The organism is Luteibacter flocculans, assembly GCF_023612255.1.
Classification (GTDB): Bacteria; Pseudomonadota; Gammaproteobacteria; order Xanthomonadales; family Rhodanobacteraceae; genus Luteibacter; species Luteibacter flocculans.
On sequence record NZ_CP063231.1, the window covers coordinates 1 to 115,343 of the forward strand.

Here is a 115,343-nt window from a genome sequence, read left to right on the forward strand (position 1 = left end):
TGGGTGCCTTGTGGATAACTTCAGGCGTCGAAACCGTCCTCCATCCATCCACCTATTATCCACAGGTTCTCAGCCCGTCAATATGCGGATGAGCTGCTCCCAGTCCTGGCGCATGCGTACGTCTTTCTCGCAGAAACCGCGGATGGTGCGGCAGGCATGGAGCACCGTCGTGTGGTCACGGCCGCCGAACGCCTCACCGATCTCAGGAAGGCTGTGCTCGGTCAGCTCCTTGGACAGGGCCATGGCGACCTGCCGGGGGCGCGCCAGCGAGCGTACGCGGCGCTTGGAGAGCAGGTCGGACAGGCGCACCTGGTAGTAGTCGGCCACGGTCTTCTGGATGTTCGGCACAGTCACGGCCTGCGCATGCGTGTTCAGCAGGTCGCGCAGCGTTTCCTCGGCGAAGTCCGTCGTGATCGGCTTGCGGTAGAAATTGGCGCGCGCTGCGAGCGTATTGAGCGCTCCTTCGAGATCGCGCACGTTCGAGCGGATGCGCTTGGCAAGCAACATCGCCACATCCTCCGACACCTCCATGTCCTTCTCGGCCGCCTTGGACAGCAGGATCGCCGCGCGCGTCTCGAAGTCCGGCGGCTCGATGGCCACGGAGAGGCCCCAGCCCAGGCGCGACTTCAGCCGCGGCTCGAGCTTGTCCAGTTCCTTCGGATAGCGGTCGCAGGTCAGGATGATCTGCTGCTTCGCCTCGAACAGCGCATTGAACGTGTGGAAGAACTCTTCCTGGGTCGTGTCCTTACCGGCGAAGAACTGGATGTCGTCGATCAGCAGTGCATCCACCGAGCGGAAGCGTCGCTTGAAGTCGTCCATATTCTTCTGCTGCAGGGCTTTCACCATGCCGCTGACGAACTGCTCCGAGCGCAGGTAGAGCACCTTCGCGCCGGGGTTGTTCTGCATCAGAAGGTTGCCGGCCGCATGCATCAAGTGGGTCTTGCCCAGGCCGGTGCCGCCGTACAGCAGCAGCGGGTTGTAGGCCCGACCGGGATTCATGGCGACCTGCATGGCCGCCGCCTTGCCCAGCTGGTTCGACTTGCCTTCCACGAAGGTCTCGAACGTGTAGTGCGGATCGAGGTTGTGCACGTGCGGCGGCTCGTGCGCAGGCTCCGGTGCGCGCGGCGCCGCATGGGCTGGCGCGCTGGACGGCGCCGACGCAGGCCGGCCCGGCGCCGGACGGCCGCCGGAGGAACCGACTTCCAGCCGCACGGGCATGGCCCGACCGCTGATGTGCTCGACGATCGTGCGGATCTTGTCCAGGTACTGCTCGCGTACCGTATCCAGCGAATACGGGTTCGGCGCGTAGAGGAACAGGCCGTGGCCGTCCTCCCTGGCCTGCAACGGCATAAGCCAGGTATGGACGTCCTCTGACGTCAATTCGCCTTCAAGACGCTCGAGGCAGCGTCTCCACAGTTCACTCATCGGGTATTCTTGCCACAGAAGGGGCGCATGCGCGCGGGGTGGACGTCGAAGTCTAACAGCGTTCCGCCTGCTCCTCGGCCTGTGCGTCACCGGGCCACCGCCGTCGCCCTGCATCCAAGCGGTTGACAGTCTTACGGAATGTCCCGCATACTTTCAGGCCTTTTTCCATCTTCACCCGGATGTAAGCGCCATGAAGCGTACTTACCAGCCCAGCAAGCTCAAGCGTGCCCGCACGCACGGCTTCCGTGCCCGCATGGCCACGGCCGACGGCCGCAAGATCATCAACGCCCGTCGCGCCAAGGGTCGTAAGCGCCTGATCCCGTAAGCGGTTCGCCTGTCGTGCGTGCCGCCGCTCTGCCGCGCGATGCGCGGCTACGCAGCGCCGCCGACTTCGCAGCGTTGCGAACTGTCAGCGGTCGCCTCGGCGGCCGCTGTTTTCTTTTGCGCTTCGGAAACAACACCGCTGGTACGGCGCGCCTTGGGCTCGCCATTTCGAAGCGTTGTTCGAAACGCGCCGTCGATCGCAACCGCATCAAGCGCCTCGCTCGCGAGGCGTTTCGTCGCGCGCGTCCGGATCTCCCACAGGTCGACATCCTGGTCATGGCGCGTGATACCGCCCTTAAAGAGACCGGCGCCACCCTCCTGGCGGAACTCGACGGGCTCTTCCGCCGTATCCGGCCGTTGAAGCCTGAGGGTGCCGACGGCACAATCGCGCGTTGACCTCACGTCCACCCCGCCCCTTCCGGCCAGTCGGCCGTGGCGCCATTCGGATCTGGCCTAAGCAATGAATCAAACGCGCACGCTTCTCTTCTTCGCGCTCATGTTCGTGGCGTACCTGCTGTGGACGGAATGGGAAAAGGACTATGGTCCTCACCCGGTCGCTCCCACGCCTGCGGCTCAGACCGACAGCGGCAAGCCGGCCGCCGATGGCAGCATTCCTGGCGCAGCTGCGCCGGCCAATGTGCCAAACGAGGCCGCGGCGGCCGCCGATGGCAAGGGCCAGCTCATTACGCTGTCGAACGACGTGCTGCGTCTTACCATCGACACGCGTGGCGGCAGCATCGTCCGTTCGGAGCTGCTTGCATATCCGGACGAGCCGGTCACCAAGAAGAACCCGACTCCGCCGCCGGCACGTCTGCTCGACGATCAGCCGGAGCACTTCTTCGCCGCGCAGGATGGCCTGGTCAGCAACAACGGCCCGGCGCCCGACCACCGCGCGCTGTTCCACAGCGAGACCTCGGAAGCCAAGCTCGCCGATGGCCAGAAGACCGTCAGCGTCGATCTCACCTGGACCGACCCTTCGGGCCTCAAGGTCGTCAAGCGCTATACGTTGAAGCGCACCGACTATGTCGTCGAGCTCGATCAGCGCGTGGAGAACGGCACGGGCACCCCGTGGACGGGTAACGCGTACCAGCAGTTGCAGCGCGTGCCCGCCGCCAAGGTGAACTGGTTCAAGGCCTACACGGACCCCGCGCAGCACAGCTTCTTCGGCGCCGCGTGGTACAGCCCGGAAAACAAGTTCGAATCGCTGCCCTTCCTCGACTTTGCGAAGAAGCCGCTGAACCGCCAGATCACCGGCGGCTGGATCAGCATGCTGCAGCATTACTTCTTTGTGGCCTGGATTCCGCCGGCCGACCAGAGCGTGACCTACAGCAGCACCATCGTCGATCCGAGCTCCGCGACGCCGCGCTATCTCGTGCGCGCGTTCGGTCCCGCGATCCAGGTAGCGCCGGGTCAGGCCGCTGACAGCGTTGCTCGGCTCTACGTCGGTCCGAAGCTGCAGGGCACGCTGGACGTCATCGCGCCTGGCCTCGAACTCACCAGCAACTACGGCTGGCTGACGATCATCGCCCAGCCGCTGCACTGGCTGCTGTCGCAGTTGCACGCGATCAGCGGTAACTGGGGCGTGGCGATCATCCTGCTCGTGCTGCTCATCAAGGCCGCGCTGTTCAAGCTCACCGATGCGCAGTTCCGCTCGGGTGCGCGCATGCGCAAGCTGCAGCCGCGGGTCGCTGCGCTCAAGGAGCGTTACGGCGACGACCGCATGAAGATGCAGCAGGCGATGATGGAGCTGTACAAGAAGGAGAAGGTGAATCCGATGGCGGGCTGCCTGCCCATCCTCATCACCTTCCCCATCTTCATCGGCCTGCTTCGCGTGCTCTCCGAATCGATCGAACTGCGCCATGCGCCGTTCTTCGGTTGGATCCACGATCTGTCGGCGCCCGATCCGTTCTACGTGCTGCCGGTGCTCTACTTCCTCGTGACGCTGCTCACGCAGCGCATGATGCCCACGGCCGGTATGGATCCGACCCAGGCCAAGATGATGAAGGTGATGCCGCTGATCTTCGGTGTCTTCTTCGCCTTCTTCCCGTCGGGCCTCGTGCTCTACTGGACGGTGAACGGTGCGACCAGCCTGCTGCAGCAGTGGTGGATCAACCGCAGCGTCGATCGCGCCGACATCAAGGCCAAGACGGCTTAAACCCCAAGCGGCGCGTCGAACGACGCGCCGCTTCGCCATAGCAGGTTCACCATGACCCACGGCGACGACACCATCGCGGCCATCGCCACCGGCGCCGGCGCAGCTGGCGTCGGCGCCGTTCGCGTCTCCGGGTCACTGGCGCCACAGATAGCGCGTGCGTTTCTTGGGCGAGAACCGATGCCGCGGCATGCGCACTTCACGGCATTCCGCGACGCGCAAGGTGATCTGATCGATCGCGGCATCCTGCTCTACTTTCCTGGGCCTGCGTCGTACACCGGCGAACATGTGCTGGAGCTGCAAGGCCACGGCAGTCCGGTATTGCTCGATGCCTTGCTTCGTCGCTGTATCGCACTCGGTGCGCGGCTCGCACGGCCAGGCGAATTCACCGAGCGCGCCTTCCTCAACAGCAAACTCGATCTCGCGCAGGCCGAAGCGGTCGCCGATGTCGTGGCCGCCACGTCGGAAGCCGGTGCGCGAGCCGCGTTGCGTTCGATGGAAGGTGTGTTCTCCGCGCGTGTCGACGATCTGCTCGCTGAACTGATTGCGCTGCGCGTGCACATCGAAGCCGCGATCGATTTTCCGGAAGAAGAAATAGACTTCCTCGCCGATCCGGTCATCGGTGAACAGCTCACGGCGTTGCGCGCGCATCTCGATGCATTGCTCGTCGAAACACGGCGCGGCGTTCGCCTCAACGATGGCATTTCCGTTGCCATCGTCGGCCGTCCAAACGCCGGCAAGTCGAGCCTGTTGAACGCGCTCGCCGGTCAGGAGCGCGCCATCGTCACGGATATTCCGGGCACCACACGCGATGTGCTGCGCGAGTCCGTCCTCATCGACGGCGCCACCCTGGAATTGGCCGACACCGCAGGATTGCGCGATAGCGACGACGTGGTCGAACGCGAAGGCATCCGGCGTGCGCGCGCGCAGCTCGAACGCTGCGACGTCGCCCTCTTGGTCACCGATGAAACCCACGCCGACGCAGATCTCGCCTTCTTCGAAGGCGCGCCAATGCATGCCACGCGACTCGTCGTCATCAACAAGATCGACCTGTCGCACGCCGACGCCCGCAGCGAACGGCGCGACGGCCACGACACGCTATGGCTCTCGGCAAAAACGGGTGAGGGACTGAATACGCTGCGCGACATGCTGCGCCAGCTTGCGACAGCCGGCGCTGGCGACGGTGCGTTCAGCGCGCGTCGTCGACACGTCATCGCGCTGGAAGCCGTGCGCGATCACCTGACCCGCACAGACGCCGCATTACGCGACAGCCGAGCCGGCGAACTCGCCGCGGAAGAACTGCGTCACGCGCAGCACGCCCTCGGCGAAATCACGGGAGCCTATTCCTCCGACGATCTGCTCGGCGCGATCTTCGGGTCGTTTTGCATTGGTAAATGACCGCTCAACACGCCTCGGCAAGCGCGCCCTCGCTACGCCGCTCGGCGGCGACAGAGACCGTCCAGATCGCCAGACCCATCACGGCTAATGCGCTGCCGACCCAACCCGGCGACGTCCAGCCGTAGCCATGTGCTATCGCCAGGCCGCCAAGGAACGGGCCGAGCGCGTTAGCCGTGTTGAAGGCGGAGTGATTGAGAGCAGCGGCGAGACCTTGCGCGTCGCCGGCCACATCCATCAGGCGTGTCTGCAGAATCGTGCCCAACGCACCGCCGATGCCGATGAAGAACACATCGATACTGAGCGTCCATACGTTGCCCGCAGCGAACGGGAAGAGCGCGAGCATGACGATGCTCCACACCAGCAACCCGCCAGCCGTGCGCATCAGTGCGCGATCGGCAAATGCGGGCACGATCATGTTGCCGGCGGTGAGCCCGATGCCGAAGACGCCGATGATCCAAGGCACCGTGTGCAGCGGCATCTGCGTCACCTGGACGAGAATGTGCGCGAGATAGGTATAGACGGCAAACAGACCGCCAAAGCCGATAGCGCCGATGGCGAGCGTGAGCCATACCTGCGGGCGCTTCAGTGCACCCAGTTCGCGAAGCGGGCTCGCGTCGCGATCGGGCGGCACTTCAGGCGCGAATACGGCGATGGCCGAGATCGTCGCGATCCCGAGCATCGCGACGAGTGCGAAGGCCCAGCGCCAACCCACCGCCTGGCCAAGCCAGCTCGCCAACGGCACGCCCACCACAGTCGCAACGGTCAGGCCGAGAAACATCTGGCCGACCGCGCGCGTGCGGCGATCCGCTGGTACGAGCGACGAGGCGACCAATGCAGCGACGCCGAAGTACGCCCCATGCGGCAGCCCGGCGAGGAACCGGAACACAAGCATCCAGTGATAGTTCGGCGACAAGCCGGTCAATCCGTTGAACAGCGTGAACATCGCCATGAGGATGAGCAGCAGGCGACGACGAGGCACGCGCGCACCCAGCACCGTCATGATCGGCGCACCGACCACCACGCCCAGCGCATAGGCGCTGATGACGTGCCCGGCCGTCGGCGCGTCGATGCCCAGCCCCTGCGCGAACAGAGGCAGCATGCTCATCGAGGCGAACTCGGTGGTGCCGATGGCAAAGCCGCCCACGGCGAGGGCGAGGATTACCAGACCGACGTGGCGAGAACGAGTGGGCGGCGCGCCCGTAGTGGCCGCGGGGGAAGAGACGTTCATTGAGGATCCCAGGGTTGATGGGAGTGCGGGACGGTGGTGCGCCGCAGCATTGCTCTAGAATACGCCCGACCCTTGTTCCTAGCCACAGTCACCGCAGCAAGCGCCGGAGAGCCCGCACACATGCACGGTGCAGCCGGGCGTACCGGCCGTCACCTTAAAGCGAGTACCTGATACCCATCAGGCCGGTCGAGACTCGCATCGCGGCGTGTTTCACGCGCCAAGGGTCAGTAGGAGCATGTCCCGTGTAACGCGTCGCGCCGAAGGTGAAGTTGGTCGCCGCTACGCGGATCAGCCGGTACTCGACGAAGGCGGAAACGCGTTCGGTCAGCATCGCGCGGAGTCCGCCCTTCACCTGCCATGCCACGGCGACGTCGTTCGCGCGGTCTCGCGAGTTGAAATGGTTCACCCGTTCGTGGGTATCCGGGGTCATCTCGATGGGGCCCGACGGGTTCGTTTGGTAGGCAACCGCTCGGCGCGCTTCCACCCGCGCGACGCCAAAGCCTACGCCCGCGTAGGGCTCGAACCGTCCCCCGCTGCGATAAGCGAAGACAGCGTTGAACATCACCATCCCGACATCTGTGCGCATGCGGGTGGAAAATCGGTGCAGCCCCGCGCCGTATTTCTTTGTGACGACCGAGGTCGGGTCATCCAGCAAGGCCTGGTACGGGGAACTCCCGACGTGCGCCACTCCTGACGCCTCGGGATTGAACAGGTTTGCATCATGGCGAGGCGCCAGACGCATCCCTTCCACTTCGACTGCAGGTGCCAGACGAAACGTGGGAAGGTCGAACCGATAACCCACATGGGCGCCGAACAATGCGCTGCGCCTCTGCTTGGCGCGGCCCTGCGTGTTCACCACCAGGTCGAAGTCCTTCATGCCGGGAAGAGCGTACTGGCCGCGCATGTGAGACGTTCCGTGCTGCGAGATGTCATGCGTGGCGCCCCATGCGACGCCGCCAAATAGCGCTCCGTAGAAGCCGCCGCCCGATCGCACTTCGGCTGTCGTCGGCGTCGAAGTAGCTGCTAGCGATATCGCAAGAGCAGGGGTCCAACGAAGCTTGCGCCGATGAGTCGGATAGTCCACAAACGAGGTCATTTTCAAATCCATATGAGTAGTGCACCCCTATGCGCACCGCGTGCGAACGGCGCACGAGTGCATCGATCGCCATCGATGACGATTCGCAGGGGTTTGATGGGGATGGGGAGGGGGAAGCTGTCGGCGGAGGCCTCTACCGACAGCAAAGAAAGTGTGGCACACGACACACTTTCTTTGCATACCGAATTATCTCAATCCGGCTCGCGGATGGTTTCGTCGGCAGACCAAGCGATCAGACAGCGCGTTCGTCGCGCACGAATTCGACAAACGCCCGCAACGCCGAGGTCACCCGTCGTTGCCGCGGGTAATACAGCATGAAGCCCGGATACGGCGGACACCAGTCTTCAAGCACTTTCACCAATCGTCCTTCCGCAACGAGCGAGCGCACCTGGTCATCCAGCACCAGCGTGAAGCCCATGCCGGCGAGCGACGCATCGAGCGCCAGGCGAAGATCGCCCAGGGTAAGCCGGCCGCGCACATCGAGTTCGAGTTTCTTGGCGCCTTGCTCGAACTCCCACTTGTAAAGCCGGCCGCTGGGAAAACGAAAGCGGATGCAGTCGTGCTGGAAGAGATCGTTCGGATGCAGTGGTACGCCGTGTCTTGCCACGTACTCGGGTGACGCGACGCAGGCACCGCGTTGTTGTCCGCTGATCGGCACCGCGATCATGTCCTCGGGTACCTGCTCCAGGAAGCGGATACCCGCGTCGAAGCCCGAGGCGACGATGTCGATGAGACCATCGTTGTCTACCGCCTCGAACTGGATGTCGGGATAGCGTTCGAGGAACTGGGGCAGCAAAGCCGGCAGCAGCAACTGCGCGGTGACGCGTGGCATGTTGATGCGTAACGTACCCGCGGGCGTCGCGCGGAAGTTGTTCATTTCCTCCAGCGCTTCACTGACGTCGAACAACGCCGGTTCCAGTCGCTCCAGCAGTCGCTGCCCCGCTTCGGTGAGCGACACGCTACGTGTCGTTCGGTGGAACAGCATCACGCCGAGGCGTTCTTCCAGGTTGCGGATGGCGTAGCTGATGGCCGAGGTCGTCAGGGTCAGCTCCGCCCCCGCCTTGCGGAAGCTGGCGTGCCGTGCGACCGCGGCGAAGGCGGCGAGATGGGAGAGGTTGTCGGGGCGCATGATTATCAAGAATAACTCAACGATTCATCAGATAATCCGCGCTGGCGCGTCGAATTGTTGAGCACTTATCGTTACCGGCCAACGAATGCCCCCCATGAAGAGGATGCTCCCATGTTCGAAGTCCGCGGATTCGCCGCCCATGACGCCACGACGCCCCTCGTCCCCTTCACCGTGCCCCGCCGCGATGTTGGCGCGCACGATATCCATATCGAGATCCTGTACAGCGGCGTCTGCCATTCCGACCTGCACCAGGCCCAGAACGACTGGGGCAACGCCATCTACCCGATGGTCCCCGGCCATGAAATCGTCGGGCGCGTGAAGGCCGTCGGTTCGGCCGTGAAGAAGTTCAAGGTCGGCGATTATGCCGGCGTCGGCTGCATGGTGGATTCCTGCCGCGAATGCGAATCCTGCAAGCGCGATCTGGAACAGTACTGCCTGAACCACACCAGCTTTACCTACAACGGTACCGAGCAGGACCGGACGACGCCGACCTATGGCGGCTACTCGACCGACATCGTGGTGCAGGAGCGCTTCGCGGTGAAGATTTCCGACAAGCTCGACCTCAAGGCCACCGCGCCGCTGCTGTGCGCCGGCATCACCACCTACTCGCCGCTGCGTCACTGGAACGTGGGACCGGGTCAGAAGGTTGGCGTGATCGGCCTCGGCGGCCTCGGCCATATGGGCGTGAAGTTCGCCAAGGCGATGGGCGCGCACGTCACCATGATCACCACCTCCGCCTCGAAGGGCGAAGACGCCAAGCGTCTCGGTGCCGACGCTGTGCTGCTCTCCACCGACGCGGAAGCGATGAAGGCGCAGGCGGCCAGCTTCGACTTCCTGCTCAACACGGTGCCGGTGTCCCATGACCTGAACCCGTACATCAATCTGCTGAAGCTCGACGGCACGATGGTGCTGGTGGGTGTGCTCACGCCGATCGACGGCATGATCGGTGGTGCGCTGATGCTTCCCCGCCGCACGATCGCCGGTTCCGCCATCGGCGGCATGGCCGAGACGCAGGAGATGATGGATTTCTGCGCCGAGCATGGCATCGTGTCCGACATCGAGCTGGTCGACATGGCTTCGATCAACGAGACGTACAAGCGTCTGGTGAAGAACGACGTGCGCTACCGCTTCGTCATCGATATGGCGACGATGCCCGCGGCTTAAACGCTCCGCGAGGCCTTTCCCGTATCGAACGGGAAGGGCCATCGGCGAAAACGAAACGGGCGCTCCCAAAGGAGCGCCCGTTTGCGTTACGGCTCGTGTAACGCCGGAACCGTATTAGCCTGGTGCGGCCTCGGGCATGACCAGCTGTAGCGCCACTTCATGCAAGGGCCGCCCGCTGTTCTCGTCCACGACGAGTGCTCGCACGGGTTTCCCGGTTTCGCGATCGACGAGTTCCGACAGCGGCGAGCCCCCACCGTTGTAACGACGCCCCCATTCCGCCATGGCGGCAAGAATCGGCACGAAATCGCGTCCTGCCTGGGTCAGCATGTACTCGTCTCGCGGCGGGCGCTCGCTGTAGCGCCGCTTCTCCAGCACGCCGGCTTCCGTCAACGCCTTCAGTCGGCGCGACAGGATGTTCGGCGCAATGCCGAGACTGGTGCGGAACTGATCGAACTGGGTCATACCCCGGCTGGCGTCGCGCAGGATCAAGGCACTCCACGCGTCCCCGACGAAAGCGAGACTCCGCGAGATCGCGCAGGTGCCGGAAGAAAGTTTGTCGATGTCCATTGCATTATGATAGCAACGTCACTATCGTATGACAACGCACTAGCTATCACTTTGCAACTAACCCATACGGAGCAACGACATGAGCACTGATTTCAAAGGCACGGCCCTGGTCACGGGCGCTTCCTCGGGCATTGGCGAGGTCTACGCCGAGCGCCTGGCCGACCGCGGCTACGACCTGATCCTGGCCGCCCGCCGCGTGGATCGCCTGGAGGCGCTTGCCCAGAAGATCACGGCACGTACCGGCCGCAAGGTCGAAGTGCTGCGTGCCGACCTCAGCGATCGCAAGGACATTGCTGCCGTCGAACGCCGTTTGGCGGACGACGCCACCATCACCCTGCTCGTAAACAACGCCGGCATCTCGCTCGAAGGCAGCATCCTGGAAAACGGCAGCGAGAACATCGAGCGGATCGTCACCGTGAACGTGCTGGCCCCGACGCTGCTGGCGGCTGCCGCGGCGCAGGCATTCGTTGCCCGCGACAAGGGCGGCATCATCAACATTGCCTCCGTGCTGGCATTTGTGCCGGAAATGATGGACGGCATCTACAGCGGCACGAAGGCGCACCTGGTCGGCATTACCCAGGGACTGGCCGCCAAGCTCCAAGGCACCCAGGTACGCGTGCAGGCCGTGCTGCCAGGCGCCACCCGTTCCGAGATCTGGGAGAAGTCGGGCAAGGACGTGGACGCCATGATGCCCGGCATGGTGATGGATACCGCAGACCTCGTGGACGCCGCGCTGGTCGGCTTCGACCGTGGTGAAGTGATCACCATCCCGCCGCTGCAGGACGAGGCGCAGTACAAGGCGTTCGAAGCCGCTCGCATGGCCATGGCGCCGAACCTGTCGCGCAAAGAGGTCGCACCGCGCTACCGCCAGCACGCCTAACCCTCACTTCCAGCGAGAACAGGGCTTTATCGCCCATTCCCGTATAGCGCCGCACGAAGGCGCGCTAAACTATCGAACTGGCTAGGTTCTCGCGGTTCGGCATGCTCTCCTTCGTGTTCGGCGCCTTCGGGCTGTCCACCCTCTGGTTGCTTCCCCTGATCTGGCGATTCGTCGCCGCGATGGTGCGCCGTCGTCGCCCACCGACGACGGGTCCTGGCGCGATACGTTTTTGGACCGGCCTCGTCCTGGTGTTGCTCGCCAGCGCCACACTCGAAGGCCTGGTGGTGGCGCATTACACCGACGATCCCAGCGCCGGTGGCGTGGTTTGCCGCTGGCTCGCATCGGGCGCCACCGGCGTGCCGGGCGCGTTCCCCAGTGTTGTTCTCTGCCTCGTCGCGCTGGTCATCGCACTGCCGTGGTACCTCGGCGTGCCGTGGTCGGCGTTTCTTGCGCGCACTACCACCTTGTTGGAGCCGATGGGCGCAGGCGCGATTGCCGCGGCACGGCGCCTCATGTCGCGCGGCGCCTCGCGTCGTAGCGAGCGCCGCAGCGCGGGCGCCACACGCCGCCCCGGTCGAGCGCCCGCGCGCCGGACGCCGCGACCGGAGCCAATCCGTCAACGTCCCACGGCACCCGCACGTGCGACGACGGCAGCGCCTTCCGTTGCTCCCGTATCGGTTCGCCCCTCGGTCACCACACCCGTGCCGCCGCGACGCCATGCACGTGCTGAAACCGTGATCCGGGAACCCTGGCTGGCGCCGAAGACCCTGGCCGCCGAGAGCGAGACGACCGCCCCGCTGCTGTCACGCCCCGTACCGCCTGTACCGCCCGAGCCGCTTCTCCTCGTCGAACCGGAGCCCGTCGTCGACGCAGCGCCGAGCGCGATCGTCGACGCGATTCCCGTCCCGCCGCCGGTCAAGCCGGTGTCGCGTTTCGCCATTGCCGCGAACGACGAGTTGCCCGAGGCGTCGCCGCGCGCCGTCACGCTCACACCGACCCGTCCATTGCGCGCAGCCACGTCGTCGAGCGTTTCTCTTCCGCCGCTGACGTTGCTTGCTGCCCCGCGCCACGATGCATGGGCCGTCTCGGACGCAGAACTCGCCGAAACCGGCGAACTGATTGAACAGCGCCTGCGCGAGTTCAAGGTACCTGTGCAAGTCGTCGGCGCCTCGGCCGGGCCGGTCATCACGCGCTATGAAGTCGAGCCCGCCGTCGGCGTGCGCGGCAACCAGATCGTCGCGCTGATGAAGGATCTGGCACGTGGTCTCGGTCGCACATCGATCCGCGTGGTCGAAACCATTCCGGGCAAGACCTGCATGGGCCTCGAACTGCCGAACGAGCAGCGACAGATGATCGCGCTCTCGGAAATCCTCGATTCCGCCGAATACAGAGACTCCGATTCGCTGCTCACGCTCGCGATGGGCAAGGGCATTACCGGCGAGCCGGTGGTGGCCGACCTCGCCAAGGCGCCGCACATGCTCGTCGCCGGCACGACGGGCTCGGGCAAGTCGGTGGCGGTCAACGCGATGATCCTGTCGATGCTCTACAAGGCCACGCCTGAAGACGTCCGCATGATCATGATCGACCCGAAGATGTTGGAACTCTCGGTCTACGAGGGCATCCCGCACCTGCTGGCGCCCGTGGTCACCGACATGAAGCTCGCCGCGAACGCGCTGAACTGGTGCGTGGCGGAAATGGAAAACCGCTACAAGGTGATGTCGGATCTGCGCGTGCGCAATCTCGCGGGCTACAACCAGAAGGTGCGCGAGGCGCGCGCCGCCGGCAAGCCCTTGTTCAATCCGTTCCCCGCGCATCCCGAAGTACCGGAGCATCTCGACACGCTACCGATGATCGTCGTCGTGATCGACGAGCTGGCCGACTTGATGATGGTCGCTGGCAAGAAGATCGAGGAACTGATCGCGCGGCTGGCACAGAAGGCACGCGCCGCAGGTATCCACTTGATCCTCGCGACGCAACGTCCCTCGGTCGATGTCATCACCGGCCTCATCAAGGCAAACATCCCCACGCGCGTCGCGTTCCAGGTCTCGTCGAAGATCGACTCGCGCACCATCCTCGATCAGATGGGTGCCGAAAGCCTGCTGGGCCAAGGCGACATGTTGTTTCTTCCTCCGGGTACGGGCTATCCGCAGCGCATCCATGGCGCGTTCGTCGCTGACGAGGAAGTGCATCGCATCGTGGCGTGGCTCAAACAGTTCGGCGAGCCCGACTACAAGGAAGAAATCCTCGCCGGCCCCGCCAGCGAAGCAACGGAAGGCGAAGTGGGCGACGACGGGATGGACGCCGAGCTCGACCCGCTCTACGACGAAGCAGCAGCGTTCGTGCTGCGCTCGCGCCGCGCATCGATCTCGTTCGTGCAGCGCCAATTCCGCATCGGCTACAACCGCGCAGCCCGCCTCGTCGAAGCCATGGAAGCCGCCGGCCTCGTCTCGTCGATGGGCATCAACGGCCAGCGCGAAGTGATTGCGCCTGGGCCGCAGGACTAGCTTATAGGCGGCTGACCGGTGCGAAAACGAATGAGGCCGGGCCACCGCAGGGTGACCCGGCCTCATGTTTATCGAAGTACTTATTCCTTGGTCAGCAGCTTCAACGGCACCGCGATCGACTTCTCGACCGGCTGCTTGTCGATGAGCTTCTTCGCCGTTTCGACGCCGAGCTTGCCGATCTCTTCCGGCTGCTGTGCGACGGTGGCGGCCATGGCGCCGCTCTGCACGGCGCTCTTGCCGTCCGGCGTGCCGTCGAAGCCGACGACGAGCACGTTCTTGTTCTTGCCTGCCAGCGCCTGTACGGCACCGAGGGCCATTTCGTCGTTCTGCGCGAAGATTGCCTGCACGTCCGGATTGCCCTGCAGCAGGTTCTCGCTCACCGAGAGGCCTTGCGCGCGATCGAAGTTCGCAGGCTGGCTGGCGACGATCTTCATGCCGGTGGTGGCGACTTCGTCGTCGAAGCCCTTGCCGCGCTCGCGAGCGGCCGAGGTGCCGGCCACGCCCTGCAGTTCGATGATGTTGCCCTTGCCGCCCAGCGCCTTGGCCAGATAGTCGGCAGCCATCTTGCCGCCCGCCACGTTGTCGGAAGCGATGTGCGAAGCGACCTCGGCACCGTCGACGCCGCGGTCGAGCGTGACGACGGGAATGTTCGCGCGCTGCGCGGACTGCACGGCGCCAGCGAGCGCAGAGGAATCGGTCGGGTTGAGCAGGATCACCGAGACGTGCTTCTGGATCAGATCCTCCACGCTGGAGATCTGCCGCGCCGGGTCGTCCTGCGCATCGACGACGACGAGCTGCACGCCCGCCTCTTTCGCGGCCTTCTGCGCGCCGTCCTTCAGCTCGACGAAGAACGGATTGTTCTGCGTGGAAAGAGCAAGGCCAACGACCGGCGTGCCCGAGGCAGCGCTACCGCCCGCCGTGCCGGCGGTGGCAGGAGCGGATTCGCCCGGACCCTGTTGCGAACAAGCCGAGAGAAGCGTCGCCGCGGCCGCGGCAAGGAAAGTGAGTTTGCGCATGGTGTGTTCCTCGTTGGTATTACTGCCGCCTGTCGAGCAGGACGGCGATCAGGATGACGATGCCCTTCACCACCTGCTGGTAGAACGAGCTTACGCTGAGCAGGTTGAGACCGTTGTTCAGAAAACCGATGAGCAGCGCACCGACAAGCGTGCCGAACAGCCAACCGCGGCCGCCCGACAGGCTGGTGCCACCGAGCACCACCGCGGCGATGGCGTCGAGTTCGTAGCCGGCGCCGGCGGTCGCCTGCGCCGAATAAAGACGCGACGTGAGCACGATGCCCGCGAACGCCGAGAGCAGACCCGACAAGCCGTAGATCGCCAGCTTCATCGGCGACAGGCGCACGCCGGAGAGTCGCGCCGCTTCCTCATTGCCGCCGATCGCCACGACGTGACGACCGAAGACGGTACCGCGCAACAGGAAGGCGCAAAGCGCGAAGGCGACGAACATCCAGATCACCGGCAGCGGGATCAGGTTGGCGACATAGCCACCGCCGAGCAGGGCGAAGCTCGGATTGGTCACGGGAATGGGGCTGCCCTGCGTGTACGACAGCGTGACGCCGCGCAGCAGCGTCATCGTGCCGAGGGTAGCGATGAACGGCGCCACCTTGCCCCACGACACCAGCGCGCCGTTGATCATGCCGAGCACGAGACCCAGCAGCAGACCGGCACCCGCGGAAAGCACCATCCCATGACCCGCCGCCATCAGTCCGGCAGTCACGGCACCCGTGAGCGCGAGAATCGCGCCGACCGAAAGATCGATACCGCCCGCCAGGATCACGAAGGTCATGCCGAACGCGATCAGTGCGTTGATCGACACCTGGCGAAGCACCGTGAGCAGATTCCCTGTGGTGAGGAAGTCCGGGCTCATGATCGAGAGCACGATGAAGAGAAGCACCAGGCCGATCACCGAGCCGAGGCGCTGGAGGAGCGGCGCCATGCGGCTCCAGGTCATTTGCAGCGTCATGTCACTTGCCTCCGGTCGCGGCGGTCATCACGGCTTCCTGCGTGGCACCGTGGCCGTCCAGCAGGGCAGTTGCACGACCCTCGTGCATGACGAGGATGCGGTCGCTCATCGCGAGCACCTCCGGCAGTTCCGAGGAAATCATGAGGATGGCCACGCCCTGCTCCGCGAGTTGGTTGATGATGTGGTAGATCTCGGCCTTGCCGCCGACGTCGACGCCGCGTGTAGGCTCGTCGAGAATGAGTACGCGCGGCTTCAAGGCCAGCCATTTCGCCAGCACGACCTTCTGCTGGTTGCCGCCGGATAGCGCACGTACGTTGAGTTCCATGTCGCGCGCGCGGATCTTCAACGCCTCGATGAGGCCGCGCGTCTGTTTCTTTTCGCTGGCGCGATCGACGAGGCCTGCATGCGCGGGCACGCGCGGCAGGCTCACGTTTTCGCGCAGACTCAGGTCGAGCACGAGTCCCTGCGCCTTGCGGTCCTCCGTGACGAAGCCGAAACCGGACTGGATCGCATCATTCGGCGACGTGGGCGTCACGACCTTGCCGTCGAGGGTGATCGTGCCTTCACTGGGCTTGTCGAGGCCGAACAACAGGCGCGCCAGCTCGGTACGGCCCGCGCCAAGCAGCCCGGCCACACCGAGCACTTCGCCCGCATGCAGGTCGAAGCTCACGTCGCGCACCATGCCGCCGCTGATGTGTTCCACCTTGAGGCGCACGTCGCCGATGTTCGGCGTGCGTGTGGGGAAGCGTGCATCGAGCGTGCGGCCCACCATCATCTTCACGACTTCGTCGAAAGCGAGACCCGGCACCGGGCGGGTGCCGACGAAATGACCGTCGCGCAGCACCGAGATGCGATCGCACAGCGCGAAGATTTCTTCCATGCGGTGGGACACGTAGACGATGCCGGTGCCCTGCGCGCGCAGGTCGCGGATGAGCTTGAACAGCGTGTTGGTCTCGTGCTCGGTCAAAGCCGCCGTGGGCTCGTCCATGATGAGCACGCGCGCGTTCTGGCCGAGCGCGCGTGCGATCTCCACCATCTGCTGCTGACCCACGGAGAGGCGTTCGACGAGTGTGGCGGGATCGAGGCGCTCCATGCCCACGCGAGCAAGCCATTCCATCGCGCGCCGGGTCATGGCGCGATGATCGAGCAGGCCGAAGCGCTGGATCTCGCGGCCGAGGAAGAGATTGTCCGCCACGCTGAGCGCGGGAATGAGGTTCAGTTCCTGATGGATGATGGCGATGCCGTGCTTCTCGGCATCGGCCGGCGTGGCGATCGACGCCGGCTGACCATCGACTTCGAGCGTGCCGGCATCGGGCGCGTAGATCCCAGTGAGGATCTTCATCAGCGTGGACTTGCCGGCGCCGTTCTCGCCCATCAGCGCGTGCACTTCGCCAGGAAGCAGTTCGAAGTCCACGCCTTCCAGCACTTTCACGGGGCCGAACGACTTATGGATGCCTCGCATCCGGATGAGCGGTGCGGCACTCATCAGAAGGTCACGCCAGCGTGCAGGATCACGTTCGCATAGGCCGACGTCTCGCCCGTGCGTACGACGGCAACGGCGCGCGCGGTCGCGCGTTTGAAGTCCTCATGCGCGACGTCATCGACCGCCACGCCCTCTTTCGTCAGCCGTGCGGCCAGCGCCACCAGGGCGCTGTTGCGTTCGTGGATCTCACTGGCGAAGGTCGCGCGCTCGACTGCCAGTTCCGCGAAGATGGCCTCGAACACGACGGAGAATGACGGCGTGCCGGGAAGCACGGCGAGATCGATGCAGGGCACGCCAGGGGGCACCGGCAGGCCCACGTCGGCGATCACCAGCGTATCGGTGTGCCCCATGGCGGCGATCACACGATTCAGCTCGGCATGCAGCAGGCCGCCGCGCCTCACGAGTGAGCCTCCAGAAAGGCGTTCAGCTCGTCGACCCGAGGCATGCCGTCCTGCGCACCCAGCCGGGAAACGGCGATCGCTGCGGCGGCACAGGCCTTACGCACCGCAACGTCCAGTCCTTCTTGGAGATACATCGCCAGCGCCGCGTTGAAGGTGTCGCCAGCGCCCGTGCTGTCCACGGCCTCGACCTTGAAGCCGCTCTGATGGCGAGGCTCGTCGTCGCCGTCGCGGAACCACGCGCCGTCTTCGCCGCGCGTCAGCACCACCGGACACGGGGCGCGCCGCATCAGCTCGCGGAAATCGGAAGTGGATTCCGCACCGAGCACCGTCGTAAGTTCGTGTTGGTTCGGCGTAAGGAAGCGCACGTGCGCGAGCCACTCCACGGGGAGGCGTTGCGCGGGCGCCGGATTGAGAATGACCGGAACGCCCTCTTCCCGCGCCACACGCAGCGTGGCTTCCACGGCATCGAGTGGGATTTCCAACTGGACGAGCAGCGCATCGGCGCCGCGAACGACGACGCGAGCCGCCTCGACCTGAGCGGGCGTGACGCGACCATTGGCAGCGGGCACCACCACGATGTTGTTCTCGCCACCCGCCACGGTGATGGACGCGGTACCGCTGCCGATGCCTTCGAGGCGTGCCACGTGAGTGACGTCGACGCCCTCTGCCACAAGGCCGTCGTAGAGCTGCTGGCCGAACGCGTCGTCACCGACGGCGCCGACCATGCTGACGCGGGCACCGAGGCGCGCGGCAGCGACGGCCTGGTTGGCGCCCTTGCCGCCCGGCACGGTGAGAAAGCGATCTCCCGTCAGCGTTTCGCCCGGCTCGGGGAAGCGCGGTGCGAGAGTGACCAGGTCCATATTGATGCTGCCGACGACGACGATTCGCGTCATGCCGAGTGCTCCGGGGACAGTGCGCGGAACATCCGATGTTCACGGGTAGGGTTCAAGCTAGCGGCGCAATATACGCCTTTGCATGCGCAAGTTGCTTTCACACGCATGCTTTCGACTAGCGAGACAGTCCGCGGGACTCGAGTTGCGCAAGATAGGCGGGCCACGCGGTGTCGTAGGCGCGGCCGAGATCGTAGAGCGTGTCCCAACCGAAGATGCCGCTTGCGTGGCCATCGTCGAAGCGGATCAGCACGCCGTAGTGGCCGGTCGGTTCGAGTGCCACGATGCCGACGTCGCGCTTGCCATGCACGAGCACCTTCTGGCCCGGGCCGTGGCCTTGCACCTCGGCGCTGGGCGAGTTCACTCGCAGGTATTCGTAGGGAAGGCGGAACCGCTCGTCGTTGTCGAACGCCACCTCGAGAAGGTGGGAGGCCTGATGCAGGGTAATTTCGACGGGACGGGGATGCGACATGGCAGGTCTTTCTGTGGGAGTCGCTTTCTAACTCTGTAGGAACCGCTACGGTGCCTATCTGGTGGGAGCCAGCCTGCTGGCGATGGGAGTTTGCCTCACCGCTTCATCGCTTCGTTGGCTTATCGCCACCAGGGTGGCTCCTACCTTCGCTTCGTGGGCTTCTCGCCGCCATGGCGGCTCCCACAACACACCACATCACACCAATGGGTCGTCAGTTGGCCCGACCGAAGCCGTCGCCGGTGCCTTGTTCGAGCGGTGGCGGATCGCCCGCCACGGCCAGCAGGGCGGTGGCGTAGGCGTCTTCCATGCTCACGGTCGAGACTTCGTCCCAGGCGAAGAACGACGGCTCGCGCAGCCATTCCGCATCGGGCGTGATCTCCTGCATGTTGAAGCCGTCTTCTTCCACGCTGACGACGCGGCCGATGTAGCAGACCTCGGACTCGTCTTCGCTGTCCACGTGCACACCGATGACCGGCGCATGCAGCGCGGCGGCCTGGACGACCTGAGTGATGTCGTCCAGCGGGAAGTCCGCGGGCGGTGTCGGGCGGATGCCCTTCAGCGCGAGTGCCTTCTCCAGGAAGCCAGCGTGCTTGTCGGGCGCTTCGAATTCCGAGATGTCGCGATGCCGCATGATGTACATGCCGTCATAGCTGACACCGTCGCCGATGACCCACAGCAGGAAGAACTCGCGGCCGACGCCGCCCACGTAGCCGCAGAAGCTGCCGTGCTCGAGTTCATCGCGCCACAGACGTACCAGTTGGCCACTGTCCTGCGCTTCGCGCAGCGTGGCCCGCTGACCGTTGGTTTTGAGTTGAATTACCTTGCCCATATACGTCAATAGTTTAGCAGAGGGGGTGGCCCTCGGTGTTCAGAGGATGTAACGGCTCAAATCCTCGTCCTTGACGAGCGAAGCAAGGTTTTTATCGACATATTCGGCGTCGATCTCATATTTTTCGCCGGACTTGTCAGCGGCTTCGAAGGAGATGCGCTCCAGAAGCCGTTCCATCACCGTATGCAGGCGCCGGGCCCCGATGTTTTCGGTGCGCTCGTTGACCTGGAAGGCCACGTCGGCAAGCCGGTCGATGCCCGACTCGGTGAAGTCCAGCGTCACGCCTTCCGTATTGAGCAGCGCAACATATTGCTTCGTGAGCGCGTTGTTCGGCTCCCGCAGGATGCGTTTGAAGTCGTCCACCGACAGGGCGCTCAGCTCGACGCGAATCGGCAGTCGACCCTGCAGTTCGGGAATCAGGTCTGAAGGCTTGGCGAGGGAGAACGCGCCCGAGGCGATGAACAGGACGTGGTCCGTCTTGATCGAGCCGTACTTGGTGGAGACGGTGGAGCCCTCGACCAGCGGCAGCAGGTCGCGCTGTACGCCTTCACGGCTCACGCCCGCACCGCCCCACTCGGAACGCTGAGCGACCTTGTCGATCTCGTCGATGAAGACGATGCCGTTCTGCTCGGCGATATCCACCGCACGGCTGCGCAGTTCCTCGTCGTTGAGCAGCTTACCGGCCTCTTCTTCCACAAGGAGTGGGCGGGCCTGGCGGATGGTCATCTTGCGCTTCTGCGACTTCTGGCCGCCGAGGTTCTGGAACATCTTGCCCAGCTGCTGGCTCATTTCCTCCATGCCCGGCGGGGTCATGATTTCCACGCCGACGTTCATGGCGATATCGAGCTCGATCTCACGGTCGTCCAGGGCACCCTCGCGGAGCTGCTTGCGCAGCTTCTGCCGGGTGTCGCTGTCGATGGCGGGCGCGGCGCTCCCGGTATCGTCCCAGCCGCTGGGCTGGCGCCGGGGCAGCAAGGCGTCAAGCAGGCGATCCTCGGCGGCATCTTCGGCCTGGCTGCGCACGCGGCCCTTCGCCTGGTCGCGCACCAGCTTGTAGGACACGTCGGCAAGATCGCGGATGATCGATTCCACGTCCTTGCCCACGTAGCCGACCTCGGTGAACTTGGTGGCCTCCACCTTCACGAACGGCGCGTTGGCCAGCGTCGCCAGGCGGCGGGCGATCTCTGTCTTGCCGACACCGGTCGGGCCGATCATCAGAATGTTCTTTGGCGTGACCTCGTCGCGCATGCTCGGGTCCAACTGCATGCGGCGCCAGCGATTACGCAGCGCGATGGCGACGGCGCGCTTGGCGTCGTGCTGGCCGATGATGTAGCGGTCGAGTTCGTTGACGATCTCGCGGGGAGTCAGTTCGGACATCGGCTCAGAGCTCTTCGATCGAATAGTTGTGATTGGTGTAGATGCAGATATCGCCGGCGATCTTGAGCGCTTTTTCGACGATCGTGCGTGCATCCAACTCGGTGTTTTCCATCAGCGCCAAGGCCGCGGACTGCGCGTACGGGCCACCCGAGCCGATGGCGATGAGCCCATGCTCCGGTTCGAGCACGTCGCCGTTACCCGAAATCAGCAGAGACGCCTCCTTGTCGGCCACGGCCAGCATGGCTTCGAGGCGGCCCAGGCGGCGGTCGGTACGCCATTCCTTGGCCATTTCCACGGCGGAGCGGGTGAGGTTGCCGCCGTGCTTCACCAGCTTTTCCTCGAACAGCTCGAAAAGGGTGAAGGCATCGGCCGTGGCGCCCGCGAAGCCGGCGAGCACGTCGCCCTTGCCCAACCGGCGCACCTTGCGCGCGTTGGCCTTCATCACGGTATTGCCGAGGGTGACCTGTCCGTCACTGCCGATGACGACCTTGCCGTCGCGGCGGACGCAGACGATGGTCGTGGCATGCATCGGTTCCATAGTGCGTTCCTTGGGGGAGACCGGAGAGGTGGGGGCCCCCAGGGGAGGTCGCAAGCCTCGGGGCGTGCCGCACCGACGTTCGCCCGCATGGCGACGGTTCCCGGGGGCTCAGCTCTTCCGTTTCGCCCGCGGATGCGCCGCGTCGTACACCTTGGCGAGGTGCTGGAAATCCAGATGCGTATAGATCTGGGTGGTGGCGATGTCCGCGTGGCCCAGCAGCTCCTGCACGGAGCGTAGGTCGCCGGAGGATTCGAGCATGTGGCTGGCGAAGGTGTGCCGAAGCATGTGCGGGTGCACGCGCTTGGACTGGCCGCTGGATAGCTTCGCGAGGCGTTGCTGCACCGCTCTTTGGCCGAGCGGCGCTCCCCCGCGGCCCTTGAACACCGGCTTTTCGGGTGTGGCGCCGCCGAGGGCCGCCAGCGCGCGCAAGGCCGCGATGGCATGGCGCCCCACAGGCAGGATGCGCGTCTTGTTGCCCTTGCCGAGCACGCGCACCTGACCGTCGTCGAGATCGAGGTCGCCCCAGTGCAGCCCGCATAGCTCCGACAGGCGCAGGCCGCTGGAATAGAACAGTTCCATCATGGCCGTGTCGCGCGGCGCGAGCGTGCCGCCCAGGTTGGTCTCGACCAGCGCCTTGGCCTCATCGACGTCCAGCACCTGGGGCAGTTTGCGCCGTACCTTGGGGCCGCGTACGCCAGCGACCGGGTCGTGGGCGAGACGCCCTTCGCGGCTGAGGTAGCGGAACAACGTACGGCAGGCGGAGAGCAAACGCTGAATGCTGTTGGGCTCCAGGCCGGGCGTGCCCTTACCGGGCCCGAACGGTGGCGGCCGGTGCAGGCGGGCGATCATCGTGCGCATGCGCTCGGGGGTCAGCCGGTCGAAGCTGTCGAGGCCTTCCGCCTCCATGAACGCCAGCAGCTTGTCCAGGTCGCGCCGGTACGCCGCCAGGGTGTGCGCTGACGGCGCCCGCTCGGCGGCAAAGTGGCCGAGAAAGGCGTCGACGGCCTGCGCCGGAGTCACGCCACCTTCCGAGCTCGTTCGATGGCGGAGCCGACGGTCGTCGAGATCATGTCCAGGAACAGCGTGCCCATGCCGGGATGGAAACGGTCGGGGTCGGCACTGCCGATGGCGAGCAGCGCGTCGTTGCCGATGCGCATCAAGGCGGCGGAGCGGACCTCGGGGGCTTCCGAACCGAACAGGCGGTGAAGCTTGTCTGCCGCCAATCGTCCCGCCACAGGGTCGCCATGCGCCAGGAACGACGAGAACTCCGGCAGCCCGGACGTGCCTTGCGGCTCGCGCAGCAGCCACGGCTCGTCGGGAAGCCCGGAGAGATCCCCGAAGAAGACCAGGCGCACGCGTTCGGACTGGAAGTCGTCGGTGAGGCGGCGTACCACCTGGCGCACCGTGTCTTCGATGCCGCCCGCGCCGAGCAGCGCCAGCATGAGGCCATGCACGCGCCGCATCAGCTTCTCATTGTCGGCCGCGACGGTGGTCAGCTCCTTGAGCCGGCCTTCCAGTTCCGCGTTCTTCTCGCGCAGGCCACGAAGCTGATGCACGGCGAGCGACGCGGCCGGGCCGTTGGCGCTCGGCAGCACGAGTTCGTTCGCCAGATCGGGGTACGCGGTGAGGAAGTCCGGGTGCCGGCGCAGGTAGGACGCCACCGTGGCTGGCTTGATATCGCCGTCGATCGCGGTGTCGGTCATGCGTACGTCCTCGGGGATGGTGCGTGTGCGGTGTGTGCGCAGTGTGCCGGGTTCGCGGCCTTACGTCACACCTCGCCTTCGAAGACGAAGGCGGCGGGGCCGATCATCCACAGCGTGTGCCCCGGGCCCTGCCATTCAATCGTAAGGGTGCCGCCGGGCAGTTCGACGTCCACGATGGAAGCGGCAAGTCCGAGCGCGTGGGCCACCGCGGCGGCGGCGCATGCGCCTGTACCGCAGGCGCGCGTCCACCCGCTGCCACGTTCGTGAACACGCAGACGGATGTGATTAGGGCCGAGGCGCTGGGCGAAGCCCACGTTGACGCCTTCGGGGAAGACGGGGTGGACCGTGAGCAGCGGTCCGAGCCGATCGACGCGCGGATCGGCAAGATCGTCGACGAAGACGACCGCATGCGGATTCCCCATGGAAACGGCGCCGAAACTCACGTCTTCGCCTCCCACCGGCGCGGTGTAGATCGCGTGCAGCGGACGGTCCAGCGGAATGGCGGCGGGCGTGAAGTCCGGTTCGCCCATGTCGACGACCACCCTACCCTCGCCGAGTACGCGCACGGTAACGGGGCCCGAGGGGCTTTCGAGGCGAACGTCCGTATCCCGTTCGATCGCGCCGTCCCGATACAGCCATGCCGCCACGCAGCGCACGCCGTTGCCGCACTGACCCGACGGCGAGCCGTCGGCATTCCAGATGCCGTAGTAGAAGGCGCAGGACGGATCGCGCGGCGGCTCGATGCTGATGAGCTGGTCGAAACCGATGCCGGTGTGGCGATCGGCCAGGGCTGCGACGCGTTCGGCGTTCGGCACGCGCGGTGCGTCCTCGCGCCAGTCCACGATCACGAAATCGTTGCCGATCCCATGCATCTTGGTGAAACGCGAAGGCATGGCCGCTTACTGGTGGATCAGTGGATTGAACGGCGAACGCGACGTGCTGGCCGACGCAGGCGCCACCGAATGGGTACTGGCGGCTGTGGCTGGGTGCGCGCCAGCCTGCGGCGTAGCGGTGGCCGTCGCGGCGGGCGGCGGCGGCATGAACAGCGGGCCCTTGTTACCGCAACCGGATAGCGTGGCGACGGCGGTGGCAAGGACGATCGGCAGGATGAGTCGGCGCATGGGCTTCTTCCCGGAAACGAAGCTCAGTATAGCCTCGTCGTCAGAGCCGTTTCTCGAACCGGAACGCGTCCGAGCCGTCGGCATAGTACTTGGCGTATTCGCCGATCCGTTCATAGCCGAGCCGCTCGTAGAGCCGGATGGCAACGGCATTGTCCTTGCGCACTTCGAGCCGCAGCGAGTGGCATCCGCGCGCACGCGCGGCTTCCTCGGAGGCTTCGATCAGCGCGGAGCCCACGCCCTTTCCCTGTGCCTGCGGTTTCGTCGCGAGCGAATACAACCGCGCGACGGTCGTGCCCTTGCGGAAGAACACCACCGCGGTGCCGAGAAACCGCCGATGGTTGGCGCTGGCGACGAGCACCAGCGCGCTCTCGCTGTCCAGATGCTTGCGGTACTGGGCGCGGCTCAGTCGATCCTGGGCGAAGCTCGATTCCTCGAGCGCGACGAGATCGTCGAGATCGCTCACTTCGGCGCGACGAACGCGCACCGCAGCGGTAACCGGGGGTGGACGCATGCGCTTTGGGAACTCCGGCGCGGGGGAAGGAAAGGAAGCCGAGCGGGCTTGGGCAAGCGCGGCACTGTAGACCTCGCGCCGGCCCGGATCAATGACTTTTTCATGAACCCGGCGGGCACTTCGGCGACACCGTGGCTTGTGCGTCGCGCCATCGGAAGCACACACTTCGGCCTTGGCGAAACCAACGACCCCGGGCGGGGTCGACTGCGTGCCTTTCGCCGTCTGTCGAGGTCACATGAGCCGGCTCGTCATCGTCGTGGAGAAAGCCTCGGACTGGGGCTCGTATTACCCGTCCGCCGATGTCGTCACCGCCATGGATTACCTCCGTCAGCCGGTGGGCGGCGACGACGAACGCACGCACGTCATCAATCTCTGCCGCAGCTACAAATACCTCGGCACGGGCTACTACGTCTCGTTGCTGGCCGAGGCGCGCGGACACAAGGTCATCCCTTCCGTGCGCACGGTGAACGACCTGCGCCGTCGTTCCCTCTACGGTCTGGATGTCGACGACCTCAACCAGAAGCTCGCCAACTTCCTGCCGGCCGGTGGCCGCGATACCACCGATTTCGGCGTGCTGGTGTATTTCGGTGAGACCGCCTATCCGGATCTGCAGGATCTTGCGAGGCAGTTGTTCGACATGTTCCCTTGCCCGCTCATGCGCATCGAGTTCGAGCGCGATCGTGTGTGGCAGGTGGCGTCGATCAAGGCCGTGGGCCTGCACACGCTCGACGATGCGCAGGAGGACGCCTTCGCTCAGGCGCTGGACAAGTTCTCGCGCAAGATCTGGCGCAAGCCGCGCGCGCGTCGGCGGTTCCGTTACGACATCGCGATGCTGGTCGATCCCAACGAGAAGATGCCGCCGTCGAACAAGAAGGCGCTGAAGCACTTCATCGAAGCGGGCAAGCATCTCGGTATCGAGGTCGATCCCATCGGCCGAAACGATTACCAGCGTCTCGCCGAGTACGACGGCCTGTTCATCCGCGAGACCACCGCCAGCGACAACCACACCTATCGCTTCGCCCACCGCGCCGAAAAGGAAGGCATGGTGGTGATGGACGATCCCACGTCCATCCTCCGCTGCACGAACAAGATCTTCCTGAATGACCTGATGGTGGCGCGCAAGCTCGCCACGCCGACGACGGAGATCCTCTACCGCGACGACACCCGGCGCCTGCGCGACCTGCCCGAGCGCCTGGGCTTGCCGATCGTGCTGAAGATTCCCGATGGCTCGTTCTCGCGCGGCGTGGTGAAGGTGGAAACGCCCGAGGCCCTGGAGAAGGCCGCTGCCGAGCTTTTCTCGCACAGCGCCTTGCTGATCGCGCAGGAATACCTCTATACGGAATTCGACTGGCGCATCGGCGTGCTCAACCACGAGCCGCTCTATGCCTGCCAGTACTTCATGTCGCGCGGCCACTGGCAGATCTACAACCACGGCGCCAAGGGCACGGCGAAATCCGGCGGGTTCCGCACGGTGCCGGTGCGCGACGCGCCAGCCGAGGTGGTGAAGCTCGCGCTCAAGGCCACACAGACCATCGGCGACGGCCTGTATGGCGTCGATTTGAAACAGGTCGGTGACCGCCCGGTGGTCATCGAAGTGAACGACAACCCGTCCATCGACGCGGGCGTCGAGGATGCCTACCTGGGCGAAGACCTGTACCTGCGGATCATGCAGGAGTTCCTGCGTCGGCTCGAAATGAAGCGGCTGGGCATTTCAGGCTGACGGTAGCTTTTCACCGCCGCAGCAAGGCGGCCAGCAGCGACATCGGCAGGCTCGGCTTCATGGCGACCAACACGCTGGCCGGCGCCAGGAGCAGCCAGAAGGCAGGCGTCCAGCCCCAGGTCTCGCTATGCCCGGACAGCGGGGTGAGCAGGAGCAGCAGCGCGCCGGCGGCCAGCCAGGCAAGGGCGATGAGGGCGCGAAGGCGGCGTGGCGAGAGCGAGTCGTGCATGGCGTATCCGGCATCGGGTGGCGGTGAGACGAGGCTAGGCGGCCTGGGTCTCACGGATCGCGACGGGGCGCGGGTTGCTAGAATCCACGCGCCGGGCGGCGTGCCCGGGACCGTGCCAGGAGATTCCATGAGCGCTGAAGCGCACCGTTACGCCGTGTTCGGGCATCCGATCGCGCATTCGCTGTCCCCGGAGATCCACCAGGCCTTTGCCGCGCAGCTGGGTATCCACTTGCGCTACGAGACCATCGACGTGCCGCCGGGGGAGTTCGAGGAAGCGGTTCGCCGGTTCTTCGCCGAGGGGGGCCTGGGCGCCAACGTGACGCTGCCCCACAAGGAAGCCGCCTTCGCCATGGCCGACGAACGCAGTGAAGCGGCACAGCGAGCCGGCGCGGCCAACACGCTCACCGCCCTGGTCGGCGGAAAGGTCCAGGCGCACAACACCGACGGCAGCGGCTTCGTTCGTGACATCACCGAGCGTCACTCGCTCGACCTGCGCGGTCACGACGCCTTGCTGCTGGGTGCCGGCGGCGCCGCGAAGGCCGTCGCCTGGGCACTGCTCGATGCAGGTGTGCAGACGCTGACCATCGTCAATCGCACGCCGGAACGCGCAGATGCGCTGGCCGATGCCATCGGCGAGCCTGCGCGCTGCCATACGCGTTACTGGGACGGGCTCGAGGGGGAATGCTTCGATCTCGTGGTCAATGCAACGTCCATCGGCATCCACGGCGGCACGTTCGACCTGCCGATGTCGCTGCTGCAGGACCACTCCACCTGCTACGACCTGTCCTACGGCGCGGCGGCAGCCAGCTTCAAGGGTTGGGCGACGGCGGCGGGTACGCGTTACTTCCGTGACGGCCTGGGCATGCTCGTGGAGCAGGCGGCCGATGCCTTCGAACATTGGCACGGTCAGCGTCCCGACACCGATCCCGTCTACCAGACGCTGCGCCAGCGGCTCGGATGACTCCGGCCTGCCGCGCCGGCTGCGGTGCCTGCTGTATCGCCCCATCGATCAGTTCACCGATCCCGGGCATGCCGCACGGCAAACCAGCCGGCGTGCGTTGCGTGCAGCTCACGCACGACAACCGCTGCGCGATCTTCGGCCGGTCAGACCGGCCGAAGGTCTGCACGGGGCTTCGCCCCGAGCACGACATGTGCGGGACCGACGATCGCCATGCATTGGTGTGGCTGCAAAGGCTGGAACGCGATACGACACCCTCCGAGCCGCGCTGACGCGGCGCGCGAACTCGCCTTGGCTCATCAACGTCTGTAACGACACGTGCTTCGGCGCCGCAGCGGAGAAAAAGGCCGCATAGAAGGCCATGGCTTCGGATTACCGATAGGGGTGTTGACGCCCGTACAGAACGACTCCAAGTCGAACGAGCGCTGCGACCTGCTTCACATTCGTCAAACAGTCGTCATCCACGAGTAAGCGTGCTTACATGCGCCGCGCTCACGCTGGCCGCTTCATGTGTCCAGGGATCGCTTCCGATGACGTGCCACCGTGTTTCTCTCCGCCGCACCGCCCTCGCAGCCGCGTTGGCGCTTTCGCTGCACGCAGGCTTCGCTCACGCTGCGACTGACGACGACAAGCCCTCACCCGCATCCTCGCCCACGCCTTCGGCCGAGGTGGACGCACGCAACAATCCCCGCCAGCTCGACGCCATTTCTGTGATTGCCCCGGGCGAGACGCGCCAGGTGCAGAGCATCGGCGTGGATGAGATCACGCGTCAGCAGACCCCGGGCAGCAGCGCGCTGAAGGCGCTGGACAAGCTGCCGGGCGTGCAATTCCAGGCGGCCGATCCGTGGGGCGCCTATGAATGGTCCACGCAGATCACGTTGCATGGTTTCGACCAGTCGCGCTTGGGCTTCACGCTCGACGGCATTCCGCTCGGCACGATGGGTTATGGCGTGACCAACGGTCTGCAAGTGACCCGCGCCATCACCTCGGAAAATATTGCGACCGTGGAACTCGCGCAGGGCGCGGGTGCGCTCGGCACGGCGTCGAATACCAATCTCGGCGGCACGGTGCAGTTCTACTCTGCCGATCCGGACATGAAGCCCGGCGTGCGCTTCAACCAGGTGATCGGTTCGGACTCCACGCAGCGCACCTTCGTGCGTGCCGATACCGGCGATCACGGCGGTTTTTCCATGTACGTGTCTTTCGCCCATGCCGACACGGACAAGTGGAAAGGCTACGGCGACCAGAAGTCGAACCAGGCCAACCTCAAGGCCGTGTACCAGTGGGGCGACGGCAATCGCATCAGCCTCTTTGCGGACGGCAGCAAGCGCAAGGAATACGACTATATGGATCTCTCCCTGACCAGCCAGCGTGCGCTGGGCTGGGACTGGGATTACCTGCAGCCGGACTGGAACACGGCGGTGGGCATCGCCAACGCGCTCAATGGCAACGGTGCGTATCCCGCGATACTGAACGCCCTGCCGGCGGACTACGGCAAGGGTGATGCCACGTACTACGCCGGTGGTGGCATTCGTCGTGACGGACTGGCGGGTCTGTCCGGTTCGTTCAATCTCGGCGGTGCCACGCTCGACGCGACCGGTTACTACCATGGCGACCGCGGCGAAGGTCAGTGGGCCACGCCGTACCAGGCGTCGTCGCCCACGGTGCCGCTGTCCATGCGTACCACCGACTATGGTCTGGATCGTTATGGCCTGACCTCCGCGCTGAAATTCCAGCTCGGCAACCACGACCTGGAACTGGGCGTGTGGGGCGAGAATGCGAACAACCGCCAGGAGCGCAACTTCTTCACCCTGGACGGCCAGTACACATCGCTGTACACGTTCTATAACGATCAGACGCCGTTCCTGCGCGCATTCCTGCAGCATTACGAAACCAAGACGCGCATGGCATACGCCGAGGACACGATCCACCTCCTCGACGATCAGCTCACCGTCAACTTCGGTGCAAAGTCGCTCCGCGTGACCACCGATGCCACGTCGCTGGTACCGACGACGGCCTTCGCCCAGGGCAGCATGAAGGCGAGCAAGGGATTCCTGCCGCAGGCGGGTGCCGATTACCGCATCGACGCCAACCAGGACGTCTACGTCTCGTACGCCAAGAACATCGCCGCCTATGGCATCACGCCGTTCAGCACCTCGCAGGCGTCTTTCGATGCTGCGAAGAGCCGTTTGAAGCCGGAGGAATCGCAGACCTGGCAGGCTGGCTATCGCGCACACGGTGAAACGTTCGAGGCATCGGTCGGCGTGTTCTACACGCGCTTCGAGAATCGCCTGCTCGTGACGACGCCATGCCCGGCGGTGGTTACCTGCGCGTCGTCGCTCAACAACGTTGGCGACGTGAAGAGCCGCGGTGCCGACCTTGCGTTCATCTGGAAGCCGATACACGGTTTCAGCTGGCTCAACTCGCTCTCGTATAACCGCTCGCAGTATCAGGACGATTATCAGAACGCCGGCACGGTGCACACGGCGGACAAGGAAGTGGTGGGCGTACCGAAGACGATGTTCTCCAGCTCGCTCAACTACGAGATCGACGGCTGGCGCGCCAACCTCGAAGGCAAGTACACGGGTCGTCGCTACATCACCTACACCAACGACTCGTCGGTGCCGTCGTACTGGGTCGTGGATGCCGGCATCGCCTACGACTTCGGCGACATGTCCGGATTCAAGGGCGTCAGCATTGGCTTCAACGTGACCAATCTGTTCGACAAGCGCTACTTCGCCTCGACCGGCACCAACGGCTACGTCGCCTCCGATCCGCTGGGTTACAACCAGACGCTCATGGCCGGCGCACCGCGGCAGTATTTCGTGAACCTCAACGCCAAGTTCTAAGCAACTCGGTGGGTACTTGCTGGTGGGAGCCAGCCTGCTGGCGATAGGGACTTGCTTCGCGGCTACACCGCTTCGTTGGCTCTTCGCCAGCAGGCTGGTTCCCACCAGTGCTCGGATTTCGCCAGCAGGCTGGTTCCCCCCGGTGCTCTGATTTTCGCCGCCACGGACTTGCAACAATCGAACGTCAAGATGGCGCGCCCGCCGGGGCCGCGCCGACAGGGGGCCGGCCTGGTCGCGGGCGCTCCCCCGGATATCCCCATGTCCAAGTTCGTTCTTGCCGCGCGCTCCCGTCGCGCGATCGTTTCCCTTGCCGCCGTCGTTGTCGTTGCGTCGGCACTCACCGCCTATGCCTCGTTGCGCGTCCATCACGCCGACGCGCAATCATCGCCGTCCGGCACCTCTTCCGTCGCACGCGCGGCTGACGACGGCGCGTCGAGCGGCGTGGACATCCTGCTCGGGCTCGCTCGCGACGCGACGCGTGAGGGCCGATTGGTCTCGCCTCAAGGCAACAACGCCTATGAGTACTATCTCAGCGTCATGCAGCTCGACCCCAGCAATGTCACGGCGCAGGATGCGCTACGCGAGACCTTGCCGTTCGCTTCGCAAGAGATCGAACGCCTGATCAATCGCCGCGATCTGGAAGAGGCGCGGCGCGAGATTGCGCTGCTGCGTGACTACGACCCGACGAACTACACGCTGATCATCCTCGGCGCGAAGCTGGATGCGCAGCAACAGGTGGTCACGGCGGAAGACGAGGCGAAGGCTGACGCCATGCGTCGGCGAAACGGAAGCCCGGATTCACGCACTGGGAGGTGATCGCGGTAGATCCTTCGAGCAGGCATCCGACTGCGGCGCGCAGCCGGGGCCTGACCCCCCAAGGAGTAATGGATGATGGACAAAAGGATTAGCGCGGTTCTTCTTACCCTCCTCGTGGCAGCACCGCTTGCTGCCAGCGCCCAGACCGGACGCCAGGGCGACAATGGATGGACGCCGCCAGGTGATTCGTCGGGAACGGTCATCGGTGCCGCCGGTGGTTGCGGCATCACCGACATGCCTGCGTTCGCGGCCGTGATTGCAACGAAGCCGACGCCCGCTCACTTCAGTGCCCTGTACAGCTGCGTGCAGCTCGTGCTGCCGGGCGACCAGGCAAGCATGGAAATGCGCCTCGACAACAGTCGCTACTTCGCCGAGCTCGATTCCGTCGGCCGCATCGTGGGTGGCTCGTTCCGCTGAGTCCCATCGCCGGCCGACGAAGGCCTGCGTCAACATCAAAAGGATATTGATCATGCGCAAGACGCTTTGCACGTTCGCTCTTACCCTGCTCGTCGCCACGCCGTTCGCTGCCAGCGCCACTACCGGCAACGGGTTCGCTTCCGCCCAGTCCACCACCGCCAGTTGCAGTGTCGTCAATCTGTTCGCATTCCAGGTGTTCATCGCCTTGAAGCCGACCGTCGCGATGTTCCGCCACGTCTACCCTTGTGTGGCGCTCGTCCTGCCCGGCGACGTGTCGACCCGGGAGATGCGTTCGGACAACAGCCGCTACTTCGCCGAGCTCGACGCATACGGCCGCATCGTCGGCGGCTCGTTCCACTAAACCGACGAAGCGCCGGGCAGGGCGCTTCTTTCCGCAAGGCCATGCCTGGGGTTGCGAATAGGCGATAATGCCGTTCGCAGTCCCAGGCAAGGAGCCTTCCATGAATCGTTTCCATCCCCTCGTCTTCGTTGCCGTCCTCGGCGCGGCGCTCGCAAGCGCCTGCCAGACCACGCCGCCCGCCCCGCCGAAGCCCGTGGCCGGGTTCGTCACCGACATGAAGGCGTTCGACGCCTTCATCGCGACCAGGCCGACGCCCGAGCAGTTCCGCGCCACCTACCCCGACGTCATGCTGGTCACGCCCGATATGATGACCACGCGGGAAATGCGCCAGAACAACAGCCGTTACTTTCCCAAGTTCGACGCCGAAGGCCGTATCGTCGGCGGCTCGTTCATGTAGGCCCGTCACCGCCATGTCCAACCCCATCCGGCCCTTCAAGGGCATCGTTCCGCGTCTCGGTGCGCGCGTCTATGTCGATCCCGCCGCCACCGTGATCGGCGACGTCGAGCTGGGCGACGACGTGTCCGTGTGGCCCGGCGCGGTGCTGCGCGGCGACGTTCACCACATTCGCATCGGGGCGCGCAGCAATGTGCAGGATGGGGCCATCGTCCACGTCACCCACGACGGCCCGTACACGCCCGGCGGCTTTCCCGCGCTCATCGGTGCCGATGTCACCATCGGCCACGGCGCAGTGATCCACGCCTGCACGATCGAGGACGCCTGCTTGATCGGTATGCATGCCACCGTGCTGGACGGCGCGGTGGTGCGGAAGCATGGCTTCGTCGGCGCGGGCGCTCTCGTGCCCCCGGGCAAGATCGTGGGTGAACGGGAGCTGTGGCTGGGCAATCCGGCGACCCTGGTGCGTACGCTGTCCGACCGGCAGGTCGAGCAGCTTTTCTATTCCGCCGCGAACTACGTGCGGCTCAAGGACGACTACCTCGCCTGACGGCGAGCGCCCGTGCTGCACCCCGGCTTGATTTGCCCTCGCCGGGGCACCACGCTGATCGCCTGACAGGAGATCGACGATGGACACCACGACCAACCCCCTTCTCGACACGGGCGACCTGCCGGCGTTCTCGGCGATCCGGCCCGAGCACGTCGAACCGGCTATCGACACGCTGATCGCCAGCCAGCGGGAAGGCATCGCGCGGATCGCCGCGCCCGGCGCGGAGCGCGACTTCGAGCACGTCATGCTGGCCCAGGAGCGACTGGACCAGGCGCTCTCCCGGAGCTGGTCGCCCGTGAGCCACCTGCATTCGGTGGCCGACTCGGAAGCCTTGCGCAAGGCGCACGGCAATGCGGAAGAGAAGCTTACGGATCTCGGCATCGAGATCGGCCAGAACCGCGACCTCTATGCCGCCGTGCAGGCCGTGGCCGACCGTCCGGAGTTCGCCGCCATGCCCGCCGCCGCCCGTGCCGCCGTGGAGCATGCGCTGCGTGACTTCCGCCTCTCCGGCGTAGCGCTGGAAGAGCCGGCGCGCAGCCGCTTCCGCGAGATCGGCGTCGAGCTGTCCCGATTGACCACCGAATTTTCCAACGCGGTGCTCGACGCCACCGAGGCGTGGCACAAGCACATCACCGACGAGCGCGATCTCGTCGGTATCCCGGTGTCGGGGCGCGCCGTGCTGCGCGAATACGCGCGCGAGGAAAAGCTCGACGGTTACCTCGTGACCTTGAAGCAGCCCAGCGTGCAGGCCGTGCTCACGTATGCGGAGAACCGCGATCTGCGCGAAGCCGTGTACTACGCCTACCAGACCCGCGCCTCCGACCAGGGCCCCGACAAGGGCAAGTTCGACAACTCCGAGCGCATCGAAAAGATCGTGGCCCTGCGCCATGAGGCGGCGCAGTTGCTCGGCTTCCGCAACGCGGCCGAGGAATCGCTGGCGACGAAGATGGCGGGGTCGCCCGATACCGTGCTGGCGTTCCTGCGCGATCTCGCTTCTCGGGCCAAGCCGGTCGCCCGCAAGGAACTGGAGGAGCTGCGCCGGTTCGCGACGGAAGAACTGAAAATCGACAATCTGGAACCGTGGGACGTGGCCTTCGCCGCGGAGCGCCTGCGTCAGCAGCGCTATGCGATCGACGAGGAGCAGATCAAGCCGTACTTCCCCGCGTCCGCCGCCATCGATGGCCTGTTCATGGTCGTGGAGCGCCTCTATGGCATCCATTTCTCGCCGCGCGACGACGTCGATACCTGGCACAAGGACGTCACCTATTACGACCTGAAAAATGCCGACGGCACCGTCTTCGCAGGCGCCTACCTCGACCTGTACGCCCGTTCCGGCAAGCGCGGCGGCGCGTGGATGGACGTGTGCGCCGACCGTTTCCGCGATGGCGACCACCTGCAGCGCCCGGTGGCTTTCCTGACCTGCAATTTCCCGCCGCCGACCGATGGCGTGCCGGCGTTGCTCACCCATGACGACGTGCTGACCCTGTTCCACGAATTCGGCCACGGCCTGCACCACATGCTGACGGAGGTGGACATTCCGTCCGTCGGCGGGATCGATGGCGTGGAATGGGACGCGGTGGAGCTGCCCAGCCAGTTCATGGAGAACTTCGCCTGGGACCGCGACGCCTTGCGCTCGTTTGCCCGCCATCACGAGACCGGCGAGCCCCTGCCCGACGAGCTCTACCAGCGCATGCTCGATGCCCGCCATTTCCATGCCGGGCTGTTCCTCGTACGCCAGCTCGAATTTGCCCTGTTCGATTTCCGCCTGCATCTCGAGTACGACCCGGCGCAGGGCGCTCGTGCGCTGGACGTGCTGGAACGGGTGCGCCACGAGGTCGCGGTGCTCCACCCGCCCGCATGGCAGCGCTTCCCGCACGCGTTCACGCATATCTTTGCGGGCGGCTACTCGGCCGGCTACTACAGCTACCTCTGGGCCGAGGTCCTGTCGGCGGACGCGTTCGAGGCATTCGAGGAAGCCGGCGTGCTCGACCGTGCCACGGGCGAGCGTTTCCGGCGCGAAGTGCTGGCCGTGGGCGCGACACGGCCGGCGCTGGAGTCGTTCAAGGCGTTCCGCGGCCGTGAGCCGCGCCCGGACGCCTTGCTGAAGAGCTACGGCCTCGCCTGACACGAGACCGGCCGCGCGGCGACGGACCCCGCGCGGCATCTCTGCCTTTGCCGACGCCCCTGTGACCTGCGAACAGACAGGCTCGGTGGCGCTTGCGAGAATTGATCGGAGTGTCCTTTACAATGGCGCGATGAAGATCGCGTCGTGGAACGTCAATTCGCTCAAGGTCCGCCTGCCCCACCTCCAGCAATGGCTGGGCGAGGCGCAGCCGGACATCCTCGCGCTGCAGGAAACCAAGCTCACCGACGACAAGTTCCCCGTCGACGAAATCGCCGCCATGGGTTACCGGTCCGTGTTCTCCGGGCAGAAGACCTATAACGGCGTCGCCATTCTCGCTCGCGAGCAGCCGGCAGACATGGTGACCGACATCGACGGCCTCGACGATCCGCAGCGACGCATCCTGGCCGCCACGGTCGGCGACGTGCGCGTGGTGAATCTCTATGTCGTCAACGGCAAGGCGTTGGGCGACGAGAAGTACACCTACAAGCTGCACTGGCTGTCGAAGGTGCGCGATTTCCTGGCGAATGAGATGGCGCGGCATCCGAAGCTCGTGGTGCTCGGCGATTTCAACATCTGCCGTGACGATCGCGACGTCTACGATCCCGTCGGATGGGGCGAGGACATCTTCTGTTCGCCGCCCGAGCGTGCGGCCCTGCAGTCGATGCTGGATCTCGGGCTTCACGACAGTTTTCGTCTTTTCACCGAAGATGCAGGCCATTTCAGCTGGTGGGATTACCGCCAGGCGGCGTTCCGCCGGAACATGGGCCTGCGGATCGACCTCATCTTGATCAGCGATGCGCTCAAATCGGTCGCAACCTCGTCGATCATCGACAAGGCGCCGCGCAAGTGGGAGCAGCCGTCCGACCACGCGCCAGTCGCGCTGGAGTTGAACCTTTGAATACACCCAAGTCCGAATGGCCGAGTTCCCTCGACGACAAGGAACTCGAAGAACTCGATACCTATCTCCGCGCACACAGCAGTGAGGGTGACCTCATGCTCGATGGCGTGCATGGTCTGCTCTCGGCCGTGGCCATCGGGCCGCTCGAAGTGAAGCCGGAGGAATGGCTGCACGAGGTGCTTCACGACGCGTTCGGCGACGAAGACGAGGGCAATCGCGTCCTTGCGCTGCTCGCCAAGCTCAACGATTCCATCAGCGCCGAACTCGACGTGGACGCCTACGAGCCGATTCTCGGCGAAGTGGACACCGAGGAAGGCCCGCTGCTTTCGGCGGCGGGCTGGTGCGAAGGCTTCAGCCGCGGCATCGACATGCGTGCGCAGCTTTGGGAGACCCGGCTCGCCGAAGATCCGACGCTGATGCAGTTGCTCGGCCCCATCATGGCCTTGGCGGTGGACGAAGGCGTGCTCCAGGCGGACGCCGAGTTCGAGAAGCTCACCGATGAGGAATACGACGAATGCCTGGGCCAGTTGCCTGAGGTGCTCAATGCGGTCGGCGACTACTGGCGTGAAAACCCGCCCACGGAAGACGAGTTGAAGGCGCTCGCCCGCCGTCCGCGCAGCGAAGGCGAGGAAGGGCCGCCGCGGCAGCGTTCCGGCCACTGGGTGCATTGATTCGGTAAGCGTGTCGGCCGGCGCCAGCGCGCCGGCAGTGGATGCCAGCGCACGAACGAAACAGATCGTTCTCGCCGCGGGCCTTGGCTGGCGCCTGGCAAGACGGCATCGTGTGGGCATCAAAGGAGCCCACCATGACCACTCAACGCCACATCACCCGCCGCGTTCGCGGCATGGACACCGCCGACGGCGCCGGGGTGAAGCTCAAGCGCGTCATCGGCCAGCCGGCATTGGACATGCTGGACCCGTTCCTCCTGTTGGATGAATTCCGTTCCGACCAGCCCGGCGATTACATCGAAGGGTTTCCCGAGCATCCGCATCGCGGCTTCGAGACCGTGACCTACATGCTCGCCGGTCGCATGCAGCATGGCGACAACCACGGCAATCGCGGCGACCTGGGCCCAGGCAGCGTGCAATGGATGACCGCTGGCCGCGGCATTCTCCATTCGGAAATGCCGCAGCAGGAAGCCGGCCTCATGTGGGGCTTCCAGTTGTGGGTGAACCTGCCCGCCGCCGACAAGATGGTCGCGCCGCGCTACCAGGACATTCCACCGACGGACATCCCGGTCGTGCAGCCTGCCGAGGGCGTCACGGTGCGTGTCATCGCCGGTGAGCTGGCCGGGGCAACCGGCCCCGTCGTCGGCATCAGCACCGCGCCGGTGTATCTCGATGTGGCCTTGGACGCGGGCGCCAGCGTCGAACTCGACCTGCCGGAGGGCCACAGCGCGTTCGCCTACGTGTTCGACGGCGAAGCGGCGACGGTCGGCGGAGAAGCGCTGGCGCGCAGCGAACTGGGCGTGCTGTCGAAAGGCGAGACACTGCGCCTTTCGGCGGACACGCCTGCCCGTGTCCTCGTCGTCGCAGGTCGGCCGTTGTCCGAACCGGTGGCGCGCTACGGCCCGTTCGTGATGAACACGCCCGCGCAGATCCACGAAGCCATCGCCGACTTCCGCGCCGGCAAGTTCTGACGTTCGAACGCTGCGGCGAGCGGTGCGCCTTGTCAGTGCCTCCCCGCTCGCCGTAGGCTCCACGGATGTCCCGACAAAAGCATGCGTTTCTCTTCGATCTCGACGGCACGCTCGTCGACAGCGTCTATCAGCACGTCCTTGCCTGGAAAGAATCGCTCGACATGGAGGGCATCGACCTTTCCGTGTGGCGCATCCATCGCAAGATCGGCATGAGCGGCGGGTTGTTTACGGACATCCTGTTGCGCGAGACGGGGACCGAGATCACGCCGGACCGGATCGAGCGCCTGCGCCAGAACCACGCCGCGGCCTACGGCCGACTGGCCCAGGCCGGTGCGGTGAAGCCCTTGCCCGGTGCGGTCGAACTGCTCGCCTGGCTGACCGATGCCCGGATTCCCTGGGCCATCGCCACGTCGGGACGGATGGAAACCGCGTCGCACAATATCGCCGCGCTCGGCGTGGACCCGAACAAGGTGCCCGTGGTTACACGCGACCAGGTGCGCCATGCCAAGCCCGATCCCGACCTGTTCGTGACCGCCGCGGAGCGGCTGGGTACGGATATCCGCGATGCCATGGTCATCGGTGACGCGATCTGGGACATGCTCGCTGCCCAGCGGGCCCGTGCGCTCGGGATCGGCCTGCTGTCAGGCGGCTATGGGGAAAACGAGCTGGAACGCGCCGGCGCCTATCGCGTGTTCGAGGACCCGGCCGACCTGCTCCGCCATATCGACGAAGTTGCAGCGCGAAGCTGAACGGATTCAACAAGTTCCCGCCGGCGTTTAGCTGCCGGACGGGTCGGGGTCCGTAGGATCGGTGCCCTAAGCTTCGCCAGGATTTCACTTGCCATGCGCTTTCTGCTCACTGTTGTCCCGCTGACCACGGCCTTCATCATCGCGGCCTGCACTCACTCTGAGCCGTCCGCCCCGCCCAGCGAACCCGCCGCCGCCTCGACGGCAGCCTCCCCCGCGCCCGGCAAGACGGCGCCCGCCAATCCCACCCTCGGTTCGCCCGAATGGTTCGCCTGGGTGGACAAGACGCTGGCGGTCAGCGATGACGGGCATGGCCCGCGCCCGGGTACCGATGAGTGGAATCAGGCCGTGAATCGGAAGCTCGGCCAGGAGGCGCCGCAAACGGCGCCCGGCTCGGCCGAATGGCAGCAGGCGGTGGACGCCCTGTTGCGCACGCGCGTCGCAACGCACTGACGATCGCGACGGGCGCGCCTACTTCACCGGCGCGCTGATCTGGGTACGGCCCTTCGCCAGCTTGATCTCGCCCGAGGGTAGCGACAGGACGAGTCCACCCGGCGGCGACACCGGCTGCGTGATGGTGAGGGTGGCCACGCCGTTCCGGGCCTTCAACGTGTAACCCAGGCGACCGTACGGCGTGCGCAGATCGCGAATCGCGATACCGTCGCCGTCCAGCCACTCGGGCTGCACGCCAGCGGCCAGCACCATAGCGCCATCCGCCGCGCGATCGTAGGCGAACATGTCGAGCGCCGAACGCACGTAGTCGGAGGCGATCCAGGCGTGCGGCATGTCACCGACGAAGCGTGGCTCGCGAGGATCGCGTCCCACCACTTCTGCCCACTGGTTCCAGGCGGCGGGTCGCCGGTCCGCGAAGAAGAACGCCACGAGCTGACCGAGGCGGTCGCGCCAGCCCAGGCGGATGAAGCTCGCGATGGTCCGCACCTCGTAGGGCGTGTAGTCCTTCCACGCCGTCTTGCCATCGCGGCGTGCGACGAACCCTTCCCAATAGGTCTCGAACGTGCGGTCGAGCAGTGCCTTCGGCAGCCGCGCTTGCTCGCCACCAGGCGACAGCGCGATCGTGGTGGACGTGGCATCGAAGTCGCCAAGCTCGGCCGAGCCCGGAATGAAATCGATGCCCTTGTTCTTCACCGCAGCGGCGATCGACGCGCGCAGATCGTGACGGAAGGTGTCGCGCGACGCGGCAAAGTGCGTGGCGTCGTCGGTCTCGTCGAGTGCTTGCGCAAGCACCACGGCATCGTCGTAGCCTTTGAGCGCCCAGAAATCGTCCCAGTAGGAATGCATCGGCTTCGCCGAATAGCCTTCGTGGCTGATCGATGCCGGCATCAAGCCATAGAGCGCACGATCCGGGCCATTCAAGCGCGACGGCTGGCGCTCGCTTGCGCGCAACGTGTCCATATACGCCACGGCTTTACGCACGTGCGGATAGAGCGATGCGAGCGTGGCGCGGTCATGCGTATAACGCCACAACTCTGCCACGCTGAAGACGAGTTCACCTTGGCTGTCGTTTTCGGGCACGGGATCGGAGCCGCGCGCATCCACGCAGCACGGTACCTTTCCGTTGGAAAACTGATGCGGCGCGTACCAGCGGATGAAGTCGCCGGCAACGTCTTCGTGTCCGGTACGCAGCAAGCCCTCGAGCATCATCGCGCCGTCGCGCACCCAGGTGCGCGAATACGAGCGAGTACCCGGCTGCAAGGCCGGACCGTCACGCGAGATGAGAATGTGCGCGATGCCACTCTTCATCGTGTCCACGATGGGCTGCGCCACGGCGGGCACGCGCACCGTCACGCGATCGAGTTTGTCGCGCCAGGTCGAGGCCACGGCATCCTCGTGCGCGGAAAGCCACGCGGCCGCGTCGGACGGCATCGCGATGTCGTCGCCCCGTTCCACCGGCACCACGACACCCAGCTCTACGTGGCCATGCGCCGGTACGTGCAGGTCGTACAGCAACGCGCCCTGCGCGTAGCCTGCGCCATCGTGCAGCGTCGTCGCGGGTGGACGCTCGCCTGCATCCAGTCGCTCGGCCAAGGCGGTCGGACGATCGGCGCTTGCGACGAAAGCACTGGTGCGTTGCAAGGGAATGATCCGCCGCGTGCCATTGACTGTCAGCGCCTTGCCGTCCCAGGCAAGATCGTCGATACGACTCGTTCCGCCGGGCGCGTTGAGGAACTGCGTCGGCGGATTCACCTGGAACGGACGCGCCGCGAGTGCCAGCGTGACGTCGCGGGATGCATCGCTATCGTTATCGACCCGGTAGCGGATCACGAGACGAGACTTGCCCGGATCGCCTTCGGCGAACGCAGTCGATGTCAGCGAGAGCCCGTCAGTGTGCCATTGCACGGAAGGTATCGGCAGGTAACGCTCGCGCAGGGTCTGCGTCGTGCGGACATCGGCCCAGGTCACCAGCTTGCCGCGATCGATGAGGAACGGCTCGATCGAGAACTGGCCGCGCGACACCTCCACGGCGCCGTCCTCGGAGATGAGCGCGGAGTCGCGGCTGCCGCCATCGACGCCGACAATCGTCCAATAGGATTGCTCGCCCGAGAAACCGCGCGGATAGAGCCCACGCCGTACTTGCTTCGCCCTGGCCTCGAACACGGCATTGGGTGTCGGCGGTGGCGTAGGCACTGCCTCGGGTTTGCGGGGCACGAGACGCAGATTGTCGAAGCACACGTCGCCCTGGTTCGCGGGCATCGGCTGGTCGGCCGTCGTGACGGCGGAGCGACCGGCCGGCGCTTCCTTGTAGATCACGAACTCCACCTCGCGCGTGTGGCGCAGGCGGCGGTCGTGCGTCGGTCCCCAGGCGAATTCCACTTGCCGGCTGGTGGCTTCGATCGTGCGCCACGCGTCGGTCGGTACGAACGACGGCTGCTGGTACCACCACACGTTGTCGCCCGTGTCGTCGATCAATTTCACCTGCAACGTATTCGGCGGCATGTGGCCACGCACGTCGAAGCTGAGCGCGAAGCCGTCGGGAAAATCGATGGGCAGCGTACGCCGCAGGGACGCCGCGCCGGACACGCCGTTGAAGTCGTAGCGGAGGCAGACGGCCTGACCCGAGGTGCCGGGCGCCATGTGCAGCGTGGCCACCACGTCGTCGGTGTGCGTGGCCTGCCAGCCTTCGGAGGCGTCGAAGGTGTCGAGCACGGTAGCGCAAGCGGGGCCGGCGATGCCGAGCAGCACGAGGCAGGCAGCGCGCAAGCGCGCGACGGGAAAGCGATTCATGGATTCAACCCTTCACGCTGCCGAGCAGCAGACCTTCGAGGTAGTAGCGCTGCAAGGCGAGGAACAACACCAGCACGGGAAGAATCGTCACCACGGAGCCGGCCATCATCAGTTCGCTGTCCTGCACGTGTTCGCGCGCGAGCGATGCCAGGGCGATCGGCAGCGTGTAATGCTCCTGGCCCGTCAATGCGATCAGCGGCCACATGAAGTCGTTCCACGCGGCGAGGAAGGTAAAGATCGCCAGCGTGACCATGATCGGTTTCAGCAGCGGCATCACGATGGTGGCGAAGATGCGGAACTCGCCAGCGCCGTCGATGCGTGCCGCTTCCATCAGATCGTCGGGAATCCCGCTGGCGTATTGCCGCACGAGAAAGATGCCGAAGATCGTCGCGAGCGCCGGCACGATCACCGCACCGTACGTGTTCACCAGGCCCATGTATTTCAGCAGCAGGAACAGCGGCAGCATGGCGACCTGCGCCGGAATCACCAGCGCGCCCAGCAATACCTGAAAGAGACGCTGGCGCCCCTTGAACTCCAGCTTCGCGAACGCGTAGCCGGCCATGAGATTGAAGGCGAGCGAGATGAGCGTGATCGCGGTGGAGATGAGCAGGCTGTTGAACAGATAACGGCCCATGCCTGCGTTCATGAACAACTGGCGGTAGTTGTCGAGCGTGGGATGGGTCGGCAGCACGGGTGGCGGCAGCGCGCTCGCCTGACCCTGCGGCATGAACGACACCGAGACCATGTACAGCAGCGGCGCGATCGCAATGGCCGCGCCACCGATGAGAAGGCCGTTGATGAGTGCCTTGGCGATGCGCGGGCTCATGCGGGCGCTCCCTGCTTCGAGAGTCGAAGCATGGTCGCGGTCACGGCGAACATGATCACGAAGAGGATGAACGCCACGGCCGACGCCGAGCCGAGGTTCCACCACTTGAAGCCTTCTTCGTACATCAGATACAGCACCGACGTCGTGCTTTGCAGCGGACCGCCTTCGGTCATCACATAGGGCTCGGCGAACAATTGGAAATACCCCGAGACCGTGAGGATGCTCACCATCACCATCGTCGGTTTCAGCATCGGCAGCGTGATGTGACGGAACTGCGCAATCGCGGATGCACCGTCGATGCGCGCGGCTTCGTACAGATCGCCCGGAATGGCCTGCAGACCGGCCATGAAGATGATCATGTTGTAGCCGAAGTTCTTCCACACGGCGAAGAGAATGATCGTCGGCATCGCCCAGTGCGGATCGCCCAGCCAGTCCACCGTCGGAATGCCGATGGCGTCGAAGGCGTAGTTGATGAGGCCGTATTTCGTGTTGAACAGGTAACGCCAGATCACCGCGACCGCAACCACCGTGGTCACCACGGGCGCGAACAGCGCGGTACGGAAGAACGGTTTGAAGCGGGCCAGCGGCGAGTTGAGCAGCATGGCGGCGCCCAACGACGTGATCAGCGACAGCGGCACACCCACCACCACGAAATACACCGTGTGCCCGAGCGCCGACCAGAACAGCGGCCGCTGCAGCAACGACCAATAATTCTCCAACGCGACGAAACGCAGGTTGCGGATGTCCGCCAGTGCGTAGAGGTCATAGTCGGTGACCGAAAGCACCAGCGCCGCCACGACCGGCAACAGAAAGAACAAGCCAAGAATGATCAAGGCAGGCGTGACGAACAGCCAGGCGGCGCGCGATGTGGTCATGGGGAACCCTTGTGGCCGTGGTCGAGCATCCAGCGGCGCTTTTCCAGAAGACGATCCGCACGCCGATCGATTTCGGCGGCGGCCTGATCGATGGTGAGATCGCCATGCGCGGCTTGCGCCGCGACCAGTTGCATCTCGGTGACGATGCGCTCCCACTCCGCCACCGGCGGCGTGGGTTTCACACGCTCGAGCTGCTCGCGGAACGCCGTGGCCTTGTCGTCATTCTTCAGGGCGGGTGCTTCCCACGACGAGCGGCGCGGCGGCATGTCGCCCAGGATCTCGTAGAAACGTGCTTGGATATCGGGACGCGAAAGGTATTCGATCAGTGCCCAGGCGTCGTCCTTGTGCTTGGAGCTGCGATAGATCACAAGGCTAGAACCGCCGGCATTCGACGCGCCGGGACCGGTCGGGCCGGGCAACGGCGTTGTGCCCCAGTCCGCCTGCTGTTCCGGCGGCAGACGCTTGCGGAACTCGCCGATGTTCCACGGACCCGACAGATAGAATGCGTAGAAGCCCTGTCCGAACGCGGCCCAGGGATTGCCGATACCGACGTTGGTCATCATCGGCGCCTGCTGGTCCTTGAACAGGGACACGTAGAACGCGAGTGCCTTCTTGAAACCGGGGCTGCGGAAATTGCCGTAGCGTCCGCCGTCACGCAGCAGCGGATCGTCCTGCTGCAACGCGAGCGACAGCAATTGCTCGAACTCGTTGGTCGGCAGCAGCACGCCGTACGCCTTGCCTTGCGGCTGCGCCAGCTTCGCCATCATCGCCTTCCATTCCTGCCAATCGCGCGGCGGATGGTCGTAGCCGGCCTTCGCCAGCAGATCCTTGCGATAGAACAGCAGGCGCGTATCCACGTACCAGGGCACGCCATACAGCGCGCCGTCCACCACATTGGTGGACCAGATGGCCGGGAAATAGTCGTCGCGCTTGATCACCGACGACGCGGCGACACGCGCATCGAGCGGTTCCAAGGCGTCGAGCGCCACCATCTCCGGTATCCACGTGTTGCCCAGCTGGGTGATGTCCGGCGACGAGTTGCCGGCATAGGCCGTGAGCAGCTTCTGATGTGCGGCCGTCAGGGGCAGTTGCTGCACTTCCACGTGCAGGCCGGGGTGCTCGCGCTCGAACGCCGGCAGCAGCTTCTCTACCGCTTCGCCCTCGCGACCGATGGTCCAGAACTGGAGGGTACGCGTACCCTCCTCGCGCTTCGCGCAACCGGCTACGCCGACGAGCGCCACGATCAGCGCCAGTGTCATCCGAAGCGGATGGGTCACGCACTTCACCACAGGTTGGCCGCCGTGTCGGCGTCGAGCCAGCCGCCCGAGAAGCCGGCGCGCTCCAGTCCCTTGCGGATGTACGGGTTCTTCTTCATCACGCTCCAGACGAACTCGCTGCGGTAGTTCTCGATCATCAACACGATCGGGCCCTGGTCAATGCCCAGGTGCACCGTATCCGCCCAGCCGAAGCCCGGAATCAGGCGGCCGGTGCGCAGGTCGGTCTTGGTGTCGAAGGTCAGGTTGAAGGCATCGACGAAGCCGTACTTCGTGTAGATGTACTGGCCGTACTTCTTCTTCATTTCTTCCAGCGCGGGAATGACGATCTCCGGCGCAAAAGCGATGGACCCGCCCGCCGCGGTCGGCACGATGGTGCCGTCGTCGGAGATGTAATCGAGCCCCGCACCGCGCGCCGTGTAGCCTGCGTAGGTACGTTCCTTGTCGCCCTGCTTGATGATCAGGCCACCGGGGCCGTTGCTGGCCGTGAGGCCCCACACGTTCTTGCCGTAACCCTTCCAGCCGCCCGGGTTGGCGACGGCATAAGCCTGCTGGGAATATGTGGCGCGGCGGCTGTTCTCGAAATAATCGATGCCCGACTTCTTGTTCCAGGCATCGTGGATGCCGCGGAAGTCCACCCACGTATGGCTGTACTGATGGCCGAACAGCGGTGCGAAATTGAGGAACGTCTGGCCGTGGAACTCGCCCCAGGTCTTGTCGTACGTCTTCGTCCAGGCCTGCCAGGCGTCGTCGCCGACCGGGTGCGTGGGCGAGCCGAGCGCGAGGATGTAGACGAGCATGCCCTCGTTATAGCCCTGCCAGTCGTGCGGAATCTGCTTGCCGCCCGGCGTCCAGCCCATGCTGATGAGTGGCGCATGGTTCTGCGCCCAGGTCCACTCCACACGACGGTAGATGTCGTCGGCGAGCTGGCGGATCTCCTTTTCCTTTGCATCGTCGCGGTCGTAATAGCTCTGCGCGAACAGCACGCCGCCAAGCAGCAGCGTGGTATCCACGGTGGAGACCTCGACCCAACGCGCTTCGCGCTTGCCGGTCTGCATGTTGAGGAAGTGGTAGAAGAAACCGTGGTAGCCGGTCGCGTCGTCCTCGGAATCGTTCTGCGGCGCATCGTGGAAGAAGCGCAGCGTGGCGAGCGTGCGTTCTACCGCCTGGTCGCGCGTAATGTAGCCGCGCTCCACACCGACGCCGTATGCGGTCAGGCCAAAGCCGACCGAGGCAATGGAGGCGAACGACTGCGTCGGGTAATGATCCGGGATCAGCCCGTTGCTGGGATTGGCGCTGTCCCAGAACCACTGGAACGTACGCTTCTCGAGGTCGGCGATCATCGGCGGCACCGGATGCAGATCCTTCAGCGATGCGGCGGCCGGTGCGTGCTTCACCTTCGCCGCGCCCTGCTGGGCCATGGCGAGGGGAGCCGCCAGACCGAGCAGAAGACCGACTGCGAGCGAGAGACGCTTGATCGTATTGACGTGCATGAGGCGGATCCTTCGGGCTTGCGGAGGCAGGCGGAACGATGGGGATGCGTTCGCCGTGCCTGTGGAAAGGGACGCCCGCCGCTCCTGACAGGCCAGTAAACGTTTACGTGAAGCGACCGGAGAAAGGCCCCGAAGGGCCTGACCGGAACCATACGGCGCACGCGGCGCCCTTTCAATCGCCGTGGCCATCACACGGCCACCGTGGGCGCGCGGCACTCGCGATCGATGAACTGCTGGTGGGTGGGCAGCAGGTCCACGTTGCGTGAGACGACGTCGCGAATGCTGGCGAGGAACTTCGGCAGTTCCTCGTCGGGCAGTTGATCGGCGAGCGGATCGTAACCCGCGGGCAGGATGCCCTGGCCGATCATCACCTGCACCCAGCTCACCACACCGAACATCTCGTCGCCGTTGCGGAAGAAGCGACCGCTCTGGCGGAACAGATCGATGTTCTCCTGCAACGATGCCGGAATCGCCATGGTGCGGCAGTAGTCCCAGAACGGCGAATCCGCGCGCTCCGTGGCGTGATAGTGCAGCACGAGAAAATCGCGAATGCGTTCGGACTCGAAGCGCGTCTGCGCGTTGTAGCGGTCGATGAGCAGCGGGTCCATCACGCCATCGGCGGGGAAAAGCTGCAGCAGCTTCGAAATGCCGGCCTGGATCATGTGAATGCTCGTGGATTCGAGCGGCTCCATGAACCCGCTGGCAAGACCGAGCGCCACGACGTTCTTGTTCCATGCCTTCTTACGCATGCCCGTCACGAAACGCAGCGGGCGCGGATCGCCCAGCGCCGGGCCGTCGAGGTTCGCGAGCAACGTCGCGGCCGCCTCGTCGTCGCTGATGTAGCGGCTGCAATACACGTAGCCGTTGCCGGTGCGGTGCTGCAACGGAATGCGCCATTGCCATCCCGCCGGTCGCGCGGTGGAGCGCGTATACGGCGTCGGCTCGGCCACTTTGGCGCAGGGCACGGCAAGCGCGCGGTCGCAGGGAAGCCACTGGCTCCAGTCCTCGTAGCCGGACTGCAACGCGCCCTCGATGAGAAGACCGCGGAAACCGGAGCAATCGATGAAGAGCGTGCCCTCGATGCGCTCGCCGTCGTCCATCACGATGGCAGCGACATGGCCGGACTCGGGATGCAGTTCGACATTGCGTACCTTGCCCTCGGTGCGCTGCACGCCGCGCGCTTCGCTGAACTCGCGCAGGTAACGGGCGTAGAGCGAGGCGTCGAAATGATAGGCGTAAGCCATGCCGCCCAGCGGGTTGCTGGCGGGCACGTCGGTCGGCGCGGGCAAAAACTTGCCTCGTGTTGCCGCGACGGTGTTGACGGAATAATCGTGCAGGTCGGCAGCGAGACCCGCCAGCCGCCCCTTGATCCAGAACTGATGGAACGGCGTCAGGCCGAGATCGTGGCCCATCGTGCCGAAGCCATGGATGTACGAGTCGCCCGGTCGCGTCCAGTCGTTGAACTGAATGCCGAGCTTGAAGGTGCCCTGCGTACGCATCACGAAGTCCGCTTCGTTGATGCCCAGCAGGTTGTTGAATGCCTTGATGTGCGGGACGGTGGCCTCGCCGACGCCGACGGTTCCGATGTCCTCGGATTCCACCAGACGAACGGTAGCCCGCTTGCCCAGCACGCGTGCCAGCGCCGCGGCCGCCATCCAGCCCGCGGTTCCGCCACCAACGATGACGATTGGGGTGATGCCGTAGCTCATGGCAACTCGCATGGATAAAAGAGAAAAGGCGCCCGCGGGGAGACGCACGGGCGCAAAAAATGACGGCGTATCCGGCGAGGTCGCCGGATACGCCGGTGGACCGCTTAGAACTTGAAGCCGGCCGTGAAGCGCGCAGTGCGCGGCACGAACTGGATGTTGCCCTTCTTGTTGAAGACGACCGGGTTGTTCGTATTCGGCGCGCCGTTCACCACGAAGTTGGTGTTGTAGTCGACCAAGTTCTTCCAGTTGAACACGTTCAGGATGTCGAAGCGGATGTAGAACTTCGTCTGATCGTTGTCGTTGATCGGGAAATCCTTCGTGGCCTGCAGGTCGATGTCGCGATAACCCCAGATCTTGCCGCCCACGAGGAACTTGGAGCCCGGCGGCGTATAGGCCATCGGACGTGCGCTCTCGCCGGTCGGGAAGATGTAGCCGTTGCCATAGCCCACCGCACCGTTCCACGGCAGCGGCGTCGCCAGGGTCAGCTTTGCCGAGAAGGTGAAGCCCCACGGACCGTCGAGCGAGCCGGTTGCCACGAAACGATGCTTGGACGCAGCGTTCGAGGTGATGAACGGGTAGGCGCCGATGGTCGGCTCGTCGAACGAGTAATGCTCGCCGATATCGCGGTTCTGCTTCGCGCGGGTATAGGTGTACGCGAAGTTGGCACTCCAGCCCGACTCGCGCGAGTACGGCTTGTCGGCCGACAGAAGCACCTGCGTGGTGCGCGTGCGGATGCCGTTGTTGCCGACGATCATCGAGCCGAAGCCCGGGATACCGTTGCCCCATGGCTGCGAACCGTTCTGGAAGAACGAACCGTCCGGATAGCGGTTGCCGAGCGTGAAGGCAAAGCCGTCATACGACAGCACGCGGGTGATGGTCGCGTCCGTGTTCCAGTCGCCGAGCTTGTTCGACATACCAATGCTGAACTGGTCCGAGTACGGCGCCTTCAGATTGTTGTTGAGCATGTCGACTTCCTGGCCCTTGTTGGTGCCAGCGACGAGCCCCTGCAGATTCTGAAGGCCGTTCAAGTAAGCCGGATCCCAGTTCACGCAGTTCGTGTTCGGACCGACGGTGCAGGGTCGATCGGGAAGGTTGAACAGGATTTCCTGGTAAGGCAGGGCCGACTTGGTCTGCTCCAGCTGCAGGTAGTCGTACAGATTGCGATCGTAGGAACGACCGGCACCACCGTGGATCACGTGCTCTTCGTCCGCGAACAAGTCATACGAAAAACCGAGGCGCGGGGCCCACTGGTTCTGCGCGTGGCGGTTGTGGCCGTTGCTGATGTAGTCCTGGTAGTTGATGCCACCCTTTGCCAGCGTCTGCGCATAGGTCTGGCCGGGGAACTGGGCCTGCGCGTTCTCGTCCAGCGAGTTGAAGCCGTCGATCACGTTCTGCGGCGTCACATAATCGAGATACGACGGGGTCTTTTCCTTGTCCCAGCGCACGCCGAGGTTCAGCGTGAGGTGGTCGTTCAACGACCAGTCGTCCTGAATGTACGCGCCGTACTGCTTGCTGTTCGTTTCCGCGATCGGATTCAGGCCCGGCACCGGATTGGAGAACTGCGCGCGATAAGGCACCGCTTCCGTGCCGCCGTCCGGCGTGACGTTGTAGAAGAACTGCGGATTGGTGTTCTGCGCATCCTGGGCGTGCAGCGTCACATCCTTGTACTTGTAGCCGACCTTGACGATGTGATCGCCGTGCCAGGTGAGGTCGTTGAAGGTGAAGTCGTCCGAGATCATCGGACCTTCCTGACCCTTGATCTGCGTCGCCAGCGCCGAGGCCGCACCAGTGCCGATGATCGTTGCGTCGTTGAGCGGACGCCACGTGTAGTTATAGCCGTTGCCGTAGTTGAGCGGCAGCGGATCGTTCGACGAATTCTCGTACGAGGCCTTGAACTCGTTGAAGTACCAGTCACCGCTGTGCTGCCAACGGAAGGTGCCGCGGGTGTCGTGGTTTTCCGTGGTGATGGACTGCGAACGCGACTGGCCCGCACCGATGTTGTCGGCCTGGGTCTCGCGGCGCACCTGCGTGCTGATCTCGATGCGATCGCGGTCGGAGAATTCCCAGTCGATCTTGCCGAAATACAGCTTTTCGTCGAACGGCAGGTTCGCCGGGCCCAGCTCGGCCTGGGCAGCGGCGGGCAGCAGGCCGATCGCGCTGGCAGGCACGTCGGAACCGGGGGTGACCGTGATCGGCGTGTCGAACTTCTTCTGCTCGAAGGTCACGAAGAAGTGCATCTGGTCCTTGATGATCGGACCGCCGAGCGCAAAGCCGTATTCCTTCTCGAACGAACGCGTCTTGTCGCCGTCTTCTTCCGAAGGCGTGCGGCTGCGGTATTTGTCCGAGGTGTAGGTGTAGAAGGTCTCGCCGTGGAACTCGTTGGTACCCGACTTGGTTTCCGCCGTGATCGCGGCGGACGACACCTGGTCGTACTCAGCCTTGTAGTTCGAGGTGATGACCTTGTACTCGCCGATGGCGAGCTGCGGGAACGGGTTGCCCTGGCTGTTCACCTGGCCCGAGACACCGCCTGCCTTCACGTAGCTCTTCTGGCCCACGCCGTCGATGAAGACGTTGACCGAGCTGTCGTTCTGCGCACCGCCGCGCAGCGACGTGTGGCCCTGCGCATCGACGCTGAAGACCATGCCGGGCACGGTGTCGGCGAACTCGAGGAAGTTGCGCGAGACCTGCGGAATCGTCTGGATCTGGCGCAGCGAGATCGTCTTCGCGACTTCCGGCGTGCGCACTTCGGTCAGCGTGGTGGCATTCACCGTCACGCCTTCCATCGAGGTAGCGGCGCTGGCATCGGCCGGTGCGGCGGCTGCCGGGGCCGCGAGGTTCAGCGTGGCGGTCGAGGCCACGGTGAGCGTCACGCTCTGCTGCGTGCCCGGGCCGGCATCCACCTGGTAGGTGGCCGGCGGCAGGCCGTTGATCACGTAGCTACCGTCCGCGCCGGCAACGGCCTTGCGGCTCAGGCCGGTCTGCGAATTGAACGCAGTGACGGTAGCGCCGGGCTTCGCCTTGCCGCGCAAGGTGGCGATGGCCGACTGCGCGTACGCGGTAGGTGCCATCACGGCGGCGGCAACCGTCGCGGTGATGACGCCGGCTAGCATCTTTTTCTTCAACTGCATCGAGGCTTTCATTGTTCCCCTCTCCCGAAATGTCTTCTGTGTGTGTTCCGGCCCGTGGGCGTGATGCACGGTGATCGGCGTTGCCGTCGATTCGCGGGTGGTCGAGCCACTCTTGGAAGCGTTATGTCCCCGTGTATCTGCCCGTTCCGCAGGTGCGGACCGATGTTTCTAGCGGTGTCCTGAAGTGACGCCGTCCTGGGATTCCCATCCACGGCCCGGCAAGCCGTGTCCTACGACGAAGCGTCAGGCTCGTCGTCGTGCCATGTCGCTACCGCCGCACGAGGCGCGGACGACGAGTTCAGTACCGACGACGGCGCGCGGTCGCGGCGCTTCGTCCTCGGGGGTTTCAATCATCTGGACCAGCCGTTCCAGCGCGGCCTCCCCCAGTTCGGCGATGCGGATGCGCACGGTGGTGAGCGGTGGCGTGACGTAGCGCGCCATCGGAATGTCGTCGAAGCCGACCACGGCGATGTCCTGCGGCGTACGCACCTGCGCTTCGGACAAGGCCGAAAGGCAGCCGATGGCCATCATGTCGTTGGCGGCGAAGATCGCATCCGGTCGCGGCACCATCGCCAGGGCCTGCTTGCCCGCGTGGTAGCCCGTTTCCTCGGTGAAGTCGCCCGGCAGCACGGCGGCACGGTCGCCCATGCCCGCAGCGTTGAGCGCCTCGCGATAGCCGCGGATACGTTCCTGCACGTCGTGGTTTACTTCCGGACCGGCGATGAAAACGATGCGCTTGCGGCCCAGCCCGATCAGATGCTCGGTCATGGCGTGTGCACCACCGAAGTCGTCGACGTCGAGCGAGGCGTGGCGATCGGAGCGCACGTGGCTGTTGATCAGCACCGTGGGTAGCGACGTCGGCAGGTTCTCGTCGAGGAAGGCCTCGTCGGCGTGCGGCGACATCACCAGCAGTCCGTCCACGCGACCCTGCATCGCGCGCAGGGCGACCGCCGCCTCGGTGGCGTCGCCGTGCGAGCTGGAGACCAGCAGGTACAGGCCACGCGAACGGGCGGCGAGATCGATGCCGCGAATCAATTCGGAGAAGAAGGCGCCATGCAGATCGGGCAGCAAGGCGCCGATCGTGTTCGTACGCCGGGTGATGAGGCTACGCGCGGCATTGTGCGGCACGTAATGCAGCCGCGCAGCAGCCTCGCGGATGCGTGCCTGGGTCTCCGGCGTGACACCGCCATTGCCGTTCAAGGCGCGCGATACCGACGCTACCGAGACATTGGCCATGCGGGCAACATCTTTGATGGTTACGGCCATGCGTTTGCTCTGCCTCTGGATCGTCTAGGGCGCCCTGGTGGCGAAACGTAAACGTTTTCATCAAACGCTGTAAAGGGTCGCTTAAGGCCTTTCGTCGCTGCACTGCCGCATTATTTGCGCCCTGAAAATGCGGGAAAAAGCCGCTGTTGCAGCGTCGCAAGCTTCTGCGGTGTCATGCTGCACTGCGCAAACGATCGTTTGTCGCAGTCCGCATTGCTCATAACAAAGAGGCGGCCTTTCGGCCGCCTCTTCAGATCAATCGTGAAGGTTTACCGAGATCAACCGGCTGGCATCAGGGCGAAGGCCACGGGCTCTCCGGCGGTCGAGGACGGCGCGATCCAGGCGTCGAACCAGCCCGGCTCGGCGTCGAACGCGCCATCGGCGCGGCAGAACGCCAGCATGGCCCGGTCGATCCGGAACGAAACCCTGGCCGACTCTCCCGCCTCGAGGCGGATCTTCTGAAAGCCTTTCAGCTCACGGATCGGGCGCACGCGGCTTCCGACCCGATCGCGGATGTAGAGCTGCACCACTTCCTCGCCCGCGACGCTGCCCTCGTTGGTGATGTCCACCTCGACCACCACCTGGCCATCCCAGGGCATGGACGCGCTGTCGATCCGCGGCGTGCTGTAGCGGATCGGCGCGTAGCCCAGGCCATGGCCGAATGGGAAGCGCGCTTCGTTGGGGGTTTCACGCCAGCGCGTGCGGAACGCCTCGGGGCCGCCCGCGCGGTACGGTCGTCCGGATGCGAGGTGGTTGTAATAGAACGGCTGCTGCCCGGCGTCGCGCGGAAAACTGATCGGCAGGCGGCCGGACGGGCTGTAGTCGCCGAATACGATGTCGGCAATGGCGTGGCCCGTCTGCGTGCCAAGGAACCAGGTGAGCAGGATGGCGTTGGATGCGCAGGCCTCGTCATCGAGTGCCAGTGCGCGACCCGTGCGCAGCAGCAGCACCACCGGCGTGCCCGTGGCACGTACCGCGGCAATGAGGCGGCGCTGTGCATCCGGCAGCACGATCTGCGTGCGCGATTGCGCCTCGCCCGAATAGCTGGCCGGCTCGCCGACCGCGAGCAACACCACGTCGGCCGCCGAGGCAGCGGCCACAGCGGCATCGATGCCGCCGTCCAGATCGGTGTCGATGCCCGAGCCCTGCACGATGTCGAGCCGGCTACCGTCACCCATGGCGGCGCGCAGGCCCGTCACGAGATCGATGCTGCGCGAGCGGTCGCTGAAGATGCTCCAGCAGCCGTCGAGGTTTTCGGTGTCCTCGGCAAAGGGGCCGATCAGCGCGATGCGGGAGGTGTCTCGCGACAACGGAAGCACGCCATCGTTACGCAGCATGACCACGGAGCGCCGCGCGGCATCGCGGGCGAGTTCATCGTGTTCCGCGATCCACGGCGGCGGCTGATCGCTTTCGCGCAGCGAGCGGTAGGGATTCTCGAAAAGACCCATGCGCTGCTTGACCGTCAGCACGCGGCGAACGGCTTCGTCGATGGTCGCCATGGAGACGCTGCCATCGGCAACGCAATCGGCAAGATGCTTCATGAACACGCCGCTCTGCATGCTCATGTCGAGGCCGGCATTGAGGCTCAGTTGCGCCGCGTGTTTTTCGTCTTCCGCAAAGCCGTGATCGATCAGTTCGAAATCCGAGGTGTAATCGGACACTACGAAACCTTCGAAGCCCCACTCGTCGCGCAACACGGTGGTCAACAGATGGCGATTTGCCGTGGCGGGCACGCCGTTGACGTCGTTGAAGGCGCTCATGATCGACAACGCGCCTGCGTCGATCGCGGCGCGGAACGGCGGCAGGTGCACTTCACGCAGCGTCTGCTCGGAAATGTCCGCGCCGCTGTAGTCGAGCCCGGCCGCGGCCGCGCCATACGCCGCGAAATGCTTGGGCGTGGCGAGCATCGAGTCGTCGGCGTCCAGATGCGGGCCCTGGAAGCCGCGCACGCGAGCGGCGGCGAAGACGCTGCACAGGTGCGTGTCCTCACCGGCCGTTTCGGCAACGCGACCCCAGCGCTGATCGCGCGCGATGTCGACCATGGGCGCGTACGTCCAATGCAGCCCTTCTGCCGTTGCTTCCACGGCCGCGGCGCGCGCGGTGCGTTCCGCCAGGGCCGGTTCGAAGCTGGCTGCCTCGCCGAGCGGGATCGGGAACATCGTACGCATGCCGTGGATCACGTCGGCACCCAGCAGCAGTGGAATACCGTGCGGGCTTTCCTCGACGGCCATGCGCTGCAGGTCGTAACCCTCGCGAGCGCCGACACCGTTGAACAGTGCGCCGATTTCCCCCTTGCGGATCATGTCGCTCACGACATCCGGCGGCCACGGGAACGTGTCCGGATTCACGTCGAAGGCGAACGGCCTGAGCGCGTCGGCAAGTACCGTCAACTGCCCCAGTTTCTGGGGAAGGGACATCTTGGCAATCAACGAGTCGATGTCCACTTTTTTTGAGCTCATGCAACGCGCTCCAGGCGATTTGCGCGCATGCTACGTAAACGATTACATCCGGTCAAATACGCGCGCAGACGCAGAGAATCGGGCCACTTGGGCCCGTCGTGACGACTCAGCGTGCGGGTTCGGGAGCGCGGGGCCAGGCCCAGATGCTGCAGGGATCGCCTTCGCGTCCACGACGTCGTGTCGCCACGCCGAGCCAGGCGAAGCCTACACCCATGGCGATCGCAACGAGATCGGCGCCGATCACGGCATAGCGTCCTTCGGCCAGGCTGCGCAGGAGTCGGTCGCTGTGGAGCGCTACATCGAGCAGCCCCACGGCCACGCTGGCGATGGCCGTGGCGAACAGCAGATCGACGGCGGCGCGTGCCGGTTGGCGCCACAGCGTCCAGCCGATGGCCGCGGCGACCACGGCGAAGAACGTCGGCTTCACCACGGCGTTGGGTTCCGCCCCCGCCAGCGGGCCCAGCAGGTTGGCGAGAAACGCGACGGAGACGCCAAGGCAGGTGCCGAGGCAGATACCCACGGTGGCGATCGCCATCGCGCGCACCTTTCGCGGCTGATCCGCATGCCGGCGTTTGCGCCGGGATTCGACGTAGAGCAAGTTGCCGGAATAGAACAGGAAGGCGCCGGCAAGACCGAGCAGGAAATAGAGCCAGCGCAGCGAGAGACCGCCGAAGGTGCCGAAGTGCAGGCCGAAGATGGCCGAATGCGTCGCGTGGTTCGCGTCGCGCGCACCCGCCAGTTGAAGATTGAGCACGCGCCCGTCGATCGCATCGAGCGCCACCGCACCGTATTCGCCCAGCGCCTTCGTGGACGTTCCGCGGACTTCCGCCGTCGCGCCTTGTCGCCCGTAATGCACGTAACGCATGTAATCCGGCGAGAAGTCGGCGGCCCCGGCGGCGAGCGCGGCCTGCCGCGCACGTGCACCCAGCTCGGCCGGGGACAGCATCGTGGCCGTACCGCCCTTGTCTTGCGTGGCGGGCATTGCACTGGTCGCACGGTCGTACGCAGGCATCAGCTTGCCGCCGAACGTCAGCGTGTTGAAAGCCATCAACGTCACCAGCGAGAGACACAGCAGCGCGCCTGTCACCGCGAAAATGATGTGGAAGGGCAGGCTGAGGATGCCGATCACGTTATGCGCGTCCTGCCACAGCCGCTTGAGGTTGTGGCCAGGGCGAAGCGCAAACAGATCGCGCAGCAGGTGGGGCAGGTGGATCAACAGGCCGGTTACCAAGGCCAGACCGTAGATCACGCTGACAACACCCATCAAGTAGATGCCGACCTTGGGAATGCCGAGGTCGTAGTGCAGTTCGTAGACGAAGTCGGCCAGACCGTGTTCGTGGTCCTCGGCGTCATGCGCCGCGCCGCTGTCGAGTGTCTGCGTCTTCCAGCCGTCCTTGTCCATCCAGTACGCCGTCACCTCATGGGACGGATGGTCGGCGGGGAAGGTCACGCCGATCTGCTCGCGTGCCGCGGGATGCTTCGCGACGATGTCGGCCAGCAGCGCATGCGCGCGATCCATGCTGTCGGCTCGCGCTTCCTCCACATGCGGCATGGCCCAGATGTCGATCTCCTCGTGGAACATCGTCAGCGCGCCGGCATAGAAGGCGACGAACAAGGCGAAGCCGGCGAGCAGACCGGTCCAGGTGTGTACGGTGGTGAAGGTGCGGAGCGTGGACGTTTTCATGGGTTCACAGCCCCGGCATCGTCTGTTTGGCGAGGTAGAGCGCGGCAAACGCGCCAAGATTCGCCACGGCCAGCCACGCCCACGCACGGGCGCCGCTGGTAAAGAGAAATGTGGCAGCCATCACGCCGGTCCAGAGCGGGAAGAACGCGACCAGCATCGGTATGACCACGGCCTCGCTCGATGCCGGCCACAGCCAGATCGCGAGGGAAATCAACGCCATGGATAGCGGCAGACCGAGCAGGATGCCAGCAAGGGCCTTGGCGAGCATCAGCGTCGACTCCGCTCGGCGGCGGGTCGGACCAGCCAGACCAGATAAGGCAGGGCGACCGCGCCCAGCATCAGCGCGGTCAGCGCCGCGAAGAAGCCCGGCAGGGACGTCGCACTCGCCACCCAGGCCAGCACGGCGACGACGGCGAGCGCGGCGGCCGCCAAGCGCGCCCCACGCCCCAACGGATGACGCAGCAGACGCTGATGGGAAGAGGCGAGATAGAAGAACGCGATAGCGGCGAAGGCCGCCACGCAGCCGAGGACATCCATGGGCGTGACCGTGGGGATTGATTGATAATTATTATCATCTGCGCCCCTGCGGTCAAATTCGCCACTGCTCAAGTTTTGACCAACCCAACCGTTAACTGAATACGGGGTTGCGGTGAAACTAGCGTTAAGTGGCCTCGTTAAATTAGGATTAACACCCCACCGATCATCGCCATGGGCCATCTCGCTCTGCGATGCGACAGGAATATTCGATAACACCTTGATGTAGCAGCCATGTTGACCACCGCCCTCATTGTCACGACCGTCCTTGCCTTCGCCTTCGCGATGGCCTCGGTCCGACGCATTCCGGAGGGTCAGGTCTACAGCGTGCGCCGTCTTGGCCGTGGCCCCGCCTTGCTGACCGCCGGCACGCACGTGGTGCTGCCGGTGCTCGATCGCGTCGCCCACAAGATCGATCTCGGTGGCCAGGTGCTGCGCTTCGAGGGCGGCACCGTCTACTGGCAGGTGCTCGAGCCCGAAGTCGCCGACGAAGTGATCGACGAGGCGCCGGAGCTGATCCGCACCAACGTGGTGGCCGCCCTGCGTGACGCCAGCACCGCGCACCAGGCCGACCGCCGTGCCGTCGGCACGCAGCTCAAGCACGCCATGAACGGCTCGCTCCGTGCGCGCGGCATGCTCGTCACCCGCGTCGAACTCGACGCCGCCTGATTCCACGCTGGCGCCATCGCGCCAGCGCTTTCATACTTTGCGCCCCTCGCCCGATCCCACGACGGCATGACCGCGCGCGAAACCCTCAAAGCTCAACTCGAAAACGGTGTGTCCACGCTGGGCATCGCCTTACCGGACGGCGCCGTCGAGCGTCTGCTCGACTACCGCGAGCTACTCGAACGCTGGAACGCCGCCTACAACTTGACCGCCGTGCGCGACGATCAGGCGATGATCGCGCGTCACCTGCTCGACTCGCTGGCGATCCTCCCCTATGTGCAAGGCCGATCGCTGGCCGACCTCGGCACGGGTCCGGGGCTTCCGGGTATCCCCCTCGCCATCGCGGAGCCTGCGCGCGAGGTGCTGATGGTGGACTCCAATGGCAAGAAGGTCCGCTTCCTGCGCGAGGCGATCCGCTCGTTGAAGCTCGCGAACGCACGTGCCGAGCAAAGCCGGGTGGAGGACGTGGAAGGCACGTTCGAGTGCATCACCGCCCGCGCTTTCGCCTCGCTGGCCGACATGCTCGGCTGGGGCGGCCACCTGCTGGCACCGAACGGCATCTGGCTCGCCATGAAGGGCCGCCACCCCGCGGAAGAACTGGACGGCGTGCCCGAGGGCTTCCGCGTGGAAGCGATCCACACGCTTGCCGTACCGGGCGTCGAGGGCGAGCGCCACCTCGTGGTCATTCGCCGCGCTTGATCCGCCTCGGTATCGCGCTGCGGAGGATCGGTTCCGTCATCGCCGGCATGTCCTCGCCATCGCGATGCCGTCGGCGCAAGGCGCGCTCCTACAGGGATGCGGGTGGGATGGTACGCTAACGCCCTTTCCGCGCACGGTAGCTACCGGTAACCCATGGCCCGCATCATCGCAGTCGCCAATCAGAAGGGCGGCGTCGGCAAGACCACCACCTCCGTGAACCTCGCTGCGGCGCTGGCCGCTGCGAAGCGCAAGGTGCTGCTCGTCGACTTCGATCCCCAGGGCAATGCCACGATGGCGTCGGGCGTGGACAAGCACGAGACCAAGCCGAACGGCTGCGAAGTGCTGCTCGGCGAGGCCGCGATCGCCGACGTGCTGGTACGCACGGAAGCCGGTTTCGACCTGCTGCCTGGCAACGGCGACCTCACGGCCGCCGAGTTGAAGCTGATGGACGGCCTCGCTCGCGAGCAGCGCCTGAAGGAGCAGCTCGCGAAGGTCGCGGACCGTTACGACACCATCCTGATCGACTGCCCTCCGTCGCTGCACCTGCTCACGCTGAATGCGCTGACCGCGGCCGATGGCGTGCTGATCCCCGTGCAATGCGAGTATTTCGCGCTCGAAGGGCTGTCGAGCCTGCTCGACACCATCGAGGCCGTGCGCCAGCGCCTGAACCCGCGGTTGGAAGTGGAAGGCCTGCTGCGCACGATGTACGACGTGCGCAACAACCTCGGCAACGAGGTCTCGGCGCAGCTCACCCAGCATTTCGGCGACAAGGTGCTGCGCTCGATCATCCCGCGCAACGTGCGTCTGGCCGAGGCGCCCAGCCATGGTCAGCCGATCCATCTGTACGATCGCGGTTCGCGCGGCGCCATCGCCTATATCGGTCTGGCGGGCGAGATCATCCGCCGCGAGCGCGTGCTGAATGCACAGGGCGGCGACACCGTGAGCGAGCTCGATGAAGCCGCACCGGGCGCCGCTCCGACGACTCCTTAAGGAACAGCAATCCATGGCAGCAGCGAAGAAACGTGGACTCGGCCGTGGCCTCGACGCCCTGCTCGGCGGTGGCGCCGGTCCCGCTGCCGCGCCGTCGATCATCGAACAGGAAGGCGAACTGCGCACCCTGCCGATCCAGCAGATTCAGGCCGGTAAGTATCAGCCGCGCCGCCACTGGAACGACGAGGCGCTCGATGAGCTGGCCGCCTCGATCAAGGCGCAGGGGCTGATCCAGCCCGTGGTGGTCCGCGCCATCGGCAAGAACAGCTACGAGCTCATTGCGGGCGAACGTCGCTGGCGCGCGGCACAGCGCGCGTCGATGAGCGAGATCCCGGCGCTGGTCAAGGACGTGCCCGAGCAGTCCGTGCTCGCCATGGCGCTGATCGAGAACATCCAGCGCCAGGAACTCACTCCGCTGGAAGAAGCGCAGGCCCTCCAGCGCCTGATCGACGAATTCGACCTTACCCACCAGCAGGCCGCCGACGCCGTTGGCCGCTCGCGTGCCGCGGTGTCGAACCTGCTCCGCCTCATGGAGCTTCCGGCGTCGATCAAGCAATTGCTCGACGAGAGCAAGCTGGAAATGGGCCATGCCCGAGCGCTGCTGACCCTGCCGGCCACGGTCGCAGAGCCGCTCGCCCTGGAAGCGGCGCGCAACGGCTGGACCGTGCGCGAACTGGAAGAGGCCGCGCGCAAGGCGCAGGTGGCGCCCAAGGGCAAGGCCAAGTCCGCCACCGTCGACCCGAACATCGCCAACCTCGAGCGCGAGCTGGCCGAGCGCTTTGCCACCCGTGTCGAAGTGGCCCATGGTCGCGGCGGCAAGGGCAAGCTGGTCATCCACTACCACAGCCTCGACGAGCTGGACGGCATCCTCAGCAAGGTCCGCTGATACACCTTGTAAGGGAACCACCATGGCTCCGGTCAAAGAGGGTGTGAATCCCAAGCAGCGCCAGTACGAAGCCATGGTGCGCGCCCTGTCGGCGGACCTGTACCGTTACGCCTTCTGGTTGTCGCGTTCCGAGACCGTCGCCCAGGACCTCGTCCAGGAGACGTTCCTGCGCGCGTGGAAGAACCTCGACGCGTTGCGCGACGCGGAGGCGGCCAAGCCGTGGCTGATCACGATCCTGCGCCGCGAACATGCGCGTTTGTACGAGCGCAAGCGCCTGGACACCGTCGAACTGGACGACAACGTGCCCGAGGACACCGCCTTCGCCAGCCCCGAGCGCAGCGGCGACGCGGCGCAGGTGCGCGAGGCCATGCTCAAGTTGCCAGACAAGTACCGCGACCCGCTGGCCATGCAGGTGCTCGGCGGCATGAGCTGCGATGAGATCGCGGAAAGCACCGGCCAGCAGCCCGGCGCGGTCATGACCCAGTTGTTTCGTGCCCGGCAGCGACTCAAGGCGCTACTCGGTGGACGTGCCGCGGCGGAGGGAGCCCGGAAATGAATTGCCTCGATTTCCGCCGCCGGATCGGTGCCGAGCCGCGCTCGCGCGATCCCGAATTGCTGGCCCATCGCGACGCCTGCAAGGACGGCTGCGCAGCGTTCTGGCAGCGCGCTCAGCGCTTCGAGGACGACATCGAGGCGGCCATGGCCGTAGCCATTCCGGAAGGCCTTGCCGACCGGATCCTGCTGGCCCAGGCCACCGGCGAGCGCCGTCGCCAGCTCGTGCGGCGCCGGACCTGGATGGCCCTCGCGGCGTCGGTGCTGATCGGGTTGGCGGGCGGCGGCATGCTGTGGCGCCAGGCCGACCTGAACTCCCTGCCCGCCCTCGCCGTGGCGCACATGCCCGGGGAACTGGATTCACTGGACCTCACCCAACCGATGACGGACGCCCAGGTCGAGGCCGGTTTCGTCGGCCGCGCCACGCGCTTGAAGGGTCCGGCGCCGGCCGACGTTACCTACGTGCACGACTGCACCGTGGGCCCGTACCCCGCGATCCACCTCGTGACGCGGATGAACGACGAGCCCGTCGTGGCGCTCTACATGCCCGGCAAGATGACCTCGAAGACGGCCGACTTCCAGCGCGATGGCTGGGAGGGGCGCCAAGTAGCGCTCAGCGGCGGCACGCTCGTTGTGATGGCGCAGGGCGCCAGCCGCAGCACGATGGACGCCGTGGAACGCGGCTGGCGGGCCGCCATTGAAGGGCCGGCGGGCCAGCGCGTCGGCCGGATCTGAAGTCAGGCTTTCCTCGTCCTTGTGGGAGCCGCCATGGCGGCGAGAAGCCAACGAAGCGGTGTAGCCGTGAGCAAGCTCCGATCGCCAGCAGGCTGGCTTCCACCGGCACATTCCCTCGCCGCTATAGCGATCCCCACAATTCGGTGACGGTGTCCCCCGCTGGCGGCTTGGGCGATAATGCCGCCTCAATCTCCCTGCCCCGGAACCGCGATGACCGACCTCGCCGTGGTCGTGCCCGTCTTCAACGAGCGCGACAACATCCCGCCCCTCCTCGCCGAGATCGCATCGGCCCTGCGCGGACGGATCGACTTCGAGATCATCTACGTCGACGACGACAGTACCGACGACAGCGTGGCCGTGCTCACGGCGGCGAAGGCGCAGTACCCGGAACTGCGGATCATCCGCCACGTGACCCGCAGCGGGCAGAGCACCGCCGTGTGGAACGGTGTTCGCGCCGCGCGCGCGCCGTGGATCGCCACGCTCGATGGGGATGGGCAGAACGATCCCGCCGATATTCCCAAGCTGCTCGCGGCGCGTGCCGGCGCTGCGGCCGATTTGAAACTGTTCGCTGGCTGGCGCGTCACACGCCGCGACAGCTTCAACAAGCGCATTTCCTCGAAGGTCGCCAACGCGGTGCGTTCGCGCATGCTGCGCGACGACACGCCGGACACCGGCTGCGGCTTGAAGCTGTTCGAGCGCGAAACCTTCCTGCGCCTGCCCTACTTCGACCACATGCATCGCTACCTGCCGGCGCTGGTGAAGCGCGCAGGTTTCGCGAGCCAGAGCGTGCCCGTGAGCCACCGCCCGCGCACGGCCGGCAGCTCGAAGTACGGCATGCTCGATCGTCTGTGGGTGGGCCTGGCCGATCTTCGCGGTGTGGCCTGGCTGATGCGTCGCGCCAAGGTGACGCGTACCGAGGAAATCTAGGGCCCGATCGGAGCGCTGGCGGCGCGCTCAGCGCAACGCCAGCGTGCGAGGCTTCCAGGCATCCAATGCCTGCGTGGTGCGCTCGCGGCCCAGGTCGATGAGTTCGCGTGCGCGATAGAACTCGTACAGCGTGGACACGTTGCGCGGGATCTCGATCAGAAGATCCGGCGGATACGCGGCGAGACGCAGGCGAGACAGATTCGCCTGCATGAGGTCCATCGACTGCGTCATAAGGTCGAACGCGCCCGGATCGCGCACCTTCGGTTCGGTGCTCTGCGGCAGCACCTTGCCGAACAATCGGCCGATGCGCGCGGCGTAGCCCGTATCGGGCACCGCCATGACGTCGCGCTCGGGTGGTTTCTGCATTTCTGCCGCGCCATCCACGCTCACGGCCATCACGTAATCGGCGTCCTCGCGCATCAACGGCAGCACGGGTAGCGGATTGAGCAGCGCGCCATCGACGAGCCGACGGCCTTCATGGTTGTACGGGCGGAACAGCGTCGGGATGGCGATGGACGCCCGAATGGCGTCGAACAACGGTCCGCGCGTGAGCCATACCTCGCGTTCGCGGTCGATGTCGGTGGCTACCGCGGTAAAGGCCAGCGGCAGTTCCTCGATGTTGACCTCGCCGATCAGCTCGCGCAGCGCGGCCATGATCCGGTCGCCCTTGATGAATCCGCCCCCGGAAAAGCTCCAGTCCACGAGCCGCAGCACGTCGAACTTGGCCAGGGTGGACACCCAGTCGCGATAGATGTCCAGCTTGCCCATCGCATAGACACCGCCGATCAGCGCGCCCATGGACGTACCCGCGATGGCGACGACCTCGTAGCCGCGCTCTTCCAGAACCTCGAGCGCACCGATGTGCGCCAGCCCCTTGGCGGCTCCCGCGCCGAGCGCGAGCGCTACGCGAGGCCGTCGCGAGGTGCCGGAGGTGGCATCCGCCGTGCCAGGGTCGAGGGTATCCAGGTCGCTCATGTGACGCTCAATGATGGTGGCCGTTCGCCTGGTATCCAGACAGTGCCAGTTGCAGCAGGATCTTCATTTCCTCGCGCAGAGGCAGCGGCGACACGATCTCCGCATCCGGCCCGTACTTGAGCACGTCCATGAGCAATTCGCGCGAATTGGAATAAGGCACCTTCAATTCGTAGCGGCCATCGGACAACCACTCGCCTTTCTGCTGCGAATGCCAGTGCTCGTCGGCGACCCAGCGCGCGGCATGCGACGAAAAGCGGATCGTCGCCCATGCCTTCGGCTTGCCGGCAAAGATGCCGTAGCTGGATGCCAGCAGGTCGTTGAGTTCGGCCTCTTCCACGTCGCGCGCCTTGGCGTCGAGCGCCTGCGGCTCGGCGATACGGTCCACAGCGAAGCTGCGCAATGCTTCGCGGTCATGGTCCCAGACGTCCAGATACCAGTTGTCGCGGTAATGCGTCAGCCGCTGCGGAGACACAGTGCGCTTGGTATCGGAATTGGTGGTGCGGGCTCGGTAACGGAAGCTGACCTGACGCCGTTCGAGCACGGCACCGGCCACAATGCGGAACACCTGCTGGTCCATCCGGCGGGCGCCCCAGGAGATCACGCGGATGCGATCCACCGGCAGCGCCTTGCCGCTCCCGTGGTCGGAGAGCAGCCGTTCAATGCGCGCCTTGAACGGCGCCAGCGCGCCCGCGAGCACGCCGGGATCGGAGCGGCCGATCAGTTCGTTGAGCGCCATCAGTGCGGCCAGCTCGTCGCTGGTCAGCCATAGGCCAGGCAGTTCGAAACTGTCGCCCTCGCCCGATTCGTAGCGGAATGACGCCTGCTCGCCGGCCACGCTCTGCACCGGGGCGCCGAGCGCATCGCGCAGGAAGGCCACGTCGCGGTAGAGCGTGGCGCGCGAGCATTCCAGTTCGTCCATGAGCCGCGACAGCGGCACTGGATAGTGCGCGGACTTCAAAAGTCGGTGCAGCGTGAGAATGCGCTCGTAGCGGTCCATGGGTGTCGCCGGGCAGATGGAGCTTCGGGAAGTGTGTCCGCGCTGGCGTGACGCCCGTATCTACGCGATCCACGCGCGAAGCATGGCGGCGGCAGGGGCACCGCGCAAGGGCGATCGGCGGTCCGATCCGTCGGCGTGGGGCGCCCGGTTTGCGCCGGAGGCCATAAGGCGCAAAAATGCTGCTTTGCGATTCGCCGAAGGCCTTCCCCGACCATGGCGGAACCGAACGAGGCCCCACCCGTCGCATCGGCCCTCCCGGGCCAGTCCGACGCGGCAGAGCCCGCCCGTGCCCTGTTTTCCCTCCCCACGGTGGTCGTGCAAACGGCCAGTGCGACCGGTTACGGCCTGTGGATGGTGCTCGGTACGGCGCTGGCCCTGGGCACGTATCCCAACGGACGGGGGGACGTGCTCGTGCCGTTGTCGATCGGGCTGGTGTTCGTCGGTGCGGGCTTGCTGGCCGCATGCCTGCGCTTACCGTTCGCACCCGACTGGCACGGCTGGAACCCGGTCAAACGCATGATGCCCACGCTCGAAGGCATGATCGCCATGGTCAACTTCCTGCCGATGCTCGCCCTGGCCGGGCTTGCCCGCGGCGGCAACGACTTCTGGGCCACGCGGCTGGCTGGTGCGGCGCTCATGGTCTGCAGCCTCGCCACCTTGATCCACACCACACGCAGCGCCTCGCGCGGGTTGTCCGGCACGGTCGCCTCCGTCGCCCACGGGCTGCCGCTGGGGCGGACGATCGCCGCGCTGTTCGCCGGTGGCCTCTGGTTCTGGCTCTGCGTGGCCTTGCAGGATGACGCACCGGCCGATCCGCTCGATCCGTGGCGCCTGGTACTGCTCGCGGTGGCGCTGGCGCTGGGACTGGTGGAAGGCATGCGCTGGCGCGCGCTGCGGCAGTTGATCGACGCAGGGCGAACCGAGCGATCGTTCCGTCATGGCGGCTTGCTGGGTTGGCGGCTGGCCGTGGCGACGTTGTCGGTCGGTCTGCCATGCGTCTTTCTGATCGCTCATCCGGCCGGCCCGACGCATCCGCTGGCGGCCGGTCTGGCAGCGTTAAGCTGCGTTGTCGGTCAATGCCTCGAACAGCGACTCTACGGTCGCGCATACGCCAGCCTTACAGCTGGCATGACCTGATTGATCCATGGCGCGGGGGGCGCGCCGCCGGCCATCCATACGGCCGAATACATTGACGGTTTTCCATACACATCCGGGTAGACGATGAAACGACTTCTTATCGCCACGCTCGTCCTTGCCGCCCTGCCGTTCACGGCGGCGGCCCAGGACGCCAACGCCAACGCCAACGGCAATACCGACGGCAACGCCAATGCGGCCCAGAATGGCGGCTGGACAGGCTCCGGTGAATTCGGTTTTGCCTCGGCCCGCGGCAACTCCCGTTCCGAGAACGCCAACGCCAAGCTTGGCCTCAGCCAGGAAAACGAGGTGTGGAAGAACAACTTCTACCTCAATGGCCTGCGTTCGAAGGGCGAGGTATCGGTCACCGATGCCGACGGCAATACGGTGGACAAGTTCAGCACCACGGCCAACCGCTACGATACGGGCGCCTCGGTCGGCTACAAGTTCGATCCGCGCAGTTACATCGTTACGGCCGCCCGTTATGAGCACGACGACTTCGGCGCCAACCTGTGGCAGGGCATCGTGTCGGTCGGTTACGGCTATATCGCGCTGAAGAACGAGCGCGCGGAGCTGTCGTTCGAAATCGGTCCCGGTTTCAAGCGCTACCAGCCGGCAACGACCACGCGCGCCGTATTGAATCCCGATGGCACGCCTGCGACCGATGCCGAGGGTAATGCGCTCAGCCAGCGCTACACGCCGGATGCCGAGAGCGAAGTGGTCGGCCGTGGCCTGATCAACGCGAAGTATCGCCTCACCGACAACACCGCACTGGAAGACACGCTGCTGGTGGAAGCGGGCTCGAAGAACCAGTACTACCAGAACGACATCGGTCTCTCGGTCAGCATGACGAAGAAGATGGCGCTCAAGGTCGGCTACCAGATCCGCTACAACAGCGACACGCAGCCGGGCACCAAGAGCACCGACAAGCTCACCACGACCAACCTCGTCTACAACTTCTAAGCCGCGCGCCGGCGAGAATGCGGCGCGAACGTATGGCGCGTCGCCTTCTCGCCGCTCTGCCGTAACGCACCGGGGCGCGACCGCGCTACCGCTGCGGCGTGAGGAAGGTCTCGGCGCCCTGCGCCAGCAACATTGCCGCGACTTCGTGGCCGAGCGACACCGGCGTATCGCCGCGGCTGTCGGCCTGTGCGCGCAGCAACTCGCCGCTTGCCGCATTACCGACCATACCGTGCAGCGTGAGGCCATGCTCGGCAACGACGCACCATGCGCCGATGGCGACCGCGCAGCTTCCCCCGAGCTTTTCATTCATGGCCCGCTCCGCCTCGACGGCGATCCGGGTTTCCTCGTCGATCAGTGCGGCCACGTAGGCGTTGATGCGGGCGTCAGTCGCGCGCGATTCCACGGCGATGGCGCCCTGCCCGGGTGCCGGGAGCCAGTCCGGGCTGGCGAGTCGAGCCCGGATGCGTCCGCCGAGCCCAAGGCGTTCGACGCCGGCGCAGGCGAGGATGATCGCGTCGTAATGCCCCTCGTCCAGCTTCGCCAGGCGCGTGTTCACATTGCCGCGCAGGTCGAGAAGCTGCAGGTCGGGGCGCAGCGCGCGCAGCTGTGCCTGGCGGCGCAGCGACGATGTGCCGACGCGTGCGCCGTTCGGCAGGTCGGTCAGTGCGGCGTAGTCGTTGCTGATGAAGGCGTCTGCGGCGTCGGCGCGCGGCAGGATCGCCGAAAGCACGAATCCCGGTTCCAGTTCGGCTGGCACGTCCTTGAGCGAATGCACGGCGATGTCGGCGCGGTCCTCCAGCATCGCGATCTCCAGTTCCTTGAGGAAAAGGCCCTTGCCGCCGATGGTGGCGAGCGACCGGTCGAGGATCTCGTCGCCACGCGTCGACAGCGGCACGAGTTCCACCTGCAGGCCCGGATGCGCCTGGCGCAGCAGGCTGGCCACGTGTTCGGCCTGCCAGAGAGCCAGCGCACTCTTGCGGGTGGCGATGCGAAGCGGTGCGGTCATGGTCAATCCGGGCAAGCGTTTGGCGAAGCGTGCGATTGTCCCGCAAACGACGCGCCAGCGCAGCGCCGGATGCAAAGCGATCAGGCGTCGGGTGCGCGGAGCCGCTGGCGAACCGCCGGCAGATTGCGTCGGCTGACCTCGGGAGCGAAGTCGGTGCCAGCAAGGCGGGCCAGCACGCGACCGTCGGGCAAGGTGGTAAGCCCCAACAGACGCTCCCGCGGAACGAGGCAGTTCCGGTGCAGGCGGACCAGGCGCTCGCCGTGCGCGGTCTCCAATTGACGCAGGGACTCGTCGATCAGCCACGTGCCCCCCGCGTGCTGCACGGCAACGTACTTCTCGTCCGCCAGCAGATAGAACACATCGCTCAATGGCACGCGGACCTCGTTCGCGCCGCTGCGGGCACGCAACCACGCGCCACGCTCCACACGCGCTGGTGGCTGCCGCGCGGCGACACGATCGATGGCTTCGTCGAGGCGTTCCGCGCGTACCGGTTTCAGCAGGTAGTCGGTCGCGCCGAGATCGAAGGCGCTGAGCGCGTGCTGCTCGTAGGCGGTGCAGAACACGACCTGTGGCGGCGACGGCAAGGCGGCGAGGCGGCGTGCGGTCGCGGTGCCGGAAAGGCCGGGCATCTCCACGTCCAGGAGCACGAGATCGGGTTTCCAGGTGGCGCAGGCCTCCAGCACCGCGTCGCCATCGGCCACTTCGCCCACCACGGTCACGTCGGTGCGGCGCGCGAGCAAGCCACGCAGGCGCACTCTCGCCAGCGGTTCGTCATCGGCGATCAGGACGCGCATGCGCAGCCTCCGGAAGGAACATGGTCACGACGAAGCGCCCGTCGCTGGCTTCCGCCCGCACCGACGCCCGCTCGCCGAAGTGAAAGCGCACGCGCTCGCGCACGTTGCGCAGGCCATGGCCGTTGCCTGGCACGGCGGGCGCGTCGGCCAGCGGATTGTCGATCACGATCTCCACGCCGCCCGGCACACGCGTGCCGCCGAGCCGGATCGTGCCACCTTCGCGAAGGGGCTGTATGCCATGGCGGATGGCGTTCTCCACCAGCGGCTGCAGCAACAGGTGTGGCAGCGGAAGATCCGCCGGGACGTCGATATCGCGTTGCACGCGCAAACGATCGCCGAGGCGCAAGGCCTCGATGTCCAGATAGCGATCCACCAGCGCCCATTCCTCACCGAGCGTACTCAGCGCGGCGAGGTCGCTGCCGAGTGCTGCGCGGAACAGTTCGGCGAGGTTTTCGACGGTGCGCTCGGCGGCGTCGGGGTCCACGCGAATGAGTGCCGCGACGGCGTTCATGCTGTTGAACAGGAAGTGCGGCCGGATGCGCGCCTGCAAGGCCGCGACCTGGGCCTGCGCGGCGGCGGCGACGCGTACCTGCCACTGCGCCACCACATAGAAGTAGCGCAGCAGGCCTGCACCAAGCAGACCCGTCGCGACCATGCTGTCGCGCACGAAACCAAAATGCGATACCGGGCTGAGCCCGGCACCCAGGTTGTGGTCGATCCAGCCAAGAAGCGCGGCGCTGGCGCCCACGGTCGTCACCAGCAGCAGCCAGACGGCGGCATAGGGCCAGAGCGATGGCAGACGCTGCATCCACGGCCGCAGCTTGCACAGTGCCACGGTGAGCAGCACCGACAGCCAGCTCGTGAACAACACGGCGATGCTGTAGTCGCGCAGGTCGCCGTCATTGCCCGGCGCAAGCCACATCAGCGTGACCGTCAGTGCACCTACCAGCAGCAATGCGAACAGCACCGGCAGGCTGCAGAAATCGGGCAGCGGTGCCGACGGTGGCCGGGGGGTACGGGGCGCGGGGCTGGACATGCGGCGAGTATGCAACAGTCGGTCGAGCGGCCTTCTCGGCCGCGCTGTGTTCCGTGACGCCGGTCCCGTCGGCGGCCCGGCGGACGCACTCACACCGTCGCGAAACGCTCCGTCAGCCAATGTCGGATGTCTTGGATCTCCGTCATGTTCACCTGGTGACCCATCGGATAGCTATGCCACTCGATGCGATGCCCCAGCGCTTCCAGGAGCTGCCGCGACCGTTCGCCTAGCGCCATGGGGACGATCGGGTCGACGCTGCCGTGGCCCCAGAAGATCGGCGTGGCGTGGTTGGCACCGTGCCGTTCCGCCTCGATGGTCTCGTGCAGCGGCAGGTACGCCGAGAGCACGAGCAGTCCGCCCAAGGTCTCGCGATGCCGCAGCCCCGCGGCCAGCGTCATGGCGCCCCCCTGCGAGAAGCCTGCCAGCACGATGTGCGATGCCGGAATGCCGCGTTCGACCTCGCGCGCAATCAATGCTTCCACGTCGGCCACCGAGGCGTGGATGCCTTCGGCGTCCTGTCGATCGGCGATGCCGAGGCTTTTGATGTCGTACCAGGCCCGCATCGGCATGCCGTTGTTGACCGTGACGGGCCGCACCGGCGCGTGCGGAAAGACGAAGCGAATGCCGGGCCAGGACGGGTCCACCAGCTCGGGCACGATCGGCACGAAGTCGTCGCCGCTGGCGCCGAGGCCGTGCAACCAGATCACCGACCAGGTCGGATCGGCGTGGGTCTCGTGTTCGACGGTGGGCAACGGCATGGGGCAACTCCTTCGACAGACCGCGCATGGTACCAGCGCATGAAACCAAGCCGCGGCGAAGCGATCAGCGAAACAGATGAGGCACGAAGCAACTCGTGTTGCGCGTGATCAGGTCGCCGTCCTCGCGCATGCCGATGCCGACCGGCGTATCGCCGACGACCCAGGAACCTACCAGCGCATGCCTGCCATCGAACACCGGCAGCGGCGCGAATGCCTGGTAGATATGACACGGCTTGCCGTGTCCTCGCTCGCCAGGGGTCAGCACAGCGATGCCCTCGCCTTCGCGGCCCCAATACGGTTTCACCACGGCGGCGCCCGCGATGGCATCGCGTGTACGGCTGGCGGGCAGAAGGTTCGGATGCCCGGGGAAAAACTCCCAGAGCAAGGGCAGGATCGCCTTGTTCGATAACAGCATCTTCCAGGGCGGCTCGAGCCAGCGCGTGCCACTTGCCGGGATATGCGCGGCGAACGGCTCGCTCATCAGCCATTCCCACGGATACAGCTTGAACAGACGATCGATCGGACGATCGGCCAGGTCGATGAATGCCTTGCCCGACCAGCCGATCTCTTCGATGTCCAGCGCCTGCACATCCAGACCCGCCTGCGCGCAGGTGTCGAGCAGGTAATCCGTGGTCGTGCCGTCCTCGGGGCTGTCGTAGCACGCGGCGAAGTGCATGCGCGCGCCGCCGCCCACGACGCGCCAGCGCTCGATCAGTGCTTCGTGGATCGCATTGAACTGATCGGCATCCGGGGCCACGTCTTCCAGCCAGTACCACTGCACGACCGATGCTTCGAACAGCGAGGTCGGCGTATCGGCGTTGTATTCGAGCAGCTTCGGTGGCGAGCGTCCGTCGAACGACAGATCCATCCGACCGTACAGCGCCGGATCGCGATCGAACCAACTGCGCTCGGCGAGACGCGCGGCGGCGTCGCCGAGACCGAGATCCTCGTAGCGTCCCGCACGGACGATGCGATCCACCGCCTCCATGCACAGGCCGTGCAGTTCCGCCGTGGCCGCTTCGAGCGTGTCGATGGCATGTTCGTCGAACACATAGCAGGCGTCTTCGCGCCAGTACGGCTGACCATCCAGGGTGTGGAAGCCGAACCCGATCGCCTCGACGCGGGCTTGCCAGTCCGCTCGAGGTTCGATGCGTTCGCGACGCATCAACTGCCCCGCGCCGAGACGCGTCCGGTGGAGCCGAAGCCGCCGCGACGGCCGAAATCCAGGCTCGTGGGGCCGTGTCCGGCGAAGCCTGCACTCGCGCCGCTGGCGTAGCTGCGCCCTGGGCCTGGATCGCCGTCCACGCGGCCGTTGCGCCAGTCGCTGCGATACCAGGGGCCGTAGTAGTGATAGCCGCCGGTGCCACCGGACGACACGGGCTTGTCCTGCGTGCATTGGCCCGTGGCGTAGTCGTGCTCGCAGTCTTCCAGCGAGGCGTAACCGTTGCGCTGCACGTCCTTGCCACCGAACGCGGCGAAACCGACGGCCGCCATACCCGCCATGCCCACGGCAACGACCAGGGAGCGACGGCGCAGCAGCGGATCGCGTGGCGGATGGAACGACGGATGGCGATAACCGGGCTGCACCGAGAAGCGTGCGTCTTCCTTGGTCGATGCATGGCTGGTTTTGCGGGGCGTCAGCGGCGAATCGTCCTTGCTCATGACCCGGTCCTCAGTAGGTCATCGCAGCGGCGTTGATCGCGCCGATGCAGGCGGCCACGACCGCGACGAAGAGCGCCACCGAGCGCACGTCCTGTTCGATCTTGGCGCGCAGGTCGCGCACGATCACGCGGAGCACGAAATGCGTGAGCAGCTGCACCACCCACGCCACCAGTCCCCATAGCGCCAGATCGAGCAGGTTGACGCTGTGTGCAATAGCGCTGGCAAGGGGTTGGACGAAGCCGATGGCGGCACCGCCGAGGCTGATTGCCGCCGACAGGTTGCCGTCGCGGATCAGCGCCATCTCGCGTTGCGGCGTGATCCAGATATAGGTGACCAGGAAGGCCACGAAATACACCGCGCCCAGGGCCAGATAGGCCACGAAGGCGGGCAGGGTGAACAGGTCCGATACGATCACGCGATGCTTCCTTGGCAACGCGGCCGCGTTGGCCGCGGCGCCAATATAAGCGAAGCGTGCGTCGGTAGGCGTCGGCGACGTTGCGACGCGAGGGATGCGTCCCTCCCCGCGATCGCTTCGGGCTACGGGTGAGCCGAGCTGGTTTTGGCTTGCTTGGCTTCCTTCGCCAGTACCTCGTCCAGCCGTTCGCGAGCAGCCGCGGCGTAGCTGGCGCAGGTTTCTCCCTCGCCTTGCTCGGGGTGCGGTGTGATCAGCGTGTCGCAAGGCAGCGTCGTCACACGCGCGAGGGTCTGCCGGAACTCGGCCACATACGCAGGGTGATCGCTATACCGGTAGCTGCCGGCCGTGAAAGCGTACAGGCTGTCGACGAACGCGATGGTCTTGCAGGACGACCCCTCGCACGCCTGCCACGTCCAGGCCGTGCCGCCCGGTGTATGGCCGGGCGTGATGTGCGCAGTCAGTGCCAGCGGTCCCACCCTGACCACCGTGCCGTCCACGATGTCGCCCACGGCGTTGACCGAGGGATACCGTGGCCCGCCGCGGACGTATTGCGGATCGGTGGGATCGGCGCCTCCCAGTCGCATCTCGCGTGCGCCCGCCGCAGTGGCACGCACGGTCGCACCGCTGTCCTTCGCCAGTTGCGCGATGCCACCGGCATGGTCGGAGTGCGCATGCGTGTTGAGGATGAGCTTGATGTCCTCGACGCGAAATCCGAGCTTTCGGATATTGGCCTCGATGAGCGCGGCGTTTTCGGGGAGCGTCCCGTCGATCAGCACGTGGCCTTGCGGCGAGGTGATGAGGATCGAGGACAACCCCTTGGTGCCCACGTAGTAGCTGTTGCCGTAGATCGCATGGGGCGCCACCGGCTCGGTCCATGCGGCGTTGTCGTCGGCGAGGACGGGCAGGGCGGTGCAGATGGCAAGAGCGAAGACGAGTCGGCGCATGGGATTCCCCTTGATGGACCGGCGCCACGATACGCATCGACCGGGGCAGGCGTCGGCGCTACCTATGGCACTGATATGGCGCGGCTCGCAGAAGCCCTCAGCGGCGCCGCTGGCGTGCTCGCCAGAAGAGAAACCCCGTAACCAGCAGGAACATCGGCAGCATGCCGGTGAGGCAGGCCAGTACACGCCACGTCGTGCCGCCAACGGCGGCGGAGTGGATCGGGAACAGCGCATTGGCAAGCCGGCCGCCGGGACCCAGCGTCGTCGCATCGTCGCCACCGAGCACCTTCACGGCCACCGGATCCATCCAGAGTGAGCTGCGACCCGCGGGATTCCACTCGCCGGGCCGACGGATGCGGAGCGTGAGGGTGCCGTTGTCCTTCGAGGGCAGCATCACCCGCGTGAGCTGGGCATCGGGTGCGGCGGCCTGTGCGGCAGCCAGCACGGCCGGCCAGTCGATGGACTCGTGCGACGGGGGCGTCTTGGGCGGACGCGCTGGCGCACGTTCGCCGAACGCCGCAGAAAGCCCGGTGCGCACGGCGCCGCGGTAGGCCATGGTCGTGCCGGTGCCGATCATCACCACGAGCAGGGGCAGGGCCACCACGCCGACGAAACGATGCAGGCTGGCCCAGCGCAACACGGGCGGCTGCGTGTGCGGTTTCAGGTGCCGGAGCGCGCGTTGCCGCCCCGGCCAATAGAGCCACACGCCGGAGAAGAGCATGAACAGTCCGGCGCAGGCCACGAAGCCGAGCACCGTCTCGCCCACCTCGCCGCTCAGTAGGTGCGTATGCCAGTCCATCAGAAGCAGCAGCCCATCGCTGGATTTGGCCCGCTGCAACAACCGCGTGCCGTCCGTTGCGTCGAAATAGACGCGATCGCCGCCGCGCTGCTGTGCTTCCCACACCGGCAATTCCTCGTCCGGGAAGCTGAGACCCCGCAGCCCCTTGCCCTCAGGAGATGCCAGGATCGCCTGCAGCGAGCGCCCCTGCGTGGCGAGATCGGGCAACGGCCGCGATGTCAGTTCGGGATGGCCCACCGCGAACAAAGGATCTTCGAACAGCAGCACGCTGCCCGAGAGCGTGACCAGCGCCAGCAACACGCCCAGGCTGAGCCCGAGCCACAGGTGCAGGACTTTCAGTGCATGGCGGAAGCGGCGCGGTCGAGTCGTCATCGATTCAGAAGTCCACGGATGCCTGCACGAAATACGTGCGCGGCATGCCGACATAGATGCCATCGTTGTTGTCGGTCGATCGGGTGAAATAGCGCCGATCGGTGAGGTTCTTCACGCCGACGCCGAGACGCAGGTTGGACGCCGCGGGGCCGAAAGCGTACTCGGCACGCGCATTCCATGTCGTCCAGCCCGGGATGTCGCCGAGGTCGCCCTCGGGCGTCGGCTGGGTGACGTACTCGGTGGGGTTCGCGGGGTCGAAGCCGGGCGATCCCGGCGAATGCTGGCGCGATTGCGCGAACGCATCGAGATTGAAGGTCCACTGCGCGACGCCGTAGCGCAGGCCGACGTTAGCCGTGCGTCGCGAATAGAACGGAAGATCGCGTCCGGCGAACGAGCCGTGCTTGTAATACGCGTGCGTGTACGTCGCCGTGCCCCAGAGCGTGAGGCCTTTGAGTGCGTCGTCGAAGGCACCGAGATCCACGTGTGCGGCCGATTCCATACCCTTGTGCGTGGTGGCACCGAGACTGGTCCAGCCGTCGTGTGAGTCCGGCACGTTGGGCAGCTTGCCCACCAGTTGCAGCTCGTGGTCGAAATTGATGCGGAACAACGAGACCTCGCCACCCCAGGCGGACGTGTCGTAGCGCGTGCCGATCTCGTAGGTTCGTGCGGTTTCCGGCTTCAGGCCTGTGGCGAACTGGTTGTTCGAATCCTTCTGGCCGATCTGGAAATACTGCAGCGAGCCGAACGAGGTCTCGGCGTTGGCATATAGCTTGAGCGCGTCGCTCAGGTGATAGATCACGTTGAGCGAAGGCAGCGGCTTCGAATACGTCTTCTGCCGCTCGGTCGGCCCCTTTACCACGACGGTCGTACTGGGATGGGCCTCCCACTCACTGTCGATGCGCTCGTAGCGGATGCCGGGCGTGATGGTCCAATTGCCCGCGTTGATGGCGTCGTCGAGATAGAACGCATGCGCTTCGTTGCTGCCCGTGTTGTTTCCCGACAGTATGTAGGACGCACCATAGGGGAAGCTTTGATACGGCGTATAAGGCAGATCCGATACGTACTTGGCATTGCGCAGCGTGCGCTCGTGCATGGCTTCGTTCGTGTAGCGATAGCCGATGCCGATCTCGTGGGTGACCTGTCCCCAGTCGAACAACTGCGAATAGCGCGGCTCGATAGCAAACACGTGGTAGTTCCGCGGGTACGCATTCAACTGGTGCGTGTAGCTGCCGTTGGCGTTCTGCGTGATCGTTTCGATGTGGCTGCCCCGAAAACTGTCGGAGTAGTACGACTGCACTTCGAAGCTGCGCCGGTCGTCCACGTGTGTGTACTTCAAAACGTAATCGGTACGTCGGCCGTGGAAGTCATCGAAGGGACGCCGCGATTGAAACGGATTCGCGTCGTAGTCAGCCTGATCGAGACCGCCTGGCATGCCGGCCTGTCCGTCGTAGTGATGCACGCTGCCGGTCAGTGTGTCCTCGGCGGAGAACGCGTACTTGGCCTTGAGCATCACGTCGTCGATGCTTTCGTTGTCCTCGCGCTCGCGGAATCCCGGACCGTGCAGGCCGTTGTAAAGCAAGGCCACGCCGAGTCCGCTCGCCGTGGTGCCACCTACGAACGCATTGCTGTTCGTGCGGATGCCACCCTGGCTGCCACCCTGGAACTGCACGCCCGCGCTGCCGCCGAACGTCTCCGGAATGTCGCGCGTCACGAAGTTGATGATGCCGCCGACGTTCTGCGGCCCGTAGCGCACCGAACCACCGCCGCGCACCACGTCCACGGCCTGGAGATTGCCCAGACCCACCGGTGCCATCGACACCTGCGGCTGGCCATACGGCGCCACGGCGATGGGCACGCCATCGAGCAGAATGGTCGAGCGCGGCGACAGGCGTGAGGTCAACCCGCGCACGCCCACGTTCAACGAGACGTCGCTGCCACCCGTGCCGTTGCTTTCCTGCACCTGCACACCAGGAATGCGGCGAAGCGCATCGCGCAGGTTCGTGGCGCCCGCTTCGCGTAATTCCTCGCGGCGCACGACGGTGCGCGCGCCAGGGTGATTCACCACCGTATTGCGCGCCGCTTCGCCCAGCCAGTCGCCGACGACCTTGACCCCTTCCAACTCGGTCGGCGGTGGCGCGGCCTCCTGCGCGAGCACGGGACGCGCGGCGAGCACGCCCGCGATAGCCAAGGCGAGAACGGTAGGAACACAACGCATGGAGCGACGACCCTGAAACGAACAAAGTTCCTTATCGTAAGTGCGAATGATTCTCAGATCAAATTATCGAGCCCGATGACGACGACATCGTCGGCCAATGACCTTTTTGAATTGACATAGGGTCTCGAATAAATCTGAAAAGTGAACCGACTTTCGGCACAAACCCATGATTTGACGCCACGTTGCGGCATGCTTTGCACCCCCGGGCGGCGCAAGGAGCGCGATTCATGTATGGCAAGACAAAGGTGGCGTTTCTTCTTGTCATCGGCGGCCTCGCAATCGTGACAGGCGAGTACGCGGCGGGTGTCATTACCTTGCGCCTTCTCGGGCTGGGCGACGAGCCGACTGGCTGGGTCACGTATTGGCGGTACTGGCAGGCCATCGACCTCCCGGCGTACGTGCCTTACGCGGGAACCATCAAGCTTGGCGGCGCGCTCGGCTTTGGCGGCGCCCTTTCCGCATGGTTGGGTCTGGCCGTCGTGAGCTTCGGCGCACGCGGCGAAACGACCCATGGCGATGCGCGTTTCGCAGGGTACGCCGACCTCCGTAAGGCCGGTCTATTCGACAAGACGCCGCAAAGCATCCTCATTGGCAAATACAAAGGGCGCGAGCTGTGGCTCGGTGGCGCACAGCATGTCATCACGATCAGCCCGACGCGCTCCGGCAAGACCACGAGCATCGCCATCCCGGTGCTGCTGTCCTATGAGCACTCGATGGTGGTGCTCGATCTGAAGGGCGAGTTGTGCAAGGCCACCAGTGGCTGGCGCGAATCGAAGGGCCAACGCATCCGCATCTGGGCGCCCTACGACGAGCACGGCAAGACGCATCGCTTCAATCCCATGACCCCGCTCGCCGACATGCCGCATGCCAAGCGGATCGGCGAAATCCAGACCATGGCCGCGATTCTCTATCCGGATGCAGCAGGGCAGGATCCGTTCTGGGTCTCGCAGAGCCGCGCCGCGTTCACGGCGTTCGTCTCGTACATGTTCGAGACGTGGGACCGCGAGATCGCGTCGAGCGGCGGCGTCGTGCCCGACGCGAACGTGCATTCCGCCTTCCCGTCGTTCGAGCGCGTGCTGCGATTCTCCAGCGGCGAGGACGGCGGCGGCACGATGGCGATGTTGCAGGCGCTGCTCAATGACCCCAATCGCCAGTTCATCAGTACGCAGACGCGCACGGTCTTCTCCAACCTCGTCGGGCTAGCGGAACAGACGTTCTCGTCCGTGATGGCTTCGATGCACGCGCCGCTGCAGCAATTCCTCAGCCCGATCCTCGCCGCGGCCACCAATGCCACCGACATCGACGTGCGCAGCCTGCGCCGCGAGCCCACCACCCTCTACGTCATCATTCCCACCAACAAGCTGGACGAGAGCGCCAAGCTCCTCAACATCTTCTTCAGCACCGTGATCGGCAACAACCTCGACAAACAGTTGGGTGAGGAGCCGGACCTCAAGTACCAGATGCTCATGCTGATGGATGAATTCACGGCCATGGGGCGCGTGGACGTGTGGGCCAAGCGTATTTCCATTGCTGCGAGCTACGGCGTGCGCGATCTGTGCATTGTGCAAAGCCGCTCGCAGTTGCGCGCCGCCTATGGCGACCACGACGCGCAGAATTTCATCACCAACCACGGCGCGCAGATCGTCTTCGCGCCGCGCGAGCAGGCGGATGCCAACGAATACAGCGACATGCTCGGCTACAAGACGGTGCGCAGGCAGCAACGCAGCACCAGCCATGGAGGCGGCGGGCGCCAGGTGTCGACCAATCACATCGAAGAACGACGCGCCCTGATGCTCCCGCAGGAGGTGAAGGAATTGCTGGCGGACGAGGAGCTGATCTTCTACGAGGGCTGTAAACCCATCCGGGCGCGCAAGAACTGGTTCTTCAAGGACAAGACCTTCAAGGCGCGCTCCAGTCTGCCGCAGGTCACCGTGCGTCCGCAGGGGACGCCGAGCGCGGTGGCAGAAAAGCCGAAGGCGATCGCGCCTGTCCAAGGCCAGGCGCTCGCGTGCCTTGGCGAAGCATCGACCCGCAAGACACAGCCAACCTCCCCGAAAGTACACGAGGCCAGGGAATGACCACGCATGTATCCGACGACGCATTCGATCACGACGAAGGCGCCCGCGCCTCATCGCTGAAATCCGTACACAAGCTCTCGACGCACGATCCGATCTACGACCAGCAGTTGTTGCGCGACGTCGCCATCGCAAACGCGCGTACGAGAGCGGAGTTGGGGCCACCGTCGCGCAAGGGCTTGGTCAAGCAGACACGGCGTAAGCCTAATTTGCCTCAGCCTGCGCAAGCCACGGTGCTGCGCGAGGGGATGTGCGGATTTCCCATCATGGAACTGCAAGCGCATCTGAAACGGCTCGGCTACACCGACGCGCGCGGCAGGCCTCTCGCAGCGGACGGTCGGTTCGGCCCAGTCACCCGCATGGCCCTCCTCGGTTTCCAAGTGGAGCATGGCGTGGAAGCAAACGGCGTCTGCGATCAGGCCACACAGGCGCTCGTGCAAAACGCAGCGGAGGGCCTTGGTCATGTCGAAACGGTTTGATGAGATCTGGAACAGCGGAGACACGGACGTGATCGATACGCGGAGCAAGTCCCTTGGAAATATGCGAATCGTGTGCGCGTTTGCCGCCTCACTATTCATGACCAGCATCGGAGCACGTGCCATGGCTGAGGAACACAGCGAGCGCCAAGCGCAAATCGTGAATGGCGAGTTGAAGGTTCCCTTCTCCTCGCACAAGTTTTCGGCTTACTGCTTTGACACGCTGAAGTGTGAGGTGATCTACGGACGCCGTTACGTCGCGAAACATGATGAGCCTTCGCCTCCACTTACCGGAGACATTCTTAAGAACCTCAATGGGAATTGGATCGGCATCGCAAACTTTCCTCCGCCAGCGCGGGTGAGCTGGATCGCCAAAGACGGAACTCCGTTGGAAGCTGAGGTCGATCTCGGCGAGATATTCAAGGACCAATACGTTATCTATAGCCCCGATTTGGATATTAACGACGTCGCTATCGATCGATATTTTCCTGCGCCAGGCATCTTTCTGGTAATCGATGACCGCACTATCAACGTGTACATGAAGGCCATGGTTTTTCTCCTTCACCCGAGAGTTCCCGGGAATCGGTACAGCAACATGCGCCACGACCACGTGCTTGCGTTCACCAAAAGCTTTTGAGGAAACATGGAAGTGGCTGAGAAACACAGAATGGGGCTGGATGGCCTTATGCAGGATGGCGTCAAAGCGGACCTGATGACGCCTATGGATGAAGCCTGGTACGACAATGCACGGTCAGAGTTATCCAACCTGCGCGTGCCGGGACTATTTGCCGCGACGAATCCGCACGAAAGACTTTTCTTCGCCAATTTTGACGGTACGGGGAATGATCTCTACGGCGATCCCGAGCATCCAACGAACGTAGGCGCACTACACATTCAGATTGAGGCGGTCAGCGGTAGGAATCCCCGGATATCATCCGTATATCTTCCTGGCCCAGGAACCCAGAAGAATCCCATCGCTAGGGTCTGGGATGGTGCAACTGGTAATACGTACGACGCTCTGTTGGAGGAGATGTACGCCGAACTAGTTGCCAAAGCACGGGAATGGAAAAAGGAAGATCCCCACGCCGACATCCGCATCGTCACCACCGGTTTCAGTCGCGGTGCCGAGCAGGCCGCGGGTTTCTCGCGCATGGTTCACGAACGAGGCATCCAGGATATAGAGGGGCTGACGGCCAAGCCGGCAAGGGCCGCCGGCAGCAAGGAGCTCGCCTGGATTCTTCCGCCGCTCGTGCTACCGGGCCGCACACCGATCAGTGAAGTGCTCTTCGATCCTGTGGGTACCGGTCGCCCGAGGGATCACGATCGCACGCTGCCGTCGTCGGTGGTGTCGGGCTTGCAGATCGTGGCGCGCGACGAGCGTCGCAATTCGTTTCCGTCGACGCAGATCATTCCCCAGGGACATTCCAGCGACGGGCGCTTTCTCGGCGTCACGGTGCCGGGCTCGCATTCGGACATCGGTGGCAGCTATCACCTCGACGGCTTGTCCATTCTCAACTTCAACCTCGCGGCGGATTTCATCAATGCGCATAGCGATGTGCCGTTGGTCGTCAAGCAAGGCGAGCCGAAGGACCCTCGGCGTTACGTGATTCATCATTCCGAGGAACACCTGCCGATCTATCGCACCTCGCGCTTCGATGACGATGGCCTGCGCGACGTCATGGGAGCGCAGGTGTCGCCGCCGAATTGCCGCCTGGTCCAGGTGTGTGCCCTGCCCGAACCTCTCGATCCCGCGTTGCAGGTGCGTGTCGGCGAACGCCATCCCGTCACCATTGGACCTGTGCCGCCGTCGGACCCTGCGGACATCGTGGCGGCCATGGAGGCCTCGGCACGTGCGTCTCGTGATGTCGAGACCCAGACGCCCGAGATCACGACACCCGAACGCTCGACACGCGAGCCCTCCCCCGCGCCGCTGCTTCCCGGTCTCGAGGCGCTCAACGAAAGGCCCCAAGTGCCCCTGCGTCTCGATCCCGTAGATGTCGACCCGGTATCGCCGCCTGCCGCGCACATCGAAGCGAGGCCTCTACGGCACGGCATGCAAGGGGCCGACGTCGCCGCGCTGCAAGGTCAGCTAGCTCAACTGGGTTTCACCGACGCCCGCGCCCGACCGCTGCCGGCGGACGGTGTTTTTGGCGATTTCACGCAGGCGGCGGTGGAAGTGTTCCAGGTCGAACGCGGGCTGCCGGTGGACGGCATCGTCGGCCCTGAGACGCGCACGGCGATCGCCGAGGCCACTCTCGATCAGGCGCGTTCCATGACAGCGCAGCAGCGTGGCATCGAACGGTCGCAGCCACACGCTGCCGTATCGAACGATCGCGCCGACTGGCCCGCCGCGTGGCCCGAGCCGACGCTGTTCCCGTCATCGCCCGCTGCATCGTCGCCGTTACCTGCTCGCCAAGCCCCCGACCCGGATGCACCACCACTCGCTGCCGGACCGCGGAACACCAGCGATCCCCGCCATCCCGAAAGCTCGACTCACGTGCTCTACAACGCATTGCGCGAGTACATACCGGATGCGTCGGACGATCGGCTTTTGCAATTCACCGCGGCCTGCCACGAACACCACATCACTGCGCGGAATCTCAGCGACATCCGCCTCGACGAAGACGCCTTGACGATCAGTTTCCGAGGCGACGGTTGGATGGCGCTACCGGTGACGGTGGACCTCAAGCAGTCACCGCAGCCTGAGGAGGCCATCCAGAAGATCGAGCAGTTCGATCAATGGAAGATGCAGGCGCACGAGGTGGCGCAGAACGCGCAGCTAGCGCAGCAGGGTCCGCTGCGCTGAGTCGTGGAGTGGCCCATGTGGGTGCCGGTAGGGGTGTACTTGACCGAGCCGTCACACGCGTTCGACCGTCAGGGCTGAACGATGGGGCTCCGATTGCCAAAGGAAGCCGCGATGAAGACTCGCCGCGTCTACAGCACGCCTGACATCCAGAGCGCCCGTACTGCCCTTGGCGCCGCCCGCCAGGCGGGTATTCCCGACGACGATCTCTCCCTCGTCGCCCGTCACGACATCGAACTCGACGTCATCCCAGAAGACCGCAAGGATGATCATTCGGATTTCATGCCAGCCGCCGTGCGGGGTCTGGCGCAAGGCGGCGCCACCGGTCTGCTGGCCGGTCTCGTGGCCCTGGCCATCCCGCCCCTGGGCGTGACGTTGGCGGGCGCGGTGGCGGTCGGTGCGGCAGGTGCGGCCGTTGGCGCCTGGTCCGGCGCGCTGATGGGCTCGGCGGTACCCGATCCGGTACGACGCAAGTTCGAGGACGAGATCGAAGGCGGACGCATCCTGTTGGTCGTCGATGGCGACGGAGAGGTGGGCGAACGCGCGGACATGGCCGTGGTTGCCACCGGCGCCACGCCACTGCCGTTCGAGCAACCGACCGCGCTCAGTTGAGCGTGGCCCTCACAGTTCGATGATGCCGCGCCGGAGCGCGATCGCGACAGCGTGAGTACGGTCGTTGGCCTGAAGCTTCGCCAGGATGCTCTTCATGTGCGCCTTGACGGTTTCCTCAGCGATGCCAAGGGCACCCGCCACGTCGCGGTTGGCTTCGCCGCGGGCCACATGGGTGAGCACCTGGGTCTCGCGTGGCGTCAGCTCGTCGTCTTCGGCGTGCCCGGCCATTTCCTGGGCGATCTCGTCGGGTATGCGCCGCTTGCCTTCCATGATCTGGTGGATCGTTGCGAGCATGTCCTTGCGCAGTTCGCTCTTCAGCAGGTAGCCCTGCGCGCCCGCGCGGAACGCGCGGAGCGCCTGGACGTCGCCACGGTAGGTCGTCAGCACGAGGATCCGCGCGTCCGGGAATTCGGCGCGAATGGCTTCGATGGCCGCGATGCCACCCATGCCTGGCATTTGCAGGTCCATGAGCGTGAGATCAGGCCGGTGCTCGCGGTAGCGCTCGATCGCTTCCTCACCGGTGCTGGCCTCGGCGATCAGTTCCAGCGACTCGTGGCCTTCGATAACGGCGGCGATGCCCTCGCGCAACAGGGGGTGGTCATCAACGGTCAGGATGCGGATGGACGGCATGGGACGCACGCGGGAAACTCGGGAGGATCGAGTATCGCGCAAAGGCACCCGCGCCCGCTTGTACGGAAACCCGAAGACAGATCCTCCACTTCTTCCCTGGGAGCATCGCTGGCATGGCGACGAAAAAGGCTCGGGCAAAGGCATCCGCGGCGGGCGCGATCCGCACGGGCATGGGCGGCTGGGTATTTCCGCCGTGGCGCGGCGTGTTCTATCCCGAGGGCCTGGTGCAGAAGCGCGAGCTGGAATACGCCAGCCGCCAGGTGCGGGCCATCGAGATCAACGGCACCTACTATCGGGCGCCGGAACCCTCCACCTACGAAAAGTGGGCCGCGGAGACGCCAGACGGCTTCGTCTTCTCGGTGAAAGCGCCCCGCCACATCGTGCAGACACGCGTTTTGGGCGGCACGGGACGACGCATCGCCGACTTCATCGATGGTGCGGTGGCGCTCGGCGATCGTCTGGGTCCGCTGCTCTGGCAATTCCTGCCTACGCGCCGGTTCGACCCTGACGACATCGCAGCTTTTCTCGATCTGCTCCCCGAAAAGCATGCGGGCGTGCCACTGCGTCACGCGGTGGAAGTGCGCCATGAAAGTTTCATCGACCCGCGCTGGATCGAGCTGGCGCGCGAGCGCGGTGTCGCCACGGTCTTCACCGATTCGCCCAAGTACCCGTCGCTCGCCGACCTCACGGGCCCGTTCGTGTACGCGCGCCTGATGCTCAGCGAATCCGACGAGAAGGCCGGCTATCCGACCCGTGCGTTGAAAGGTTGGGCCAAGCGTGCCATGGCGTGGGCAGGCGGAGATGACCCCGAAGATCTTCCGCACGTGGGCGCTGCCACAGCCGACGGTACGCGCCGCGACGTCTTTGTCTATTTCATCTCGGCGGCCAAGGAACGCAATCCGGCCGCCGCGGTTGCGCTCGCCAAGCTCGTCCCCGGCGCATAATCTCACTCTTTCCTCGACCGGATACCCCATGGATCGTCTTATCCAGAACACCCTGATCGATCTCTTTGCCGATCACGGCATCCAGCTCGAAGCCGACGAAGACTGGCTGTTGACCGAAGGCGAGGACTTCCCCGCGATTCGTGGCATCTGGCACGAAGGCAAAGAAGGCGGCATGGGTCGCCTGGACATCGACATCGTGCTGGACGAGGAACGCACCATCGAGGAAAGCTTCGGCGGTGTGGGTGGCGGCAAGGCTGGTTGCCGCGATGCCCTCGACGCCTTTGCGCGCAACGACTTCCATGTGGTGCTCGCCGCGTGCTGGCATACGGTGAATGCAGAAAAAGTGGCCGTGCGCGAGCTGGCTGTCGGCATGCATCGTTTCACCGTCTACGTGGGCGACTTCACCCTGCGCGGCGACGAAGGTGCGCCGATGGACATACCCGAGGACGCGCTGTCGGCACTGGATGCTGCCATTACCACGGCACCGCTCAGCGAAGACGTGCATTGGATACGCGTGTTCTACGGCAACGTCGGTGACGGCCGCACGCAGGTGGAGGTGTTGCTGGACAACGAGCCCTGGACCGCGGGCCTCAAGGCCATCGTCTCCGCCGACTGGCCGCAGCACGAGCGCTACTACAGCCTGCGCAACCTCATCGCGCTGGTCCCGGCGGACTGAACCAGCGTTTCCGGCGCGGTGATTACGCGCGCGCCGGTCCTTCCCACGCTTCCGGCACCATGATCGCAAACAGGCCGTCGCGCTGCGCCCGGCGACCGAGGCGCAGCACCTCGGCGTCGCGCGAAAACAGCGTGCTTGCGCCCGACGTAGCGGCGAGTTCGAGAAACTTCTGGTCGTCGGGGTCGCGACAACGTGGCAGACCCTCCGGTGCCGGCAACGTGGGTAGCGTGAGGGTCTGCGCGTCGTAACGAGCCAGTGCCTCCGCGCGCCGCGCGTCGTCCAGTTTCAGCGTCGGATAGCCGAGCACGGCCATCCATTCGTCACGGCAGTCGGCGCGGGTGACGGCGCCGACCTCGCCCGAGGCCAACGCCGCGGCCAGCGCCGCGGCTCGTGGGTCGGCGAACACGAAGACGTCCAGACAGACGTTGGTGTCGAGAACGACGCGCACCAGGTCAGGCAGCTTCGCGCTGCGCCAGCTCCGCGTGCTGCTCCGCCACGATGGTGTAGGAGCGCTTGCGTGCTTCGTGATCGAAGATCTGCGCAGTGATGATGAGTTCGTTCGCGCCAGTGCGCTCGATGAACGCCGCGAGGCCGTCGCGTACCGTATCGGCCGAGCCGACCACGGCGCACGACAATGCGTGATCCACCTGCGCCTTCTCCATGGGCGTCCACACGCCATCCATCGAATTCACGGGCGGCGGCAACTGCCCCGGCGCACCGCGTCGCAGGTTCCAGAACGCCTGCTGCTGTGACGTAAACAGGCGCCGTGCTTCGTCGTCGGTGTCCGCGGCCACCACGTTGATACCCAGCATGGCGTACGGCGCGGCCAGTGCTTCCGACGGACGGAACATCGTGCGATACACCTCCAGCGCCTTCATCATCAAATCCGGCGCGAAGTGCGAGGCAAAGGCAAACGGCAGGCCCAGCTCCGCTGCCAGTCGCGCGCTGAACAAGCTGGAGCCGAGCAGCCAAATCGGTACGTTGGTATCCATGCCCGGCACCGCGCGTACGGTCTGTCCGGGTTGTTGCGGTCCGAGGAAGAATTGCAGTTCCTGCACGTCATCGGGGAAACGGTCGTCGCTCGGCCCTAGCGCGCGGCGCAAGGCGCGCGCGGTGCCCTGGTCCGTGCCCGGTGCGCGGCCCAGCCCCAGATCGATGCGCCCCGGATACAGCGAGGCCAGCGTGCCGAACTGCTCGGCGATCACCAGCGGCGCGTGGTTGGGCAACATGATGCCGCCCGACCCGACACGGATGGTCTTCGTCGCTTCGGCCACGTAGCCGATCACGATGGACGTGGCGGCGCTGGCGATGCCCGTCATGTTGTGGTGCTCGGCCAGCCAGTAGCGATGATAGCCAAGGGCTTCCGCGTGAATGGCGAGATCGCGCGTATTACGCAACGCGTCGCCAGGCGTGGCGCCACGAACGACGGGGGACAGGTCGAGCACGGAGAACGGAATCATCCGGAAACACCTCGAAGGGAGCGGCGGACGTTCCGCCAATGCGTTTCACATGGGCGCAGGGGGCGGCATTGCAACCCCAAAGGGTGCGTGGAGGAAACAATCCGTTCCGTGGAGCGATGCGCCACAGCCGATGGGGAGGAGGAAAATACACCCATCCACTCATCCAGTCCGGTAATCCCGGGGGAGCACCACATGATCGACGTCCGCCATTTCGACAGCCTGGGCGGTGCCAACCACGGTTGGCTCGACGCGAAGCATCATTTCTCGTTCGCCTCGTATCACGATCCGAAGCGCATGGGCTGGGGCGCCCTGCGGGTGTGGAACGACGACACCATCGCTCCGGGCACCGGTTTCCCGCCGCACCCGCATGCGGACATGGAGATCATCACCTACGTTCGTGAAGGCGCGATCACCCATGAGGACAGCCTTGGCAACAAGGGTCGTACCGAAGCGGGCGACGTGCAGGTGATGAGCGCCGGCACCGGCATCCGCCATGCCGAGTACAACGCCGAGCCGGGCACCACGCGCATCTTCCAGATCTGGATCATTCCGGATGGTGAACGCAAGGCGCCGTCGTGGGGCACGCGCCCGTTCCCGAAGGGTGAGCGTTCGGGTCGCTTCGTGACGCTGGCCAGCGGCGTGGAAGGCGACGGCGACGCATTGCCGATCCGCACCGACGCTCGCGTGCTGGGCGCCAGCGTCAAGGCCGGCGAAACCGTGGAATACACGCTCGCCCCGGGTCGCTATGCGTATCTCGTGCCGGCCACCGGCCACGTGGAAGTCAACGGCGTGGCACTGAACGCCCGGGACGGCGCCGCGATCCGCGACGAAGCCACGCTGCGCATCACGGCCAGCGAGGACGCGGAGCTGGTGCTGGTCGACACCGTCGCCTGACGAGCGTCGGCGGCGAGGGGCGCTGAGGGTATGCTGTGGGTCATGACGACCCACAGCGTTTCCTACCTCGACAACCCGATCCTCGACACCGATAGCTACAAGGCGAGCCACTGGCTGCAGTACCCGCCGAATACGGACGCCACGTTTTTCTATGTGGAGTCGCGTGGCGGCACCTATGACCGCACGGTGTTCTTCGGCCTGCAGGCCGTATTGAAGGCGCGCCTCGAACGCCCCGTGACCCATGCGGATGTGGACGAGGCGCGCGATTTCTTCGCCGCACACGGCGAACCGTTCAATGACGAAGGATGGCGATACATCGTCGACACGCATGGCGGTCGGCTGCCGGTGCGCGTGCGCGCGGTGCCGGAAGGCAGCGTCGTGCCCACGCATCAGGCGCTGGTGACCATCGAATCCACCGATCCGCGCACCTACTGGTTGCCTTCGTATCTCGAAACGCGACTGCTGCGCCTGTGGTATCCGGTCACGGTCGCCACCACGAGCTGGCACGCGCGGCAGACCATTGCGCATTACCTCGACACGACCTCCGACGATCCCGTCGCACAGATCCCATTCAAGCTGCACGACTTCGGTGCGCGTGGCGTATCGAGTGCGGAATCCGCCGGGCTCGGCGGCATGGCCCATCTGGTCAATTTCCTGGGTACCGATACCGTGTCCGGCGTGCTCGCGGCACGTGCCTATTACGGCGAACCGATGGCGGGTTTCTCGATTCCCGCCGCCGAGCACAGCACGATCACGAGCTGGGGTCGCGATCACGAAGTGGACGCGTACCGGAACATGCTTCGTCACTTCGCGAAGCCCGGCTCGCTGGTGGCCGTGGTCTCGGACAGCTACGACATCTATCACGCGATCAAGGAACACTGGGGCAAGACCTTGCGCGACGAGGTGATCGCTTCGGGCGCTACCGTGGTCGTGCGACCGGATTCCGGCGATCCCGTGGAGGTGGTGCACCGCTGCGTCAGCCTGCTCGACGAGGCCTTCGGCAGTATCGTCAACGGTAAGGGTTATCGCGTGTTGAACCACGTGCGCGTGATCCAGGGCGACGGCGTGAATCCGGACAGCATTCGCGCGATTCTCGAACGCATCACCACGGCCGGTTACTCTGCCGACAATCTCGCCTTCGGCATGGGCGGCGCGTTGCTTCAGAAACTCACCCGCGACACGCAGAAGTTCGCGCTGAAGTGTTCCGCGGCACGCGTGGATGGCGTGTGGCGCGACGTCTGGAAAGACCCGGTCACCGACCAGGGCAAGCTTTCCAAGCGCGGGCGCATGACGCTGCTGCGTCAACGCGAAAGCGGCACCTACCGCACCGTGCCCCTGCCGGGCGATGCGATCGCTATGCCGCCCGAGGCCATCGAACCGGGCTGGGAGGAAGCGATGGTCACGGTATGGGAAAACGGTGAGCCGGTCCGCGAGTGGTCGTTCGCGGACGTGCGCGAACGCGCTGCGGCAGGCCGCTGACACGCCGCCTTGGCGGCATGAAATGGACCCGCCGGTGGGAATTTGCCGGTGGGAGCCAGCCTGCTGGCGATGGGAACTTGCCTCGCTGCTACACCGCTTCGTTGGCTTTTCGCCAGCAGGCTGGCTCCCACCGTGCTTTGATATTCGCCAGCAGGCTGGCTCCCACCGTGCTCCGACTTCGCCACCGGGGTGGCTCCCACCTTGCTTTGATTTTCGCCACCAGGGTGGCCCCACCTGTGCTCTGACTTTTGCCGTTCCGGTCAGTGGGCCGGAGCGGTTCGCTTCATCAGGCCGTGGGTGAACAGATACGCGGCGGTCTGGTAGTAAGTGATGGCGTCCTTAGCATCCACCGGGTCCATCTTCTCCACCGGCACCGCGTCGCCCGTGCTCTTCTGCGGCAGCATTTCCTTCACCGGCTGGCGCGGCACGAGCGAGGTCAGGCGGTCGCCGTGCAGGTAGCCCAGTTCCTGGTAGGTGCTGAGGAAGGCCCGTTCGCGACCCGGTTCCAGTCGGAACAGGTCGTAACCGTAGAAGCGCGACGTGTAGCTGAAGCCGAGCATGCCCAGCAGGGTCGGCGGGATGTCGATCTGACTCATCAAGCGATCCACACGGCCTGCGGGCACGTGCTTGGGCGAGTAGATCAACAGGGGAATGTGATACCGGTCGACCGGCAGGCTGGTCTTGCCGGCGCTGGTGGCGCAGTGGTCGGCCGTGATGACGAAGATCGTGTCGTCGAACCAGGGCTTGGTCGAGGCGCGCTTCAGGAAATCGGCAATCGCCCAGTCGGTGTACTGCACGGCAGCGCGACGCGAACCCTGCGGCAGCGACACCCGCCCTTCGGGGAACGTGAACGGCCGATGGTTCGAGGTGGTCATCACGTGCGCGAAATACGGCTTGCCCTTCGCGTACGCATCGTCCATGCGCTTCATCACGAGGGTGTAGAGATCCTCGTCCGCCACGCCCCACACGTTTTCCGCATGGATGTCCTTGTCGTCGATGGCGCCGCGATCGACCGCGTTGTAGCCATTGGTCGAGAAGAAGTGGTTCATGTTGTCGAAGTAGCCGTAGCCGCCGTAGACGAACTCCGACTCGTAGCCCTTCGCGTTGAACACGTCAGCAAGCGACCAGAGGTTCTCGTTGTCCGGCCGCTTCACGATCGATTCGCCCGGCGTCGGTGGCACCGACAAGGCCAACGCTTCCAGGCCGCGCACCGTGCGCGTGCCGTTGGCGTAGAGCTGGGTGAAGAACAGGCTCTTGGACGCCAGCGCGTCGAGGTTCGGCATCAGGTGCTTGTGCTTGCTGACGTCGAGTCCTTCTACGTAGTCGCCGGACAGGCTCTCCACGCTGATGAGCACGACGTTGAGCTTGCGCTCCGGCCGATCCGCGACGATGTTGCGGGTGAGGTTCATCGGGTCGTCGCTGGTGTACGTCGCATCCGGCGTCTTCAGCAGGCTGCGCAGGTTCGCGAACGCCTCCTTGTCCGGCAGCGTGGGGTAATACTTCGCATAGTCCAGCTCGTTCTCGCGGAACGCGGCGAAGAACTGGTAGATGCCGTTGCCCGCCAGCTCGTTCACGTAGTTGTTGCTGGAGCGATCCTTCATCGACCCGGTGACCGCAAAGCTCACGGCTACGGTCAGCACGAGCCATACGCCCACCACACCCATGCGGGCGAGGAAGCGCGAGCCGTCGTCGCGCGCGGCCAGTACGCGGCGGCTGAGGAACATCACCAGCAGGGTGCCCGCGAGCAGCAGGGTGCTCCAGGTGCCGATCGGGTACGACTCGCGGATGTTGCCGACCACCTCATGGGTGTAGACGAGGTAATCCACCGCGATGAAGTTGAAGCGGGCGCTGAACTCGCCCCAGAAAACCAGCTCGGCAGCGCCGAGGTAAAGCACGGCGAAGGCCAGCACGAAACACAGGCCCAGGAAGATCCGATGCCCCCAGCGCGACAGGTAGGCGCGGCGCGGCAGCAGCCATAGCGCCAGCAGCAGCGGCCAGGCGAAGTAGATGTACGTGACCAGGTCGTAGCCGAAGCCGACCAGGAACAGGTAGAGGTACTGGCCCAGGTCGGGCGGTACGTCGTGGCGGGTCTTGATCAGCAGGATGAGCCTGACCAGGAACGCGACGCTGACGAACAGCACGCCGAACCACACGAGCGGCCGGAAACGCTGGCGCAGCGCGCCGGGAACCGAAGAAGCAGGACGCATGGACCCTCACGAGACGAAAACCGGCCAAAAGCGGGCACGGGGTGCCGAGGAGAGTAAGAACCAGTGCTTACGTCAAGCTTTCCCTAGCCTGAGGACAGGCTTAGTAGACGCGTTGTCGGGGAGCGAAGCCAGGGGTTTCGGCGTCCCGGCGGCGTCCCTTCAAGGCCCCGACCGACCACCGCCCCCTCCACAGGCCCGCCCACGCGGACGACTGCGGACCGGTTCCATAGGCCTGCGCCATACCGCCCGGTTTTGATCCTTTCCGTAGATCACCGGGTCCGGTGCGACGATACGCGCCAGCCCATCGCAGTGCGCCACGATGCGCGCCGGGATGCCCAGTGGGACCACTAATGTGGCAACCTACACGACCTTACGATTGACCACCCGGAGCCACGGCGCACGTGGAGCACGAGACCAGGACGGAGCTCCCGTCGACCGATCAGACCCAGGCCCGGCGAGCGCTCCACATCGCCTTGCTGCGTCGCGCGGGTGGCCCCCTGCTGTCCGCCGTCCTGCTGTGCCTCGCCTTGTGGGCGCTGCACGCGATGGCCAGCGAAGTCACCTACCGGCAGATCGCCGGATACGTGCACACGCTGCCGAATACGGACATCGGTCTCGCGGTGCTGCTGACCGGCGCCGGTTACGCCGTGATGACCCTCTACGACTGGTTCGGCCTCGCCAGTATCGGGCGTCGCCTGCCGCCGCGACGGGTGGGGCTGATCTCGTTCATCAGCTATGCGTTCTCAAATGCGCTGGGCATGTCGCTGCTGATTTCCGGATCGATCCGTTACCGCTTCTACGTGCAGGCGGGGCTGAGCACGGGCGAGATCGGCCGTGTCGTGCTCTACACCACGATGAGCTTCTGGCTGGGGCTGGCCGCCCTCACCGGCTGCACGTTGTTGTTGGTGCCCATTCCGCCCGATGTGCCGCTGTCGGGCTTGCGCATTCCCTTGGCGATCGTGCTGGTGCTCGTACCGCTGGCCTGGTTTGCCGTGTCGCTGACGGTGCGTCGGCCGCTGCGGGTGTGGCGCTGGAACGTGAGTGCACCGACGCCGATCGTGGCGGCGCGGCAGATCCTCGTCGGCGCGCTCGACTGGGGTCTCGCCGCTGGCGTGCTCTACGTGCTCATGCCCGAGGCCATCGCCGGGGGCTTCGGCCATTTCCTGGCGATCTTCGTCGTCGCGCAGATGGCGGGACTCATCAGTCACGTGCCGGGTGGCCTGGGCGTCTTCGAGGCAGTGATGCTGGCGGGCTTCGGCGCCACCGGGAACCAGGGTCTCGAAGCGCCGATCCTCGGTTCGCTCGCCGCGTACCGCCTCGTCTATTACCTGCTGCCGCTGTGTGTGGCGACGGTCATGGTGATCTGGCGCGAGGTGCGTGCGTTGCGTCACGCGGCCATGGTCTCGCCGTGGTTCAGCAGCCTGTTGCCGCCGTTCTTCGCGGGCCTGACGCTGGTCTGTGGCGCCGTGCTCCTGTTCTCCGGCGCGACGCTGGCGATTCCCGGCCGCATGGAGATCCTGCGCGGCTTCGTGCCGCTGCCGCTGGTAGAGGTCTCGCATTTCCTCTCCAGTGTGGTCGGCATGCTGTTGCTGATCCTGGCGCGAGGACTGCAACGTCGCCTCGATGCAGCGTACGTGCTGACGCTGGTGCTGTTGATCCTTGGTGCGATTTTCTCGCTGCTCAAGGGCATCGACTACGAAGAGGCCACCCTGCTTTCGTTGCTGGCCTTGGCGCTCGCGCCGGCCCACCGGTATTTCCATCGCCGTGCGTCGTTGTTCCGCGCCAGCTTCTCGCCGGGCTGGATGCTGGCGATCGGTGCCGTGCTCGCCTGTTCCACGTGGCTGGTGTTCTTCAGCTTCAAGCACGTGGAATACAGCAACAACCTCTGGTGGGAGTTCAGCTTCCACCACGGCGGTGCGCCGCGCGCGTTGCGTGCTCTCGTGGGCGCCACGGCTGTGGTGATGCTGGTGGCGCTCGCCAACCTCATTCGCCCGGCGCGTCCGCGCCGCGCCATGCCGGGCGAGGCCGAGTTCGCCAGGGCCATGCCGCTCATCAAGCAGTTCGACTCCGCGCAGGCGCACCTGGCGCTGGTCGGCGACAAGATGCTCATGTTCGCCCCCGGCGACAGCGCCTTCATCATGTACGACATCGAAGGGCGCAGCTGGGTCGCGATGGGCGATCCGGTCGGCAAAGACGAGGAAGCGCGGCGCGAGCTGGTCTGGACCTTCCGCGAGAACTGCGAGCGTGCCGGCGGCTGGCCGCTCTTCTACCAGGTGCGTCCGCAGGACCTCGACCTGTATCTCGACGTCGGCATGAACCTGCTCAAGATCGGCGAAGAGGCGCGGGTGCGCCTCGACCAGTTCAATCTCGATGGCAAGTCGAAGAAGACCTTGCGCGGCACGGTCAACAAGTTGTCGCGCGACGGCCTGCGCATGGAAATCGTGCCGATCGAAGGCGTACCGGCGCTGCTGCCGCGTCTCAAGGCGATTTCCGATGCCTGGATGCGCGACAAGAAAGTGCGCGAGAAGCGCTTCTCCCTCGGTCTGTTCGACGAGCGCTACCTCTGCCGCACGCCGATGGCAGTGGTCTGGCAGGGCGAGGAGCCTGTTGCCTTCGCCAATGTCTTCGTGACCGAGACCAAGGAAGAAGCCTCGGTCGATCTCATGCGCCACCTTCCCGAGGGCCCCTCCGGCATCATGGATTTTCTGTTCATCGAATTGATGGTCTGGGCGAAGGCCGAAGGCTATCGCTGGTTCAATCTCGGCATGGCGCCGCTTTCCGGCCTGCAGAACCGGCGCACGGCGCCGTTGTGGAGTCGCTTCGGTGCGATGGTCTTCGGACGCGGCGAGCGCTTCTACAATTTCCGCGGCCTGCATCGCTACAAGGACAAGTTCGATCCGGAATGGGAGCCGCGCTACATCGCGGTGCCGGGTGGTATCGCCTTGCCGCTCGCGCTGGCGAACGTCGCAAGCCTCATTTCCGGCGGCCTCGGCGGCGTGGTGCGGCGATGAAGGCTTCGCCGCGAAAAATCGTTCGTCTCGGCCTGCTCGGCCTCGCCGCGCTGCTTGTGCTGGGCTTGCTGGCATGGCATCCGTGGACGCGCGCGTCGATGGAGAAGTCCACCGTCGAGTTGCCGGCATTGAAGGAGCCGCCGACCGGCGAGGAAGACCTGCTCGTGGTGATCTACTCGGGCGACGGCGGCTGGTGGGATCTCGATCAGCGTCTCGGTGCCGTGTTCACGCAGCGCGGTATTCCGGTCGCGGGTGTCAGCACCTTCAAATACTTCTGGCGTTACCGCTCGCCCGACGAATCCGCCCACGATCTCGATGGTCTGCTGGATCGGTACACCCGCCAGTGGAACAAGCGTCGTGTGCTCCTCATCGGTTACTCGTTCGGCGCCGACGTGCTGCCCACGATCGTCGGCAAGCTGCGTCCGGACAATCGCGATCGGTTGAGCCAGCTCGTGTTGCTTTCCGCCAGCCGCGACGTGAACTTCGAGATCGAGCTGGAGGGGTACATGCAGCAAGGCTGGTGGACCACCCACACGCACAACTTCCTGCAGTGGCTGAATCCGGTGGTGCATACCGACGCCATGCCGCCCATTGCCGCGCTGGCGGGTCGTCCACCCATGGCGTGCTACTACGGCGCCGAGGATGCGGACGACAGTGGCTGCACCGATCCGAAGCTGCCGTCGTTCGTTACGGTTTATCGCAAGCCGGGTTCGCACCACTTCGACGAGGATTACGAGAAGCTGGCGACGGAACTGATCCAGCGGATGCCCGGACACCACGCGGATACCGCATCGCCCTGACTCTGAAGACCGTCGCGTCTTCGCGAATGTGAAGAGGTGTCACAGAACGTTCACTGCTGCGCCACCGAAAATTTCGGTTCGCAGGCCCAACCTGTCCTTCCGGGCGGGAGCGCGGCAGGAGACGAGTGATGCAGAACGACACGAAGAAACGGGATTACGGCTCATCTGACGCCGCGCAGTTGCGCAGCCTGGCGAGCCGCGGCGTCAACGTCCCGCAGCCGACCCGACCGCCGGTACGCGAGAGCCGTCGCGAGCGCCCCGCTTCGCGCGGCCCCGGACGTAGCCGCTCAGCCGAAAGTGCGCCTTCTCCCACGCGGTGAAGGTAAATCGGCACTAATTTTAAGAATTCTCCTATATCCGTCGGCACCCGACCTACGCAAGATTAGGTCCGTGCCCCGCCTGGACGCCCAGGCGAGGCAAACGAATCGCCGATGACCGATCCGACGGCAGGATGCCGTCCGTCCCTAGCGCAAGGATCGATCCCCCCCTTCATCGGCGATAACGCCGCGCCGGCTATGCCGGGCCGCGTTGGGGCGGCTCAAGCCGCCGGACCCAGGGACGGTCACCATGGCCCCCCGCGTGAGCGTGGGGGCCATGTTTTTTCTGTCGAGGCCGAACGACCTCGTGGGCTTCGCCTCGAACCCGGTTAATTCTTCGGGTTGCCAAAAAAGACGGACAGTCCCAAGCCGGCCCGTACCGATGGGCCGTGTCGGCCTACGCGGTGCAGGGCATACGCGTCCAATTGCATGTGATCGCCCAGCGTGTAGGCCATGCCGCCGCCGAGCTGCAGTTCGTTGCCATCTTCGGCGTCGTGGATGGCGTCCGCTTCCACGTAGGCAACCACGTTCTCGCCGAATTTGCGCCCGAACGTCGGCGCCAGCGTCCACGTGTTGCGTCCCTTGAGTCGGTCGACGTTTGCGTAAAGCGTGTTCTGGATGACCTTGTCCGGCTGCCACTGCATGGTCGCGCCCAGGCTCACCTGGCGCGCGCCGTTGCCGAAGTCGCTGTCGCCGTTGGCGAACGTCACCTGGCCCAGGGCGGCCCAACTGAAAGCGCCTGCATCGCCCGAGCCGCCCGGCGCCCACTTCACGCCCACGCTGCTGTCGCCATGGCCAACCGCGTGGCGGCGCGATCCCTGGCCCCGCTCTTCCAGGCGGTTCCACGCCGACCCGCCCACCTGCAGCTCGACAGGGCCACCGAGACCCACGCGAATGAGGCTATCCGCGGTGTACGTGCGATCCAGGTAACCGTCTTCGCGCTGCCGCTCGTAGGTCGGCAGGCCCTGCTCCAGTGCCACGGTGCCGACCGGTAGCACCGTCGTGGCAAAGCCCGCGCCGGGGCGATCGAAGTCCGGCGGATCGGCACGGGCCGCCGTCGCAACGACAAAGGTGGCGAGGGCGGCGAAGACGGCGAGAGCGTGGCGAGAGGTCATGTCGCGCATTGTGGCGATGCGCTGTCGCCATGGCGTGCAGATAACCACTGTGAGAGCTGCGGGTGGGAGCCAGCCTGCTGGCGATGAGAACTTGCCTCACCGCTACACCGCTTCGTTGGCTTATCGCCAGCAGGCTGGCTCCCACCCGCAGACTGGTTCCCAGCGGCAAGTTCCCCTCGCCGCCATGGCGGCTCCCACATGCGGCTCCCGCACGCGGGTGCGAGCCCCCGTCAGGGGGCCTTCGCCGTCGGGAAGCTTTCGGGAAGGGTCAGCGACGTTTCGGTGGCGACGTCGGTGGCGGAGCGGGCCAGCTTGACGTTGTAGCTGCCTGCCGCGACCTGCCAGCGCTTCGCCTTGTCGTCGTAGCGGGCCAGCGCCAGCGGTTCCAGCGGGATGTCCACGCGCTGGCTGGCGCCCGGCTTCAGCGATACCTTGCTCCAGCCCGCCAGGCGCCGCGTGCTGGCGCCGGGTGCCGTGACGTAGATCTGCGGGACGTCGGCGCCTGCGACCTTGCCCGTGTTCTTCACCGTAACGTGCGCGACCGGGTGACCGCTCGCGTCCTTGTCCACCGAGAACTCGCTGTAGGCGAAGCTCGTGTACGTCAGGCCGTACCCGAAGGCGAACAGCGGCTCGCGCTTGGTCTTCTCGAACCAGCGGTAGCCCACGTCCGCGCCTTCGATGTTGTAGTCGACGTTGTCCGCGGGTTTTTCCTTGGAGTACAGCCCTGCGCCCGCGATGGTGGTGCGCGGCAATTGCGACTCGTCTTTCGGCCAGGTCAGCGGCAGGCGGCCCGACGGGGCACTCACGCCGTAGAGCAGGCGTGCGATGGCCTCACCGCCACCCGACCCCGGATACCACGCCTGCATGACCGCGCCCACGTGATCCAGCCACGGCATCGCCACCGGACCGTTGGTTTCCAGCACGACGACGGTCTTCGGGTTGGCCTTCGCCACGGCTTCCACCAGGGCGTCCTGCCCGTCCGGCAGGGCGAGGTTCGGGGTGTCGAACGATTCGGCGGCCCACTTCGTGACGAAGACGACCGCGACGTCCGCGTCGGCGGCGGCCTTCGCGGCGGCGGCCGGGTCGGTGCCCTCGTCGAAGCTCACCTTGCCGCCCAGCTTGCGCATGAACGTGAGGGGCGCGGACGCGTGATATTTGACCGGGCCCGGCCATGCCTTCGGTTCCAGCCCCGGCACCGGATCGCCAGCGACGTCGGACACGGCCGACGACCCGCCACCTGCGAGCACGCCCTTGTCGGCGCGACCACCGATGATGACGACGGACTGCCCCTTGCGAGCCAGCGGCAGCAACGCGTCCTGGTTGCGCAGCAGCACCGCGCCGGCTTCCAGCGCGTCGCGCGCCACGATGCGGTCGGCCTCGTAAGGCACCTTGGTGGGCTTCATCGGTTGATCGATGACGCCGTGGGCGAACAGGCTGCGCATGATCCGCTTGACCATGTCGTCCAGGCGCGCCTTCGGGAATTGCCCCGCCGCATACGCCTCGCGCAGGGGCTTGTCGAAGAACACTTCCTTGTCGAAGACCTCGCCGGCCGATTCCTGGTCCAGACCGGCGAGCGCGGCCTTGGCGCCGCTGTGCACGCCGCCCCAGTCCGACATGACCCAGCCCTTGAACCCCCATTCCTGCTTGAGCACCTGATTGAGCAGCCAGTCGTGCTCACCCGCGTAGGTGCCGTTGACCTTGTTGTACGAGGACATCACCGAGCCCGGATCGCCCTTGGCGATCGCAAGCTGGAAGGCGAGCAGGTCCGACTCGCGCAGCGCCACGGGATCGATGTCGGCGCTGAGCGTATTGCGACCGGATTCCAGGTCGTTGATGGCGAAGTGCTTCACCGTGGCGACCACCTTCTGCTCCTGCACGCCCCTCACCGCCGCGCCCGCCATCGTGCCCGCCAGCACCGGGTCTTCGCCCGCGTACTCAAAGTTGCGGCCATTGCGCGGATCGCGAACGAGGTTCACGCCGCCCGCAAGCAGCACGCCGTAGCCCTTGCCGCGCGCTTCGCCGCCGATCATGCGTCCGCCCGCATGCGCTACCGCGGGATCGAAGCTGGCGGCGGTCGCAAGACCGGCCGGCAGCGAGATCGCGCCGAGCCCATCGCTGCCCGGTCGGGTGACGCCGAGCCCGGCATCGGTCTCGTTCAGTGCGGCCAGTCCGAGGCGCGGTATGGACGGAACGAAGCCCGCGCCCTCCAGGGATTCGGGCGAGTGCGGCGCCTTGTCGTTCTTCTGGCCGAAGTCCGCGCGGATCATCCGGAACTTCTCGTCGTCCGTCATGGCCGTCACGATCAGCTCGGCGCGGCGGTCGGGCGACAGCGAGCGGTCCATCCACGGACGGTCGGCAGGAACGGCGGCGTGGGCCGTGCCGGCAAGGCCGGCGGCGAGGGCAAGGGCGAGAGCGGAGCGGCGCGCGAGGTCGGTCATGGTCACGATTCGTGGCAAGGAATGCCCCACCATCGCGAAGTAACGTTTTCATCGCAACCCGTGAGACGCCCAAGCGTACGCTGGACGCTTGCCCCGGGGCCGTGCGGACCCCACTTAAGTGATTCAATGAATTCACAAAAGTCGACAGCGCTCAGCGCCTTCCATCCCGCCGTCGCCGCGTGGTTCGCGAAGACCTTTCCCGAGCCCACCGCCGCGCAGGTCGCGGCGTGGCCGGCGATCCGCTCGGGCCGCCATACGCTGGTCGCGGCACCGACCGGCTCGGGCAAGACGCTCACCGCGTTCCTTTCCGCCATCGACGATCTCGTGCGCGAGGGCGTGGACGAAGGCGGGCTGCGCGATCGCACCACGATCCTCTACGTGTCGCCGCTGAAAGCGCTGTCGAACGACATTCGCATCAACCTCGAGGCGCCCCTGGCCGGGATCCGCGAAGAACTGCGCGCGCGTGGTCTGCCGGATCTGGAAATCCGCACCGCCGTGCGTACGGGCGACACACCGTCGTCCGATCGCGAGCGGATGAAGCGTCGTCCGCCGCACATCCTGGTTACGACGCCGGAATCGCTTTACGTACTGCTCGGCTCCGAGTCTGGACGCGCCATGCTGCGGAACATCCGCGAGGTGATCGTCGACGAAATCCATGCCGTCGCGGGAAGCAAGCGCGGCAGCCATCTCGCGGTCTCGCTGGAACGGCTGGAATGCGTGGCGCAGCGGCGCATCACGCGCATCGGCCTCTCCGCCACGCAGAAGCCCATCGAGCGCGTGGCGGCCTTCCTCACCGGCAACGAGCGCGAAGACTGCGCCCTCGTCGACATCGGCCACAGCCGCGCACGCGACCTGGCGCTGGAAGTACCGCCGGTACCGCTGGAAGCGGTGATGTCGAACGACATGTGGCAACTGGTCTACAACCGGCTCGCCAACCTCGTCGAGCAGCACCGCACCACGCTCGTCTTCGTCAACACACGTCGCATGGCCGAGCGCGTGGCGCGGCATCTCTCCGAGCGCCTGGGCAACGATGCGGTGGCCGCGCACCACGGCAGCCTCTCGCGCGAGCAGCGCCTCGACGCGGAACAACGCCTCAAGCGCGGCGAGCTGCGTGCGCTGGTCGCTACGGCGTCGCTGGAGTTGGGCATCGACATCGGCGATGTGGACCTCGTATGCCAGATCGCCTCGCCCCGCTCCATCGCGGCGTTCCTGCAGCGTGCCGGTCGTGCCGGCCATGCGGTCGGCGGCACGCCGAAAGCACGCCTCTTCGCGACCTCGCGCGACGACCTCGTGGAATGCGCCGCCTTGCTCGACTGCGTACGGCGTGGCGAACTCGACACGTTGATCATCCCGCACGAACCGCTGGACGTACTGGCCCAGCAGATCGTGGCGGAAGTGGCCTGCCAGGAGTGGGACGAGGACGCGCTCTACGATCTCGTACGTCGCGCCTATCCGTTCCGCACGCTGAAACGCGAGACCTTCGATGAAACCGTAAGGATGCTGGCCGACGGATTCACCACGCGCGTGGGTCCGCGGGGCTCGTACATTCATCGCGATGCGGTGAACCGACGTCTGCGCGAACGCCGCGGTGCGCGGCTGACGGCGGTCACCTCGGGTGGCACCATTCCCGACACCGGCGACTACAACGTCCTGCTCGAACCTCAGGCGACCGTCGTCGGCACGGTGAACGAAGACTTTGCGGTGGAAAGCCTCGCGGGCGACATCTTCCAGCTCGGTAATCGTTCGTACCGCATCCTGCGCGTGGAGATGGGGCGTCTTCGTGTGGAGGACGCTCAGGGCGCGCCGCCGAACATCCCGTTCTGGCTCGGCGAAGCGCCGGGACGAACGAACGAGCTGTCGCTCGGCGTGTCGCGTCTGCGCGAAGCCTTGTCGGCCGCGTTCGACGAAGGCGGTCGTGAGGCAGCGCTGGCGTGGCTCACGGGCGAACTGGCCCTGACCAAGGCCGCGGCAGAGCAGATCGTGGATTACCTGTTCCGCGCACGCGCGGCGCTCGGTGCGTTGCCGACGCTCGACACGCTGGTGATGGAGCGCTTCTTCGACGAATCCGGTGGCACCCAGCTCATCATCCACACGCCGTACGGCAGCCGGATCAACCGTGCCTGGGGTCTCGCACTGCGCAAGCGCTTCTGTCGCAAGTTCAACTTCGAGCTGCAGGCCGCAGCGACGGAAGACGCCATCGTGCTCTCGCTGTCCACCAGCCACAGCTTTCCGCTGGATGAAGTGGCGCGCTATCTGCACTCGCAGTCCGCCGAGCACGTGCTCGTGCAGGCATTGCTCGATGCGCCGCTGTTCGGAGTGCGCTGGCGCTGGAATGCGACCACGGCGCTGGCGCTGCCGCGCTTTACGGGCGGCAAGAAAGTGGCGCCGCAACTGCAGCGGATGAAGAGCGAGGATCTGCTCGCGACCGTGTTTCCCGATCAGGTGGCCTGCGCGGAAAACCTCGCGGGCGAACGCGAAGTACCCGATCATCCGCTGGTGAAGCAGACGCTGGACGATTGCCTGCACGAAGCGATGGATTGCGAGGGTCTGCTGACGATCCTGCGCGGCCTCGAAAGCGGGCGCATTCGCATGGTGGCTCGCGATCTCGCCACGCCGTCGCCGCTCGCTGCCGAAGTGTTGAGCGCGGCGCCGTACGCGTTCCTCGACGATGCCCCGTTGGAAGAGCGCCGCACGCAGGCCGTGCAGTCGCGGCGCTGGAACGATGCGGAAAGCGCCGACGATCTCGGACGTCTCGATCCGGAAGCCATCGCCTCCGTGCGCGAAGAAGCCTGGCCCGAGGCGCGTAGCGCGGATGAGATGCACGAGGCCCTGGTCCAGCTCGGTGCGGTTACGCTCGACGAAGTGCACGACAACGCGGGTTGGGCGGCGTTGCTCTCCGCCTTGGCGACGGACGCGCGCGCGACGTTGTTGCGCGCGGGCAATACCTCGCTCTGGGTGGCTGCCGAACGCCTGCCCGTCTGGCGCGCGATCCATCCGGAAGCGATGCTCACGCCATCCATTGCCGCGCCCGCGGAGTTCGAGGCACAGGCATGGACGCCGGAGTCGGCACGCGTCGACATCGTGCGTGGACGCCTCGGCGGCCTGGGGCCGGTCTCTGCCGAATCGCTTGCTGCGTCCTTGGGCGTGGCATCGATGGAAGTGAATGCAGCGCTCGTGTCGCTCGAAAGCGAGGGCTACGTCATGCGCGGTCCGTTCTCGCCGGGCGCGACGGACACCGAATGGTGCGAGCGGCATCTGCTCGCGCGCATTCATCGCTACACGATGGGCCGCCTGCGTCGCGAGATCGAGCCGGTCGCGCCGCGCGACTTTCTGCGCTTCCTGCTCGACTGGCAGCACGTCACGCGCGCCACCCAGGTCGCCGGTCCCGATGCCCTGGCCGGCGTTATCGGTCAGTTGGAAGGGTTCGAGGCGGCCGCCGGCTCATGGGAATCCGAACTGCTCCCTGCGCGTGTCACCGACTACAGCATCGGCTGGCTCGACGACCTGTGCCGCGCTGGCCGCGTCGTCTGGAGCCGGTTGCGGCTCGGGTCGGGTAGCGGCGGCCCGGTTCGCTCGACGCCCATCGTGCTCTTGCCGAGGCGGCAACTCCCGATCTGGTCCGCTGCCGCCCCCGTGTCTACCGAGGAGGTGTCGCTCTCGTCGCGGGCGCAGGCGGTGGTCGATGCGCTGCGCGACGAAGGTGCGTTGTTCTTCGACGAGCTGGCGTCCACCACCCGCCTCCTGCGCACGGAACTGGAAGACGCGCTGGGCGAGCTGGTCGCTGCAGGTCGCGTCACGGCCGACAGCTTTGCCGGCCTGCGCGCCTTGCTGCTGCCCGCATCCAAGCGCAACGGCAGCCGGCATCGGCGCACGCGCAGGCATATGCTGAGCGGTATCGAAGACGCGGGACGCTGGGCGCTCGCGCGTCGCGCGAACGAATCGCGCACCGACGCGGATGGTCTCGAACACATCGCCCGTACGCTCTTGCGTCGCTACGGTGTGGTGAGCTGGCGCATCCTCGAACGCGAAGCCGCATGGCTGCCGCCATGGCGAGAACTGCGTCGTGTGTATCACCGACTCGAAGCCCGCGGTGAAATCCGTGGCGGTCGCTTTGTCGACGGGCTCGTTGGCGAACAGTTCGCGCTACCCGAAGCGTTGCCTGCGCTCAGGCAGATTCGTCACCGGGCGCACGATGGTGAGATCGTCTGTATCGCGGGCACGGACCCGCTCAATCTCGTTGGCACCATCGTCGTGGGCACCAAGGTACCTGCGACGATAGGCAACCGCATCGCCATTCGCGACGGCATGCCGCTGGCAGCGATGATCGCGGGCAAGTTCGTGACGCTGATGCCGCTGGAAGGCGACGAGGAGCGCGAGGCGCGTACCGCCCTGCAACGCAAGGCGGACATGCGGACGCCGGTACCGTTGTTCTGATACTGGCGTCCGTGAGTACGCGCGATCTGCCTAGCGAAGCTGCACGTCGCCCAGCACCCAGAGCTTCGGACCCGGTTTGCCGGTGATGACGAAGCAGAGATCGTGCGTGCCCTCGCGCTTGGGCAGAATGCCATCGAGCGTGGCGCGTCCGTCCTTGGCCTTGGCGAGCGGAATGCTCGTCAGCTTCGGGCCGTCGCAGGTGTCCTGATGGACTTCCAGTTCGCCCGCGGCCGAACGTGACTTGCGCGACACGATCCCCTTGGTGTCTTTCCAAAGCGCGTAGTTGTACGGAAGGCGATCCACGGTCACCGCGACGCCGTAGCGGCCGTCCAGCTTCACGCCCTTCCACATCCAGCACGTATCCATGATGTCGACCTTGTAGACGGGACGGCGACCGTCCACGGCTTCCGGCGATTCGAGGCGAAGGACGAGCTTGTCGCTGCATGTGGCGAGTTCGTCGCTGCTCCGGCTCAGCAGCGAGGCGGCGTCGATCTCGCGATCGCGCGGACCGGCAAGCCCGAAATTACCGGCGAAGGCATTCGCGCGCACGGTGGTCGGCAGCGATACCTCGAACGGACCGGTATAGGCCGTGGACTGCGCGGTAGGCGCCGAACCGTCCGTGGTGTAGCGCAGCGTGCCGTAACCGCTCTGGTTCGACAGCGTGACGGTCGCCTTGCCATCCGTGGCAGGCGCCACATCGATGGCCGCGGCGTACGCCCCGTCGGACGGCACGATTCCCGCCGCGCGATACCGCGACATCTGCGCCGGCAGGCGCGCGATGAATCCATTCCAGTCCGCCTTCGGCGACCAGGTACGCTCGGCCAGCGCCGCCATGCGCGGGAAAATCGCATGCTGCGTGCGGTACCAGTTGGGCAGGTACTCGCTGAACACCGTGACCTCGGCACCGAGCACGTGCTTCGCCTTGTCGGCGGTGATGTCCGTTGGCACCGGCTCGAAGTCGTAAAGGGTCTTGAGTGTCTGGCCTGAGGGGCGCCCTGGTTGTTCGTCGGGCAGCGTCGATTGCAACTGGTCGAGGTACAGCGTCGGGGACGGCGCGAGTACCACGTCATGTCCCGCATTCGCCGCCTTGATCGCGCCCTTCGTACCGCGCCACGACATAACGGTGGCGCTCGCGGGCACCTTGCCGTCCAGGATCTCGTCCCAGCCTATGAGATGGCGATTGTGCTTTTCGAGGTAATCGCCAATGCGCGCGATAAACCATCCCTGCATCTGTTCCTCGTCGTCGATGCCCAGCGACCTCATCTTCGCCTGCACCGTCTTCGAGCGCTCCCACTCATCCTTGGCCGCCTCGTCGCCACCCACGTGGATATACGTGGATGGGAAGATCGCCATCACTTCATCCAGCACGTCCTGCAGGAAGGTGAACGTGCCATCGTCGACGTTGTAAAGCGCGGTGTTGACGCCCCAGTCGGTCGACACCGCAAGTTTCTTCCCGCCTGCGCCCACTTTCGGATACGACGCTACCGCGGCCTGTGCATGGCCTGGCATTTCGATCTCGGGCACGACGGTGATGTGCCGCTCGGCGGCATAGGCGACGATCTGCTTGGCTTCTTCCTGCGTGTAGAAACCGCAGTAAGGCGTGTCGGCACCGCCGGTAAGTGCGACGTCCGGGCCCACCGGCTTGCGGCAAGCGCCCGTCTCGGTGAGCTTCGGGTATTTCTCAATCTGCAACCGCCAACCCTGGTCGTCCGTGAGGTGCCAATGGAAGGTGTTGAGCTTGTGCATCGCCATCTGGTCGAGCAGATGCTGAATCTCGGCGACCGACTGGAAATGGCGACTGGAATCGAGCATCAGGCCGCGCCACTCGAAGCGTGGCGCATCGACGATGTGCACGGCGGGGACGCCGCTGTGCGCGGCGGGATCGGTCAGCAGCTGCCAATAGGTCACCGCGCCGTAGAACAACCCGGTTTCGTCATTGGCGGCGATGCGCACGCCGCTGGCATCGACGTCGAGCGTATAAGCCTCGCGTCCTTTGACACTGGCCGTGGTCGCAAGGGCGATGCCGCCCTTACCCTTGCCTTCGACGATGGCGGGCGTGATGCCACGTGCCTGGCGAATCCAGCCTTGCAACTGGTTCGCTACGCGCTTCGCCTGCACGTCGCCCTTGGCCACGTTGATGGTCGTCGACGCGTCGAGGCGGAAGTGGCCAGGCAGCCGCTGGAGCTGCGCCGGCATGGGAATGAGCGACAGCGGCGTTTGATCGACGGGACCGGATTCTTGCCTCGGCTGGCTGGCACACGCACTGAGGCCGGCGGCCAGGGCGAGGAAGAGGAATCGGCGCATCGAGGGCTCCTGTCGTGGTGAGGCGATCGGGCGATTGTGGCGCTTTCACTGTAGGAGCCGCTATAGCGGCGAGGGGAGCGGAACCTGCCGGTGGGAGCCAGCCTGCTGGCGATGGGGACTTGCCTTGCTGCTACACCGCTTCGTTGGCTTTTCGCCACCAGGCTGGCTCCCACCTTTGCTTTGTAGGTTTCGCATCGCTACACAGCGGCTCCCGCAGGGGCCAAAAAAAAGGGCCCTGTCGAGGAGTTGACGGGCCCGAGGGGAATGGAGCTTGGGTCGGCGCGGCCTTCCTTGGCCGCGTCGCATGTCGCTTGTCAGAGTTCGAAATGCACCGAGGCCATGTAGCGGCGGCCCGTGGTGTACTTCGCGACCGGCATGGCCGTGATGCCGAGGTACTGCTTGTACTTCTCGTTGGTGAGGTTCATGCCCGCGAGGGTGAACGAGACCTGCTGGTTGAGCTTCCAGCCCAGCGTGGCACCCAGGTCGCCGTAGTCGGCGGTGGTGGCCGGCGGCGCGCCGGCAATGTAGCCACCGGCGAGGTACTTGCTGCGCCAGTTGTACGTGAGGCGGGCACTGAACGGGCCCATCTCGTAGTACGGGCTGACCGAGTACGAGTTCTTCGAGTTGTACGGCAGCGAACCGCCGGAATCGAGCGTTCCCTTGGCGTACGTGTAGTTCGCCGTGACGCCGAAGCCGGTATCCCAGAACGCCTGCTGGTAGCTCAGGCTGCCGCCGCGCACCTTGCCCGACCCCGTGTCGCGTGGGCGGCTGATGCTGTACGTGCAGAAGCCGTCGGGCGTGCAAAGGCCCTGCGCCACCTGGCGTGCGAACGTCGTCGGGTCGTTGAGCAGGCCCGAGTTGAACTGCGTTTCCGGTGCCGAGTCCACGAACGTGTAGTTCTCGATCTTCTTGTAGAAGCCGGTCAGCGCCAGGTACGACTGCGGCGCGAAGTACCACTCGGCGGAGAGCGAGAAGTTCTTCGACTTGTACGGCTTCAGGTTCGGGTTGCCGCCCGAGCCGGTGAGCACCGAGTCGTTGAGGAACAGGTTGTTCACCTGCATGTTGTACGGCGGACGCGCGATCACCTTGGCGGCGGCGAATCGCAGCACCACATCCTCGCTCACGTCGTAGGCGACGTTGAGGCTCGGCAGCCAGTTCTTCGTCGTCCGCGACGAGGTCTGCCACGAACCGGCCGGCGCCGGCAGCACCGGGGCGCCGCTGTACACGAAGCCCGTGCCGTCGGTCTTGGTGTCGACGTAGCGGAAGCCCACGTTGCCGTGGAAGTTGCCACCGGCGAAGTTGCCCTGCACATAGGCGGCATTGGTCTTCTCGACCAGCTTGTAGGTGCCGTTGAGGTAAGTACCCGGATCTTCGTTGCCGCCGTTCGTGTTGCGCACCCAGGCGTACTGCGCGTTGCGGTCGGGCATCACGTGGCTGGACGAACCGTCCAGCGCGCCGTCGAAGGCGTCGAGCGTATCGGTGTAGCCGCCGAAACCGAGCGCGGCAAGGTTGGTCGGCGCATTGCCGCCGTAGACATGCGCCTGCATGCCCTCCTCGTGCCGGTTCCAGCGGTAGCCGAAGGCCAGTTCGTTGAAGAACGAATCGAAGTACTTCGAGAAGTCGAGCTGCGCATAAGTATCGCGCGACTGCGCGGAATAATCGCCGTAGTTACCCGGCCAGCCGCCCAGGCCGTCCACGTCGCCCATGTGCCAGTTGGCGGGATCGCGTGCCGCTGCCGGGTTGTCGAAAGCGAAACCCTTGTTGATATCCCAGGTGTAGCCGCCGGCATACACCGGCTCCATCACCGCTTGCGAGATGTTGTCGTTGTTGGCCTTGCTGTAACCCGCCGCGCCGCCGAGCTTCCAGCCGTCGCCACGATAGGTGGACTTCAGGTCGAACGCGGAGGTGCGCACCACCGACTTGCGGATGTTGCTGTCGAAGGTGCCCTGCGCGATGGCCGGGCAACCCACCGTGTCGTTGCCGCACACGTGGCCGCCCGTGACGATGCCGTTCGGACCCTGGTTGAAGCTCGTGACGTTGCCCGGCGTGGCGCCGGTGAACGGGTAGAGCGACTGGTTCCAGTTGTCGAAGTTCTCGCGGACGAACAGGTTGTTGATGTCGATGTCCCAGTTGTCCGTCGGATGGATCTGGAAACCGAGCGTCGCGGTGTCGCGCTTGCGCTTCTGCTGGAACCACGCCGAGTTCACCTCGTCGGGCACCTTGGCGTTGGGATCGAGCGTGCCGTTGGCGATGCCGGCGGCGACGGCAGGGCTGGAAGCCCACTTCGACACGGGACTGTAGCTGAAGATCTCGAAGCCCTGGCGGTCGATCTTTTCCTCGTAGTGCTGCACGGAAGCGATGACGCCGAAGGTGCTCGCAGCATTCTTCCAGCTGTACAACGCAGAGGCATTCGGACGCGTGCCCGGCGTGGCCTGATCGTTGTAGTTGAGACCGAACGAGCCGCGAATCGTGTTCGCCGGCAGATCGAGCGGCTGCAACGTGTGCAGCAGGATCGTGCCGCCGAGGCTGCCTTCCGGCAGGCGCGCTTCCGGCGATTTATACACTTCCAGGCGGCCGACGATTTCCGGCGCGAGCATGGTGAAGTCGAAGCCGCGGTTCGGCTGCGCACCGTACTGCCACGGCGTCTGCGAGATCGGCTGGCCGTTGAGGAAGGTGAGGTTGAGGCTGGGATCGGTACCGTCGATCGATACGCGATCGCCCTGCCCGAACGAGCGATCGATCACGACGCCCGGAATCTGCGTCATCGCTTCGGCGACGTTGGTGTTCGGGAACTTGCCGATGTCCTCGGCGGTAACGGCCTCGACCACGGCATCCGCATTGCGCTTGGTGTCGAGCGACTTCTCGAGACTCGCGCGGATGCCGGTGACGGTGATGCCCTCAAGCTCGGCGGCCTTGGCGGCGTCGGCTTTTTGCTGGGCGGTCTGCGGCTTCTCCGGCGCGGTCGTGTCCTGTGCGGCCACGGTTCCGGTGAAACAGCACAATCCGGCGATGATGCTCGCCGTGAGCAGGTTTCTACGATGCGACATGGTGTCCTCCCCTCAGAGGATGTAGCGCGACGGGTTTCGCGACCGCGTCGTGCTTCGTTGCTATCGAAGGGCCTCGCGGCCCGGTTTTTCGAACTAAGCCTGCGTTCCTTTCCCGCTCTTCAATGAGCGTTCGAACCGTGCAGGTAGAGACCGGCGGCACCGATCACACCCAACTGTCCGTGGTCCATCAGACGTACCGGCACTTGCTTGAGAAAGGCGCGCATGACGCCCTTGTTGAAGAACCTGGTGGCAAAGCTGCTGGCAAGCAGACGTTCGCGTATCTGCGGCAGGATGCCGCCAGCGAGATACACGCCCCCGCGCGCGCCATAGAGCATGGCGAGATCGCCGACGAAGCTGCCGAGCAGACCGCAAAAGACGTCCAGCGCTTCGCTTGCAGTGGCATCGCTGCCGTCGAGCGCGGCAGCGCTGACTGCGGCGGGCTCGTGTAGCGTCGCGGCGGTGCCGCGCAGCGTGGATAAGGCGCGATAGAGATTGACGAGACCGGGGCCCGAAAGCGCCGTCTCGTAGGAGACATAGTCGCGACCGCGCGCGAGTTCGCCGAGGATCGCCACTTCGCGCTCGTTGCCCGGCGCAAGCGAAATCTGTCCTGCTTCGGTCGGCAGCACCGTCGCGTGCGGCTTTCCGGGCAGCAACACGGCGGAGCCGAGGCCGGTGCCGGGGCCCATCACGATGATCGGTCCCACGGTCTTCGGCGTGTCGGTCTCGATGATCGGTGTGGTCTCGTGGTCGTGCAGGAACTGGCAGGCATAGGTCACTGCCTCGAAGTCGTTCACCACAGCGAGGCCAGTGAGGCCCAGCGAGTGGCGGATGTCGCCGATCGACACCGGCCAGGGCAGGTTGTCGTTGACGACGGCATCGCCAAGTACATACCCGGCGCAGGCGACGGCGCAGTGCTCGATCGCAACCTGGCCGTCCAGACGACTCACGAAATCCCGGAGGGCGGCGGTAAGACTCGGCCATTCGGCGCAGGCATAACGCTCGTAGCGCAACACCTCGATCGCCGAGGTACCGGGGGAGCGACGTACCAGCCCGATACGGGCGTGCGTCCCGCCGACGTCGGCGGCGAGAAACGCCCCGATCCCCGGCATACGCCGAACGTCCCGCTGGTTGGCCGAATCGCCCACACCTTGCCCCTTGTCGATGCCCTGCGCCCATGTGGTCTCGCCACGGCGCCCCTGTTGCCGCGGAGTCTGTGAGCGCAATGACAACGTTGTCAACTGGACAGATGGCTAGGACAGCGGGCATTCCATAACGCGGCGCAACACCAGCGAGGCACCCATGAGGGTGCTGCACATCCGCATGCTCGAAAAACACGCGTTATCTCAGGATATTTCCGATGAATCTGCCGTTTGACGCGGCGCGACATCGATGGCATCGACCCCTGCCACCGGTCATGCCCGGGTGCGCCGAGGCAATTGACAACGTTGTGCATGCAGGTCGATAAAGGGCCCCAAAGGGAGGTACCCGGTGCTGCCGCTCCGGGTGCGTACATCCATCACGAGGGGAGCCACCATGTCGTCCACCGCGGTCGCCGTCGACGAGAATCGTCATTCCAGCCTGGTCCCGATGATCATCATCGGCGTCCTGTTCTTCATCTTCGGCTTCGTCACCTGGCTCAACGGCCCGCTGATCACCTTCGTCAAGCTGGCCTTCGACCTCGACGACGTGAATGCCTTCCTCGTGCCGATGGCGTTCTATCTGTCCTACTTCTTCCTTGCCCTGCCCTCCTCCTTCATCCTCAAGAAAACGGGCATGAAGAAAGGCATGGGGCTCGGTTTGTTCGTGATGGCGATCGGCGCCGTGCTGTTCGGCCAGTTCGTCACGATGCGCGTCTATCCGGGCGCACTCACCGGGCTCTTCGTCATCGGCGCCGGTCTTTCGCTGTTGCAGACTGCGTCCAACCCATACATCTCCATTCTCGGTCCGATCGAAAGCGGCGCGCAGCGCATCGCTTTCATGGGTATCTGCAACAAGGTGGCCGGTGCGCTTGCGCCGTTTGTGTTCGGTGCCTTGGTCATGCGCGACATCCAGAACTTCGGCAAGCAGATTGCCGATGCGGCGACGCCCGCGGAAAAAGACGCCCTGCTCGCCGCGTTCGCAGCGAAGGTGCACATGCCGTACATGGTCATGGCCGGGCTTCTCGTCCTCCTCGCCATCTGGGTCGTGCGCTCGTCGCTCCCCGAGATCAAGCCGTCCAGCGACAACTCCGAACGCGCCATCGGCCATGACAAGGGCAGCCTTTTCAGCTTCCCGCATCTGTGGCTCGGCGTGCTCTGTTTGTTCGTCTACGTGGGTGTGGAAGTGATGGCGGGTGACGCGATCGGCACCTACGGCCAGGGCTTCGGCATGTCGCCGGCCGACACCAGCCATTTCACCTCGTACACGCTGATCGCCATGCTCGTTGGCTACGTAGCGGGCCTGCTGCTGATTCCGAAGTTCGTCTCGCAGCAGCGCTATCTCGCCCTCTCGGCGATCCTCGGTGTGGTGTTCTCCATCGGCACCTACGTGACCAGCGGTTACGTTTCCGTCGGTTTCGTAGCGGCGCTCGGCTTTGCCAACGCCATGATGTGGCCGGCGATCTTCCCCCTGGCGATCAAGGGCCTCGGTCGCCTGACCGAATTCGGTTCGGCCTTCCTGATCATGGGTATTGCCGGCGGCGCCATCATTCCCGTGCTGTTCGCCCACCTGAAGCAGCATTACGACTTCCAGGCCGTGTTCCTCGGCCTGATGGTGCCCTGCTACCTCTACATCCTGTACTACGGCGCGGCAGGCCACCGGGTCGGTCAGCACGTCAGGGACTGACCCCGGGACCGCCATGATGGGACGACCGCTTGTGTAAACTTGCCGAGGTCGTCCCGTCGGATGGCCGTCCTGCTATCGAGGGTCGCAGATTGCGTAGTCCTACCATCAAGGACGTGGCCGAACGGGCCGGCGTCTCGCTGAAGACCGTTTCACGCGTCATCAATCACGAGCCCTCGGTGCACGCGCGCACCCGCGAGCGGGTCCAGCGCGCCATCGAGGCGCTCGATTACCAGCCCGATCAGGCCGCGCGCAGCCTGCGCAGCGCCCGCACCTACGCTCTGGGCCTGGTCTACGACAATCCCAACGCCCACTACGTCATCGCCATGCAGAACGGCGTGCTCTCGGTGTGTCGGGAGCGCGGCTTCGGTTTGCAGATCCACCCTTGCGATTCCTCCGCGCCGAAGCTGGCCGAGCAATTGGGCGACCTCGTCAGGCGCAATCGCCTCGCCGGCCTCGTGCTGTGCCCCCCCATGTCCGAGCAACCGAAGCTGCTGGCGGCGCTGACCGAGCAGAACGTCCCGTTCGTGCGGATCATTTCGGCCAGGCAAGATCCCAAGGATGGCTGGCCCTGCGTCTTCGTGGACGACCGCGATGCGGCTTACGCCATCACCGAACACCTGATCCAGCTGGGCCACCATCGCATCGGCTTCCTGTGGGGCGGCAAGGAGCACCGTTCCAGCCCCGAGCGCTACCAGGGCTACGCCGATGCGCTGCGCGAATACGGTATCGAGGTGGACAAGCGCCTGGTGGTCGAGGGCGACTACTCGTTCGACGACGGTTTCCGTGGCGCGCGCAAGCTGCTTGCGCTGAAGGATCCACCTACGGCGATCTTCGGCTCGAACGACGAAATCGCGGCGGGCGTACTCGCAGCCGCGCGTTCGGGTGGCGTCGATGTGCCGTGGGAGCTTTCCATCGCCGGCTTCGAAGACAGTCCGTTCTCCAAGCAATCCTGGCCCGCGCTGACGACCGCGCGGCAGAACACGGAGGAGATTGGACGCCATGCCGCGCAGCGCCTCATCGCCGAACTGGAGCGCGAGGACGACGAGCCGCATATCGACAACGAGGGCTTCAGCCCCGATCTCGTGGTGCGCGGCTCGACCGCGCCGCGCCGCCTCTGATGCCCCGAGGCTGTGGGAGCCGCTATAGCGGCGAGAAGCCCGCAAAGCAAAGGTGGGAGCCACCCTGGTGGCGAAAAGCCAACGAAGCGGTGTAGCGGTGAGGCAAGTCCCCATCGCCAGCCGGCTGGCTCCCACCGGCAAGCTCCCATCGCCGCTATAGCGGTTCCTACGGATTCGTCATGATCATGATGGCGGCTATCGCCAGCGCCACGCCCAGCCAGTTGACCGGCGTGAGTCGTTCCTTGAAGCCGATCGCGCCGACCAGGGCACCCAGCACCACCACACCCACGTTCATCGAGGCGAACACGAGCGCCGGATTGTTCGGCAGGGCCTGATGGCCGCGCACGTAGAACAGGATGTTCGCGAAGTTCGCGGCACCCAGCACGACACCGAAGCCGAGGCTGCGCAACGCAAGCGGCGCCTGCCTCGTCGCGGCGCGTACGATCACGGCGATCCAGCACAGCACCATGGCAATGAGGAACGACGCGAACAGCGCGTTGCCGAACGACGCACCCGCCTTTGCGATAAGCTTGAAGCAGATGTCGATGGCGCCGAAGCCGGCGAAGACGGCCAGCGGTGCCAGCCAACCCGCGCGCTGGACGCGTTCGCTGCGCCAGAGCATGCACAGCAGGGCGACCACGGCCAGCGCAATGCCCGCGGCCTTCAACGGGACCAGCGTGTCGCCGAAGAACAGGAACGCGGCGGCCAGGGACAGGAACAGCGAGAGCCGTTGCGCGACATCGGTACGCACGATGCCCGCACTGCGTACGGACGATGCCAGCACGAGGAAGATCGCCGGCAGAAACACGCCGAGCAACAGCAGGGGCCCGCGCGTGGCATCCGACTGCAGCGCTGCCTCCGCTGCCTGTGGCGTGGCATTGAGCAGCCACCAGGCGAGCGCAGCGGCGACGACGTAGTTGGTCGCCACCGCCTGCACGATATCGACGTTCGTGCGCCGTGCGAGTTTCAGCAGAACCGAGACCGCGACGCTGAACGCGACCGCGAGAAGGATGTAAGGCATGGGACGTCAGTCGAGCGAAGGTTGGCCTTTATACCTTGGTCTTGAGCTGCGCGGCCTCGCGAGCCAGAGCTTCGATGCCCGCCCAGTCCGACGACGCCAGCTTGTCCGCAGGCGTGAGCCACGATCCGCCGACACAGACGACGTTCGCCAGCCCGAGAAATTCCGGTGCGTTGGCGAGGCTGATGCCGCCCGTGGGGCAGAACCGAATCTGCGGCAGCGGACTGGCCCATGCGCCCAGCAGCTTCGAACCGCCAGCCGGCACCGCGGGAAAGAACTTCTGGAAGCGATAACCGCGTTCCAGCAGTTCCATCGCTTCGCTCGACGTGGCGGCACCGGGCAGCAACGGCAGCTCCGAGTCGTCGGCGGCATCGAGCAGGCGCGGGGAACTGCCCGGCGACACGGCGAAAGTCGCACCGGCCTTGAGGGCGTTTTCCAGGTCGCGTGCATTCAACACGGTGCCCACGCCGACCACCGCACCCTCGACTTCCGCCGCAATCGCGCGAACGGCATCCAGCGCAGCGGGTGTGCGCAAGGTGACTTCGATGGCTGGGATACCTCCGGCGACCAGCGCGCGCGCCATCCCTACGGCCTTCGAGGCATCCTCGATGATCACGACGGGGACCACCGGCGCGAGGCGCAGGGTGGATTCGACGCGCTGTTGCTTGGCTTCGTTGCTCATCTGCTACTCCGGTGAATCAAAAGACGCCTGCGCCGAGATCCGCCGTGACGGCGGACTGGCGGAACATGGCGAAGAGTTCGCGACCCATGCCGGTGTGATGCACGGCGAGGTCGATGTGGTCGGGATGACGGTTGTCCCAGTCGTCGGCATCGACGAGCGCATGCAGCGTGCCGGCGATGGCGTCCACGCGGACCAGGTCGCCCGTGCGGATGCGGGCGATGGGACCGCCGGCCTCCGCCTCGGGCGTGACGTGGATTGCGGCGGGAACGCGACCCGAGGCGCCGGACATGCGGCCATCGGTCACCAGCGCCACGCGGTAGCCGCGATCCTGCAGCAGGCTAAGCGTCGGCGTGAGCTTGTGCAGTTCCGGCATGCCGCGCGCACGCGGCCCCTGGAAGCGCACGACGGCCACGAAGTCGCGATTGAGTTCGCCACGATCGAAGGCCGCCTTCACGTCGTCCTGTTCGTCGAAGACGATGGCCGGTGCTTCGACCACCATACGGTCCTCGGGAACCGAGGAGACCTTGATGACGCCGTGGCCGAGATTGCCCTTGAGCATGCGCAGGCCACCGTCGTGACGGAACGGCTCGTGGATTGCACGAAGCACGCCGCGATTGCCGCTTTCCTTGGACACCGGCTTCCACACCAGCACGTCGTTCTCGAGCGACGGTACCTGGCGATAGGCGTGCAGCCCCGGGCCCATGATCGTGTTCACGTCGTCGTGCAGCAGACCGCCATCGAGCAACTGATCGATGAGGAAGCTCATGCCGCCGGCTTCGTGGAAGTGATTCACGTCGGCGTAGCCGTTCGGGTAGACACGCGCGAGCAGCGGCACGACGGCCGAGAGCGCATCGAAATCGTCCCAGCGCAATTCGACGCCCGCCGCGCGGGCGATCGCGACGAGATGCAGCAGGTGATTCGTCGATCCGCCGGTCGCATGCAGGCCCACCACGCCGTTGACGATCGCGCGCTCGTCGATGATGCGACCCAGCGGCAAGTAGTGATCGCCCAGCGTGTCGACGGCGAGCACGCGCTGCACCGTGGCCTTGGTCAGCGCGTCGCGCAGCGGCGTATCCGGCGCCTCGAAACT

101 protein-coding genes and 1 pseudogene (1 of these 102 running past the window's edge) are annotated in these 115,343 nt (G+C 65.4%); 46 read left to right on the forward strand and 56 right to left on the reverse strand.

What is annotated here, in order from left to right:
• Positions 1–69 precede the first annotated feature (69 nt).
• Positions 70–1,425 carry a chromosomal replication initiator protein DnaA gene (gene dnaA, locus IM816_RS00005; RefSeq protein WP_072323395.1) on the reverse strand — a complete coding sequence of 452 codons (1,356 nt, stop codon included), beginning with the start codon at positions 1,423–1,425 and terminating at the stop codon, positions 70–72.
• A gap of 190 nt (positions 1,426–1,615) precedes the next feature.
• Between dnaA and rpmH the strand changes: the two genes are divergently transcribed.
• The 4 genes from rpmH (at position 1,616) to mnmE (ending at position 5,299) form a co-directional block, all read left to right on the forward strand.
• Positions 1,616–1,750 (forward strand): 50S ribosomal protein L34, encoded by a 135-nt coding sequence (gene rpmH, locus IM816_RS00010; RefSeq protein WP_014404614.1) that lies wholly within the window; start codon positions 1,616–1,618, stop codon positions 1,748–1,750.
• A 14-nt stretch (positions 1,751–1,764) separates the two neighbouring features.
• On the forward strand, positions 1,765–2,145 hold the full coding sequence (rnpA, locus tag IM816_RS00015) for a ribonuclease P protein component (RefSeq protein WP_072323394.1): 381 nt from the start codon (positions 1,765–1,767) through the stop codon (positions 2,143–2,145).
• A gap of 64 nt (positions 2,146–2,209) precedes the next feature.
• On the forward strand, positions 2,210–3,904 hold the full coding sequence (yidC, locus tag IM816_RS00020; RefSeq protein ID WP_250339267.1) for a membrane protein insertase YidC: 1,695 nt from the start codon (positions 2,210–2,212) through the stop codon (positions 3,902–3,904).
• 51 nt (positions 3,905–3,955) lie between these two features.
• Complete coding sequence (mnmE, locus tag IM816_RS00025; protein ID WP_250339268.1) at positions 3,956–5,299, forward strand: tRNA uridine-5-carboxymethylaminomethyl(34) synthesis GTPase MnmE; 1,344 nt, start codon at positions 3,956–3,958, stop codon at positions 5,297–5,299.
• Positions 5,300–5,303: 4 nt separating this feature from the next.
• Here the strand turns inward: mnmE and IM816_RS00030 are convergent, their stop codons facing one another.
• The 3 genes from IM816_RS00030 to IM816_RS00040 all read right to left on the reverse strand — a co-directional run bounded on the left by IM816_RS00030 (position 5,304) and on the right by IM816_RS00040 (position 8,752).
• The gene (locus IM816_RS00030) at positions 5,304–6,527 is read right to left on the reverse strand and encodes an MFS transporter (RefSeq protein WP_250339269.1); all 1,224 of its coding nucleotides are present in this window, start codon (positions 6,525–6,527) and stop codon (positions 5,304–5,306) included.
• 154 nt (positions 6,528–6,681) lie between these two features.
• Positions 6,682–7,431 (reverse strand): outer membrane protein, encoded by a 750-nt coding sequence (locus IM816_RS00035; RefSeq protein WP_250339270.1) that lies wholly within the window; start codon positions 7,429–7,431, stop codon positions 6,682–6,684.
• A gap of 424 nt (positions 7,432–7,855) precedes the next feature.
• Positions 7,856–8,752 (reverse strand): LysR family transcriptional regulator, encoded by an 897-nt coding sequence (locus tag IM816_RS00040; protein WP_250339271.1) that lies wholly within the window; start codon positions 8,750–8,752, stop codon positions 7,856–7,858.
• Between the two features lie 111 nt (positions 8,753–8,863).
• On the opposite strand from IM816_RS00040, the gene IM816_RS00045 reads away from it, so the two are divergent.
• A complete protein-coding gene (locus IM816_RS00045) occupies positions 8,864–9,916 on the forward strand; it encodes an NAD(P)-dependent alcohol dehydrogenase (protein ID WP_250339272.1) in 1,053 nt (350 codons plus the stop codon).
• Positions 9,917–10,030: 114 nt separating this feature from the next.
• Here IM816_RS00045 and IM816_RS00050 read toward each other — a convergent pair whose 3' ends face one another.
• Entirely contained in the window at positions 10,031–10,483 is a 453-nt protein-coding gene (locus IM816_RS00050; RefSeq protein WP_250339273.1) for a winged helix-turn-helix transcriptional regulator, read from the reverse strand.
• A gap of 79 nt (positions 10,484–10,562) precedes the next feature.
• Here IM816_RS00050 and IM816_RS00055 point away from each other — a divergent pair, with 79 nt between their 5' ends.
• Both IM816_RS00055 and IM816_RS18810 read left to right on the forward strand, forming a co-directional pair.
• Positions 10,563–11,363 (forward strand): SDR family NAD(P)-dependent oxidoreductase, encoded by an 801-nt coding sequence (locus tag IM816_RS00055; RefSeq protein WP_250339274.1) that lies wholly within the window; start codon positions 10,563–10,565, stop codon positions 11,361–11,363.
• Positions 11,364–11,485: 122 nt separating this feature from the next.
• Positions 11,486–13,867: pseudogene (locus IM816_RS18810) on the forward strand (FtsK/SpoIIIE family DNA translocase); the annotation flags it as partial.
• Positions 13,868–13,947: 80 nt separating this feature from the next.
• Here the strand turns inward: IM816_RS18810 and rbsB are convergent.
• From rbsB to IM816_RS00135, 14 genes are all read right to left on the reverse strand, one after another.
• Positions 13,948–14,883 (reverse strand): ribose ABC transporter substrate-binding protein RbsB, encoded by a 936-nt coding sequence (gene rbsB / locus IM816_RS00070; protein ID WP_250339275.1) that lies wholly within the window; start codon positions 14,881–14,883, stop codon positions 13,948–13,950.
• Between the two features lie 19 nt (positions 14,884–14,902).
• Positions 14,903–15,847, reverse strand: coding sequence for an ABC transporter permease subunit (locus IM816_RS00075; RefSeq protein WP_250339276.1), 945 nt, complete (start codon positions 15,845–15,847; stop codon positions 14,903–14,905).
• A gap of 1 nt (position 15,848) precedes the next feature.
• On the reverse strand, positions 15,849–17,333 hold the full coding sequence (locus IM816_RS00080; RefSeq protein WP_250339277.1) for a sugar ABC transporter ATP-binding protein: 1,485 nt from the start codon (positions 17,331–17,333) through the stop codon (positions 15,849–15,851).
• A complete protein-coding gene (gene rbsD / locus IM816_RS00085; protein WP_250339278.1) occupies positions 17,333–17,731 on the reverse strand; it encodes a D-ribose pyranase in 399 nt (132 codons plus the stop codon). The genes IM816_RS00080 and rbsD overlap by 1 nt, the downstream gene beginning before the upstream one ends.
• Positions 17,728–18,624, reverse strand: a complete 897-nt coding sequence (gene rbsK / locus IM816_RS00090) for a ribokinase (RefSeq protein WP_250339279.1) — start codon at positions 18,622–18,624, stop codon at positions 17,728–17,730. Before rbsK ends, rbsD begins: the two co-directional genes overlap by 4 nt.
• Before the next feature lie 115 nt (positions 18,625–18,739).
• Positions 18,740–19,093 carry a gamma-butyrobetaine hydroxylase family protein gene (locus IM816_RS00095; RefSeq protein ID WP_072323378.1) on the reverse strand — a complete coding sequence of 118 codons (354 nt, stop codon included), beginning with the start codon at positions 19,091–19,093 and terminating at the stop codon, positions 18,740–18,742.
• Between the two features lie 211 nt (positions 19,094–19,304).
• A complete protein-coding gene (locus tag IM816_RS00100; RefSeq protein ID WP_250339280.1) occupies positions 19,305–19,922 on the reverse strand; it encodes a hypothetical protein in 618 nt (205 codons plus the stop codon).
• Positions 19,923–19,961: 39 nt separating this feature from the next.
• Positions 19,962–21,299 carry an ATP-dependent protease ATPase subunit HslU gene (gene hslU, locus IM816_RS00105; RefSeq protein WP_250339281.1) on the reverse strand — a complete coding sequence of 446 codons (1,338 nt, stop codon included), beginning with the start codon at positions 21,297–21,299 and terminating at the stop codon, positions 19,962–19,964.
• A 4-nt stretch (positions 21,300–21,303) separates the two neighbouring features.
• Positions 21,304–21,837, reverse strand: a complete 534-nt coding sequence (gene hslV, locus IM816_RS00110; protein WP_250339282.1) for an ATP-dependent protease subunit HslV — start codon at positions 21,835–21,837, stop codon at positions 21,304–21,306.
• 108 nt (positions 21,838–21,945) lie between these two features.
• Positions 21,946–22,857 (reverse strand): tyrosine recombinase XerC, encoded by a 912-nt coding sequence (locus IM816_RS00115; protein WP_250339283.1) that lies wholly within the window; start codon positions 22,855–22,857, stop codon positions 21,946–21,948.
• Positions 22,854–23,540, reverse strand: coding sequence for a DUF484 family protein (locus IM816_RS00120; RefSeq protein WP_250339284.1), 687 nt, complete (start codon positions 23,538–23,540; stop codon positions 22,854–22,856). The genes IM816_RS00115 and IM816_RS00120 overlap by 4 nt, the downstream gene beginning before the upstream one ends.
• Positions 23,541–23,605: 65 nt before the next feature.
• Positions 23,606–24,433: a diaminopimelate epimerase gene (dapF, locus tag IM816_RS00125; RefSeq protein WP_250339285.1), complete on the reverse strand. Its 828-nt coding sequence runs from the start codon at positions 24,431–24,433 to the stop codon at positions 23,606–23,608.
• 6 nt (positions 24,434–24,439) lie between these two features.
• Positions 24,440–24,661: an LPS translocon maturation chaperone LptM gene (lptM, locus tag IM816_RS00130; protein WP_250339286.1), complete on the reverse strand. Its 222-nt coding sequence runs from the start codon at positions 24,659–24,661 to the stop codon at positions 24,440–24,442.
• 40 nt (positions 24,662–24,701) lie between these two features.
• Complete coding sequence (locus tag IM816_RS00135; RefSeq protein ID WP_072323371.1) at positions 24,702–25,172, reverse strand: GNAT family N-acetyltransferase; 471 nt, start codon at positions 25,170–25,172, stop codon at positions 24,702–24,704.
• 235 nt (positions 25,173–25,407) lie between these two features.
• Between IM816_RS00135 and IM816_RS00140 the strand changes: the two genes are divergently transcribed.
• Positions 25,408–26,892, forward strand: a complete 1,485-nt coding sequence (locus IM816_RS00140; RefSeq protein ID WP_250339287.1) for a RimK family protein — start codon at positions 25,408–25,410, stop codon at positions 26,890–26,892.
• A 10-nt stretch (positions 26,893–26,902) separates the two neighbouring features.
• Here the strand turns inward: IM816_RS00140 and IM816_RS00145 are convergent, their stop codons facing one another.
• Positions 26,903–27,121, reverse strand: a complete 219-nt coding sequence (locus tag IM816_RS00145) for a hypothetical protein (RefSeq protein ID WP_072323369.1) — start codon at positions 27,119–27,121, stop codon at positions 26,903–26,905.
• A gap of 127 nt (positions 27,122–27,248) precedes the next feature.
• Between IM816_RS00145 and aroE the strand changes: the two genes are divergently transcribed.
• From aroE to IM816_RS00215, 14 genes are all read left to right on the forward strand, one after another.
• Positions 27,249–28,082, forward strand: coding sequence for a shikimate dehydrogenase (aroE, locus tag IM816_RS00150; protein ID WP_250339288.1), 834 nt, complete (start codon positions 27,249–27,251; stop codon positions 28,080–28,082).
• Positions 28,079–28,351 (forward strand): YkgJ family cysteine cluster protein, encoded by a 273-nt coding sequence (locus IM816_RS00155; RefSeq protein ID WP_250339289.1) that lies wholly within the window; start codon positions 28,079–28,081, stop codon positions 28,349–28,351. The genes aroE and IM816_RS00155 overlap by 4 nt, the downstream gene beginning before the upstream one ends.
• Positions 28,352–28,609: 258 nt before the next feature.
• Positions 28,610–30,928, forward strand: a complete 2,319-nt coding sequence (locus tag IM816_RS00160) for a TonB-dependent receptor (RefSeq protein WP_250339290.1) — start codon at positions 28,610–28,612, stop codon at positions 30,926–30,928.
• Between the two features lie 258 nt (positions 30,929–31,186).
• Positions 31,187–31,744 carry an energy transducer TonB gene (locus IM816_RS00165; RefSeq protein WP_250339291.1) on the forward strand — a complete coding sequence of 186 codons (558 nt, stop codon included), beginning with the start codon at positions 31,187–31,189 and terminating at the stop codon, positions 31,742–31,744.
• Positions 31,745–31,816: 72 nt separating this feature from the next.
• A complete protein-coding gene (locus IM816_RS00170) occupies positions 31,817–32,161 on the forward strand; it encodes a hypothetical protein (RefSeq protein ID WP_250339292.1) in 345 nt (114 codons plus the stop codon).
• 52 nt (positions 32,162–32,213) lie between these two features.
• Positions 32,214–32,522 (forward strand): hypothetical protein, encoded by a 309-nt coding sequence (locus tag IM816_RS00175; protein ID WP_250339293.1) that lies wholly within the window; start codon positions 32,214–32,216, stop codon positions 32,520–32,522.
• A gap of 100 nt (positions 32,523–32,622) precedes the next feature.
• A complete protein-coding gene (locus IM816_RS00180; protein ID WP_250339294.1) occupies positions 32,623–32,919 on the forward strand; it encodes a hypothetical protein in 297 nt (98 codons plus the stop codon).
• Between the two features lie 13 nt (positions 32,920–32,932).
• Entirely contained in the window at positions 32,933–33,466 is a 534-nt protein-coding gene (locus IM816_RS00185; protein ID WP_250339295.1) for a gamma carbonic anhydrase family protein, read from the forward strand.
• Positions 33,467–33,545: 79 nt separating this feature from the next.
• Positions 33,546–35,591, forward strand: a complete 2,046-nt coding sequence (locus tag IM816_RS00190) for a M3 family metallopeptidase (protein WP_250339296.1) — start codon at positions 33,546–33,548, stop codon at positions 35,589–35,591.
• A 130-nt stretch (positions 35,592–35,721) separates the two neighbouring features.
• Positions 35,722–36,489: an exodeoxyribonuclease III gene (xth, locus tag IM816_RS00195; RefSeq protein ID WP_250339297.1), complete on the forward strand. Its 768-nt coding sequence runs from the start codon at positions 35,722–35,724 to the stop codon at positions 36,487–36,489.
• On the forward strand, positions 36,486–37,160 hold the full coding sequence (locus IM816_RS00200; RefSeq protein ID WP_250339298.1) for a YecA/YgfB family protein: 675 nt from the start codon (positions 36,486–36,488) through the stop codon (positions 37,158–37,160). Before xth ends, IM816_RS00200 begins: the two co-directional genes overlap by 4 nt.
• Positions 37,161–37,294: 134 nt before the next feature.
• Positions 37,295–38,128 (forward strand): pirin family protein, encoded by an 834-nt coding sequence (locus IM816_RS00205; protein WP_250339299.1) that lies wholly within the window; start codon positions 37,295–37,297, stop codon positions 38,126–38,128.
• A gap of 65 nt (positions 38,129–38,193) precedes the next feature.
• A complete protein-coding gene (locus tag IM816_RS00210; RefSeq protein ID WP_250339300.1) occupies positions 38,194–38,877 on the forward strand; it encodes an HAD family hydrolase in 684 nt (227 codons plus the stop codon).
• 93 nt (positions 38,878–38,970) lie between these two features.
• A complete protein-coding gene (locus IM816_RS00215) occupies positions 38,971–39,327 on the forward strand; it encodes a hypothetical protein (protein ID WP_250339301.1) in 357 nt (118 codons plus the stop codon).
• Between the two features lie 18 nt (positions 39,328–39,345).
• On the opposite strand, the gene IM816_RS00220 is transcribed toward IM816_RS00215, so the two are convergent.
• The 12 genes from IM816_RS00220 to IM816_RS00275 form a co-directional block, all read right to left on the reverse strand.
• Complete coding sequence (locus IM816_RS00220; RefSeq protein WP_250339302.1) at positions 39,346–42,117, reverse strand: glucosidase family protein; 2,772 nt, start codon at positions 42,115–42,117, stop codon at positions 39,346–39,348.
• Positions 42,118–42,121: 4 nt separating this feature from the next.
• The gene (locus tag IM816_RS00225; protein WP_072323351.1) at positions 42,122–42,943 is read right to left on the reverse strand and encodes a carbohydrate ABC transporter permease; all 822 of its coding nucleotides are present in this window, start codon (positions 42,941–42,943) and stop codon (positions 42,122–42,124) included.
• On the reverse strand, positions 42,940–43,818 hold the full coding sequence (locus tag IM816_RS00230) for a carbohydrate ABC transporter permease (protein ID WP_250339303.1): 879 nt from the start codon (positions 43,816–43,818) through the stop codon (positions 42,940–42,942). Before IM816_RS00230 ends, IM816_RS00225 begins: the two co-directional genes overlap by 4 nt.
• Entirely contained in the window at positions 43,815–45,077 is a 1,263-nt protein-coding gene (locus IM816_RS00235; protein WP_250340801.1) for a sugar ABC transporter substrate-binding protein, read from the reverse strand. Before IM816_RS00235 ends, IM816_RS00230 begins: the two co-directional genes overlap by 4 nt.
• Before the next feature lie 23 nt (positions 45,078–45,100).
• Entirely contained in the window at positions 45,101–46,585 is a 1,485-nt protein-coding gene (locus tag IM816_RS00240; RefSeq protein ID WP_250339304.1) for a glucoamylase family protein, read from the reverse strand.
• 188 nt (positions 46,586–46,773) lie between these two features.
• Positions 46,774–48,294: a tryptophan halogenase family protein gene (locus IM816_RS00245; protein WP_250339305.1), complete on the reverse strand. Its 1,521-nt coding sequence runs from the start codon at positions 48,292–48,294 to the stop codon at positions 46,774–46,776.
• 104 nt (positions 48,295–48,398) lie between these two features.
• Positions 48,399–51,434 (reverse strand): TonB-dependent receptor, encoded by a 3,036-nt coding sequence (locus tag IM816_RS00250; protein ID WP_250339306.1) that lies wholly within the window; start codon positions 51,432–51,434, stop codon positions 48,399–48,401.
• Between the two features lie 231 nt (positions 51,435–51,665).
• The gene (locus IM816_RS00255) at positions 51,666–52,688 is read right to left on the reverse strand and encodes a LacI family DNA-binding transcriptional regulator (protein WP_250339307.1); all 1,023 of its coding nucleotides are present in this window, start codon (positions 52,686–52,688) and stop codon (positions 51,666–51,668) included.
• A 278-nt stretch (positions 52,689–52,966) separates the two neighbouring features.
• Complete coding sequence (bglX, locus tag IM816_RS00260) at positions 52,967–55,147, reverse strand: beta-glucosidase BglX (protein WP_250339308.1); 2,181 nt, start codon at positions 55,145–55,147, stop codon at positions 52,967–52,969.
• A 106-nt stretch (positions 55,148–55,253) separates the two neighbouring features.
• Positions 55,254–56,831, reverse strand: a complete 1,578-nt coding sequence (locus IM816_RS00265; protein ID WP_250339309.1) for a PepSY-associated TM helix domain-containing protein — start codon at positions 56,829–56,831, stop codon at positions 55,254–55,256.
• Positions 56,832–56,835: 4 nt separating this feature from the next.
• Positions 56,836–57,099: a hypothetical protein gene (locus IM816_RS00270; RefSeq protein ID WP_250339310.1), complete on the reverse strand. Its 264-nt coding sequence runs from the start codon at positions 57,097–57,099 to the stop codon at positions 56,836–56,838.
• Positions 57,099–57,368, reverse strand: coding sequence for a hypothetical protein (locus IM816_RS00275; protein ID WP_250339311.1), 270 nt, complete (start codon positions 57,366–57,368; stop codon positions 57,099–57,101). Before IM816_RS00275 ends, IM816_RS00270 begins: the two co-directional genes overlap by 1 nt.
• Before the next feature lie 231 nt (positions 57,369–57,599).
• Between IM816_RS00275 and IM816_RS00280 the strand changes: the two genes are divergently transcribed.
• From IM816_RS00280 to IM816_RS00310, 7 genes are all read left to right on the forward strand, one after another.
• Positions 57,600–58,034 carry an SPFH domain-containing protein gene (locus IM816_RS00280; RefSeq protein WP_250339312.1) on the forward strand — a complete coding sequence of 145 codons (435 nt, stop codon included), beginning with the start codon at positions 57,600–57,602 and terminating at the stop codon, positions 58,032–58,034.
• Positions 58,035–58,100: 66 nt separating this feature from the next.
• Complete coding sequence (gene rsmG / locus IM816_RS00285) at positions 58,101–58,730, forward strand: 16S rRNA (guanine(527)-N(7))-methyltransferase RsmG (protein ID WP_250339313.1); 630 nt, start codon at positions 58,101–58,103, stop codon at positions 58,728–58,730.
• A 153-nt stretch (positions 58,731–58,883) separates the two neighbouring features.
• On the forward strand, positions 58,884–59,720 hold the full coding sequence (locus IM816_RS00290) for a ParA family protein (protein ID WP_250339314.1): 837 nt from the start codon (positions 58,884–58,886) through the stop codon (positions 59,718–59,720).
• A 13-nt stretch (positions 59,721–59,733) separates the two neighbouring features.
• Positions 59,734–60,606, forward strand: coding sequence for a ParB/RepB/Spo0J family partition protein (locus tag IM816_RS00295; RefSeq protein WP_250339315.1), 873 nt, complete (start codon positions 59,734–59,736; stop codon positions 60,604–60,606).
• A 22-nt stretch (positions 60,607–60,628) separates the two neighbouring features.
• The gene (locus IM816_RS00300) at positions 60,629–61,162 is read left to right on the forward strand and encodes a sigma-70 family RNA polymerase sigma factor (protein WP_072323335.1); all 534 of its coding nucleotides are present in this window, start codon (positions 60,629–60,631) and stop codon (positions 61,160–61,162) included.
• Positions 61,159–61,893 (forward strand): DUF3379 family protein, encoded by a 735-nt coding sequence (locus IM816_RS00305; protein WP_250339316.1) that lies wholly within the window; start codon positions 61,159–61,161, stop codon positions 61,891–61,893. The genes IM816_RS00300 and IM816_RS00305 overlap by 4 nt, the downstream gene beginning before the upstream one ends.
• Positions 61,894–62,103: 210 nt before the next feature.
• Positions 62,104–62,820 (forward strand): glycosyltransferase, encoded by a 717-nt coding sequence (locus tag IM816_RS00310; protein WP_072323333.1) that lies wholly within the window; start codon positions 62,104–62,106, stop codon positions 62,818–62,820.
• Between the two features lie 27 nt (positions 62,821–62,847).
• Here the strand turns inward: IM816_RS00310 and IM816_RS00315 are convergent, their stop codons facing one another.
• Positions 62,848–63,795 (reverse strand): patatin-like phospholipase family protein, encoded by a 948-nt coding sequence (locus IM816_RS00315; protein ID WP_250339317.1) that lies wholly within the window; start codon positions 63,793–63,795, stop codon positions 62,848–62,850.
• A gap of 7 nt (positions 63,796–63,802) precedes the next feature.
• Entirely contained in the window at positions 63,803–64,792 is a 990-nt protein-coding gene (locus IM816_RS00320; protein WP_072323331.1) for a helix-turn-helix transcriptional regulator, read from the reverse strand.
• Between the two features lie 213 nt (positions 64,793–65,005).
• Between IM816_RS00320 and IM816_RS00325 the strand changes: the two genes are divergently transcribed.
• Both IM816_RS00325 and IM816_RS00330 read left to right on the forward strand, forming a co-directional pair.
• Positions 65,006–65,929 (forward strand): hypothetical protein, encoded by a 924-nt coding sequence (locus IM816_RS00325; RefSeq protein WP_250339318.1) that lies wholly within the window; start codon positions 65,006–65,008, stop codon positions 65,927–65,929.
• Positions 65,930–66,013: 84 nt separating this feature from the next.
• Positions 66,014–66,889 carry a DUF481 domain-containing protein gene (locus tag IM816_RS00330; protein ID WP_250339319.1) on the forward strand — a complete coding sequence of 292 codons (876 nt, stop codon included), beginning with the start codon at positions 66,014–66,016 and terminating at the stop codon, positions 66,887–66,889.
• Positions 66,890–66,974: 85 nt separating this feature from the next.
• Here the strand turns inward: IM816_RS00330 and hemC are convergent, their stop codons facing one another.
• From hemC to IM816_RS00380, 10 genes are all read right to left on the reverse strand, one after another.
• On the reverse strand, positions 66,975–67,895 hold the full coding sequence (gene hemC / locus IM816_RS00335; protein WP_250339320.1) for a hydroxymethylbilane synthase: 921 nt from the start codon (positions 67,893–67,895) through the stop codon (positions 66,975–66,977).
• 80 nt (positions 67,896–67,975) lie between these two features.
• Entirely contained in the window at positions 67,976–68,689 is a 714-nt protein-coding gene (locus IM816_RS00340) for a LytR/AlgR family response regulator transcription factor (RefSeq protein WP_250339321.1), read from the reverse strand.
• Positions 68,667–69,725, reverse strand: a complete 1,059-nt coding sequence (locus tag IM816_RS00345) for a sensor histidine kinase (protein WP_250339322.1) — start codon at positions 69,723–69,725, stop codon at positions 68,667–68,669. The genes IM816_RS00340 and IM816_RS00345 overlap by 23 nt, the downstream gene beginning before the upstream one ends.
• A gap of 89 nt (positions 69,726–69,814) precedes the next feature.
• Positions 69,815–70,483: an alpha/beta hydrolase gene (locus IM816_RS00350; protein WP_250339323.1), complete on the reverse strand. Its 669-nt coding sequence runs from the start codon at positions 70,481–70,483 to the stop codon at positions 69,815–69,817.
• A gap of 64 nt (positions 70,484–70,547) precedes the next feature.
• On the reverse strand, positions 70,548–71,648 hold the full coding sequence (locus tag IM816_RS00355) for a glutathionylspermidine synthase family protein (protein ID WP_250339324.1): 1,101 nt from the start codon (positions 71,646–71,648) through the stop codon (positions 70,548–70,550).
• A complete protein-coding gene (locus IM816_RS00360) occupies positions 71,648–72,145 on the reverse strand; it encodes a hypothetical protein (RefSeq protein WP_250339325.1) in 498 nt (165 codons plus the stop codon). The genes IM816_RS00355 and IM816_RS00360 overlap by 1 nt, the downstream gene beginning before the upstream one ends.
• Positions 72,146–72,155: 10 nt before the next feature.
• Entirely contained in the window at positions 72,156–72,560 is a 405-nt protein-coding gene (locus IM816_RS00365) for a DUF350 domain-containing protein (RefSeq protein ID WP_218184761.1), read from the reverse strand.
• A gap of 122 nt (positions 72,561–72,682) precedes the next feature.
• Positions 72,683–73,504, reverse strand: coding sequence for a subclass B3 metallo-beta-lactamase (gene bla, locus IM816_RS00370; protein WP_250339326.1), 822 nt, complete (start codon positions 73,502–73,504; stop codon positions 72,683–72,685).
• A gap of 97 nt (positions 73,505–73,601) precedes the next feature.
• Complete coding sequence (locus tag IM816_RS00375) at positions 73,602–74,675, reverse strand: PepSY-associated TM helix domain-containing protein (RefSeq protein WP_250339327.1); 1,074 nt, start codon at positions 74,673–74,675, stop codon at positions 73,602–73,604.
• Between the two features lie 4 nt (positions 74,676–74,679).
• A complete protein-coding gene (locus IM816_RS00380) occupies positions 74,680–76,890 on the reverse strand; it encodes a TonB-dependent receptor family protein (RefSeq protein WP_250339328.1) in 2,211 nt (736 codons plus the stop codon).
• Positions 76,891–77,117: 227 nt separating this feature from the next.
• Between IM816_RS00380 and IM816_RS00385 the strand changes: the two genes are divergently transcribed.
• From IM816_RS00385 to IM816_RS00405, 5 genes are all read left to right on the forward strand, one after another.
• On the forward strand, positions 77,118–78,968 hold the full coding sequence (locus tag IM816_RS00385) for a type IV secretory system conjugative DNA transfer family protein (protein ID WP_250339329.1): 1,851 nt from the start codon (positions 77,118–77,120) through the stop codon (positions 78,966–78,968).
• Positions 78,965–79,444 carry a peptidoglycan-binding domain-containing protein gene (locus tag IM816_RS00390; protein ID WP_250339330.1) on the forward strand — a complete coding sequence of 160 codons (480 nt, stop codon included), beginning with the start codon at positions 78,965–78,967 and terminating at the stop codon, positions 79,442–79,444. Before IM816_RS00385 ends, IM816_RS00390 begins: the two co-directional genes overlap by 4 nt.
• Positions 79,428–80,078 carry a hypothetical protein gene (locus IM816_RS00395; RefSeq protein ID WP_250339331.1) on the forward strand — a complete coding sequence of 217 codons (651 nt, stop codon included), beginning with the start codon at positions 79,428–79,430 and terminating at the stop codon, positions 80,076–80,078. The genes IM816_RS00390 and IM816_RS00395 overlap by 17 nt, the downstream gene beginning before the upstream one ends.
• A 12-nt stretch (positions 80,079–80,090) precedes the next feature.
• Entirely contained in the window at positions 80,091–82,247 is a 2,157-nt protein-coding gene (locus IM816_RS00400; RefSeq protein ID WP_250339332.1) for a phospholipase effector Tle1 domain-containing protein, read from the forward strand.
• Positions 82,248–82,358: 111 nt separating this feature from the next.
• Positions 82,359–82,856, forward strand: coding sequence for a hypothetical protein (locus IM816_RS00405; RefSeq protein ID WP_072323318.1), 498 nt, complete (start codon positions 82,359–82,361; stop codon positions 82,854–82,856).
• Between the two features lie 9 nt (positions 82,857–82,865).
• On the opposite strand, the gene IM816_RS00410 is transcribed toward IM816_RS00405, so the two are convergent.
• Positions 82,866–83,486 carry a response regulator gene (locus IM816_RS00410; RefSeq protein WP_250339333.1) on the reverse strand — a complete coding sequence of 207 codons (621 nt, stop codon included), beginning with the start codon at positions 83,484–83,486 and terminating at the stop codon, positions 82,866–82,868.
• 113 nt (positions 83,487–83,599) lie between these two features.
• On the opposite strand from IM816_RS00410, the gene IM816_RS00415 reads away from it, so the two are divergent.
• Together IM816_RS00415 and IM816_RS00420 are read left to right on the forward strand one after the other, a co-directional pair.
• Positions 83,600–84,430 carry a DUF72 domain-containing protein gene (locus IM816_RS00415; protein ID WP_250339334.1) on the forward strand — a complete coding sequence of 277 codons (831 nt, stop codon included), beginning with the start codon at positions 83,600–83,602 and terminating at the stop codon, positions 84,428–84,430.
• 28 nt (positions 84,431–84,458) lie between these two features.
• Positions 84,459–85,106 carry a DUF6348 family protein gene (locus IM816_RS00420; protein WP_250339335.1) on the forward strand — a complete coding sequence of 216 codons (648 nt, stop codon included), beginning with the start codon at positions 84,459–84,461 and terminating at the stop codon, positions 85,104–85,106.
• Between the two features lie 22 nt (positions 85,107–85,128).
• Here IM816_RS00420 and IM816_RS00425 read toward each other — a convergent pair whose 3' ends face one another.
• Both IM816_RS00425 and IM816_RS00430 read right to left on the reverse strand, forming a co-directional pair.
• On the reverse strand, positions 85,129–85,554 hold the full coding sequence (locus IM816_RS00425; RefSeq protein ID WP_345779957.1) for a putative toxin-antitoxin system toxin component, PIN family: 426 nt from the start codon (positions 85,552–85,554) through the stop codon (positions 85,129–85,131).
• Between the two features lie 4 nt (positions 85,555–85,558).
• The gene (locus tag IM816_RS00430) at positions 85,559–86,566 is read right to left on the reverse strand and encodes an LLM class flavin-dependent oxidoreductase (protein WP_250339336.1); all 1,008 of its coding nucleotides are present in this window, start codon (positions 86,564–86,566) and stop codon (positions 85,559–85,561) included.
• A 192-nt stretch (positions 86,567–86,758) separates the two neighbouring features.
• Between IM816_RS00430 and IM816_RS00435 the strand changes: the two genes are divergently transcribed.
• Positions 86,759–87,460: a pirin family protein gene (locus IM816_RS00435; protein ID WP_250339337.1), complete on the forward strand. Its 702-nt coding sequence runs from the start codon at positions 86,759–86,761 to the stop codon at positions 87,458–87,460.
• Between the two features lie 42 nt (positions 87,461–87,502).
• Complete coding sequence (locus IM816_RS00440; RefSeq protein WP_250339338.1) at positions 87,503–88,939, forward strand: nicotinate phosphoribosyltransferase; 1,437 nt, start codon at positions 87,503–87,505, stop codon at positions 88,937–88,939.
• 260 nt (positions 88,940–89,199) lie between these two features.
• Here the strand turns inward: IM816_RS00440 and IM816_RS00445 are convergent, their stop codons facing one another.
• Positions 89,200–91,146, reverse strand: coding sequence for an LTA synthase family protein (locus IM816_RS00445; protein WP_250339339.1), 1,947 nt, complete (start codon positions 91,144–91,146; stop codon positions 89,200–89,202).
• Between the two features lie 401 nt (positions 91,147–91,547).
• On the opposite strand from IM816_RS00445, the gene mprF reads away from it, so the two are divergent.
• From mprF to IM816_RS00460, 3 genes are all read left to right on the forward strand, one after another.
• Positions 91,548–94,157 (forward strand): bifunctional lysylphosphatidylglycerol flippase/synthetase MprF, encoded by a 2,610-nt coding sequence (gene mprF / locus IM816_RS00450; RefSeq protein WP_250339340.1) that lies wholly within the window; start codon positions 91,548–91,550, stop codon positions 94,155–94,157.
• Entirely contained in the window at positions 94,154–94,957 is an 804-nt protein-coding gene (locus IM816_RS00455) for a virulence factor (protein WP_250339341.1), read from the forward strand. Before mprF ends, IM816_RS00455 begins: the two co-directional genes overlap by 4 nt.
• A 128-nt stretch (positions 94,958–95,085) precedes the next feature.
• Positions 95,086–95,277: a hypothetical protein gene (locus IM816_RS00460; RefSeq protein ID WP_250339342.1), complete on the forward strand. Its 192-nt coding sequence runs from the start codon at positions 95,086–95,088 to the stop codon at positions 95,275–95,277.
• 326 nt (positions 95,278–95,603) lie between these two features.
• On the opposite strand, the gene IM816_RS00465 is transcribed toward IM816_RS00460, so the two are convergent.
• Entirely contained in the window at positions 95,604–96,389 is a 786-nt protein-coding gene (locus IM816_RS00465) for a transporter (protein ID WP_250339343.1), read from the reverse strand.
• A gap of 230 nt (positions 96,390–96,619) precedes the next feature.
• Positions 96,620–98,827, reverse strand: coding sequence for a beta-glucosidase family protein (locus tag IM816_RS00470; RefSeq protein ID WP_250339344.1), 2,208 nt, complete (start codon positions 98,825–98,827; stop codon positions 96,620–96,622).
• A 126-nt stretch (positions 98,828–98,953) separates the two neighbouring features.
• Here IM816_RS00470 and IM816_RS00475 point away from each other — a divergent pair, with 126 nt between their 5' ends.
• Positions 98,954–103,261, forward strand: coding sequence for a DEAD/DEAH box helicase (locus tag IM816_RS00475; protein WP_250339345.1), 4,308 nt, complete (start codon positions 98,954–98,956; stop codon positions 103,259–103,261).
• Between the two features lie 30 nt (positions 103,262–103,291).
• Here IM816_RS00475 and IM816_RS00480 read toward each other — a convergent pair whose 3' ends face one another.
• From IM816_RS00480 to glk, 3 genes are all read right to left on the reverse strand, one after another.
• Positions 103,292–105,565 (reverse strand): beta-N-acetylhexosaminidase, encoded by a 2,274-nt coding sequence (locus IM816_RS00480; protein WP_250339346.1) that lies wholly within the window; start codon positions 105,563–105,565, stop codon positions 103,292–103,294.
• Positions 105,566–105,879: 314 nt separating this feature from the next.
• Positions 105,880–108,612 carry a TonB-dependent receptor gene (locus IM816_RS00485; protein ID WP_250339347.1) on the reverse strand — a complete coding sequence of 911 codons (2,733 nt, stop codon included), beginning with the start codon at positions 108,610–108,612 and terminating at the stop codon, positions 105,880–105,882.
• 119 nt (positions 108,613–108,731) lie between these two features.
• Positions 108,732–109,757 carry a glucokinase gene (glk, locus tag IM816_RS00490; RefSeq protein ID WP_425602652.1) on the reverse strand — a complete coding sequence of 342 codons (1,026 nt, stop codon included), beginning with the start codon at positions 109,755–109,757 and terminating at the stop codon, positions 108,732–108,734.
• 388 nt (positions 109,758–110,145) lie between these two features.
• Between glk and IM816_RS00495 the strand changes: the two genes are divergently transcribed.
• Positions 110,146–111,435, forward strand: coding sequence for a sugar MFS transporter (locus IM816_RS00495; protein WP_250339348.1), 1,290 nt, complete (start codon positions 110,146–110,148; stop codon positions 111,433–111,435).
• Positions 111,436–111,524: 89 nt separating this feature from the next.
• Entirely contained in the window at positions 111,525–112,553 is a 1,029-nt protein-coding gene (locus IM816_RS00500) for a LacI family DNA-binding transcriptional regulator (RefSeq protein WP_072323304.1), read from the forward strand.
• A gap of 166 nt (positions 112,554–112,719) precedes the next feature.
• On the opposite strand, the gene IM816_RS00505 is transcribed toward IM816_RS00500, so the two are convergent.
• The 3 genes in view from IM816_RS00505 to edd are tightly spaced (at most 28 nt apart) and all read right to left on the reverse strand, a layout consistent with a single transcriptional unit that may run on beyond the window.
• Positions 112,720–113,574: a DMT family transporter gene (locus IM816_RS00505; RefSeq protein WP_250339349.1), complete on the reverse strand. Its 855-nt coding sequence runs from the start codon at positions 113,572–113,574 to the stop codon at positions 112,720–112,722.
• Positions 113,575–113,602: 28 nt separating this feature from the next.
• On the reverse strand, positions 113,603–114,253 hold the full coding sequence (eda, locus tag IM816_RS00510; protein WP_250339350.1) for a bifunctional 4-hydroxy-2-oxoglutarate aldolase/2-dehydro-3-deoxy-phosphogluconate aldolase: 651 nt from the start codon (positions 114,251–114,253) through the stop codon (positions 113,603–113,605).
• Positions 114,254–114,269: 16 nt separating this feature from the next.
• A protein-coding gene (edd, locus tag IM816_RS00515) for a phosphogluconate dehydratase (RefSeq protein ID WP_250339351.1) crosses the window boundary here: on the reverse strand, positions 114,270–115,343 show its 3' portion. It continues 738 nt past the right edge of the window; only the last 1,074 of its 1,812 coding nucleotides appear in the window; the start codon falls outside the window, past its right edge; it ends in the stop codon at positions 114,270–114,272.

Bases quoted from the DNA above. Each gene is read 5' to 3' on its own strand.
- IM816_RS00220 (WP_250339302.1), bottom strand. From the start codon at position 42,117: ATGAATCGCTTTCCCGTCGCGCGCTTGCGCGCTGCCTGCCTCGTGCTG.
- IM816_RS00170 (WP_250339292.1), top strand. From the start codon at position 31,817: ATGATGGACAAAAGGATTAGCGCGGTTCTTCTTACCCTCCTCGTGGCA.
- IM816_RS00120 (WP_250339284.1), bottom strand. From the start codon at position 23,540: ATGACCGACACCGCGATCGACGGCGATATCAAGCCAGCCACGGTGGCG.
- IM816_RS00410 (WP_250339333.1), bottom strand. From the start codon at position 83,486: ATGCCGTCCATCCGCATCCTGACCGTTGATGACCACCCCCTGTTGCGC.
- IM816_RS00185 (WP_250339295.1), top strand. From the start codon at position 32,933: ATGTCCAACCCCATCCGGCCCTTCAAGGGCATCGTTCCGCGTCTCGGT.
- IM816_RS00035 (WP_250339270.1), bottom strand. From the start codon at position 7,431: ATGCGCGGCCAGTACGCTCTTCCCGGCATGAAGGACTTCGACCTGGTG.
- IM816_RS00390 (WP_250339330.1), top strand. From the start codon at position 78,965: ATGACCACGCATGTATCCGACGACGCATTCGATCACGACGAAGGCGCC.
- yidC (WP_250339267.1), top strand. From the start codon at position 2,210: ATGAATCAAACGCGCACGCTTCTCTTCTTCGCGCTCATGTTCGTGGCG.
- IM816_RS00100 (WP_250339280.1), bottom strand. From the start codon at position 19,922: ATGGGCAAGGTAATTCAACTCAAAACCAACGGTCAGCGGGCCACGCTG.
- IM816_RS00190 (WP_250339296.1), top strand. From the start codon at position 33,546: ATGGACACCACGACCAACCCCCTTCTCGACACGGGCGACCTGCCGGCG.
- IM816_RS00470 (WP_250339344.1), bottom strand. From the start codon at position 98,827: ATGACCGACCTCGCGCGCCGCTCCGCTCTCGCCCTTGCCCTCGCCGCC.
- IM816_RS00040 (WP_250339271.1), bottom strand. From the start codon at position 8,752: ATGCGCCCCGACAACCTCTCCCATCTCGCCGCCTTCGCCGCGGTCGCA.
- IM816_RS00145 (WP_072323369.1), bottom strand. From the start codon at position 27,121: ATGCACGACTCGCTCTCGCCACGCCGCCTTCGCGCCCTCATCGCCCTT.
- IM816_RS00300 (WP_072323335.1), top strand. From the start codon at position 60,629: ATGGCTCCGGTCAAAGAGGGTGTGAATCCCAAGCAGCGCCAGTACGAA.
- IM816_RS00175 (WP_250339293.1), top strand. From the start codon at position 32,214: ATGCGCAAGACGCTTTGCACGTTCGCTCTTACCCTGCTCGTCGCCACG.
- IM816_RS00255 (WP_250339307.1), bottom strand. From the start codon at position 52,688: ATGGCCGTAACCATCAAAGATGTTGCCCGCATGGCCAATGTCTCGGTA.
- bglX (WP_250339308.1), bottom strand. From the start codon at position 55,147: ATGAGCTCAAAAAAAGTGGACATCGACTCGTTGATTGCCAAGATGTCC.
- IM816_RS00155 (WP_250339289.1), top strand. From the start codon at position 28,079: ATGACTCCGGCCTGCCGCGCCGGCTGCGGTGCCTGCTGTATCGCCCCA.
- mnmE (WP_250339268.1), top strand. From the start codon at position 3,956: ATGACCCACGGCGACGACACCATCGCGGCCATCGCCACCGGCGCCGGC.
- IM816_RS00445 (WP_250339339.1), bottom strand. From the start codon at position 91,146: ATGCGTCCTGCTTCTTCGGTTCCCGGCGCGCTGCGCCAGCGTTTCCGG.
- rsmG (WP_250339313.1), top strand. From the start codon at position 58,101: ATGACCGCGCGCGAAACCCTCAAAGCTCAACTCGAAAACGGTGTGTCC.
- hemC (WP_250339320.1), bottom strand. From the start codon at position 67,895: ATGACCGCACCGCTTCGCATCGCCACCCGCAAGAGTGCGCTGGCTCTC.
- IM816_RS00135 (WP_072323371.1), bottom strand. From the start codon at position 25,172: ATGCGTCCACCCCCGGTTACCGCTGCGGTGCGCGTTCGTCGCGCCGAA.
- IM816_RS00165 (WP_250339291.1), top strand. From the start codon at position 31,187: ATGTCCAAGTTCGTTCTTGCCGCGCGCTCCCGTCGCGCGATCGTTTCC.
- IM816_RS00240 (WP_250339304.1), bottom strand. From the start codon at position 46,585: ATGCACGTCAATACGATCAAGCGTCTCTCGCTCGCAGTCGGTCTTCTG.
- IM816_RS00095 (WP_072323378.1), bottom strand. From the start codon at position 19,093: ATGTCGCATCCCCGTCCCGTCGAAATTACCCTGCATCAGGCCTCCCAC.
- IM816_RS00235 (WP_250340801.1), bottom strand. From the start codon at position 45,077: ATGACACTGGCGCTGATCGTGGCGCTCGTCGGCGTAGCCGGTTGCGCG.
- IM816_RS00405 (WP_072323318.1), top strand. From the start codon at position 82,359: ATGAAGACTCGCCGCGTCTACAGCACGCCTGACATCCAGAGCGCCCGT.
- aroE (WP_250339288.1), top strand. From the start codon at position 27,249: ATGAGCGCTGAAGCGCACCGTTACGCCGTGTTCGGGCATCCGATCGCG.
- lptM (WP_250339286.1), bottom strand. From the start codon at position 24,661: ATGCGCCGACTCATCCTGCCGATCGTCCTTGCCACCGCCGTCGCCACG.
- IM816_RS00030 (WP_250339269.1), bottom strand. From the start codon at position 6,527: ATGAACGTCTCTTCCCCCGCGGCCACTACGGGCGCGCCGCCCACTCGT.
- rbsK (WP_250339279.1), bottom strand. From the start codon at position 18,624: ATGACGCGAATCGTCGTCGTCGGCAGCATCAATATGGACCTGGTCACT.
- IM816_RS00045 (WP_250339272.1), top strand. From the start codon at position 8,864: ATGTTCGAAGTCCGCGGATTCGCCGCCCATGACGCCACGACGCCCCTC.
- IM816_RS00495 (WP_250339348.1), top strand. From the start codon at position 110,146: ATGTCGTCCACCGCGGTCGCCGTCGACGAGAATCGTCATTCCAGCCTG.
- IM816_RS00505 (WP_250339349.1), bottom strand. From the start codon at position 113,574: ATGCCTTACATCCTTCTCGCGGTCGCGTTCAGCGTCGCGGTCTCGGTT.
- hslV (WP_250339282.1), bottom strand. From the start codon at position 21,837: ATGGAACCGATGCATGCCACGACCATCGTCTGCGTCCGCCGCGACGGC.
- eda (WP_250339350.1), bottom strand. From the start codon at position 114,253: ATGAGCAACGAAGCCAAGCAACAGCGCGTCGAATCCACCCTGCGCCTC.
- xth (WP_250339297.1), top strand. From the start codon at position 35,722: ATGAAGATCGCGTCGTGGAACGTCAATTCGCTCAAGGTCCGCCTGCCC.
- IM816_RS00465 (WP_250339343.1), bottom strand. From the start codon at position 96,389: ATGACCTCTCGCCACGCTCTCGCCGTCTTCGCCGCCCTCGCCACCTTT.
- IM816_RS00380 (WP_250339328.1), bottom strand. From the start codon at position 76,890: ATGCGTTGTGTTCCTACCGTTCTCGCCTTGGCTATCGCGGGCGTGCTC.
- IM816_RS00435 (WP_250339337.1), top strand. From the start codon at position 86,759: ATGATCGACGTCCGCCATTTCGACAGCCTGGGCGGTGCCAACCACGGT.
- dnaA (WP_072323395.1), bottom strand. From the start codon at position 1,425: ATGAGTGAACTGTGGAGACGCTGCCTCGAGCGTCTTGAAGGCGAATTG.
- IM816_RS00325 (WP_250339318.1), top strand. From the start codon at position 65,006: ATGGCGGAACCGAACGAGGCCCCACCCGTCGCATCGGCCCTCCCGGGC.
- IM816_RS00340 (WP_250339321.1), bottom strand. From the start codon at position 68,689: ATGCGCGTCCTGATCGCCGATGACGAACCGCTGGCGAGAGTGCGCCTG.
- IM816_RS00290 (WP_250339314.1), top strand. From the start codon at position 58,884: ATGGCCCGCATCATCGCAGTCGCCAATCAGAAGGGCGGCGTCGGCAAG.
- IM816_RS00180 (WP_250339294.1), top strand. From the start codon at position 32,623: ATGAATCGTTTCCATCCCCTCGTCTTCGTTGCCGTCCTCGGCGCGGCG.
- IM816_RS00140 (WP_250339287.1), top strand. From the start codon at position 25,408: ATGAGCCGGCTCGTCATCGTCGTGGAGAAAGCCTCGGACTGGGGCTCG.
- IM816_RS00480 (WP_250339346.1), bottom strand. From the start codon at position 105,565: ATGCGCCGATTCCTCTTCCTCGCCCTGGCCGCCGGCCTCAGTGCGTGT.
- IM816_RS00375 (WP_250339327.1), bottom strand. From the start codon at position 74,675: ATGACGACTCGACCGCGCCGCTTCCGCCATGCACTGAAAGTCCTGCAC.
- IM816_RS00320 (WP_072323331.1), bottom strand. From the start codon at position 64,792: ATGGACCGCTACGAGCGCATTCTCACGCTGCACCGACTTTTGAAGTCC.
- IM816_RS00225 (WP_072323351.1), bottom strand. From the start codon at position 42,943: ATGAGCCCGCGCATCGCCAAGGCACTCATCAACGGCCTTCTCATCGGT.
- bla (WP_250339326.1), bottom strand. From the start codon at position 73,504: ATGCGCCGACTCGTCTTCGCTCTTGCCATCTGCACCGCCCTGCCCGTC.
- IM816_RS00250 (WP_250339306.1), bottom strand. From the start codon at position 51,434: ATGAAAGCCTCGATGCAGTTGAAGAAAAAGATGCTAGCCGGCGTCATC.
- IM816_RS00270 (WP_250339310.1), bottom strand. From the start codon at position 57,099: ATGCTCGCCAAGGCCCTTGCTGGCATCCTGCTCGGTCTGCCGCTATCC.
- IM816_RS00230 (WP_250339303.1), bottom strand. From the start codon at position 43,818: ATGACCACATCGCGCGCCGCCTGGCTGTTCGTCACGCCTGCCTTGATC.
- IM816_RS00385 (WP_250339329.1), top strand. From the start codon at position 77,118: ATGTATGGCAAGACAAAGGTGGCGTTTCTTCTTGTCATCGGCGGCCTC.
- IM816_RS00430 (WP_250339336.1), bottom strand. From the start codon at position 86,566: ATGATTCCGTTCTCCGTGCTCGACCTGTCCCCCGTCGTTCGTGGCGCC.
- IM816_RS00280 (WP_250339312.1), top strand. From the start codon at position 57,600: ATGTTGACCACCGCCCTCATTGTCACGACCGTCCTTGCCTTCGCCTTC.
- IM816_RS00345 (WP_250339322.1), bottom strand. From the start codon at position 69,725: ATGTCCAGCCCCGCGCCCCGTACCCCCCGGCCACCGTCGGCACCGCTG.
- IM816_RS00440 (WP_250339338.1), top strand. From the start codon at position 87,503: ATGACGACCCACAGCGTTTCCTACCTCGACAACCCGATCCTCGACACC.
- IM816_RS00310 (WP_072323333.1), top strand. From the start codon at position 62,104: ATGACCGACCTCGCCGTGGTCGTGCCCGTCTTCAACGAGCGCGACAAC.
- IM816_RS00350 (WP_250339323.1), bottom strand. From the start codon at position 70,483: ATGCCGTTGCCCACCGTCGAACACGAGACCCACGCCGATCCGACCTGG.
- IM816_RS00245 (WP_250339305.1), bottom strand. From the start codon at position 48,294: ATGAGCTACGGCATCACCCCAATCGTCATCGTTGGTGGCGGAACCGCG.
- IM816_RS00455 (WP_250339341.1), top strand. From the start codon at position 94,154: ATGAAGGCTTCGCCGCGAAAAATCGTTCGTCTCGGCCTGCTCGGCCTC.
- IM816_RS00050 (WP_250339273.1), bottom strand. From the start codon at position 10,483: ATGGACATCGACAAACTTTCTTCCGGCACCTGCGCGATCTCGCGGAGT.
- IM816_RS00305 (WP_250339316.1), top strand. From the start codon at position 61,159: ATGAATTGCCTCGATTTCCGCCGCCGGATCGGTGCCGAGCCGCGCTCG.
- IM816_RS00275 (WP_250339311.1), bottom strand. From the start codon at position 57,368: ATGGATGTCCTCGGCTGCGTGGCGGCCTTCGCCGCTATCGCGTTCTTC.
- IM816_RS00075 (WP_250339276.1), bottom strand. From the start codon at position 15,847: ATGACGCTGCAAATGACCTGGAGCCGCATGGCGCCGCTCCTCCAGCGC.
- IM816_RS00355 (WP_250339324.1), bottom strand. From the start codon at position 71,648: ATGCGTCGCGAACGCATCGAACCTCGAGCGGACTGGCAAGCCCGCGTC.
- IM816_RS00415 (WP_250339334.1), top strand. From the start codon at position 83,600: ATGGCGACGAAAAAGGCTCGGGCAAAGGCATCCGCGGCGGGCGCGATC.
- IM816_RS00215 (WP_250339301.1), top strand. From the start codon at position 38,971: ATGCGCTTTCTGCTCACTGTTGTCCCGCTGACCACGGCCTTCATCATC.
- IM816_RS00055 (WP_250339274.1), top strand. From the start codon at position 10,563: ATGAGCACTGATTTCAAAGGCACGGCCCTGGTCACGGGCGCTTCCTCG.
- IM816_RS00475 (WP_250339345.1), top strand. From the start codon at position 98,954: ATGAATTCACAAAAGTCGACAGCGCTCAGCGCCTTCCATCCCGCCGTC.
- IM816_RS00205 (WP_250339299.1), top strand. From the start codon at position 37,295: ATGACCACTCAACGCCACATCACCCGCCGCGTTCGCGGCATGGACACC.
- dapF (WP_250339285.1), bottom strand. From the start codon at position 24,433: ATGCCTTCGCGTTTCACCAAGATGCATGGGATCGGCAACGATTTCGTG.
- hslU (WP_250339281.1), bottom strand. From the start codon at position 21,299: ATGTCCGAACTGACTCCCCGCGAGATCGTCAACGAACTCGACCGCTAC.
- IM816_RS00295 (WP_250339315.1), top strand. From the start codon at position 59,734: ATGGCAGCAGCGAAGAAACGTGGACTCGGCCGTGGCCTCGACGCCCTG.
- IM816_RS00460 (WP_250339342.1), top strand. From the start codon at position 95,086: ATGCAGAACGACACGAAGAAACGGGATTACGGCTCATCTGACGCCGCG.
- IM816_RS00160 (WP_250339290.1), top strand. From the start codon at position 28,610: ATGACGTGCCACCGTGTTTCTCTCCGCCGCACCGCCCTCGCAGCCGCG.
- IM816_RS00210 (WP_250339300.1), top strand. From the start codon at position 38,194: ATGTCCCGACAAAAGCATGCGTTTCTCTTCGATCTCGACGGCACGCTC.
- IM816_RS00360 (WP_250339325.1), bottom strand. From the start codon at position 72,145: ATGAGCAAGGACGATTCGCCGCTGACGCCCCGCAAAACCAGCCATGCA.
- IM816_RS00420 (WP_250339335.1), top strand. From the start codon at position 84,459: ATGGATCGTCTTATCCAGAACACCCTGATCGATCTCTTTGCCGATCAC.
- IM816_RS00395 (WP_250339331.1), top strand. From the start codon at position 79,428: ATGTCGAAACGGTTTGATGAGATCTGGAACAGCGGAGACACGGACGTG.
- IM816_RS00330 (WP_250339319.1), top strand. From the start codon at position 66,014: ATGAAACGACTTCTTATCGCCACGCTCGTCCTTGCCGCCCTGCCGTTC.
- IM816_RS00265 (WP_250339309.1), bottom strand. From the start codon at position 56,831: ATGAAAACGTCCACGCTCCGCACCTTCACCACCGTACACACCTGGACC.
- IM816_RS00315 (WP_250339317.1), bottom strand. From the start codon at position 63,795: ATGAGCGACCTGGATACCCTCGACCCTGGCACGGCGGATGCCACCTCC.
- rpmH (WP_014404614.1), top strand. From the start codon at position 1,616: ATGAAGCGTACTTACCAGCCCAGCAAGCTCAAGCGTGCCCGCACGCAC.
- IM816_RS00080 (WP_250339277.1), bottom strand. From the start codon at position 17,333: ATGAGTGCCGCACCGCTCATCCGGATGCGAGGCATCCATAAGTCGTTC.
- IM816_RS00485 (WP_250339347.1), bottom strand. From the start codon at position 108,612: ATGTCGCATCGTAGAAACCTGCTCACGGCGAGCATCATCGCCGGATTG.
- rbsB (WP_250339275.1), bottom strand. From the start codon at position 14,883: ATGCGCAAACTCACTTTCCTTGCCGCGGCCGCGGCGACGCTTCTCTCG.